This window comes from Halorubrum amylolyticum, assembly GCF_004114995.1.
Taxonomy (GTDB): Archaea; Halobacteriota; Halobacteria; order Halobacteriales; family Haloferacaceae; genus Halorubrum; species Halorubrum amylolyticum.
Genome location: NZ_SDJP01000001.1, coordinates 111,606 through 226,948, shown reverse-complemented (window position 1 = coordinate 226,948; position 115,343 = coordinate 111,606). Strand labels below are relative to the sequence as shown.

94 protein-coding genes, 2 tRNA genes and 2 pseudogenes (2 of these 98 cut by a window edge) are annotated in these 115,343 nt (G+C 70.5%); 59 read left to right on the top strand and 39 right to left on the bottom strand.

The window, feature by feature from the left end; genetic code table 11:
• Positions 1-88 carry the final stretch of a SelT/SelW/SelH family protein gene (locus ESO89_RS01010; RefSeq protein ID WP_128903826.1) on the top strand. The gene continues 155 nt to the left of window position 1, outside the view, so only the last 88 of its 243 coding nucleotides appear in the window; its start codon lies off the left edge, out of view; it ends in the stop codon at positions 86-88.
• A 74-nt stretch (positions 89-162) separates the two neighbouring features.
• Positions 163-732, top strand: coding sequence for a hypothetical protein (locus tag ESO89_RS01005; protein WP_128903825.1), 570 nt, complete (start codon positions 163-165; stop codon positions 730-732).
• Positions 733-752: 20 nt separating this feature from the next.
• Here the strand turns inward: ESO89_RS01005 and ESO89_RS01000 are convergent, their stop codons facing one another.
• The gene (locus ESO89_RS01000; RefSeq protein WP_128903824.1) at positions 753-3,236 is read right to left on the bottom strand and encodes a heavy metal translocating P-type ATPase; all 2,484 of its coding nucleotides are present in this window, start codon (positions 3,234-3,236) and stop codon (positions 753-755) included.
• A gap of 78 nt (positions 3,237-3,314) precedes the next feature.
• Entirely contained in the window at positions 3,315-3,521 is a 207-nt protein-coding gene (locus tag ESO89_RS00995) for a hypothetical protein (protein WP_128903823.1), read from the bottom strand.
• Between the two features lie 97 nt (positions 3,522-3,618).
• Between ESO89_RS00995 and ESO89_RS18350 the strand changes: the two genes are divergently transcribed.
• The 12 genes from ESO89_RS18350 (at position 3,619) to ESO89_RS00940 (ending at position 12,086) form a co-directional block, all read left to right on the top strand.
• Complete coding sequence (locus tag ESO89_RS18350; RefSeq protein ID WP_164932724.1) at positions 3,619-3,795, top strand: hypothetical protein; 177 nt, start codon at positions 3,619-3,621, stop codon at positions 3,793-3,795.
• Between the two features lie 7 nt (positions 3,796-3,802).
• Positions 3,803-4,318: a cytochrome c oxidase subunit II gene (locus tag ESO89_RS00990; protein WP_128903822.1), complete on the top strand. Its 516-nt coding sequence runs from the start codon at positions 3,803-3,805 to the stop codon at positions 4,316-4,318.
• Positions 4,315-6,108 (top strand): b(o/a)3-type cytochrome-c oxidase subunit 1, encoded by a 1,794-nt coding sequence (locus ESO89_RS00985; RefSeq protein ID WP_128903821.1) that lies wholly within the window; start codon positions 4,315-4,317, stop codon positions 6,106-6,108. The genes ESO89_RS00990 and ESO89_RS00985 overlap by 4 nt, the downstream gene beginning before the upstream one ends.
• Positions 6,105-6,320: a CbaC protein gene (locus ESO89_RS00980; protein ID WP_128903820.1), complete on the top strand. Its 216-nt coding sequence runs from the start codon at positions 6,105-6,107 to the stop codon at positions 6,318-6,320. The genes ESO89_RS00985 and ESO89_RS00980 overlap by 4 nt, the downstream gene beginning before the upstream one ends.
• 190 nt (positions 6,321-6,510) lie before the next feature.
• Positions 6,511-7,509 (top strand): 2-phospho-L-lactate transferase, encoded by a 999-nt coding sequence (cofD, locus tag ESO89_RS00975; RefSeq protein ID WP_128903819.1) that lies wholly within the window; start codon positions 6,511-6,513, stop codon positions 7,507-7,509.
• Positions 7,506-8,333: a tRNA-dihydrouridine synthase gene (locus tag ESO89_RS00970; RefSeq protein ID WP_128903818.1), complete on the top strand. Its 828-nt coding sequence runs from the start codon at positions 7,506-7,508 to the stop codon at positions 8,331-8,333. Before cofD ends, ESO89_RS00970 begins: the two co-directional genes overlap by 4 nt.
• Positions 8,330-9,274 (top strand): triphosphoribosyl-dephospho-CoA synthase, encoded by a 945-nt coding sequence (locus ESO89_RS00965; protein WP_128903817.1) that lies wholly within the window; start codon positions 8,330-8,332, stop codon positions 9,272-9,274. Before ESO89_RS00970 ends, ESO89_RS00965 begins: the two co-directional genes overlap by 4 nt.
• Positions 9,271-9,912, top strand: a complete 642-nt coding sequence (locus ESO89_RS00960) for a DUF447 domain-containing protein (protein ID WP_128903816.1) — start codon at positions 9,271-9,273, stop codon at positions 9,910-9,912. The genes ESO89_RS00965 and ESO89_RS00960 overlap by 4 nt, the downstream gene beginning before the upstream one ends.
• A 93-nt stretch (positions 9,913-10,005) precedes the next feature.
• Complete coding sequence (locus tag ESO89_RS00955) at positions 10,006-10,200, top strand: 30S ribosomal protein S17e (protein ID WP_127118462.1); 195 nt, start codon at positions 10,006-10,008, stop codon at positions 10,198-10,200.
• A gap of 117 nt (positions 10,201-10,317) precedes the next feature.
• The gene (locus ESO89_RS00950; protein ID WP_128903815.1) at positions 10,318-11,553 is read left to right on the top strand and encodes a tripartite tricarboxylate transporter permease; all 1,236 of its coding nucleotides are present in this window, start codon (positions 10,318-10,320) and stop codon (positions 11,551-11,553) included.
• Positions 11,554-11,637: 84 nt separating this feature from the next.
• Positions 11,638-11,817, top strand: a complete 180-nt coding sequence (locus tag ESO89_RS00945) for an HVO_2753 family zinc finger protein (protein ID WP_004047107.1) — start codon at positions 11,638-11,640, stop codon at positions 11,815-11,817.
• Positions 11,818-11,819: 2 nt separating this feature from the next.
• Positions 11,820-12,086 carry an elongation factor 1-beta gene (locus ESO89_RS00940; RefSeq protein ID WP_128903814.1) on the top strand — a complete coding sequence of 89 codons (267 nt, stop codon included), beginning with the start codon at positions 11,820-11,822 and terminating at the stop codon, positions 12,084-12,086.
• 90 nt (positions 12,087-12,176) lie between these two features.
• On the opposite strand, the gene ESO89_RS00935 is transcribed toward ESO89_RS00940, so the two are convergent.
• The 3 genes from ESO89_RS00935 to ESO89_RS00925 all read right to left on the bottom strand — a co-directional run bounded on the left by ESO89_RS00935 (position 12,177) and on the right by ESO89_RS00925 (position 14,709).
• Entirely contained in the window at positions 12,177-12,545 is a 369-nt protein-coding gene (locus ESO89_RS00935) for a thioredoxin family protein (protein WP_394345362.1), read from the bottom strand.
• A gap of 116 nt (positions 12,546-12,661) precedes the next feature.
• Complete coding sequence (locus ESO89_RS00930; protein ID WP_128903812.1) at positions 12,662-13,648, bottom strand: Gfo/Idh/MocA family protein; 987 nt, start codon at positions 13,646-13,648, stop codon at positions 12,662-12,664.
• Between the two features lie 143 nt (positions 13,649-13,791).
• The gene (locus ESO89_RS00925; RefSeq protein ID WP_128903811.1) at positions 13,792-14,709 is read right to left on the bottom strand and encodes an isoaspartyl peptidase/L-asparaginase; all 918 of its coding nucleotides are present in this window, start codon (positions 14,707-14,709) and stop codon (positions 13,792-13,794) included.
• A gap of 137 nt (positions 14,710-14,846) precedes the next feature.
• Between ESO89_RS00925 and ESO89_RS00920 the strand changes: the two genes are divergently transcribed.
• The 6 genes from ESO89_RS00920 to ESO89_RS00895 all read left to right on the top strand — a co-directional run bounded on the left by ESO89_RS00920 (position 14,847) and on the right by ESO89_RS00895 (position 23,538).
• On the top strand, positions 14,847-16,361 hold the full coding sequence (locus ESO89_RS00920; RefSeq protein ID WP_241686084.1) for an HTTM domain-containing protein: 1,515 nt from the start codon (positions 14,847-14,849) through the stop codon (positions 16,359-16,361).
• A gap of 56 nt (positions 16,362-16,417) precedes the next feature.
• Positions 16,418-17,434, top strand: a complete 1,017-nt coding sequence (locus ESO89_RS00915; RefSeq protein WP_128903809.1) for a glycosyltransferase family 2 protein — start codon at positions 16,418-16,420, stop codon at positions 17,432-17,434.
• 107 nt (positions 17,435-17,541) lie between these two features.
• A complete protein-coding gene (icd, locus tag ESO89_RS00910) occupies positions 17,542-18,804 on the top strand; it encodes an isocitrate dehydrogenase (NADP(+)) (protein ID WP_128903808.1) in 1,263 nt (420 codons plus the stop codon).
• 197 nt (positions 18,805-19,001) lie between these two features.
• The gene (locus ESO89_RS00905) at positions 19,002-20,060 is read left to right on the top strand and encodes a TAXI family TRAP transporter solute-binding subunit (protein WP_128903807.1); all 1,059 of its coding nucleotides are present in this window, start codon (positions 19,002-19,004) and stop codon (positions 20,058-20,060) included.
• Positions 20,061-20,182: 122 nt separating this feature from the next.
• Positions 20,183-20,680: a DUF1850 domain-containing protein gene (locus ESO89_RS00900; protein WP_128903806.1), complete on the top strand. Its 498-nt coding sequence runs from the start codon at positions 20,183-20,185 to the stop codon at positions 20,678-20,680.
• Positions 20,677-23,538, top strand: coding sequence for a TRAP transporter permease (locus ESO89_RS00895; RefSeq protein WP_128903805.1), 2,862 nt, complete (start codon positions 20,677-20,679; stop codon positions 23,536-23,538). Before ESO89_RS00900 ends, ESO89_RS00895 begins: the two co-directional genes overlap by 4 nt.
• A gap of 52 nt (positions 23,539-23,590) precedes the next feature.
• On the opposite strand, the gene ESO89_RS00890 is transcribed toward ESO89_RS00895, so the two are convergent.
• Positions 23,591-24,004 (bottom strand): Lrp/AsnC family transcriptional regulator, encoded by a 414-nt coding sequence (locus ESO89_RS00890; protein ID WP_128903804.1) that lies wholly within the window; start codon positions 24,002-24,004, stop codon positions 23,591-23,593.
• A 96-nt stretch (positions 24,005-24,100) separates the two neighbouring features.
• On the opposite strand from ESO89_RS00890, the gene carA reads away from it, so the two are divergent.
• Positions 24,101-25,162, top strand: a complete 1,062-nt coding sequence (carA, locus tag ESO89_RS00885; RefSeq protein ID WP_128903803.1) for a glutamine-hydrolyzing carbamoyl-phosphate synthase small subunit — start codon at positions 24,101-24,103, stop codon at positions 25,160-25,162.
• Between the two features lie 200 nt (positions 25,163-25,362).
• On the top strand, positions 25,363-26,280 hold the full coding sequence (gene surE, locus ESO89_RS00880) for a 5'/3'-nucleotidase SurE (protein WP_128903802.1): 918 nt from the start codon (positions 25,363-25,365) through the stop codon (positions 26,278-26,280).
• Between the two features lie 54 nt (positions 26,281-26,334).
• Here surE and ESO89_RS00875 read toward each other — a convergent pair whose 3' ends face one another.
• Positions 26,335-26,562, bottom strand: coding sequence for a hypothetical protein (locus ESO89_RS00875; protein WP_128904096.1), 228 nt, complete (start codon positions 26,560-26,562; stop codon positions 26,335-26,337).
• Positions 26,563-26,923: 361 nt separating this feature from the next.
• Between ESO89_RS00875 and ESO89_RS00870 the strand changes: the two genes are divergently transcribed.
• Positions 26,924-28,696, top strand: a complete 1,773-nt coding sequence (locus tag ESO89_RS00870; RefSeq protein WP_128903801.1) for a glutamate--tRNA ligase — start codon at positions 26,924-26,926, stop codon at positions 28,694-28,696.
• 95 nt (positions 28,697-28,791) lie between these two features.
• Complete coding sequence (locus tag ESO89_RS00865) at positions 28,792-29,121, top strand: 4Fe-4S dicluster domain-containing protein (RefSeq protein WP_128903800.1); 330 nt, start codon at positions 28,792-28,794, stop codon at positions 29,119-29,121.
• Between the two features lie 431 nt (positions 29,122-29,552).
• Here ESO89_RS00865 and tmcA read toward each other — a convergent pair whose 3' ends face one another.
• The gene (tmcA, locus tag ESO89_RS00860) at positions 29,553-31,892 is read right to left on the bottom strand and encodes a tRNA(Met) cytidine acetyltransferase TmcA (protein WP_128903799.1); all 2,340 of its coding nucleotides are present in this window, start codon (positions 31,890-31,892) and stop codon (positions 29,553-29,555) included.
• A gap of 123 nt (positions 31,893-32,015) precedes the next feature.
• Between tmcA and ESO89_RS00855 the strand changes: the two genes are divergently transcribed.
• Positions 32,016-32,465: a UPF0179 family protein gene (locus ESO89_RS00855; protein ID WP_128903798.1), complete on the top strand. Its 450-nt coding sequence runs from the start codon at positions 32,016-32,018 to the stop codon at positions 32,463-32,465.
• 24 nt (positions 32,466-32,489) lie between these two features.
• On the opposite strand, the gene ESO89_RS00850 is transcribed toward ESO89_RS00855, so the two are convergent.
• A complete protein-coding gene (locus tag ESO89_RS00850; protein WP_128903797.1) occupies positions 32,490-33,215 on the bottom strand; it encodes a nucleoside phosphorylase in 726 nt (241 codons plus the stop codon).
• 188 nt (positions 33,216-33,403) lie between these two features.
• Between ESO89_RS00850 and ESO89_RS00845 the strand changes: the two genes are divergently transcribed.
• The 5 genes from ESO89_RS00845 (at position 33,404) to ESO89_RS00825 (ending at position 39,177) form a co-directional block, all read left to right on the top strand.
• The gene (locus ESO89_RS00845; RefSeq protein WP_128903796.1) at positions 33,404-33,607 is read left to right on the top strand and encodes a hypothetical protein; all 204 of its coding nucleotides are present in this window, start codon (positions 33,404-33,406) and stop codon (positions 33,605-33,607) included.
• Positions 33,608-33,722: 115 nt separating this feature from the next.
• The gene (locus tag ESO89_RS00840; protein WP_128903795.1) at positions 33,723-35,438 is read left to right on the top strand and encodes a hypothetical protein; all 1,716 of its coding nucleotides are present in this window, start codon (positions 33,723-33,725) and stop codon (positions 35,436-35,438) included.
• 110 nt (positions 35,439-35,548) lie between these two features.
• Positions 35,549-37,129, top strand: coding sequence for a carboxypeptidase regulatory-like domain-containing protein (locus ESO89_RS00835; RefSeq protein ID WP_128903794.1), 1,581 nt, complete (start codon positions 35,549-35,551; stop codon positions 37,127-37,129).
• A gap of 113 nt (positions 37,130-37,242) precedes the next feature.
• Positions 37,243-38,586, top strand: a complete 1,344-nt coding sequence (gene hmgB, locus ESO89_RS00830; RefSeq protein WP_128903793.1) for a hydroxymethylglutaryl-CoA synthase — start codon at positions 37,243-37,245, stop codon at positions 38,584-38,586.
• A gap of 135 nt (positions 38,587-38,721) precedes the next feature.
• On the top strand, positions 38,722-39,177 hold the full coding sequence (locus ESO89_RS00825; RefSeq protein ID WP_128903792.1) for a 30S ribosomal protein S19e: 456 nt from the start codon (positions 38,722-38,724) through the stop codon (positions 39,175-39,177).
• A 299-nt stretch (positions 39,178-39,476) separates the two neighbouring features.
• Here the strand turns inward: ESO89_RS00825 and ppc are convergent, their stop codons facing one another.
• The gene (ppc, locus tag ESO89_RS00820; RefSeq protein ID WP_128903791.1) at positions 39,477-42,179 is read right to left on the bottom strand and encodes a phosphoenolpyruvate carboxylase; all 2,703 of its coding nucleotides are present in this window, start codon (positions 42,177-42,179) and stop codon (positions 39,477-39,479) included.
• A gap of 217 nt (positions 42,180-42,396) precedes the next feature.
• Here ppc and ESO89_RS00815 point away from each other — a divergent pair, with 217 nt between their 5' ends.
• Positions 42,397-43,233, top strand: coding sequence for a ubiquinol-cytochrome c reductase iron-sulfur subunit (locus tag ESO89_RS00815; protein ID WP_128903790.1), 837 nt, complete (start codon positions 42,397-42,399; stop codon positions 43,231-43,233).
• A 100-nt stretch (positions 43,234-43,333) separates the two neighbouring features.
• Entirely contained in the window at positions 43,334-43,693 is a 360-nt protein-coding gene (locus ESO89_RS00810; protein ID WP_128903789.1) for a hypothetical protein, read from the top strand.
• Between the two features lie 35 nt (positions 43,694-43,728).
• Here ESO89_RS00810 and ESO89_RS00805 read toward each other — a convergent pair whose 3' ends face one another.
• The 3 genes from ESO89_RS00805 to ESO89_RS00795 all read right to left on the bottom strand — a co-directional run bounded on the left by ESO89_RS00805 (position 43,729) and on the right by ESO89_RS00795 (position 45,827).
• Entirely contained in the window at positions 43,729-44,208 is a 480-nt protein-coding gene (locus ESO89_RS00805; RefSeq protein WP_128903788.1) for a hypothetical protein, read from the bottom strand.
• Positions 44,205-45,221 carry a DUF7490 domain-containing protein gene (locus ESO89_RS00800; protein WP_128903787.1) on the bottom strand — a complete coding sequence of 339 codons (1,017 nt, stop codon included), beginning with the start codon at positions 45,219-45,221 and terminating at the stop codon, positions 44,205-44,207. The genes ESO89_RS00805 and ESO89_RS00800 overlap by 4 nt, the downstream gene beginning before the upstream one ends.
• Positions 45,222-45,296: 75 nt before the next feature.
• Positions 45,297-45,827, bottom strand: a complete 531-nt coding sequence (locus tag ESO89_RS00795) for a DUF5817 domain-containing protein (protein WP_128903786.1) — start codon at positions 45,825-45,827, stop codon at positions 45,297-45,299.
• 203 nt (positions 45,828-46,030) lie between these two features.
• On the opposite strand from ESO89_RS00795, the gene trxA reads away from it, so the two are divergent.
• From trxA to ESO89_RS00780, 3 genes are read left to right on the top strand one after another with little or no spacing between them, the layout of a single operon-like run.
• On the top strand, positions 46,031-46,369 hold the full coding sequence (trxA, locus tag ESO89_RS00790) for a thioredoxin (protein ID WP_128903785.1): 339 nt from the start codon (positions 46,031-46,033) through the stop codon (positions 46,367-46,369).
• On the top strand, positions 46,370-47,518 hold the full coding sequence (locus ESO89_RS00785) for an aminotransferase class V-fold PLP-dependent enzyme (protein WP_128903784.1): 1,149 nt from the start codon (positions 46,370-46,372) through the stop codon (positions 47,516-47,518). It begins immediately after the preceding gene.
• 45 nt (positions 47,519-47,563) lie between these two features.
• Entirely contained in the window at positions 47,564-48,145 is a 582-nt protein-coding gene (locus tag ESO89_RS00780; RefSeq protein ID WP_128903783.1) for a class I SAM-dependent methyltransferase, read from the top strand.
• 543 nt (positions 48,146-48,688) lie between these two features.
• Here ESO89_RS00780 and ESO89_RS00775 read toward each other — a convergent pair.
• On the bottom strand, positions 48,689-49,570 hold the full coding sequence (locus ESO89_RS00775) for a homoserine kinase (RefSeq protein ID WP_128903782.1): 882 nt from the start codon (positions 49,568-49,570) through the stop codon (positions 48,689-48,691).
• Between the two features lie 221 nt (positions 49,571-49,791).
• Entirely contained in the window at positions 49,792-50,043 is a 252-nt protein-coding gene (locus ESO89_RS00770; RefSeq protein WP_128903781.1) for a hypothetical protein, read from the bottom strand.
• Positions 50,044-50,272: 229 nt separating this feature from the next.
• Here ESO89_RS00770 and ESO89_RS00765 point away from each other — a divergent pair, with 229 nt between their 5' ends.
• From ESO89_RS00765 to ESO89_RS00755, 3 genes are all read left to right on the top strand, one after another.
• Complete coding sequence (locus tag ESO89_RS00765; RefSeq protein WP_128904095.1) at positions 50,273-51,544, top strand: TIGR00341 family protein; 1,272 nt, start codon at positions 50,273-50,275, stop codon at positions 51,542-51,544.
• 157 nt (positions 51,545-51,701) lie between these two features.
• Positions 51,702-53,984 (top strand): formate/nitrite transporter family protein, encoded by a 2,283-nt coding sequence (locus tag ESO89_RS00760; protein ID WP_128903780.1) that lies wholly within the window; start codon positions 51,702-51,704, stop codon positions 53,982-53,984.
• 88 nt (positions 53,985-54,072) lie between these two features.
• Positions 54,073-54,834, top strand: a complete 762-nt coding sequence (locus ESO89_RS00755) for an SIMPL domain-containing protein (RefSeq protein ID WP_128903779.1) — start codon at positions 54,073-54,075, stop codon at positions 54,832-54,834.
• A 33-nt stretch (positions 54,835-54,867) separates the two neighbouring features.
• Here the strand turns inward: ESO89_RS00755 and ESO89_RS00750 are convergent, their stop codons facing one another.
• The gene (locus tag ESO89_RS00750; protein ID WP_128903778.1) at positions 54,868-55,854 is read right to left on the bottom strand and encodes an NOG1 family protein; all 987 of its coding nucleotides are present in this window, start codon (positions 55,852-55,854) and stop codon (positions 54,868-54,870) included.
• A gap of 200 nt (positions 55,855-56,054) precedes the next feature.
• On the opposite strand from ESO89_RS00750, the gene arcD reads away from it, so the two are divergent.
• The 3 genes from arcD to ESO89_RS00735 all read left to right on the top strand — a co-directional run bounded on the left by arcD (position 56,055) and on the right by ESO89_RS00735 (position 58,621).
• Positions 56,055-57,542 carry an arginine/ornithine antiporter ArcD gene (arcD, locus tag ESO89_RS00745; protein WP_128903777.1) on the top strand — a complete coding sequence of 496 codons (1,488 nt, stop codon included), beginning with the start codon at positions 56,055-56,057 and terminating at the stop codon, positions 57,540-57,542.
• Between the two features lie 111 nt (positions 57,543-57,653).
• Positions 57,654-58,166 carry a DUF2240 family protein gene (locus ESO89_RS00740; RefSeq protein ID WP_128903776.1) on the top strand — a complete coding sequence of 171 codons (513 nt, stop codon included), beginning with the start codon at positions 57,654-57,656 and terminating at the stop codon, positions 58,164-58,166.
• On the top strand, positions 58,166-58,621 hold the full coding sequence (locus tag ESO89_RS00735) for a hypothetical protein (RefSeq protein WP_128903775.1): 456 nt from the start codon (positions 58,166-58,168) through the stop codon (positions 58,619-58,621). The genes ESO89_RS00740 and ESO89_RS00735 overlap by 1 nt, the downstream gene beginning before the upstream one ends.
• A gap of 17 nt (positions 58,622-58,638) precedes the next feature.
• On the opposite strand, the gene ESO89_RS18345 is transcribed toward ESO89_RS00735, so the two are convergent.
• Both ESO89_RS18345 and ESO89_RS00730 read right to left on the bottom strand, forming a co-directional pair.
• On the bottom strand, positions 58,639-58,797 hold the full coding sequence (locus ESO89_RS18345; RefSeq protein ID WP_164932723.1) for a hypothetical protein: 159 nt from the start codon (positions 58,795-58,797) through the stop codon (positions 58,639-58,641).
• Position 58,798: 1 nt separating this feature from the next.
• Positions 58,799-59,256, bottom strand: a pseudogene (locus ESO89_RS00730) (methyl-accepting chemotaxis protein); the annotation flags it as partial.
• A gap of 159 nt (positions 59,257-59,415) precedes the next feature.
• Between ESO89_RS00730 and ESO89_RS00725 the strand changes: the two are divergent.
• Positions 59,416-60,708: a DNA double-strand break repair nuclease NurA gene (locus tag ESO89_RS00725; protein WP_128903774.1), complete on the top strand. Its 1,293-nt coding sequence runs from the start codon at positions 59,416-59,418 to the stop codon at positions 60,706-60,708.
• 406 nt (positions 60,709-61,114) lie between these two features.
• Here the strand turns inward: ESO89_RS00725 and ESO89_RS00720 are convergent, their stop codons facing one another.
• The 3 genes from ESO89_RS00720 to pdxS form a co-directional block, all read right to left on the bottom strand.
• Complete coding sequence (locus ESO89_RS00720; RefSeq protein WP_128903773.1) at positions 61,115-61,843, bottom strand: CPBP family intramembrane glutamic endopeptidase; 729 nt, start codon at positions 61,841-61,843, stop codon at positions 61,115-61,117.
• 111 nt (positions 61,844-61,954) lie between these two features.
• Positions 61,955-63,247, bottom strand: coding sequence for a glucose-6-phosphate isomerase (locus tag ESO89_RS00715; RefSeq protein ID WP_128903772.1), 1,293 nt, complete (start codon positions 63,245-63,247; stop codon positions 61,955-61,957).
• 50 nt (positions 63,248-63,297) lie between these two features.
• A complete protein-coding gene (gene pdxS, locus ESO89_RS00710; protein WP_128903771.1) occupies positions 63,298-64,206 on the bottom strand; it encodes a pyridoxal 5'-phosphate synthase lyase subunit PdxS in 909 nt (302 codons plus the stop codon).
• Between the two features lie 143 nt (positions 64,207-64,349).
• Between pdxS and mobA the strand changes: the two genes are divergently transcribed.
• Positions 64,350-65,039, top strand: a complete 690-nt coding sequence (gene mobA, locus ESO89_RS00705; protein WP_128903770.1) for a molybdenum cofactor guanylyltransferase — start codon at positions 64,350-64,352, stop codon at positions 65,037-65,039.
• A gap of 53 nt (positions 65,040-65,092) precedes the next feature.
• On the opposite strand, the gene ESO89_RS00700 is transcribed toward mobA, so the two are convergent.
• Entirely contained in the window at positions 65,093-65,656 is a 564-nt protein-coding gene (locus tag ESO89_RS00700; protein ID WP_128903769.1) for a J domain-containing protein, read from the bottom strand.
• 150 nt (positions 65,657-65,806) lie between these two features.
• Here ESO89_RS00700 and mutS point away from each other — a divergent pair, with 150 nt between their 5' ends.
• From mutS to ESO89_RS00685, 3 genes are all read left to right on the top strand, one after another.
• Positions 65,807-68,716: a DNA mismatch repair protein MutS gene (gene mutS / locus ESO89_RS00695; protein ID WP_128903768.1), complete on the top strand. Its 2,910-nt coding sequence runs from the start codon at positions 65,807-65,809 to the stop codon at positions 68,714-68,716.
• A complete protein-coding gene (mutL, locus tag ESO89_RS00690; protein ID WP_128903767.1) occupies positions 68,706-70,487 on the top strand; it encodes a DNA mismatch repair endonuclease MutL in 1,782 nt (593 codons plus the stop codon). Before mutS ends, mutL begins: the two co-directional genes overlap by 11 nt.
• Before the next feature lie 133 nt (positions 70,488-70,620).
• Positions 70,621-72,294 carry a right-handed parallel beta-helix repeat-containing protein gene (locus ESO89_RS00685; protein WP_128903766.1) on the top strand — a complete coding sequence of 558 codons (1,674 nt, stop codon included), beginning with the start codon at positions 70,621-70,623 and terminating at the stop codon, positions 72,292-72,294.
• On the opposite strand, the gene ESO89_RS00680 is transcribed toward ESO89_RS00685, so the two are convergent.
• On the bottom strand, positions 72,287-73,525 hold the full coding sequence (locus tag ESO89_RS00680) for a mechanosensitive ion channel family protein (protein ID WP_241686083.1): 1,239 nt from the start codon (positions 73,523-73,525) through the stop codon (positions 72,287-72,289). The genes ESO89_RS00685 and ESO89_RS00680 overlap by 8 nt on opposite strands.
• A 78-nt stretch (positions 73,526-73,603) precedes the next feature.
• Positions 73,604-74,881 (bottom strand): DUF7115 domain-containing protein, encoded by a 1,278-nt coding sequence (locus ESO89_RS00675; protein WP_164932722.1) that lies wholly within the window; start codon positions 74,879-74,881, stop codon positions 73,604-73,606.
• A gap of 159 nt (positions 74,882-75,040) precedes the next feature.
• Between ESO89_RS00675 and ESO89_RS18340 the strand changes: the two genes are divergently transcribed.
• A tRNA-Met gene (locus tag ESO89_RS18340) sits at positions 75,041-75,194 on the top strand.
• Between the two features lie 70 nt (positions 75,195-75,264).
• On the opposite strand, the gene ESO89_RS00665 is transcribed toward ESO89_RS18340, so the two are convergent.
• Positions 75,265-75,759 (bottom strand): metal-dependent hydrolase, encoded by a 495-nt coding sequence (locus tag ESO89_RS00665; protein WP_128903764.1) that lies wholly within the window; start codon positions 75,757-75,759, stop codon positions 75,265-75,267.
• Between the two features lie 143 nt (positions 75,760-75,902).
• On the opposite strand from ESO89_RS00665, the gene ESO89_RS00660 reads away from it, so the two are divergent.
• Positions 75,903-76,397 (top strand): CBS domain-containing protein, encoded by a 495-nt coding sequence (locus ESO89_RS00660; protein WP_128903763.1) that lies wholly within the window; start codon positions 75,903-75,905, stop codon positions 76,395-76,397.
• A gap of 385 nt (positions 76,398-76,782) precedes the next feature.
• On the opposite strand, the gene ESO89_RS00655 is transcribed toward ESO89_RS00660, so the two are convergent.
• The gene (locus ESO89_RS00655; protein ID WP_128903762.1) at positions 76,783-77,949 is read right to left on the bottom strand and encodes a zinc-dependent metalloprotease; all 1,167 of its coding nucleotides are present in this window, start codon (positions 77,947-77,949) and stop codon (positions 76,783-76,785) included.
• A gap of 155 nt (positions 77,950-78,104) precedes the next feature.
• Here ESO89_RS00655 and ESO89_RS00650 point away from each other — a divergent pair.
• The 5 genes and pseudogenes from ESO89_RS00650 to ESO89_RS00630 form a co-directional block, all read left to right on the top strand.
• Positions 78,105-78,500, top strand: a pseudogene (locus ESO89_RS00650) (M42 family peptidase); the annotation flags it as partial.
• A 132-nt stretch (positions 78,501-78,632) separates the two neighbouring features.
• Positions 78,633-78,707 (top strand) — tRNA-Glu (locus ESO89_RS00645).
• A 229-nt stretch (positions 78,708-78,936) separates the two neighbouring features.
• Positions 78,937-79,761, top strand: coding sequence for a hypothetical protein (locus ESO89_RS18850; protein ID WP_241686082.1), 825 nt, complete (start codon positions 78,937-78,939; stop codon positions 79,759-79,761).
• A complete protein-coding gene (locus ESO89_RS00635; protein WP_128903761.1) occupies positions 79,758-81,119 on the top strand; it encodes a PD-(D/E)XK nuclease family protein in 1,362 nt (453 codons plus the stop codon). The genes ESO89_RS18850 and ESO89_RS00635 overlap by 4 nt, the downstream gene beginning before the upstream one ends.
• A complete protein-coding gene (locus ESO89_RS00630; protein WP_128903760.1) occupies positions 81,116-84,679 on the top strand; it encodes a UvrD-helicase domain-containing protein in 3,564 nt (1,187 codons plus the stop codon). Before ESO89_RS00635 ends, ESO89_RS00630 begins: the two co-directional genes overlap by 4 nt.
• A gap of 115 nt (positions 84,680-84,794) precedes the next feature.
• On the opposite strand, the gene rdfA is transcribed toward ESO89_RS00630, so the two are convergent.
• Both rdfA and ESO89_RS00620 read right to left on the bottom strand, forming a co-directional pair.
• Positions 84,795-85,421 (bottom strand): rod-determining factor RdfA, encoded by a 627-nt coding sequence (gene rdfA, locus ESO89_RS00625; protein ID WP_128903759.1) that lies wholly within the window; start codon positions 85,419-85,421, stop codon positions 84,795-84,797.
• Positions 85,422-86,509: 1,088 nt separating this feature from the next.
• Positions 86,510-88,456, bottom strand: a complete 1,947-nt coding sequence (locus ESO89_RS00620) for an archaea-specific SMC-related protein (protein ID WP_128903758.1) — start codon at positions 88,454-88,456, stop codon at positions 86,510-86,512.
• A gap of 722 nt (positions 88,457-89,178) precedes the next feature.
• On the opposite strand from ESO89_RS00620, the gene ESO89_RS00615 reads away from it, so the two are divergent.
• Genes ESO89_RS00615 through ESO89_RS00595 form a run of 5 tightly spaced genes read left to right on the top strand, consistent with a single transcriptional unit; the run spans position 89,179 to position 96,748 of the window.
• Positions 89,179-90,297: a hypothetical protein gene (locus tag ESO89_RS00615; RefSeq protein ID WP_128903757.1), complete on the top strand. Its 1,119-nt coding sequence runs from the start codon at positions 89,179-89,181 to the stop codon at positions 90,295-90,297.
• 22 nt (positions 90,298-90,319) lie between these two features.
• On the top strand, positions 90,320-91,369 hold the full coding sequence (locus ESO89_RS00610; protein WP_128903756.1) for a hypothetical protein: 1,050 nt from the start codon (positions 90,320-90,322) through the stop codon (positions 91,367-91,369).
• Between the two features lies 1 nt (position 91,370).
• On the top strand, positions 91,371-92,072 hold the full coding sequence (locus tag ESO89_RS00605) for a hypothetical protein (protein WP_128903755.1): 702 nt from the start codon (positions 91,371-91,373) through the stop codon (positions 92,070-92,072).
• Entirely contained in the window at positions 92,065-93,837 is a 1,773-nt protein-coding gene (locus tag ESO89_RS00600) for an ATP-binding protein (RefSeq protein ID WP_128903754.1), read from the top strand. Before ESO89_RS00605 ends, ESO89_RS00600 begins: the two co-directional genes overlap by 8 nt.
• A complete protein-coding gene (locus ESO89_RS00595; RefSeq protein WP_206731710.1) occupies positions 93,821-96,748 on the top strand; it encodes a hypothetical protein in 2,928 nt (975 codons plus the stop codon). The genes ESO89_RS00600 and ESO89_RS00595 overlap by 17 nt, the downstream gene beginning before the upstream one ends.
• Positions 96,749-96,807: 59 nt before the next feature.
• On the opposite strand, the gene ESO89_RS00590 is transcribed toward ESO89_RS00595, so the two are convergent.
• The 11 genes from ESO89_RS00590 to ESO89_RS18335 form a co-directional block, all read right to left on the bottom strand.
• A complete protein-coding gene (locus tag ESO89_RS00590; protein WP_241686081.1) occupies positions 96,808-99,084 on the bottom strand; it encodes a COG1361 family protein in 2,277 nt (758 codons plus the stop codon).
• Positions 99,077-100,102, bottom strand: a complete 1,026-nt coding sequence (locus tag ESO89_RS00585; RefSeq protein WP_128903752.1) for a hypothetical protein — start codon at positions 100,100-100,102, stop codon at positions 99,077-99,079. Before ESO89_RS00585 ends, ESO89_RS00590 begins: the two co-directional genes overlap by 8 nt.
• A 1-nt stretch (position 100,103) precedes the next feature.
• The gene (locus tag ESO89_RS00580) at positions 100,104-103,055 is read right to left on the bottom strand and encodes a hypothetical protein (protein ID WP_128903751.1); all 2,952 of its coding nucleotides are present in this window, start codon (positions 103,053-103,055) and stop codon (positions 100,104-100,106) included.
• A 9-nt stretch (positions 103,056-103,064) separates the two neighbouring features.
• On the bottom strand, positions 103,065-104,294 hold the full coding sequence (locus tag ESO89_RS00575; protein ID WP_128903750.1) for an FtsZ/tubulin family protein: 1,230 nt from the start codon (positions 104,292-104,294) through the stop codon (positions 103,065-103,067).
• Positions 104,295-104,297: 3 nt separating this feature from the next.
• On the bottom strand, positions 104,298-106,397 hold the full coding sequence (locus tag ESO89_RS00570; protein WP_128903749.1) for a hypothetical protein: 2,100 nt from the start codon (positions 106,395-106,397) through the stop codon (positions 104,298-104,300).
• On the bottom strand, positions 106,394-107,443 hold the full coding sequence (locus tag ESO89_RS00565; protein ID WP_128903748.1) for a hypothetical protein: 1,050 nt from the start codon (positions 107,441-107,443) through the stop codon (positions 106,394-106,396). The genes ESO89_RS00570 and ESO89_RS00565 overlap by 4 nt, the downstream gene beginning before the upstream one ends.
• Positions 107,440-107,715, bottom strand: a complete 276-nt coding sequence (locus ESO89_RS00560; protein WP_128903747.1) for a hypothetical protein — start codon at positions 107,713-107,715, stop codon at positions 107,440-107,442. Before ESO89_RS00560 ends, ESO89_RS00565 begins: the two co-directional genes overlap by 4 nt.
• Positions 107,712-108,992: an FtsZ/tubulin family protein gene (locus tag ESO89_RS00555; protein WP_128903746.1), complete on the bottom strand. Its 1,281-nt coding sequence runs from the start codon at positions 108,990-108,992 to the stop codon at positions 107,712-107,714. Before ESO89_RS00555 ends, ESO89_RS00560 begins: the two co-directional genes overlap by 4 nt.
• A gap of 126 nt (positions 108,993-109,118) precedes the next feature.
• Positions 109,119-111,143: a coiled-coil domain-containing protein gene (locus ESO89_RS00550; RefSeq protein ID WP_128903745.1), complete on the bottom strand. Its 2,025-nt coding sequence runs from the start codon at positions 111,141-111,143 to the stop codon at positions 109,119-109,121.
• Between the two features lie 217 nt (positions 111,144-111,360).
• Positions 111,361-112,989, bottom strand: coding sequence for an FtsZ/tubulin family protein (locus tag ESO89_RS00545; protein WP_128903744.1), 1,629 nt, complete (start codon positions 112,987-112,989; stop codon positions 111,361-111,363).
• Between the two features lie 113 nt (positions 112,990-113,102).
• A complete protein-coding gene (locus tag ESO89_RS18335; protein ID WP_164932721.1) occupies positions 113,103-114,803 on the bottom strand; it encodes a hypothetical protein in 1,701 nt (566 codons plus the stop codon).
• A 104-nt stretch (positions 114,804-114,907) separates the two neighbouring features.
• On the opposite strand from ESO89_RS18335, the gene ESO89_RS00535 reads away from it, so the two are divergent.
• A protein-coding gene (locus ESO89_RS00535) for a class I SAM-dependent methyltransferase (RefSeq protein ID WP_128903743.1) crosses the window boundary here: on the top strand, positions 114,908-115,343 show its 5' portion. Its footprint extends 158 nt past the window's final position; only the first 436 of its 594 coding nucleotides appear in the window; it begins with the start codon at positions 114,908-114,910; its stop codon lies beyond the right edge, outside the window.

Sequence of the window (115,343 nt, the reverse complement as noted above, 5' to 3'; positions counted from 1 at the left end):
CGAGGTCGTCTTCGACAAGACGGAGGACGAGTACGACGTGGACGCCATCGTGCGCGCGGTGAAACCGCACGTCGGCGCGACGGCGTAGCGAATACCGCCAACCGCGGCGGGCGCGGTTGCGGCCGGGGTACTTTCATTATCACACGCTAACAATTCACACCGATGACGGATCGATCGGTCGGCAGTCCGGAGGGACGGCGGGCGGGCGACGACCGGTCCGCGGGCGACGACCGGTCCGCAGACGCCGGTTCGTCGGACCGACCGTCGGCCGGCCGCGAGTGGACCCGACGCGTGTGGTACCGGTCGCGCGCCGGGCTCGCCGTGGTCGCGGCGGACCTGCTCCTGATGACGCTGCTCGTGGCGGGCACGGTCGTCGCCTACGAGATTCCGTTCTCTGAGCTGAGCCGGATCTCCGACGGGATCGTCCCGCCGTACGTGTACGCGTTCAGCCTGTTCGGGGCGCTGGGGTTCGTCTTCACGGCGCTGATCGAGGAGTTCGACAGCTCGGTCAGCGACGTGCTCCGGTACAACTTCCGGCTGCCGGCCGCCGTACCGCTCGGCGTCGGGATCTACCTCCTGTCGGGCGTCATCCTCGGCGACGGCGCGGCCGACGTTCCGCTCGTCGCCGGCACGGTCTTCCTCGCGGGGCTGTACGTCAACCTCGCGTACAAGCGGCTCGGAGCGCTGGCGCGGCGGCTTCTCCCGGGCAATCGGGGAGGCGCCGACGAGTGACGCGCCCACTGGAGCGCTCGCTACTCGCCCTTGTACACGACTCGCGCGGAGTTCGACACGACGAGGAGGCTGCTCGTGGCCATCGCGACCGCGGCGAAGAGCGGGTTGAGGACCCCCGAGACGGCCATCGGGATCGCGACCGCGTTGTAGACGAACGCCCACCCGAGGTTCTGCTTGAGCCGGCGGTTCGTCCCGCGGGTGACCGCGAACAGCTCCGGGATCGCCGAGAGCCGGTCCTCCAGCAGGACGGCGTCGGCGGCGTCGGCGGCCAGATCGGTCCCGCTGGCGACCGAGACGCCGATGTCGGCCGCCGCGAGCGCGGGCGCGTCGTTGCTCCCGTCGCCGACCATCGCGACGCGCTCGGTCGCGGTCAGCCGCCGGACCGTCTCCGCCTTCGCCTCCGGCGGGACCTCCGCGAACGTCTGGTCAATGTCGGGGTGTTCCTCGAACCGCCGGGCCGCGGCCCGCGAGTCGCCGGTGAGCACGACCACTCGGCGACCGTCCGCCGCGAGTTCCTCGACGACCGCCTCCCAGCCGTCGCGCACCTCGTCGCCGACGACGAGCACCCCCCTGACGCCCCCGTCCCAGCCGACGTACACGGGAACGCGACCCGCCTCGCGGGCCTTCTCGCCGGCCGCGTCGAGCGACTCGGGCACGGTCCACGCGTCGCCTTCGAACAGCGAACGGTGGCCGACGACGGCCTCGTCGTCGTCGATCCGGCCGGAGACCCCTCTGTCCGTGACCGTCACGTTCGCGGCGGGAGCGCGCGACGGGTCGGTCGTGGCCGCCGTACTGCGGTCGGCTGGCGTGTCGCCGTCGCCGACCGCCGTACCGCCGTCGGTCGGCGCGGCGGCCGGCGGCGCGCCGGAGCCGGTGGGGGATCCGTCGCGTTCCGGCTCGCGCCCTGCCACCCCCGCGACGATCGCCTCTGCGATCGGGTGGACCGAAGCGCGCTCCAGCGCCGCTGCCCGTTTTCGGACGGTTTCTCGGTCCGCTCCGTCCGTCTCGGCGTCGAGCAGCCGCATCTCCCCGTCGGTGAGGGTGCCGGTCTTGTCGAGCACGACCGTGTCCACGTCGGCGGCCTCCTCGAAGACGGCGTCGGAGACGATCACGATCCCCAGCCGGGCCGCGTCCCGGATCCCGGCCGCGACCGCGAGGGGGGTCGCGAGCCCGAGCGCGCACGGACACGAGACGATGAGCACCGTGAGCCCGACTAGCGCCGCCTCGGTGGGTTGGGCGCCGAGCGCGAGCGTCGCGCCGGCCGCGAGGACCGCGACGGCGACGACGAGGGGGACGAACACCGTCGCAAGCTTGTCGACGAGCCGCTGGAGCCCGGACCGCGAGCTCTGGATCTCCCACAGCATCCGCACGAGCGTGTCGAGGGTGCTCTCGGCGCCCTCGCCCACCTCGACGACGACCGGGGCGTCGGTGACGACGGTGCCGCCGCGGACCGCGTCGCCCTCGCGTTTCGTCGCCGGGAGCGACTCGCCGGTGACCAAGGCCTCGTCGACCGCGGCGGTCCCCTCGACGACGGTCCCGTCGAACGGGACGCGCTCGCCGGGGCGCACGAGCAGGCGATCGCCGGGGTCCACCGCGTCGGCGGCGACCGTCTCGCCCGCCTCGGTCCGGACGTCCCGATCCGTCGCGGTCGTCAGCTCCGAGAGGGCGCCGGTCGCGCGCCGCTTGATCAGCGATTCGTAGTGGTTGCCGGCGGTGACCACCAGGATGACCGCGATCGTCACGTCGAAGTAGAGGTCGGTCCGGCCGAGGAACATCGCGAGGGTGCTGTACGCGTACGAGCTCACCGCCGCGAGCGACACCAACAGGTCCATGTTCGGCTGTCGCGCCCGGAGGCTCACGTAGGCGCCCCGCAGGATGGGGTATCCCGTGTAAAACAGGACGATGGAGGCGAACACCCAGATCTGCGTGAACAGGTAGAGCCCGGAGACCCCGCCCAGATCGAGGAACGGCTCGTAGCCGAAGTAGGTGGGGTACAGGAAGACGACGTACCACAGCATCGCCATCATCCCGAAGAAGCCGCCGCCGATCAGGAACCGGACGACGGCGTCGTCGCCCTCGGCGTCGGGGTCGGCGCGGTGGCTCGCCGAGTAGCCGGCGACCGAGAGGCGGTCGGGGAGGTCGTCGGCGTCGACGACCTCGGGGTCGTAGTCGACCCGGATCGTGTCGGTGGCGTAGCTCGCCTCCGCGGCCGCCACGCCGGGCTGTTCGCCCGCGGTCATCTCCAGGAACGACTCGCAGGTCGCGCAGTGCATCCCGTCGACGTGGAGGAACGCCGTCTCGCCGTCGAACTCGTCGTCCGGCGTCGCGTCCGGCCGCCGCTCCTCGACCTCGTCGAGTCCCCCGTCGGGTCCGTCCGCACCCTCGGCGTCGCCGAGCGACCGCGCGACGGCGAGACACCCCCGACAGCAGAACTCGCCGTCGACGTCCGGCGCCGCGTGAGGGTCGTCCCCGGTCGGCAGGTCACAGAGTGTACAGGGTGGCATGCGTGTTCGCTTCCGTCGTTCCGCAGGAGGGGGTCGCGGCCCTGACGCGCCGCGTTTCGATCGGTGCGTTCCGGTCGACTACGTCTGTTCGGGGTCCGCCGCCCCGTCGCCGCCGCCGATCCCCGGCAGGCTCCCGCCGGTCGCGACCCGGAGGCTCGCCCAGATGAGCAGCACGTTCACCAGCGAGACCGCGACGACGATTTCCGATCGATCCGCGATGAACACCGCCACGGGGATGAGTCCCCCGAGCACGAGGAGCACGGCCTGTTGAACCGAGACGTTCATGTCGGAACCAACGGTCCGCGGGACATATATAATATCCGTGTTTTCAGGGTCCGAGAACGGGTGGACGTTATATGGTTCCTTGCCGACAAGACGGCCCATGGGCCGAAACGAGACAGCACACGCTCCCGCAGACGACGTGGGCGGTGACATCGAGGAATTCGATCCGATCGGGACGCTCACGCTCATCGCGATCTACTTCGCGATTCTGGTGTTGTCGTGGGTGTACATCTACTACATCGAGTTCCTCGGCCGCGATCTGGTCGTCGTGGGGTGATCACAACATGCACATTCACGCCTACGAGAAAATCTGGCTGGCGGCGTCGGTGCTCCTGATACTGTTCCTCCTCGGGTCGGTCACCTACGGCGCCGTCGGTCCCGGCGTCGCGATGGTGAGCGACAGCGAGCCGGCGGTCGACGCCGGCGCGCTCGACGAAGACGAGCGGTTCTCGGAGCCCCGGGTCGAACAGGTCGGCGAAAACGAGTACGCGGCGTACGTCGTCGCACGGCAGTTCGGCTTCCAGCCCGATCCGATCGTGGTGCCCGAAAACAGCACGGTGACGTTCTACGTCACCTCCCGGGACGTGATCCACGGGTTCGAGGTCGTCGGGACGAACGCCAACACGATGGTGATACCCGGCGAAGTCTCGGAGATCACCGTCGAGACCGACGGTCCGGCCGAGTACGGCATCGTCTGTAACGAGTACTGCGGCGCCGGCCACCACGCGATGGAGGGCAAACTGGAGGTCGTGAGCCAGTCTGAGTTCGACGATCGGACCAACGGGGGTGACGGCGAATGAGCGAGGCGATCGAGGGCGACCGGACCTTCGCCGACAGGTTCCCCGAGGAGGCGCGGGTCGTCCGCGCCGCGCTGCTCGGGTCGTTCCTCGCGCTCACGCTCGGCGCGATCTTCGGGATCATCCAGACGCTCCACCGGACCGGCGTCTTCCGCGGAGTCATTTCCTCCACCGACTACTACACGTCGCTCACCGCACACGGGGTGTTCCTCGCGCTCAGCTTCACGACGTTCTTCCTCGTCGGGCTGTTCACCTGGGCGGTCGTGCGGAGCCTCGACCGACCGCTGATCGACATCCGGATCACGTGGACGTGGTACGGACTGATGGCCGCCGGGATGACGATGACCGGGATCTCGATCCTCGCCGGCTTCACCGACGCGATCGACATGAGCGCGGACGTGCTCTTCACCTTCTACGCTCCGCTCCAGGCGCACCCCCTGTTCTACGCGGGACTCGCCGTCTTCATCGTCGGGTCGTGGATCGCCGGCGCCGACTACTTCCGGACGTGGCTCGCGTGGAAGCGCGACAACCCCGACGAGCGGATTCCGCTGCAGACGTTCATGGTGCTGACGACGATGGCGATGTGGTACATCGCGTCCTCGGCCGTGGCCGCGTCGGTGCTCATCTTCCTGCTGCCGTGGTCGCTCGGCCTGATCGATCAGGTGAACCCGACGCTGACCCGGACGCTGTTCTGGTTCTTCGGCCACCCCGTCGTCTACTTCTGGCTGATGCCGGCGTACCTGCTGTGGTACACCGTCCTCCCGAAGCTAGCCGGCGGGCGGCTGTTCAGCGACCCGCTCGCCCGCGTCGTGTTCGTGCTGTTCCTGCTCCTCTCCACCCCGGTCGGGATTCACCACCAGTACCTCGATCCGGGGATCGCGGAGGGGTTCAAGTTCATCTCGATGACGAACACGTTCTTCCTCCTGCTGCCGAGCCTGCTCACCGCGTTCACGGTGGTCGCGAGCGTGGAGTACGGCGCCCGCCAGCGCGGCGGGACCGGCCTCCTCGGCTGGCTCACCGACCTCCCGTGGCGGGACCCGGCGTTCACCGGGATGATGCTCGCGGGACTGATGTTCGCCGCCGGCGGCTTCTCCGGGATGGTGAACGCCGGGATGAACATCAACTACATGATCCACAACACGATCTGGATTCCCGGCCACTTCCACCTCACCGTGGGGACCGCGGTGGCTCTCACGTTCATGGCCGCCACCTACTGGCTCTGGCCGCAGATCACCAACAAGCCGATCTACAGCCGAACGATCGGGCTGGTCCAGGTCGTCGTCTGGTTCGTCGGCATGGGGCTGATGTCGAACGCGATGCACGCGCAGGGAATCCTCGGCGTCCCGCGGCGGACCGCGGAGCCGGAGTACTCCGGGTTCGACTACCCGACGATGTTCGGCGGGTTCGAGGAGCTGAACGTCCAGATCGCGATCGGCGGAACGCTGCTGTTCGTCTCGACGGTCCTGTTCATCGGGAACCTCGTGCTCACGATGGGGAACCCGAAGGTCTCCGGGCTCGCCGAGACGCTGCCGCCGGCGCTGTCCGGACCCGACGACGCGCCGCGCGTGCTCGATAACCTCCGCCTGTGGGTCGGTATCGCGGTCACGCTGGTCGTCCTCGCGTATGCGCTCCCGCTGGCGGCGATCATCAACCGCGGCGGGCTGCTCGGGCCGGGCGTCGGCACGTACCCGGTGTGGCTTGCGCCCGCGCTCGACGCCCTCGCGAACGCGGCGACCCCGCTGCTCGGTGCAATCGGCGACGCGTCGGCCGCGCTCGTCGAGGTGGTCCGATGACCGTCGACGTGACCCGCGGCGGACTCCTCGTGACGCTCGCGATCTTCGGCGTGATCGTCTACGAGCTCCGGACGGTGCTCGACTTCGTCGGCGTCGAACTGCCGATCATCCCGTACATGGCCGCTGTCTTCGTCCTCGCCGGCGCCTCGGTTTGGTACGTCACGCTGAAGGGCGGCTGGCGGACCGAGCCCGAGGGAGACGAACCGGCGTAGCGGACCGGTACAGCGCGTCCGACCGACCGCCCCTCGCGGGCCCCGAGGGATGCGTCCTAGCGCAACGGGACTCGGCTATCCGCTGGACCGACGCCGGGCATCCGCGGAGCCGACGCCGGGCTCCCGCCAGCGCCGACGCCGGGCGTCCGCGGAGCCGAGGATACAAATCGGGGCGCCGCCTTGCGGACGTATGGTCACGTTCCTCGCCGGCGGCACGGGGACGCCGAAGCTCCTCGACGGGGCGACCCGCGTGTGGGACCCCGCGGAGACCGCGGTCGTCGCCAACACCGGCGACGACATCGAGCTCGGCGGTCACCTCGTCTGCCCCGACGTCGACACCGTGCTGTTCGCCGGCGGCGGCGTCCTCGACCGCGAGACGTGGTGGGGGATCGCGGACGACACGACGGCGACCCACGAGGAACTCCGCCGCCTCGCGGAGGCGGCCGGACTCGAAACGGGACCCCGATACCTCGACGACGAGGCGCAGACGGCGGGTCGCGAAATCGCCCGCTGGCGGCGCTTCTCGGGCGTCGGCGAGTTCATGGAGATCGGCGACCGCGACCGCGCGGTCCACGTCACGCGCACGAGCCTCCTCGACGAGGGGGGATCACTCACCGAGGCGATCCGGACCCTCGCGGACGCCTTCGACCTCGATATCGACCTCCTGCCGATGTCCGATGACCCGGTTGCGACGCTGATCCGCACCGAGGCGGGCGAGACGATCCACTTCCAGGAGTACTGGGTCGCGCGCCGGGGCGGACCGGCGGTCGCGGACGTTGAGTTCCGAGGCGCGTCGGAGGCGGAGCCGACCCCTGCGGTCCGTGAAGCGCTCGCCGAGCCGGTCGTCATCGGCCCCTCCAACCCCGTGACGAGCGTCGGGCCGATGCTCGCGCTCCCGGGCGTCGAGGCGGCGCTGTCGACGACACCCGTGGTCGCCGTCTCCCCGTTCGTCGGCGACGAGGTCTACTCCGGTCCCGCCGCCGACCTGATGGCTGGCGTCGGTCGCGAGCCCTCCACGGGGGGCGTCGCCGACGCGTACCCGTTCGCGGACGCGCTCGTCCTCGACGACGACGATCCGACCGAGCTTCCCGACCGCCACGTCGAGCGCACCGACACCCGCATCGACGGCGCGGACGACGCGGAGCGCGTCGCTCTGGCGTGCGAGCGCGCGCTGGAGGCGGTCTCGTGAGCGACCGCGGATCCGACGACGACCCGTTCCTCGTCGCGGCCAGCCTCAGCGGCGCGGCCGACGCCGACTGGGCGCGGACCGCGGCCCCGCACGTCGACGCCGCGGTTCTCGGAGGGATCGCGCTCGACCCGGCGAGTCGGGCGGCCGCGCGCGACCTCGTCGCCCGCGACCGCTCGGAGTTCCTCCCCGCGGACCCGCTCGCGTGGATCGACCAGCAGCTCGGCCGGCTCGCCGACGCCCCCCTCCGCCCCGGCGTCAACGTCCGGAGCGCGACCGTCGACCCCGTGCGCGAGGCGGCGGCGGTCTGCGCCGAGCGCGACGCGGTCTGCGAGGTGAACGCGCACTGCCGACAGCCGGAACTGCGCGCGGTCGGCTGCGGCGAGTCGCTCCTCCGGGACACCGACCGACTGGCCGAGTACGTGGCCGCCGCCGCCGAGACCGGCGCGACGACGAGCGTGAAAGTGCGCGCCGAGGTCCCCGGCGTCGACCTCGTCGCCGTCGCGGACGCGGTCGCCGACGCGGGCGCTGACTGGCTCCACGTCGACGCGATGGACTCGGAGGCGGTCGTCTCGGAGCTGATCGCCGGCCGGACGGTTGGCAAGGCCGAGCGCCCCCGCGACGACCTCACCGTCATCGCCAACAACGGCGTTCGGGGCCGGGAGACCGTCGCAGAGTACGCCGAGTACGGGGCTGACGCCGTGAGCGTCGGTCGGCCGAGCGAGCGTCCGGCGGTCCTCTCCCGAGTCGCCGACGCGGTGGAGGCGTGGCGAGACGGGGAACTCCTCGCGGGGGGCGAGGCGGTCCCGCCGGAGGCGCCGCAGTGACACCGACCCCCGTCGACGACGCGACCCTCGCGCTCCTGCTGGAGGTGGCCGGGACCCCGAAGCCCGGCAACGTCGACCGGCGCCGCGACCTCGACGACCTCCGGTTCGAGGCGTTCCTCGGCGGGGCGGTCGGCGCCCGCGAGGGACTCAAACTGGCCGCCGACGGGGAGACGGAGATCGGCCGCGCCTTCGAGCGCGGCGTCGCCGGGATGGCGGCGCGGGCCGGGACGAACACCCAGTTCGGCTGTCTCCTCCTGCTCGTTCCGTTGGTACGGGCGACCGTTGGGGGCGAGGGGTCCGATGACGGGCTCTCTCCAGCGAACGTCGACCGGGTGGCCCGAGAGACGACCGTGGACGACGCGGTCGCGTTCTACCGCGCGTTCGAGCACGTCGACGTCGCGGTCGGGGACCCGCCGGCTGACGCCGCCGACCTCGACGTGCGCCGCGGGAGCGACGCGGCCCCCGCGCTCCGGGAGCGGAGCGCAACTCTTCGGGACGTGATGGCGCTCTCCGCGGACCCTTCCAAACCCAGAATTCCCGACCGCAACGCGCAGGAGTGGGTGGAGGGGTTCCCGCGGACGTTCCGCGCGGCCGAGTGGATACGGAGCGACGAGGGTCCCTTGACCGACCGCGCGGCCCGGGCGTTCCTCGGCCTGCTCGCGACCGAACCCGACACGCTGGTCGCGGCGACCCACGGTCCGGAGGCGGCCCGCGAGGCCAGCGAGCGCGCGGCCGCGGTGCTGGGCGGCGCGGGCGGAGGCTCCGGCGCGCACGCCGACGCGGTTCACGACGCCGACGCGGTTCACGACGCCGACCTCGACGCCGCGGAGGACTTGGCGGCCGCGTTCGTCGACGAGGGGATCAACCCCGGGACGACCGCCGACCTCACCTGTGCGGCGCTGTACGTCGCCCTCCGGCGCGGGGCGGAGGTGGGACCGTGAACGGCACCGACCGCGACACCGCGGACACCGTCACGCCCGCCGGTTGGCCGGTCGCCCTCCGCGGCGTCACCGAGTCGGTCGTGACGACGCTCGGGCCGAACGACCGCTGGAATGTCGCGGCGCTCGGGCTCCACGCGCCCGACGATCCGAGCGACCCCGTCACCGCGCGGACGTACGGGCGCACCCGAACGCGGCGGAATTTCGCGGAGCGCGGCGGCGGCGTCGTGCAGTTCACGACCGATCCGCGGACGTTCGTCGACGCCGCGCTGACGGTCCGCGAGGTCGACGAGCCGGTGCTCCCGACCGCCGACGCGTGGGTCGAGGTGACCGCCGAGGAGGTCGCGAGCGACGTCGAGGGCGACACCACGATCCGGACGTGGGCGCTCGACCCGGTCGAGCACGCGGTCGTGAGAGAGCGCGTCCCGACGGTGAACCGCGGGTTCGGGGCCGTTATCGACGCGACGGTGGCCGCCTCGCGGCTGGACGTACCGGAATTCGACACGGCGGAACTTCTCGACCGGCTGCGGTACTTCGCAGACGTGGTCGAGCGGTGCGGCGGGCCGGCCGAGCGCGAGGCGTTCGCACGGATCGGCGAGGTGACCGGGTGGCGAGAGCGGGCGGACGGGGACGAGGAGTGACCGTGGACGCTGAAGTCGATCGACGCGAGCGCGCCTGCGGCCCGCTCGCGGCGTAACGAACCCTTTTAGTTCGGGCCGGCGGTATCGCTCGGTATGGCCATCAAACCCAAGTACATCAAGCAGCTCGGGAACGTCCTGCTTGAGCGGTACCCCGACTCGTTCAACACGGACTTCGAGACGAACAAGGAGAGCGTCACCACGCTGACGACCGTCGAGTCGAAGGGCGTTCGTAACCGGATCGCCGGCTACGTCACTCAGAAGAAGTCGCAGGCGGCCCAGAAAGCGTAAGCGGCTTCGAGTTCTCACCGGTTCGTTTCGCTCCCGTCGAGCCGCGGCCGTCGCTGGCGCCGTCGGTCGGAGACCGCTCCCCACGTTTATCCTCGAAGCCGCGGCCACCTCGTCGCGATGGACGCGCTCGTGCGGCCGGTCGTCGAGCCGGGGTTCGCGGCGGCGGCGCTGGCGTTCCTGTGCGGAGGCGTCGCGCTCGGGACCGCGAGCGGACTCGTCCCGGGGCTCCACGCCAACAACTTCGCCCTGCTTCTGGCCGGACTGGCCCCCTCGGTGTCGGCCGACCCGCTGCTCGTCGGCGTCGCGATGCTCGGGGCGGGCGTGGTCCACTCCTTCCTCGACATCGTGCCCGCGCTCGCGCTCGGGGTCCCCGACGCGGCCACCGCGGTCGCCGCGCTGCCGGGCCATCGGCTCGTGGTGGCCGGGCGCGGCCGCGAGGCGATCCGGCTGTCCGCAGTCGGATCGGGACTGGCGGTCGCCCTCGCGGTCCCGCTCGCGATCCCGATCACGTGGGTCATGATCCGCGGCTACCCTGCTGTCAGAGACCACCTCCCGCTGCTTTTGGGCGGCGTCGTCGCCTTCCTCGTCCTCACCGAGTCGTCGAAGCGGGCCGCGCTCGGCGGCCTCGTCGCCTTCCTCGCGAGCGCCGCGCTCGGCCTCGCGACGCTCGACGCCGACCCCGCGGCGCCGCTCGACGCGGGCGGGGTCCTCGCGCCGCTCTTCGCCGGGCTGTTCGGCGCTCCGGTGCTCGTCGACGCGATGGGCGGCGGCGGCGTGCCGCCGCAGGCCGACGCGCGGATCGCGATGAGCCGCCGCGGGCTCGGTGCCAGCGCGGGCGGCGGGTCGCTCGCGGGGGCGGTCGTGGGATACGTACCGGGCGTCTCCGCGGCCATCGCGGCGGTCGCGGCGCTGCCGGCGGTCCCGCGCGAGGAGTCGGACCGCGGGTTCGTCGTCGCCACGAGCGGCGCGAACACGGCGAATACAGTTTTCGCGCTGTTCGCGCTCGTCGCGCTCGGGACGCCGCGAACGGGCGTGACCGTCGCGATCGACCGCGCCGAGGTCCCCTTCGCGCTCCCGATCCTCCTCGTCGCGGCCGCGACCGCCGCGGCGTGCGGGTTCGCGCTCGTGCTGCTGGTCGGCGACGCCTACCTCCGGGTCGTCGGGAACGCGGACTACACGCGGCTGTCGGTCGGCGTGTTGGCGCTGCTCGCGGGGATCTCGTACGCGTTCGCCGGCCCGTTCGGCGTCGGCGTGTTCGTCGTCGCCGGGGCGCTGGGGCTCGTCCCGCCGCGGGTCGGCGCGCGGCGGGTGCACTTGATGGGTGTGTTGATCGGGCCGCTTATCCTCGGGTGATCCGCGGTACCGCGTCTCACTCAGCCGTACGGAGAGCGAGGGCAAAGAACAACGGTTAAAAGTCGCGCGGTGGTGGTTCACTGTATGAGCGAGAGTGAAACGCAGGGCACCCGGCAGTGTGTCTCCTGTGGCATTCAGGTGGCCGGGATGAACGCCGCGCGGTTCTCCTGCCCCGACTGCGGAGAGACGATCCACCGGTGTGCGAAGTGCCGGAAGCAGAGCAACCTCTACGAGTGCCCCGACTGCGGCTTCCGAGGGCCCTAACAATGGGAGACGTCGCCGCCAAGATCAAGGTCATGCCGAACAGCCCCGACGTTGACCTCGACGACCTGCAGGACCGACTGGAAGAGTCGCTCCCGCAGGGCGCGAAGATCCGCGGCTTCCAGCGCGACGATGTCGCGTTCGGGCTCGTCGCCCTCATGCCCACCGTCATCGTCCCCGACGGCGCGGGCGGCACCGAGGCGGTCGAAGAAGCGTTCGACGAGGTCGACGGCGTCGAGTCCGTCGCCGTCGAAAACGTCGGTCGCCTCTAGGCGACTTCGTCGTCGTTGTAGACGACGCGAAACTGGTTTTCCCAGATCGTTCCTCGCCGGACAGCGTCGGCTGTACTGTCTGACCCGCCGTCACGCGACGCGGTCCGCGATCCACGCGGTGAGTTCGTCGCCGGGGACGAACCCCTCCGCGCGGCGCGCGACCGGCTCGCCGTCGACGAACAGCACGAACAGCGGGACGCTCCGCACGTCGAACCGCTCGATCAGGGGCGGGTCGTCGCGGGGGTTCACCGTGGCGACGGCGACGTCGAGCTCGCGGGCGACGTTGCCGAGGACGGGCTCCATGCTCGCGCAGATGCCGCAGCCGTCGGTGTAAAACTCGACCACGGCTGCGTCCGCGTCGGCGACGAACGCGTCGAGCTCGCCCTCGTCCGCGAGCTCGACGGGGCGACGGGCGCCCGCGTCGGGGGTCGAATCGCCGGGCGCAGTAGTGGGACTCATACGCATTATCGGTCGCGAGAGCGCATAAATGCTCGCCCCGGGGGACGGAGCAGCCGACGTGCGGCGGTGGGGTCGGAAACGGATTCGGTCGCGGTCGGCGGAACCGACCGACCCGCTCACTCGATCGCCACCGATCCGCCGCCGCCGGCGCTCTCGTACAGCGCGTCGATGACCCGCATGTTCGCGACCGCCTCCTCCCCGTCGGTCAGCGGGCGAGCGCCGTCGGCGAAGTGCTCTACCTGCAGCCGGTACTGATCGACGGGGCCGAACGTCTCGACGCCGCGACGCCCGTCGATCTCGTAGGTCAGCTCGACGGGCTCGTCGTCCGGCGCGTCGAACGCCCGTTCGACCGCGATCCAGCCGTTGGTCGCGTCGACCCGGTAGCGCTGGACCAGCTGCGTGTCGAAGCCGGAGGCGACCCGCGCAGACCGTCCGTCGTCGTACTCCAGCACGCCCGCCAGCTCCGTGTCGACGCCGGCGTCGCGGGTGTCGTTCGCGTGCGCGTACGCCCGGTCCGGCGTCCCGAGCACCGCCCTGACGAGCGAGACGGGGTAACACCCCACGTCCATCAGCGACCCGCCGGCGAGGTCGGGGTTCAGTCGCACGTCGTTCGGCCGGTCGTACAGCGGGAACCGGAACGTCGCGGTCACCGTGCGCACGTCTTCCAGCTCCCGCTCGATCAGCTTCAGAACGCGCTCGGTTCGGGGGTGGTATCGATACATGTACCCCTCCATCAGGACGACGCTCCGGTCGTCGCAGTGGTCGGTCACCTCGCGCGCCTCCGCGGCGTCGACCGCGAGCGGCTTCTCGCAGAGCACGTCGAGCCCCGCGTCGGCCGCCCGCTTCGTCCACTCGGCGTGGTACCCGTTCGGGAGCGGGACGTACACCGCGTCGATCCCGTCGTCTTCGAGCAGCGCCTCGTACGAGCCGTGGCTCCGCGGTATCCCGTGCTCCTCCGCGAACCGCTCCGCGCGCCCGCCGTCCCGGGACGCGACCGCGCCGACGGCGTGGTCGCTGGCCGCGATCGCGGGCACGACCGCCTTCCGCGCGATCCCCGCCGTGCCGAGTACGCCGAAGGTGAGCGGCTCCGCCGTCGCGGTCACGCCTCGCCGCCCTCCGTTCGGTCCGCGGGTTCGCCGCCGGGGGCGCTCGGGTCTCCGGTCTCGGCTCCGTCGTTCCGTTTGCGCATACGATCGCCGACGGGCCGCACCACCAAAAGGCCCGGTGCGCCGTCCGGCGGTCGACGCTAGCGGGACGCGCTCGTCTGCATCCCGTCCGTGTTGAAGGCGCTCCCGGCCCCCTCGTCGCCGAGGACGATGACCCCGGCGCCCGAGCCGGTGACCGACTCGAACTCGTCGATCGCGCGCTCGGCCGCCTCCCGCGCCCCGAGCCCGTCTTCGAGGTGTTCCACGGCCCGCCGCGAGAGCGTCACGCGCGCGATGTCCTCGCCGGCTCCCGTCGCGCTCGCGCCGCCGGCCTCGGTACAGAAGAAGCCCGACCCGACCTGCGGCACGTCGCCGACGCGTCCCGCGAGCGCGAACGACCGGCCGCCCGTGGAGGTCGCCGCCGCGAATGCCTCGCCGTCGGTCGCGACCGCGCCGACCGTGTCGTGGTCGGGGGCGCGGCCCGGTTCGTCTTCATCCCCTCCGCCGGCCTCCGACCGCTCTCCCGCCTGATCGTCGCCGGCCCCGAACCGCGTCGCGAGCCAGTCGAGGTGCTCGCGGGGGCCGCCCCGCGGCGGGTCCTCCGCCTCGTACCGCTCGCGCGTCTCGTCGGTGAGCAGGTCGACGTCGGTCTCGATCCCGAACTCGTCGGCGAGGGCGACCGCGTGCTCTCCCGAGACGAAGATGTGCGGCGTCTCGGCGTGGACGACGCGGGCGACGCTCGCGGCGTGCTCGACGCCGGGCATCGAGCAGCCCGCACCGATCTCCCGGTCCGAAGTCATCACGCCCGCGTCGGTGCGGACGACGCCGTCGGACTGGACCGCGCCGCCGAGGCCGGCGTTAAACCGCGGGCTCGACTCGAGGACGCCGAGCGCCGCCTCGACCGCGTCGAGGGGCGTGTCGGCGTCGACGCCGCGGCGGGTCGCCTCGTCGAGCGTCGCCTGTCTGGGAGCCGGCTCGTCCGGGCGCCCTCCGGCGCCGCCGTGAGCGATGACGCGCATACGCGGGGGTCGCGCGGCGTCCCCAATAAGCGCGCGGAAAGCGGTGGGGCGGTGCCGGTCCCTTTCCTCGTCTCTCCTCTCCCCTCTTTCCCGCCGCCGCAAGACCTATCCTCGCCGCTCGGGGAGTCGTCACCATCGTGGCCGAACACCTCCCCGCCGCGCTCCGACGCCGAATCGGGATCGACGTGCGCGCGCTCGCGGCGTTCCGGGTCGCGCTCGGCGTCGTCCTCCTCATTGACCTCGCGCTGCGCGCCCGGAACCTGACGGCCTTCTACACCGACGCCGGCGTGCTCCCCCGTTCGCTGCTCGCGGAGTCGTACCCGCTCGCCGCCCGGTTCTCGCTCTACACGCTCTCCGGCGGCGCGTGGGCCGTCGTGCTGCTGTTCCTCGTCGCTGTTGTCGCCGCCGTCGCGCTCGCGGTCGGCTACCGAGCCCGGCTCGCGGCCGCGGGCTCGCTGGTCCTGCTCGCGTCGCTGCAGGCCCGGAATCCGTTCGTACTCAACGCCGGCGACACGCTGCTCTGGCAGCTGCTCGGGGCCGGCCTGCTGTGCCCGCTCGGCGCGCGGTGGTCGGTGGACGCGGTCCGGGGGCGGGGACGGGGGGACGCCCCGGGAGAACGCTTCCCGACCGAACGCTCCCGGGTCGCCGGCCCCGCCTCGGCCCTCCTGCTGACCGCCGTCCTCGCGGTGTACGTCTCGAACGCGGTCGTGAAGCTCCGCGGCGAGGCGTGGCCCGCGGGCGAGGCGGTCGAGACCGTCTTCCGGCTCACGTACCTCCGCGGCCCGCTCGGGGGGCTGATGCCGGAGAGCCCGGCGCTGCTCGCGGCGGCCACGTACGGCTGGCTCGCGCTGCTCGTCGCCTCGCCGCTCCTCGTCGCGGCCGCCGGCCGGGTCCGGGCCGGGCTCGCCGGAACCCTCGTCGCCGCCCACCTCTCGATGGCGTTCACGCTCCAGATCGGCATCTTCTCGGTCGTGTCGGCGACCGCCCTGCTGCCCTTCTTCCCGCCGTTCGTCTGGGACCGGATCGAGTCGCTGGCCGCGCCGGCCATCGAGAGATTTCGGTCGGCGCTCGATGGGATCTCCGAACCGCCAGCCGGAGGATCGGTCGCCGCCGATCGGGGCTTCGGAGGCGCCACGCTCTCCGGTGTCGTCCCCGACAGATCGATCCGCGACCGCGTCGTCGCCGCCGTCGCCACCGTGCTCCTCGTCTCGCTGCTCGCGTGGACCGCCATGGGACTCGGGGTCGTCGACGTGCGGGAGCCCGTCGCGGCGGTGTCCGACCCGGCCGAGAGCGACTGGGACATGTTCGCGCCGGAGCCGCCGTCGACCGACGACCTCGTGCTCGCGACGGCGACGACCGCCGACGGCGACCGGATCGACGCGCTGTACGGCGACCCGGTCGCGACGGATCGTCCCCCGTCCGACGCTCGGGGGTACCCGACCGCCCGCTGGCGGAAGCACTTCTCCCTGCTGTCGGCCGACGACACCGATCGCGTCGACGCGACGCTCGCGCACCTCTGTGACCGCGCGACGGGCTTCTCCGGCGGGGAGACGGAATCGGTGACGGTGTCGTCGGTCGAGGTCGACGTATCCGGGAACGACGAGAACGGGGAGACGCGGGTCGTGGAACTCGGCACGCGCGAGTGTCGGTGAGGGCGGGGCGTGCCAGATCGGCGGGCGTCGACGCGCGGCCGACCGGCTGACCACTTATGGGTCCCCCGCGCGAAGCGGTCGGCGTGACCAGCACGGACCAGGACCGCCCGCCGACCTCCGTTCTCCTCCCCACCGTGCGCTGGGCCGACGCCTGCGACGAGGTGGCCGGACAGCTCGGCGCACGCGACGAACTGCTCGTGATCTGCGACACCGACGACGACCCGGTCGCCGATCGCCGGGAAACGACCCCGGAGGGCGTCCGGATCGTCCTCGCCGGCGAGCCCGAGGGGTGCTCCGGGAAGGCGAACGCCATCGCCGCGGGGATGGAGGCGGCCGAACACCACCGGATCGTCTGGACCGACGACGACTTCGCGCACCCGGACGACTGGCTCGCGACGCTCGACGCCGACTACGAGCGACAGGGGCCGACGACGGAGGTCCCCGTCTTCGTCGGAGAAGATCCCCTCGCCCGCCTGTTCGAGCCCGCGTACGCGATCGGCGGGACCGCCGCGGTGTTCGCCGGCGGGATCGCTTGGGGCGGCGCGGTCGTCTTCGAGCGCGACGACCTCGGTCGTCCCGGATCGCTCTCCGACGCCGCCGCGGACGCCGACGCGGACGCTACCGACCCGGAGGCGGCGTTCCTCGCGGACCTCCGCCGGACCGTCAGCGACGACGGGACCCTCACCGAGTACCTCGACGTGACGGCCGCGGGCCGGACGCGGACCGTCCCGTGCGGCGGCTCCTTCCGCGGATCGGTGGAGCGGTTCGTCCGGTTCGTCCACATCATGCGGTTCCACACGCCCCGCGCGGCCGCGTTCGACGTCGCCTTTGCGGCCGCGTTCGCCGCGCTGTGTCTGTTCGCGCCGGTGGTCGGCGTGACGCTCGTCACCGCGATCTCGGCCGCGGTGTACGCCCGGTTCGGAGTCCGGCGGGCGACGTTCCTGCTCGCCGGTCCGGCCGTGCTCGTCGCGCCGCTCTTCCTCGCGTACGCGCTGGCGCGCCGGACGTTCGTCTGGGGTGACCGGCGCTACCGGTGGCGGTCGCTGTTCGACGTGGAGGTGCTCCCCGTCTGAGGACGGGTCTCCCGTGAGGCCGGCAAAACCGGGCGATTCTGGGGGCTCGGGCGGTCAGCGGCAAAGCGGCAGGCACTTTACGCGGGTCCGACAACGCACGCACGTTCATGAGCTACGACAAGGTCGATGTCCCGGACGACGGCGAGGCCATCACGCTGGCCGACGAGGAGAGCGGCGAGCTGAACGTCCCCGAGAACCCGATCATCCCGATCATTCACGGCGACGGGATCGGGACCGACGTCGGGCCGGCCGCCCAGAAGGTACTGGACGCCGCCGCCGAGGCGACGGGTCGGTCGATCGCGTGGATGCGCGTCTACGCGGGTTCGAGCGCCCGTGAGAAGTACGACGAGAACCTCCCCGACGACACCGTCTCGGCGATCCGTGACCACCGCGTCGCGATCAAGGGGCCGCTGACGACCCCCGTCGGCGCCGGCTTCCGCTCGCTCAACGTCGCGCTCCGCAAGGTGCTCGACCTGTACGCGAACGTCCGGCCAACCTACTACCTCGACGGGGTTCCCTCGCCCGTCAAGAACCCGGAAGAGATGGACATGATCACGTTCCGTGAGAACACCGAGGACGTCTACGCCGGCATCGAGTGGGAGGCCGGCACCGACGAGTCCGAACAAGTCCGCGGGTTCGTCGAAGCCGAGATGGGGATCGATGACGTGATCCACGACGGTCCCGTCGGGATCGGGGTCAAACCCATCTCCGAGTTCGGCTCGAAACGGCTCATCCGCGAGGCGATCGACTACGCGCTCGCGAACGACCGCGACTCGGTCACGCTCGTCCACAAGGGGAACATCATGAAGTTCACCGAGGGCGCGTTCCGCGACTGGGGCTACGAGGTCGCCGACGAGGAGTACGGCGCGGACGTGATCACCGAAGACGACCTGTGGGAGGACCACGACGGCGAACAGCCCGCGGGCACCGTCGTCGTCAAGGACCGCATCGCGGACAACATGCTCCAGCAGTTACTGACCCGCACGGACGAGTACTCCGTGATCGCGACGATGAACCTCAACGGCGACTACATGTCCGACGCCGCGGGTGCGCAGATCGGCGGGCTCGGCATCGCGCCCGGGATCAATCGCGGCCACGGGCGGTGCCTCGCAGAGCCCGTCCACGGCTCCGCGCCCAAGTACGCCGGTGAGGACAAGGTCAACCCCACCGCGATGATCCTCTCGGGCCGCGAGATGCTCGACTACCTCGGCTGGTCCGACGCCGCCGACCTCGTGCGCGACGCGGTCGAAGAGACGATCTCGTCCGGGCAGGTCACCTACGACCTCCACCGCCAGATCGAGGGCGGGGAGAAGCTCGCGACCAGCGAGTTCGCCGACGCCGTCGTCGAAAAGATCGACGAACTCGCCTAAACGGGCGCTTCGAACCACGCGAAACTTTTGGAGATCCGGCGTCTCGACTGGCCGAACTATCGTCAAAAGCGCATTCTCAATGATTATTAATTAATAGTCTGTCTCCTTTCCACTTCTCACTCAATCTCTGTGTAAATGGGAATGTCTGTTAACGATATCCCTAGATATATATACTCGTGTTCTCTCTTGCGTAACGTATGTCTTCACACCGAACACGACGCAGATTCCTCGAAGCGACAGGTGTCGCTGGCGTGGCCGCACTCGCCGGCTGTAGCGGAAACGGCGGCGATGGTAGTGACGGCTCCGACGGAAGTGATGGTAGTGACGGCTCCGACGGTAGTGACGGCAGCGACGGCTCCGACGGCAGCGATGGCTCCGACGGAAGCGACGGCGGCGACAGCGAAAACCGCCTGAGCTGGCACGCTGGCGGTACCGGCGGGACCTACTACCCGCTCTCGAACGAGTTCAAGACGGTCGTCGAGGCGAACACCGACTTCTCGCTGAACGTCCAGTCCACCGGTGCGAGCGTCGAGAACGTCGGTAGCCTCGCGGACGGGTCGGCCGACTTCGCGCTCATCCAGAACGACATCGCCTCGTTCGCGAAGAACGGAACCGGCATCGAAGCCTTCCAGGACAACTCGATCGAGAATCTACAGGGCGTCGCGACGCTGTATCCGGAGACGATCACGCTCGTCACGCTGGCGGAGAACGACATTTCCTCCGTCGACGACCTCAGCGGCGCGACGATCAACACCGGCGACCTCGGGTCGGGGACGCAGGTCAACGCACAGCAGATCCTGGAATCGCTCGGTATCTCCGACTACAACGAGCAGAACGCCGGCTTCTCGCAGGCGTCCGAACAGCTCGCGAACGGTGACATCGACGCCGCCTTCGTCGTCGGCGGCTGGCCGGTCGGCGCGATCGAGGACCTCGCGAACACGAACGACATCGCGATCGTTCCGATCGCGGGCGACAACCGCGAAGCCGTCAAGGAGGACGCCTCCTGGTTCGCGAACGACACCATCCCCGGCGGCACGTACAGCGGCGTCGACGAGGACGTCGAGACCGTCGCCGTGCAGGCGATGATCGCCACTAACTCCGAGGTGCCGACCGACACCGTCGAGACGGTCACCGCGGCCATCTTCGACAACCTCGACGAGCTCACGATCAAGACCGACTTCATCACCGTCGACAGCGCACAGGACGGGATGTCCATCGAGCTCCACGAGGGCGCGGCGGCGTACTTCGACGCCTAACTCGCTCTCGACGCCCGACTCGCTCCGCAACGAACCGGCTCGATCGATCCGATCGATCCGGTCTGACAGCGGATCGTTTCATAACCGTTTCAAACTCGATTCCACGACGATCACCCGAAACCATGGGTCACCTTTCTCGATCGACCGTGGGTATCGCGATCCTCGCAGTCGCGGTGCTCGTTCTCGCCGGCGTCGCGGCGACGGCCCCAGTCGGAGCCGTCCTCGTCGTCGAGGACATCGAGACGGATGAACGCTACCTCACGGAGCCGGTCGATTCCGAGAGCACCGTGGCGCTGGAGTACACTCACAGCGTCGAGAAGTCGCGCGTGTACGACGAGTACCGCGTCGACGGCGAGACGCTCGTGAACACGCGGATGGAGTTCGAGTCGTACGGATGGGGGCTCCCCGCGCGCGTCAACGTCACGAACGTGAACGGGACGCTCGTGTACGACCCTGCGGAACCGATCACGGAACTCGAACGCCTCTCGGTCTCGCCGGGCCGAATCGCCGACCACACGTTGATCGTTGACGGGCGAGAACACGACCTCGTCGCGGTGACCGATGGCAGCGATGTCACACTCTATATCGAACAGCGGTCGTTCCTCGAGATAATGCTATGACTACGACTCACCGAACGGACGGCGGCACCGACGATCCGAACGACGGCGGCTCGCGAGACCCCGGTCCTGGCGGTGGTCCGGACGCTCCCGGCGCGAGTACACCACCGGGGGATGACGACGAGGAGATCTCCCGTGAAGAGGCGGACGAACTGATACAGGAAATCGAGCGCCGCCGCTCGTTACGGGGGGTCGCGGCTGTGGCGGTCGCGGCGATCGGGATTCTGTTTTCGGTCTTCCAGCTGTTCCTCGCGGCCCGGAGTTTCACGTTCACGGTCTGGCTTCCGACCGTCGAGTTCGCCGGAATCGCGCTTGCCCCCTGGCAGGTGTCGCTCCAGCTCCTACAGGCGAACGCGATCCACGTCTCCTTCGCGCTCGTGCTCACGCTCCTGCTCTTTCCGGCCAGCATGGGCGACGGTCTCGTCTCCCGAAACCTCGGCCGAGTCGCGCCGGCGGTGTCTCGGCGGCTCGGCGATCGTAACCCTGTCACGCGACTGACCACGGGCGTTCGGTCGGCGTTCCGGTGGGCGTTCCTCGACCCCGACCGCGATCGAGTGACGCCGTTCGACCTGCTGTGTATCGCCGCGGCGATCCTGTCGGCGATCTACTTCCTGACGGAGTTCTCGGAGATCCAGAACATGCGCGTCTTCGGGATCGATTCGGGCCGCCCGATCACCGAGGTGTACGCGTTCCTCCAACCCCTGCTCGGCGGCGTCCCGTTCGTGAGCGAGTACTCCTACGCGATGGCGCTCGGCGTGATCGGCGTCCTGCTCGTCTTGGAGGCCACCCGCCGGACGCTCGGCCTCCCGCTGATGATCATCGTCGCCACCTTCATCGTCTACGCCCGCTGGGGGTACCTCATCAGCTCGAGCACGCCGTTCCTCGGGCTGCTCGCGATCCCGGAACTCACCTGGCCGGACATCGTTCAGAACCTCTGGTACAACACGGAAAACGGAGTCTTCGGGATTCCGGTGACCGTGTCGGTGAGCTTCATCTACATCTTCATCCTGTTCGGCTCGTTCCTCGAGATGAGCGGGGCGGGTCAGTGGTTCATCGACCTCGCGTACGCGCTCACCGGAGGCCGTAAAGGCGGCCCGGCCAAGGCGAGCATCCTCGCCAGCGGATTCATGGGAACGATCTCGGGCTCGTCGATCGCCAACACGGTCACGACCGGCGCGTTCACAATTCCGTTGATGAAGCGCTCGGGATACTCTTCCGAGTTCTCCGGAGCCGTCGAATCGTCCGCGTCTTCCGGCGGCCAGATCCTTCCGCCGGTGATGGGGGCGGCCGCCTTCCTCATGGTGCAGTACACCGCGACGCCGTTCGCGGACATCATCATCGTCTCGACGATCCCGGCGATCGTCTTCTTCTTCGGGGTCTGGGTGATGGTTCACCTCAAGGCCGTTGAGGAGGGGATCGGCGGGGTCTCCGGCGGGGACACCGTCTCGTTTTGGAGCCACCTCAAGCACGGCTGGTTCTACCTCGTCCCGATCGGACTGCTCCTGTACTACCTCATCATCGAGCGGCTCTCGGTCTCACGATCCGCGTGGTTCACGTTGGTCGCGCTGGTCGCGCTGATCGCCTTCATCGCCGCCTACAGCGAGGAGACACGGCTCCGGCTCTTCGGGACCCTCGCGGCGATCGTGGGCGTCGACCTGGCGAGTCACGTCGTCGCGGGCGTCCCGATCACCGGGCTCGTGACTGGTGCCGGCGGTGCGGGGCTTCCGATCGCGGACGCGGTCAGCGCTGTCAGCGCCGGAATCGAGTGGTACGTGATGCTCGCAGGGGCGTTGACGCTGCTGTCCAAGCCCGATCTCGACGCCTCGCTGCTCGAACTCAACCCGGAGATTCGGGACACGGCTGCGGAACTCGGCGACCGTACCGGCCGGGATCTGGGCGACAGCCAGCCGTTCAAACTCGGCACGTTCGTCGTCAAATCGATGGACGAAGGCGCTCGAACCGCAGTCCCGGTCGTGATCGCGGTCGCGGCTGCGGGGATCATCCCCGGCGTTATCAGCGTTTCCGGGCTCGGCCCCAACCTGACCTCGTTGCTGTTGGCGCTCTCGGGCGGGTCGAAGGTGATCATGCTGCTCGTGACGGCCGTCGCGAGCATCATCCTCGGAATGGGGATGCCGACGACGGTCACCTACATCATCCTCATCTCGATGTTGGCGACGCCGCTCGTGGAGTTCGGTATCCCGCTTTTGGCCGCCCATCTGTACATCCTCTACTTCGGCGTGATCGCCGACATCACGCCGCCCGTGGCGGTGGCGGCGTACGCTGCGAGCGGAGTCGCCAAGTCCGACCCCTTCCAGACCGGCGTGAAGGCGTTCTCGCTGTCGCTAAACAAGGCGATCGTTCCCTTCGCGTTCGTGTTCGTGCCGGGGATCGTCCTGCTCCGCCGAAAGGAGAACGCGGCGGAACTTGGCATCCGCGAGCAGTACCGCGTGGTCAACTTCGCCGACCTCGCAGAACTGTCCTACTCGATCCCCGAGATCCTGATCCCGGTCGTCGGAGTCTTCCTCGGCGTGATCGCGCTCGGCGCAACCGTCATCGGGACGCTGTACACCCGTGTCGGCCGGTTCGAGCGGATCGCGTTCGCGTTCAGCTCGCTGCTGCTCATGGCGCCGGGGATGCTCTCTGAGTCCGTCTTTGACCTGCTCGGACTCGTCGGCGTAACCGTCTCTGTCAACGCGCTGCTGCTCGATCTGACTCTGCGTGGCATCGGGTTCGTCCTGTTCGTGCTGTTCACCATCCGGAATCGACGGGCGTTCGAGGATGAGAGAGACGGCGACGGGGCGGCAGGAGCCGACACGCCGACGGGAGCGGCCAACGTCGCCGCCGACTCCGAATCGACCTGAGCGGCTCTCTCGGTTCGAGCCGGATTTTTGGTAATCAGGTTCGCCGCCGAGGTCACCCTAACCGCTCGTCGAGGATGAGCCGGGTCTTCGTCGACTTGACCTCGTCCATCTCCCTCGCTTGGGAGATGAGCTCGTTGACCGCGCGCGTGTCGACGGCGTCGACGACGAGCACGATGTCGTCCTCGCCGGAGACCTGCCAGACGAAGTCGACCTCTTCCCAGTCGACCATGCGCTCGCCGACGGCGGCCGTGTCGACGTTCATCTCCACCGAGATCTCGATCATCGCCTTCACGTTGCCCGTGCGTGTCGTGACGGTGAACCGCTCGATGATCCCGTCCTCGGTCATGCGGTCGACGCGGTTCCGCACCGTCCCCTCAGAGGTGCCGACGCGGTCCGCGATCTCCGTGTACGGGGTCCGCGCGTCCCGGCGCAGGATCGAGAGGATTCGTCGGTCGAGGTCGTCCATACCCGTTCGTCTCGGCCCGTCGACTTACTCGTTACGAATATCGTAATGAAGCTACGAACGACGCATTTATTACCCTCTACGCGTACGTATCTCGTAATGTCGGACGCCTACATCGCGCTGGCCGACGGACGCGTGCTCGAAGCGCGCGCTCGTGCGCCGGGGCGCACCCGTGGCGAACTGGTGTTCACGACCGCGTACACCGGCTACGAGGAGTCGCTCACCGACCCCTCCTACGCCGAACAGATCCTCACCTTCTCGTACCCCTTGATCGGGAACTACGGCGTCCGATCCGAGCGATTCGAGTCCGGCTCGGTCCAGCCCCGCGCGGCGATCGCCCGCGAGCTGACCGACGATGTCGCCGAGTGGCTCGCCGACGAGGACGTGCCCGCCGTCGACCACGTCGACACCCGCGAGATCGTCACCACCGTCCGCGAGGAGGGCGCGATGGCCTGCGGGATCGCCGCCGGCCCGGACGCGACCCCCGAGGACGCGGTCGCGGAGATGGAGGCGTGCAAGCCGATGAGCGACCACGTCGACATCGGCGCGCAGGTGTCCGTGTCGGAGCCGACCGTCCACGAGGGCGACGGCGTCGCCGACGTGGCCCTGCTCGACTGCGGCGCGAAGGGTTCGATCATCTCCTCGCTCACCGAGCGCGGCGCGGACGTGCACGTCCTCCCGTACGACGCGACCTCCGAGGACGTGGCCGACGTGGACCCGGACGTGCTCTTCGTCTCGAACGGCCCGGGCGACCCGGAGAACTTCGTCGCCGCGCAGGAGGTCGTCGACGCCGTCGCCGGCGACCTGCCGATGGCCGGCATCTGTCTCGGCCAGCAGGTGATCACGAGCGCGCTCGGCGGCTCGACCGAGAAGATGGCGTTCGGCCACCGCGGCGTCAACCAGCCGGTCAAGGACCTCCGCAGCGACAGGGTCGTGATGACGACGCAGAACCACGGCTACACGGTCGATGACACCGGTCCGCTGGAGGTGACGCAGGTGAACGTCAACGACGACACCGTCGAGGGCCTCGACAGCGAGGAGCTCGACGTCATCACCCGCCAGTACCACCCAGAGGCGAACCCCGGTCCGCACGACTCGCTCGGCTTCTTCGACGAGGTGTTGGAGCTGGCACGATCGGCGCCGCCCGTCGCGGCCGACTGACCCGGTCTCCACACGCTACCCACCCCGCTCTTCCCAGCTCACCGCTCACCGCACCCTCCCGCTGACCACCCGAGTACCACCCAGCCGACGCCCGCGGTCCTTCTCACGCTCTTTCATCCCACACGGTTTCACGTTCGTCCGTCGGACCCCGTCCGCCCGCGACCGGCGACGTTTTCCCCCGTCCCCTCGCAGTGACGGGCATGACGACGGAGATCCTCCTCACCAACGACGACGGCATCGACGCCGTCGGCCTCCGGGCGCTGTTCGACGCGCTCTCGCACGACTACGAGGTGACGGTCGTCGCGCCCGAGAGCAACCAGTCCGGCGTCGGCGGCGCGCGCTCGTGGTGGAACACGACGGTGGAGTACGCCGAGACCGACCTCGGCTACGCGGTCGAGGGGACCCCCGCCGACTGCGTCGCCGTCGCGGACGTGGCGCTCGGGCTCGACCCCGACGTGGTCGTCTCCGGCTGTAACCACGGCCCGAACATCGGCGCGCACATCCTCGGACAGTCCGGCACGGTCGGCGCCGCGATGGAGGCGTCGTTCCTCGGTACGCCGGCGATCGCGGTGTCGCTGTACGACCGGGGTAACCTTCCCGTCCCGCCGACCCTCGACAGCGGCGACTTCGCGGTCGCCGGCGAGGTCGTCGTCGACCTGCTCGACCGCGCCGAGGCAGGGGGTGGCGGTGATGGAGACGGAGAGACCGAGTTCGCCCTCCCGTTCGGCGCCGACGTGCTGAACGTCAACGTCCCCGCGGCCGACGACGAGGCGGCCGAAGACCCGACCTACCGGCTGACCGAGCCCGCGCGCGGCTTCGACGTGATCGAGTTCCGGCCGGGCGAGGAGGGCCCGGAGGACGAGAACGTCCCCGACGGCTGGGAGTTCGGCGAGCGGCGCGGCGAGATGGGGATGGAGCTCCGCGACCGCTTCTGGCGGGAGTTCCTCCGCGGCGATGTCCCTGACGACCCCGGCTCCGACCGGCTCGCGGCCGTCGAGGGCGAGGTGAGCATCTCGCCGCTGTCGTCGTCGCGGTCGATCGCGGGCGACCGCGCGGGCGAGGCCGTCGAAGGTCCGGCGACGACTGAATCGGCGACCTCCCGGATCGAGCAGGACTGACGGACAGGCGTCTCCCGCCTCAGCGCCGCCTCAGCGCCGCCTCGCTGCGCCGCCTCAGCGCCGCCGTCCCGTCCGGCGCGATCCCCCGGTGAACTCCTTTCCCAACCGCCCGAGGTACCACACGACGACCAGCCCCAGCGCGGTCCCGCCGGCGAGCGCCGCGAGCAGCTCGGCGAGCGAGGGGTCGAGCTGGAGCGCGATGAGCGGCGGCGTCACCGCCACGACGAGGAGGATGACGGCCTTTATCTGCCGGTTCCCGGCGTCGCGCTCCGCCTCCGACATGGGCTCTACCACGCCGACCCCTCCGCGGTCCGCCCTCGGGCTCCGATCGCTCCCGTGTTCATGGGCGACCCACGGCTCGCCCCGACATCAACCCGGCGGAGCCGGGCGGGCGCCGCTCCGTCCGTCCGGATTTGCGAACCGATCTCACACCTACGTCGTCGCGGCCTGATAAGCGTCTCGACCGTTCACGCCGGTATGATCCCGTTACCAGCGTGAACGGTCTCGATGATTTAACCCGGTCCGCCCTCACGTCTCCAACACCCCTGCCCGCGGCCCCGCGGTTGCGGTCCCGCCTTGCGCGAGTCGCCTCCTTCACCGCCGTTCCGCGGCGTTTTTGAGCCGACCCCGACAAGCGGCGTGCATGGACGACGAACTCCGCGGGCGCGTCGAGGCGGCGGGCGAGGCCGCCGCGCTGTTCAACGCGCTCAAACACGGCAACGACCCGGACGTGGGCGCCATCATGGGGCCGCTCATGGGCGAGAACCCCGACTTTAGACCGCACGGCGACGATATCCCGAGCGTCGTCGCGCCGGTAGTGAACCGGGTCGCCGGCATGGACGAGGCCGAGCGCCGGGAGCGGCTCGGCGAGCTCGCGCCCGACAAGCTCGCGGAGTTGGAGGCCGAGGACGAGGCGGACGAACACGTCCTCCCCGACCTCCCGAACGCCGAGGCGGGAGAGGTCGTGATGCGCGCCGCGCCGAACCCCAACGGGCCGTGGCACGTCGGCCACGCCCGGATGCCCGCGGTGATCGGGACGTACAAGGAGCGCTACGACGGGGAGTTCATCTGCCGGTTCGACGATACCGATCCGGAGACCAAGCGCCCGGATCTGGACGCGTACGACGCCATCCTCGAGGACATCGAGTACCTCGGGTTCGAGCCCGACCGCGTGCTCCGGGCCTCCGACCGGTTGGAGACCTACTACGACCACGCCCGCGACCTGATCGACGCCGGCGGCGCCTACACCTGCTCGTGTTCCGGCGACGATTTCTCGGAGCTGAAGAACGCGGGCGAGGCGTGTCCGCACCGCGAGAAGGACGCCGAAATCGTCCACGAGGAGTTCTCGGCGATGGTCGACGGCGAGTACTCCGCCGGCGAGATGGTCCTTCGCGTGAAGACCGACATCGAGCACAAGAACCCCGCGCTCCGCGACTGGGTCGCGTTCCGGATGATCGACACTCCCCACCCGCGCGAGGAGGCGGCCGACTACCGCTGTTGGCCCATGCTCGACTTCCAGTCCGGCGTCGACGACCACCTCACGGGCGTCACCCACATCATCCGCGGCATCGACCTGCAGGACTCCGCGAAGCGCCAGCGGTTCGTCTACGACTACTTCGACTGGGAGTACCCGGAGGTGCTCCACTGGGGCCACGTGCAGGTCGACGAGTACGACGTGAAACTCTCCACCTCGACGATCAAGGAGCTGATCGAAACGGGCGAGCTGACCGGCTGGGACGACCCGCGCGCCCCGACGATCCGGTCGATGCGCCGCCGCGGCATTCGGGGGCAAGCGCTCGTCGACTCGATGACCGAACTCGGGATGTCCACCTCCGACGTCGATCTGGCGATGTCTTCCGTCTACGCGAACAACCGCGATCTGGTCGACGACGAGGCGAACCGCTACTTCCTCGTGCGCGACCGCGACGACGACCCCGCCGTCGAGCTGCCGGTCGTCGAGGGCGACGCGCCCGCGCCCGAGGCCGGCCACCCGCCGCTCCACCCCGACCACGCCGACCGCGGCGACCGCGAGGTGCCCGCCGGGCGAGTCGTCGTCGAATTCTCCGACCTCCCGAGCGAGGGCGAGCGCGTCTGGCTCAAGGGATACGGCTGCGTCCGGCACGCGGGCGACGAGCTGGCCTTCGTCGACGCCGACATCGACGTGGTCCGCGAGGGGGACGTGGACGTGGTCCACTGGGCGCCGGCCGACGAGGGGCTCGCGACCCTCCTCCGGACCGTCTCCGGCGACGTGCGGGGGATCGCCGAGCCCGCGCTCGCCGAGGTTGACCCCGACACCGTCGTCCAGTTCGAGCGCGTCGGCTTCGTCCGGATCGACGCGTTCGATCTCGAGGCAACCGACGAGCCCGACGGGCGGGCCGGCGAGGAGGACCTGCTCGCGTACTACGCGCATCCGTGATCGGGAGTCCTCGGGGGCGCCGCGCGGTCCGCGACGCGACCTCACCGACCGCCTGCCGCGGAGGTTAAATAGCGAGCCCCGGAACTACGGGCAAGATGGCCATCGACTCGAACTTCGAACAGAGCCGCGAGAAGGTTGGCGAGGAGGACGGCGTCGCGGTCTGGGGTCCCGTCGAGCCGCCGGCAAAGCAGGGGATTCGCGGTACCCACGTCGCGGTCGATTTCGACATCTGTCTCGCCGACGGCGCGTGTCTGGAGGACTGCCCGGTCGACGTGTTCGAGTGGGTCGACACGCCCGACCACCCCGAGTCCGAGCGGAAGGCGAACCCCGCCGACGAGGACCAGTGTATCGACTGCATGCTCTGCGTCGACGTCTGTCCGGTCGACGCGATCGACGTCGATCCCGGCCGCGAGAACCGGTTATAAGTAGTCGTTGTCGGTGCGGTGACGGACTCTGTCGTTCGAGTCGCCCGCTTATAAATAACTGACCGCAGATCGACGGCGACCACCGCCAAAGCCCCAGCCGCTCGGCTGTACGTGGTTGCTGCGGCGACCACCGCCAAAGCCCCAGCCGCGAGGACGACGTACGCTCGCTGCGCGCTTCACTCGGTCGCTCACTCCGTTCGCTCCCTCATTCCAGTGCTTGCGTCGCCTACGTCGTCCTCGCGGCTGCCCCTTTGACTCCCACCCGGCACCGCACCACAACCGGACCTCGCACCTCCCCAGCCTCGCCGCTCACGCCCTTCGGGCGTTCGCGGCGTCCCTCGCGCGTGCTGACTCGCGGCCGCCGAGGGCGGCCGCTCGCAGGCACGCGCCACCGCGGGTCGTTTTATAAACGGCGTCGTCGGCGGCGTTCCTCAATCGCTGATAAATCGCTCCCGTTCCGCGAGCGCGAACTCGGTCCCGTACCGCTCCACGATCGGAACGTAGGCGTCGCCGAGCGCACGCATACACGCGCTCGGCGAAACGAAGCCGAGCGCGGCGGCGACTTCCTCCCACGGCCGGCCTTGGAGGACCTTTCGGACGAGCAGGCGCTCTTCCCGGTCGTCGAGTTCGCTCCCCCCGATCAGCGTCGCGAGCGCGAGGTCGCGGAACGCGCCGGGCGCGGTGTCGTACATCCCCGGGCCGACCGACGCGCCGACGACTGAGCGCCACTCGGTCTCGGTGAGATCGACCGGGACCGGGGCGGAACACGCGCGAAGCGCGCCGCGGACCACGTCCGGGTCGACGTCGCGGTGCGCGTCCGAGAGCCCGTCGCGCTCGCGGTCCCGGAAGGCGACGGCGTGGCGGTCGAGGAGGTCCCTCCCCGGTCCGTCCTCGCCGGCCGGCCGCACCATGATCGCGGAGCGCTCCCCGGAGGCGTCGTTACGGGATGTCGAGAGGTGAACCGTCCCGTAGCCCGTGCGCCGCCAGAACCGGAGCAGACGCGGCGTCGCGCCGTAGCCGACCGAGAAGTAGTCGATGTCGCCCCCGAACTCCCCGTGTACCTCGTCGAGCAGGCGGGAGCCGAACCCCTCGCCTCTGAGCGCGTGGTGGGTCGCAATGCGGACCGTCCGCAGGCCCCGCGGCGCGGCGGCTGTCTCGTCGCGGAGCTGGCTCGTGAGCACGTCCGGCACCATGTTGCCGCGGACGCGCTCGCCCTCGTACATCCGCCGGCGGGTCTCGGCGTCGAGCCCGCCCTCCCGCGCGAGCAGCGCGACCGCGACGACGCGCCCGTCCGCGACGAGCGCCCGCGCGGCGAGGTTCGGCGCGTCGAGCAGCCGGGCGAGGTCGTTCGGCTCCGTGCGGTAGTGCGCGGCGACGAGCAGCCCGAACGCCTCCCGGAGCAGGGCCTCGTCCGCGAGCAGGTCGTCCGGCGCGAGAGTCCGGTACGTCGCGTCCTCGACTGCCGACCCCGCGACCGCCTCGTCGACCGCCGGGCGCGCGTCGAACAGGAGCGCCCGCGACGCCCACGCCTCGACCGGGTCATTCCGGGCGTACCGGATCGGCTCGTCGAGCCGCACGTCCCGCACCGAAAAGCGGCTCGCGCGCAGGCGCTCCTTGAACCGGATCGAGAACCCGCGACCGGCCCCCTCGTAGCCGTGAACCGTCGTGCAGAACGCGACCGCCGGCGCGTCGAGGAACCGTTCGAGCAGCCGCACCGGGAGCGCGGCCGCCTCGTCGACGATCACCGCGTCCGGGCCGTCGGGGAGGTCGGCGGCCTCGGCGGGCGGAAGGTAGCGCACCCGCCCGCCGCCCGGCGCGTCGAGGCGGCGGGCGTCGTCCTCGGACCCGGTCGCGCCGCCGTCACCCTCGCTTCCGTCGTCGCGCTCGCTCCCCCCGATCAGCTCTCCCGCCCGCGCGATCAGCTCTCCCGCCCGCGCGAACACCTCCGCCGCGTTGCGGAACGCCGGCGCCGTGACGAGCACGTCGGCGCCCGCGAGCGCGAGCGCGCCCGCCGCGATCCCCGCCGCGCTCGACTTCCCGCGCCCGCGGTCCGCCTCGACGACGACCGCGTGCCCCGGCGTCGCGAGCGACTCGAACGCCCGTACCGCCCGGACCTGATCGCCCGTGAGACACGCCTCGTAGGCCGCGGCCGGGAACGTCGCGTTCGGCGGGGCGGTCGGGTTCTCCGCGGGTGCCCGGTCGGTTGATTCCGGGGTCGCACCGTCCCGCCGGCCGGTGAGCCCGTCGCGCTCGATCGCGTCGCCATCCGGTCCGTCTTCTCCGAGCGAAACGACCGCGATCCCCGGATGCGACCGGAGCGTCCCGACGAGGCGCTCGCGGAACCGGCCCGTCACGTCGTCGACCTCGTACGGCGGGACCGCGAGCGAGTCGTCGAACCGGTCACGGACCGCGGGCCACGCGTCGAGGTCGGGGGTCAGGAGGACGAGGAGGCCGCCGCCGTCGACCGCGCCGACGCTCCGGCCGAGCGCGTTCGGGACGAACTGCTCGTGGCAGTCGAGGACGACGACTTCGCGGGTGCGACCGAGGAGTTCATCGGCGCTCCGCGGGCGGTGCTCCTCGAACCGGAACCCCTCGCGCGTGGAGACGATCGAAACCGATTCGTCGGCGGTCTGCTCGTCGCCAGCGATCGACTCGATCGCGTCGTAGGCGGCGTCGAATCCGCGGTCGCGGTCGCCGGCGAGCACGAGGACGCGCCGCTCGTTCGCTCGTTCGGCTTCCCGTGTCGCGTCCCGCGCCAGCGCCGCGATCATGTTGGTTGTGGTTGCCGGAGGGCGGGGATGTGTCTTGCCCTCCGGACCCGCCCCCACCTCGGTCGTCCCCTCTCCGCCGCGCGAGGCGGGACGCTTACGGACACTCGGCGCGTCTCTCCGGACATGACCACGGTCACGCTCATCGGGACGCGGCTCGCGGACACGGGCCGCGAGTTCGTCTATCAGGGGGAATCGCCCGACTGCGAGGGGTGTCCCTACCGGAGCCAGTGTCTCAACCTCTCCGAGGGGACCCGGTACCGCGTAACCGGAATCCGCGAAAACGCCCAGACGCTCGACTGCGCCGTCCACGACGCCGGCGTCCGCGCGGTCGAGGTCGAACCCGCGCCCGTCCCCGCCAATGTCCCGTCGAAGCAGGCGTACGCCGGGAGCCGCGTCTCGCTCGCCGGCCCGTGCCCGCACACCGAGTGCCCGAGCCACGGCTACTGCGTCCCCGACGGCGCCGACTTCGACGACGAGCGCGTCATCGATCAGGTGCTCGGCGAGCCGCCCCACGACGAGTGCGCGCTCGGACGAGACCTGACGCTGGTGGAGTTCCGGGCGGAAGACGGGTAGCGGATCGATTCTCGGAACCGGCGCCTACAGCGCCGTGACCGCGTTCAGCGTGATCCGGATCGCGCGCTCGACGTTGTCCTTGGCCTTCGCCGGCAGCTCGTCGTCCGAGTCCGCGCCCTTCTGCGTGCCCGCGACGAGGTTGCCGTCGACGGTGCAGATCGCCCCGGCGCGCAGCCCCTTGCGGCGCGCGAGCGAGAAGACGGTCGCCGCCTCCATCTCGATCGCGAGCAGGTTGGCGTCCTCCCAGTCGTCGACGTACTCGTCGTCCTCGTTGTAGAACGCGTCGTCGGAGACGATCGGTCCGACGTGGATCTCCTCGTCGTTGTCTTCGGCGGCGCCGACCAACTCGGTGAGCGCGTCGTAGTCGGGGACTGCGGGGTACTCGACCGACTCGTAGCGCTTGCTCGTCCCCTCCTCCTTGGCCGCGCCGGTCGCGACCACCATGTCGCCCACCTCCATGTCGGCCTGCAGGGCGCCGCAGGTGCCACAGCGGAGGAACGTCTCGACGCCGACCCGCGAGAGCTCCTCCACCGCGATGGCGGCCGACGGACAGCCGATCCCGGTCGAGCAGATGGTGAGGTCGGTCCCCTCGTAGCTCGCGTTGACGACCTTGTACTCGCGATTCTGCGCGACGAGTTCGCTGTCGTCGCACAGGTCCGCGATCCGGTCGACGCGCCCCGGGTCGCCCGGGATGATCGCGATCTCGTGGACGTCGCCCTCCTCGACCAGCAGGTGCGGCTGTTTCGCCATACGCGCCGAGACAGCCGCCGCGCGCAAAAACGGACCGGTCGGGAGGCGGGGTCGCCCTCGAGAAGCGGATTTGATATCGCAGAATGAGATTTATGACAGGATCACTGCGGCTGCTCCGATCGTTTCGCCGACACCGTCGACGACGGCGGATCGCCCGGTTTATCGCCCGCCTTCGCCAGATCCGTGACATGAGCGACTCCGACGAGTCTGCGACCGCCTCTCTCTCGTCGACGATCGGCGCCCTCGTGGTCACGTTCCTCCTGGTCACGCCGGTCGCGGGGACGCTGCTCGGGTTCAATTGGACGCAGGCCGTGTTGCTCGGCGGGTTCGCCGGCTCCGTCGCCGTCGCGTCGGCGTGGCTGACGGCACGACGGGCCGACGGGGGCGACTGAAACACCCCGCACCGGGGCGGATCTGCGATCCCGGCCCCGACCGCGGGGGAGGGGCGGTATCACGAGTGAGAGGCCGACGGAGGATTTTATACCGATCCGGCGTCGACACCCCCCAATGCGCTTCAGTCGCGACCGTCGGGGTCAGTCGGTCGTGGTCGGAACGGTGATCCTGTTCGGCTTTCTCGTCTTGGCGCTGGGCGTCTATCAGGTGCAGGTCGTCCCGACCGAGAACGCGGACGTCGAGTACGAACACAGCCAGCAGGTCGAAGACCGGTTCGGCGACCTCCGCAACGGCGTCCTCGACGCCGCCGCCACGGGGTCGACGCGGTCGACGCAGATCCGGCTCGGAACGCGGTACTCCTCCCGGACGTTCTTCGTGAACCCGCCGCCCGTCTCCGGGTCGCTCACGACGGTCGAAAGCGAGGGCGACAGCGCGATACGGATCAGCAACGCGACGATCGGCGACGCCGCCCACGAGAACGCCCGCCTGTTCTGGAACACGGACCCGGCGTTCGAGACGCGCTCGCTCCGGTACGCCGCCGACTACAACGAGTTTCGGGGCGCCCCGCGGCTCACTTACGAGCACTCGGTCGTCGCCGCCGAGTTCGACGACGCGGTCCTCCTCCGATCGGACCAGACGGCGGTGGCCGACGGCCGCATCTCTCTGACCGCGCTGACCGGCTCGGTGTCGGCAAACGGCGTCGGCCGACGTAGCGTCGACGCGCGGGCGGTCTCGGCGAGCGACACCACCGTCCCGATCGTCCCCGACGGCGGGTCGATCACCCTCGAACTCCCGACGACGGTCGACGACCCGGCGACGCTCGCGACCCGCTGGGAGGAGCGGCTCCCGGCGGGCGCGACCGCCGCCGCCGACGAGGCCAGCGGAACGGTGCGGATCACGCTGCCCAACGGCTCCGACCCGTACCGGCTGGGGCTCTCGGAGGTGTCGCTCGACACCACCGGGACGACCGAACCGGCGTACGTCGTGTCCGTCGGCTCCGAGAGCGCCGCCCTCGGCGAGCGCGTCGGCGTCGAGGTCCGCGACCGGTACAACAACCCCGTCCCGGACGCCACGGTCTCGTTCGGCGGAGCGAACCGCACGACGGGCGACGACGGGCGAGCGTTCTTCGAGCCGACCGCGACGGGGTCGCTCACCGCCGCGATCAACGGGTCCGCGGGACCCGCCTACGAGTCCGTGACCTTCGACGTGGGGGGTGACGACGGTGGTCCCGGGAGCCGGACGTTCGACGTCGAGTGGGACGAGCCGGACCCGGTCGCCGTTCCGGCCGGCAGCGACGAGCCTCTGGGCGTAACCGTCTCTGATCGCCTCTCCGGCGAGCGGATTAAGGGAGCAACCGTTGACTTCTCGATCGCTCCCAGACCGGATAATGACGGTTTCGTCCCTGATCCGCCCGGCACGGATACTACCGAGGTCGACGGCCGGATTACGGTCGATGTCAGTGCAAATGATGCTGTCGGCGACCGGTTTGATCTGTATGCGGCCACAGGGGATGATGCCGATAGTATTCTGGTTGAGGTCACTGACGAGGAAGCTCCAACGTACGAGATCCTGAGCGTCGATCCCCAGAGTGCTGGCACCGGGAACAATATCGATGTCACGTTCGATGTCGACACCAGCAACCCTAACGCGCAGGTGAAACTCCAGTCGATTTCGGGCAATGGAAAGGTTGAGGAAACTGATTTCTTCCCGGTCGAGACACAGCCACAGACCGAGACGGTCAAAGGAGATAATCAGGCCGTCGAGGTCCGCGTCATCCTCTACGACGGCGCCGGCAACGAGCGAGACCGGCAGACCGTTCCGTATCCCTGAGGTGCGGTGGGCACCCCTTCTGCACCCGGCGATCCGCGGTTATCGGACTCGATAGCCGCGACGGGGTATTGAAATATCGCGTATCCGTCAATCAAAGCGACCGATCCCTCATGTCCCGTCCCACTACCGCCCGCGCCCAGTCGGAGACGGTCGGAGTGGTGCTGCTGCTTGGCGTCTTCGTCGTGGCCGCGGGCGCGGTCGGAATCGCCTACCTCGGCGACGTGACGTCGGGAGGGGACGACATCGTCGTCTCGGCCGACCTGACGGCCGACGGGACCGACCTCGGCGTCAGCCACCTCGGCGGCGATGCGCTCTCGAACGACGACCTCGCCGCGATCGTCGAGGCCGACGGGAACCGCACCCGGATCGCGTTCGCGCCGCCGGAGGGGCGGTTCGGACCGGGAGACCGCCGCACGTTCGCGGACGCGCTCGTCGCGAACGCCTCGAACGAGGTCCGGCTCGTGCACCGACCGTCCGGGACGGTGATCGAGCGGGCCTCGCTCGCGCCGGAACCGGACCCGACCGCCGAGACGGGCGCCATCGAGGGGACCGTCGTCGGGCAGGAGCCGACCGCGGCGGTCGCCTCGGGCGCCGCGCTCGGCCTCCGCCGCTCCCTCGCTCCCGTCACCGGCGCGACGGTCACCGTCGAGGGCGCCGGCCGCGTCGCCGAGACGACCACGGCCGCGGGCGGAGCGTACCGGATCGAGGGGGTCGAGCCGGGGAAGTACGACGTCACCGTGACGGCCGCCGGGTTCGTCTCGGCGACCAGGTCCGTCGCCGTCGGCCCCAACGAGACGGCGACCGAGCGCTTCGAGCTCGACCCCCTCGCTCCCGCCGAGTTCGCGGTGACGATCGACGGGGTCGACACCCAAGTCGACGTGGGGGAGCCGGTCGAGGTGAACGCGACCGTCGAGAACGTCGGCGACGAGGAGGGGACCCAGCGGATCGAGTTCACCGCGGCCGGCGACGAGGTCGCGAACGCGACGCTCACCCTCTCGGGCGGCGAGAGCCGCGAGATACCGCTGACGTGGCGGCCGGGGCCGACCGACGTGGGCGAGGTCGAACTCGCGGTCGCGAGCGAGGACGACACGGCGACCGCGACCGTGGAGGTGGTACCCGCTGAGACCGACGGGTTCGCGTACATCGACCGCGACGGGGACGGTTCGGCGGACGAGACGTTCGACGGCGCCGACATCGAGGACGGCGAGTTCGAAGGCGAGTTTGACGGGCACTTCGTCGTCTTCGACGACCCTCCCGTCCGTGGCTCGTTCGCGGCGGAGACCGACCGGATCACGGTGCGCGAGGGCGTCTCCCTGTCGGCGGGGTCGATCGAACTGGCGGCCGAGGAGCGCGTTTCGATAGCGGAGGGCGCGGTGATCGACACCTCGTCGTCCGGGTTCCTCGGCGCATCGAGCGGTGACATTCAGATCGAGTCGGGCGGCGGGATCGACGCTCGTGGTGCCACGGTGAAGACGACGACGCAGGCGCTCTTCGGGGCGGACGCCGGCGACATCTCCCTGTCCGCCGAGGGTGATGTCGATCTCACGAACGGCGCGTTCAACGCGAGGGCGTTCGCGTTGTTCGCGTCCGACGGCGACATCGAGATCGAGTCGGACGACGGAACGGTCGCGACGACCGGCGCGTGGTTCAACCCCGAACCGACAATCGAGTCCGACGGGGACGACGACTGACGCCCGACGCGGTGGCGGACGATTGACGCCCGACGCGGTGGCCGACACCGTTTCCACGATCGACGTAAACGCCCATCGACAAATCCATATGGCGGCCGCATGAAGGTCCGTGTATGACCGCAGTCGGGATCGACGCCGTCGAGATCTGGACCGGAAAGCTCAAGCTCGACTTGCCGGGCACGTTCGCGCCGGAGAAGGGCGACGACCCGGAGAAGTACACGAAGGGGCTCGGGCTCAACAACTCCTCGTTCCCGGACGTGTACGAGGACATCGTCACGATGGGCGCGAACGCCGCGAAGGGGTTGATGGACCGGAAGGGGCTCGACCCCGAAGACATCGGCCGGATCGACGTGGCGACCGAGTCGGCGTTCGACCACTCGAAGCCGGTGTCGACGTACATCGCCGGCTGTCTGGAGCAGGTGTACGACGGCGACTTCACGCACGCCAACAAGGGCGAGCGCAAGTTCGCGTGTCTGGCCGGTACGCAGGCGATCGACGACGCCTACAACTGGATTCGGGCGGGGCGGAACCGGGGTCGCGCGGCGCTCGTGATCTCGACCGACACCGCGCTGTACGCCCGCGGCGACCCCGGGGAGGCGACGCAGGGCGCCGGCGCCGTCGCGATGCTGATCGACGAGGATCCTTCGCTCGTCGCGCTCTCGACCGAGCAGGGCTACGGCTCGAAAGACGAGACGGACTTCCTGAAGCCGAACCAGCAGTTCCCGAGCGTGGACGGCAAGCGCTCGGTGCAGGTGTACCTCTCTCGGATGCGCGAGGCCCTCGAAGACTACGAGTCGGTCACCGACGACATCGAGCTCGACGACTTCGCGTACGCCCCGTTCCACACGCCGTTCCCCGGCATGGTCCGGAAGGCGGCCCTGCTCGCGTACCGCCACGTTATCCGCGACACGGAGTACGAGGACGCGCTCGCCGACGAGATCGGCCGGCAGCCCCGCGAGGAGGACTTCGCCGACCGCGAGGCGTACGAGGAGGCCATCCGCGACTACATGGACGAGCTGAAGACGACCGAGCAGTATCAGACGTGGTACGATACCGCCGTGGAGCCAACGCTCGGGCTCTCGCGGGAGGTCGGCAACTGGTACACCAGCTCGGTCCACATCGCCCGCGTCAGCGCGCTGCGCGACGCTCTGACCCGCGACCGCTCGTTCGTCGGCGACACGCTGCTCATCGCCTCCTACGGCTCCGGCGCCCAGGCGGAGATCCACGCGGAGACGGTCCGCGAGGGCTGGCGCGCGGAGATCGAGGGGCTCGACATCGACGACCGGCTCGCCGCGCGCTACGACCTCACGTGGGACGAGTACGAGGACGTCCACGACGTTCACGAGTACGACATGGACGTGGAACGCGAGATCGAGGAGTTCACGCAGCCGGAGGCGGAGTTCGTCTTCACCGGCTGGGGCCGAATGAACGAGCGGAAGTACGAGTACGTCGAGTAGCTGTTCGGTGCGCGTCGACGACGATATTTCTGCCTCGTGATTCCGTTTCTGTGGCTCCGCTACCCGTGAAAACGGGTCACACGACGCTTCTCGAATACGATGGGTTTAAACGACGTTAGGCTGAAATTCACCTCAATGGTAACCATCTACGACGTGCCGGCCGACGCCCTCATCGAGGAGGTCGCCGCACGACTCGAGGACCGGATCGACGAGCCCGATTGGGTCGAGTTCGCCAAGAGCGGCGCCGGCAAGGAGCTCCCGCCGGAACAGGAGGACTTCTGGTACGTGCGCTCCGCCAGCCTCCTCCGGAAGGTCGCCCAGAACGAGCCGATCGGCATCGAGCGGCTCGCCACCGAGTACGGCTCGAAGAAGCGCGGCTCGAACCGCTACTCCGTCCGCCCCGGCGAGCACGAGGGGGGCTCCCGCAAGCTCATCCGCGCGTCGCTGCAGGCCCTCGAAGAGGACGGGCTCGTGACCACCGCCGCCGGCGAAGGGCGTCGCGTCTCCGACGACGGCGAGGCGTTCCTCTCCGAGGTCGCCGCCGACGTCTTCGAGGACCTCGACCGGCCGGAACTCGAACGCTACGCGTAGATAGCGATTCGCTTTTTGCACGTCGCGCTCGCTCCCGAGCCGCGGCTCCGGCACTCCCTTTTCGTCTGATTCCACCGATACTCGCCGTCTTGCGGCGCTTTTCTCGCGTTGGCGCTCGGTACCGATCGTCCCACGCTCGCCGACATATATCCAATATCGCTATACAAAATTGTCGGGTGGCCGATTCGCAGGGCGTCGTCGTGATCGGATCGCAGAGCCTCGGCTATCGGTAGCGTCGATGAAAAACGGTGTGCGGGCGGTACGGCAAGTGAACCGGTTCGATCGAATCCCCGACCGAACTATCCCGTGTTCTTCATCCCGGCGGCGATGCCGTTGACGGTGAGCCGGAGGGTCCGCTCCTCCTCCTCGGTGCGGTGCGTCCGCCCGAGTAGGTTCGCCTGCAGCAGGTTCAGCGGATCGACGTAGGGGTTCCGCCGGTCGAGGCTCTCTTCAAGCCACTCGCGGCGGATCAGATCGTCGCGGCCGCTGATCGCCAGGACGAGTTCGCGGCCGCGTTCGTACTCCCCGATCAGTTCGGGGAAGAACCGCTCCCGGAGGTCGTCGTCCGCGAGGTCGGCGTACTCGGCGGCGATTTCCGGTTCGGTGCGGGCGAGCGCGAGCGCCGCGTTGTCGAGAGTGGTGCGGAAGAACGGCCACTTCTCGTACATCTCTCGGAGGGTTTCGAGGCCCTCCGCCTCCCCGACCGCGTCGAGGTAGGCGTCGAGCCCGGATGCGAGCGAGTACCACCCCGGGAGGATGAGCCGGGTCTGGGTCCACGAGAACACCCACGGGATCGCCCGCAGGTCCTCGACGGTGCGCTCGCCGGAGCGCGAGGCGGGCCGCGAGCCGAGGTTGAGGTTCTCGACGACGGAGATGGGCGTCGCCTGTCCGAAGTAGTCGACGAACCCGTCGGTGTTCAGGAGATCGCGGTACGTCTCGCGGGCGGCGGGCGCCATCGTCTCCATCGCGTCGACCCAGCTCTCGGGCACCTCCTCGGTGGGCTCCTCGTTGGCCTCCTGACGGGCGCGGATCTGCGCGTCGAGCATCTGTTCGAGCTCGCGTTCGGCGATCCGCGGGTTGGCGTACTTCTCGGCGATCGCCTCGCCCTGCTCGGTGAACTTCACCTGTCCCGTGACCGTCTCGTTGGGAAGCGCGAGCAGCGCCTCGTTCATCGGCCCGCCGCCCCGCGAGATGGAGCCGCCGCGGCCGTGGAACAGCCGGAGGGTGACCTCCTCTTCGCGGCAGAACCGCGCGATCCGGCGCTGATTCTCGTAGAGGTCCCAGTTCGCGGCGAGGAACCCGTTCTCCTTGTTGGAGTCGGAGTAGCCGAGCATGACCTCTTGGATCTCCCCGCGGACCTCCAGCGCGGTCGCGTACGCCTCGTTGTCGAAGAGCTCCCCGAGGATGCGTTCGGCGCCGTTGAGTGCGGATTCGGTCTCCAGCAGGGGGACCACGTCGAGCCCGCAGTGGTCCGGCAGCGAGACGACACCGACCTGATCGGCCAAGAAGAGCACTTCGAGCACGTGGCTCGGCTCCTCCGTCATCGAGATGCAGTAGGTGTCAATCGCCTGCGCGCCGTACTCGTCCTGCCAGTCGGCAAGCTCCTGGAACCGCCGGAGCACGCGCTCGGTGGTCTCGGAGACGTCGCCGGGCTCGTCGGCGTCGACGACCGGGTCTTCTTGGAGGATCGCCTCGGTGAGGAACTCTTGGCGGGCGTCCTCGTCCATCTCGCGGTAGTCGACGCCCTCGGTCGCGACCGCCTCGGCGACCGCCTCGGTGTGGTTCTCGCGGTGGTCGCGGAGGTCCAGCGACGCGAGCGTGAATCCGAACGTGTCGACCTGCCGGCGGAGCGGCTCGACGAACGACTCGCGGACCGCGTCCTGGCCGTCGGCCGCCAGCGAGTCGGCGATCACGTCGAGGTCGGCGAGGAACGCGTCGCCGTCGGGGTACTCGCCGGGTCGCACGTCGTCGACGCGGTCCAGCCGCTCGCGCATCAGGCGGAGCTTCTGGCGGTACGGCTCGTCGGGGTACCGCTCGCGCGCCTCCTCGACCACCGTCGGGAACCGCTCGGCGTCGGCCGCCAGCGACTCGGCGAGCCGGTCGTCGACCGCGTAGCGCTCGCCGTCTTGGCTCAGCACGGCCGAGAGCCGCTTACACCGGTCGCGGTACTTCTCGACGGCGACCTCGCGCTGCCGCCCCAGCGTCTCGTCGGTGACCTCCGGCGTGACGAACGGGTTGCCGTCGCGGTCGGAGCCCGCCCACGAGCGGAACTCGAAGAGCTTGGGGCAGTCCACGTCGTCGTACTCCTTCGAGATGGTCTCCTCGAACTCCTCGTAGGCGTCGCCGACGACGTCGAAGAGCGTGTTTTCGAGGTACCACTGGACGTTTCGCGCCTCGTCTTCGGGCTCCGGGCTGCGCTGGCGCACCTGCCGGGTGCCCCAGAGGCTGGTCACCTCGGCGGTGACGTCGCGCCAGATCCCGTTGCGCTCGCGCTCGGTGAGGTTGCGCTCGTCGAGCTCCTCCAGGTGGTTGGCGATCGATCGGAGCTTCGCCTTCACCGTGGCTCGCCGGGCCTCGGTGGGGTGGGCGGTGAACGTCGGCTCGATGAGTACGTCCTGTAACAGCTCCCGGAGCTCGTCGGCCTCGACGCCGGCCTCGGAGAACTCGGCGATCGTGGCGTCGAAGGAGTCGTGGAGCGCTCCCTCCTCGTCTGCGTCCCGGATGGCGCGGACCCGCTCGCGCTCCTCGGCGAGGTTGATCAGCTCGAAGTAGGTCGTGAACGCGCGGGCGACGATCCCCTCCCGGGTCGTCGACAGCCCGTCGACGGACTCGTGGAGGGCGTCCCGGCTCGTCGCGTCGCCGCGGCGGTAGTCGATCGCCGCGTTTCGGAGGTCCTCGACGGTCTCGTACGCCTCGGTGGAGGCCTGCGCGGCGAGGACGTCCCCCACGAGCGCGCCGAGCTCGCGCACGTCCGTCCGCACGTCCCGATTGTGCAACACCATACCACAGATACACCCGTCGAGATGGGTTAAAACCGATGCCCGAACGAAGGTTTGCCTCGGCTTCGAGTAAACGTATCGATCGATCGTTCGACACCTCGCGGGCGGGTCGGGCCGTCGACGCGCTGGCGACCGGTCGCCCGGAGGCGTACCCCGACCGCCGTTCCGCTTCGGTGGAGGGTTCGTCACCCTTTTTACCGGTCCAACCCGAACGACGGGTATGAGTCAGTCCGACAAGTATCCGGCCGAGTCCGGCCGGCGCCGCTTCGTCAAGGGCGTCGTCGGCGGCGCGGCCCTCTCGGGGGTCGGCGCGATGGGGTCGGCGACGGTGAACACCCTGACGACCTCCGGCGGCGTCGGCGGCGGATCGACCGTCGCGATGTCGATCACCCAGACCGGCGGCCCGGCGCCGCGCGGCCTCCCGCAGATCCCGGTCGAGGTCACCGACGACGGGTACATCCGCGGGATCTGGCCCGAGACGCAGACCGTCACGCAGGAGGGACAGGAGATCGAGGTCGCACAGGAGCAGCTCGGCGGTCGGACCTACTCCGGGGCGTGGTTCCAGTACTGCGGCGTCGAGTCACAGGAGAACATCGCCCCGAACTTCGAGTCGGACAACCTGTTCCGGGCGGCCCCCGGCAAGTACGACTGGCAGGACGAGACCTACGACGCCGGCGACCAGATCCACGTCGACGACTTCGACGACTACGCCGAGTGGGGCAACGGGATCGGCGACGACGGCGTCGGGAAGCCGGCGTCCGTCACTTGGCGGTCCGAGGACGCCGACGCCGACCTCAACGCCATCGTCATCCGCTCGCCGCGGATCGAGGAGGCCGCACAGAACGACGAGTGGGTCTCCGCCTCGACGGATCAGGGGTTCATCGCGTACCTCAACGTCTGTACGCACTTCTGCTGTATCCCCGACTACAAGGTGTTAGAGGAGTCCGCCCGGTACGACGCCGCCAACGGGACCTACTGCGTCTGCCACCAGTCGACGTACGACCCGTTCACGCTCGAAGAGTCGCTGTTCATCGCCCGGCCCCGCCCGGACGAGTAACCGCCGGAACCGACGCGAAACCCCGGCACCATCGGACCCGCCGACGCCGCGCGCCCCGACGGGCGCCGCGCTTTTCCCCCCGCTTCGCGTACGCTTCCCCATGAGCGACGACGAGGTTCCCGCAGACGGAGCGCCGGCCGCCGACGATCCGACCGACGCGAACGCCGATCCGTTCGCCGCGGAGATCGACCGCGCCCGCGACCTCCTCGACGGCGAGGGGATCGAGGCGGTCCACGTCGGCGTCGTCCGCGACGGCGAGGTCGACACGGCCTTCGCCCAGCGAGGGGACGGCGACGCGGAGAACGAGGGGCTTCGGGCGCTCGCGCTGTTGGCCGCGCACGTCCGACTGGTCGCCGGTGAGGCGGGCGTCGACGCCTCCACCGTCGCGGGCGACGCGGCGACGCTCGCGGGGCAGGTCGAACGGATTCCGGCCAGCACGGACGACCTCCCCGAGGAGTAGGCGCCGGCGAGAGGGACCCGGCTGCTACTCAATCGCTACCCGTCTCCTTCGCCGCCCCCTCCCTCGCTCCGACGGATTCGGGAGAGCTGGTGGGCGACGCCGGCGAGGGCGACGAGCAGCACCGCGAGGTTGAACGCCGCGAGGGCGATCGGCTGGAAGGCCGGGTCGAGCCACGTCCGGATCGCGCGGCCGGCCTGACTGTAGAAGCTCCAGCCGGCGATCAGCGCGAGCAGGATCAGCGCCGCCAGCCCGATCCGATCGATGTACCCGCGGAGGTCATCGGTCGAGAGCCGACCGAATCGGCCGTCGCCTCCGTTCGCGTCGCCCTCGGGGTCGCCTCCCGGTTCGTCTCCGAGATCGCTCTCGGGATCGGCCGTCGTCGATGCGCGGTCGTCGTCGGTGTCGGGGGCGATGTCGGTCATGGGTCCGGTGGGTGAGTCGGTGGTGTCGCTGTGGTCGGCGGCGTCGGCGTCGTCCAAATCGTTCGCGTCACCGCGATCGCGTTCGTCCGTCATCGTCGCCTCCGTGCGGCGAGGGCCGCGGCGACGAGCGCGACGAGCGCGACGAGCGGGCCGAAGCCGGGCGTCGCGTCTCCGGCGCCGTCCTCGCCTCGGTCAGGAGCACCGGCACCGCCACTCGCGTCCTCGCCGCCCTCTTCTCGCGTGAAGTCCTCGACGGCGAACTCCACCTCCTCGACCGTCTCGTTCGCGCTGATCGTCTCTCGGGGATTCAGGTTAGCGACGCCCTGCGTCTCGTCGATGAGCACGTCGTCGCTCCACAGCGCGGCGTCGACGTAGTAGTTGTAGTTCGCGGGCACCTCGACGGTCGTCGTCACGGTGTCGGTCCGGCCGGGGCGGACCTCGCCGACCGTCTCGCGCGCCTCGTCGGCGATCACGTTCGACTCCGCCTGCCGGAGCAGCACGCGGAGGTCGAGCGGCTCCGAGGCGGCGTCGCCGCGGTTCGTCACCGAGATCGACACCGACAGCGTCGCGGTCTCGTTGTCGGCCTCGCTCACGCTGACCGCGACGGTCGGCCAGACGTTGCCGTCGGTGAAGCCGACGCGGGAGTCGGCGTAGTCGGGCGTGAGCGCCGCGACGCCGCCGACGCGGGTCGTCTGGCTCGCTTGCCGCTCGCCGTCGGCGAAAACGACGGTCTCGATCCGGTAGCCGCCTTCGCGCTCCACGTCGACGGAGCCGTTGACGGTCCGTTCGCCGTCGCCGTCCACGTCGCCGACGTCGACCGTCGTCTCGTCGACGAGCAGCCCCGAGTCGGCGCCGATCGCGCGGTGGCGGACCGTGACGTTCTCGACGGTCGAGCCCCGGTGCCGGAGGTCGACTCCGAGCCGGAGCTCCGCTGTCTCGCCGCGCACCTCACCCGGCGAGACGACCGTGTCGGTGATGCTGACATCGCCGGGACGCTCGTCGGCCTCGCGCGGGTCGACGATCGCGTCCGGCGCGGCGACGGCGCCGATCGCGCCCGCGAGCAGGAGCGCGGCGGCGGCCGCCAGGAGGGCAGTTCGCGTGTCCATACCCGTCACGTCTGAACGACAACATAAGTGCTTTGTCGAAACCTCGGCGGGCGAATCCCCCGTCTGGGACCGCCCTCAGAGCGCCCGGTAGCGCCCGCCCGACTCGGAGAGCTCCCCGCGGCGCGCGAGCCGCGTCAGGATCTCTCGGGCCGTCTCGGGGGGGACCCCGTCCTCGCTCGCGCGCGCCACGACGTTCTCCTCGGTGGGTTCGTCGACCGTCTCGATCGCGTCGCGGACGATTTCGGTCCGACTCCGCGAGCCCGACCCGCCGCCCTCGGCGCGGGCGCCGGCCTCGTCGACGGCGTCGGCGTCGACTCCGGACGCTTCGAGGTACTCGCGGTCGTCGATCCCCGCCTCGTCGACGGCGCGTTCGAGCTCGGAGACGTGGTCGAGCTCGGCGAACGCCGCGCTCTCGTCGCGCTTCTTCGCGAGCAGCGCGCCCCGGGCCTCGCGGGCCGCGTCGCGGTCCTCCGACTCGAAGAACCGCTTGAGCTTCGCCGTCCGGTGCGTCTTCCCGCAGCGGGGGCACTTCGCGCTGTCGCTCGTCCGCGGGTCCGTGAGGAGCCACATCGCCGCGCACTCGTTGCAGCCGACGACCGCGTACATGCGGCGCGGTTCGTCGGCCCCGGATTTGAACCCTCGGACCCGCGTCGCCGGCCCGATCGGCGTGCAGTTCGATCAGGACGCAGTTCGATCGGGATGCAGTTCGCTCCGCGTGCGGTCCGATCAGCCCGCGCGGTCCTGTCCGATTGCGGTATTGTGTTATCCATCCAAAACCATTATCCGCGTCGGGTGCGTAGGGGAACGCGATGAGTTCAACCGACGCCGTCCCCACGGAACCGATTCAGCTGGCCGATCCCGACGAGTTCGACGACCATGTCGCCGACGGCGTGGTCCTCGTCGACTTCCACGCGGACTGGTGCGGCCCGTGTCAGATGATGGAGCCGGCCGTCGAGGCGGTCGCGAACGACACCGACGCGACCGTCCTCAAGGTCGACGTTGACGAGCATCAGGGGCTGGCCGGCGAGTACGGCGTGCAGAGCATTCCGACGCTGCTCGTGTTCGCCGGCGGCGAGCTCGCGGAGCGGATGGTCGGCGCGCAGTCGGAGGCGGCGCTCGCCGACGCGGTCGCGGAGCACACCGCCTGAATGACCGATCCCGAGGCCGACGCCGGGACGACTCCGAGCGACCTGCGCGAGCTGCGCGCGGACGTGCCGGCGCTCGGCGAGGCCGCGTACTTCAACTTCGGCGCGCACGGTCCGAGCCCCGAGCGCGTCGTCGAGGCGGCGTCCGACTCCGTCGCCGACCACGAGTTCGGGTCGGGGACGACGGACCCCTACGAGCGCGCCTTCGAGACGTACGAGACGGTGCGCGAGCGCATCGCGGACTTCGTCGGCGCCGAGCCGGACGAGGTCGCCCTGACCGAGAGCACGACCGACGGGATCACCCGGATCGCGGGTGCGATCGACTGGGAGCCGGGCGACGTGGTCGTCCGGACCGACCTCGAACACCCGGCCGGCGTCCTCCCGTGGAAGCGGCTGGAACGCGAGGGCGTCGAGGTGCGCGTCGTCGAGACCGAGGGCGGCCGGATCGACCGCGAGGCGTACGCGGAGGCCGTGGCGGACGCGCGGCTCGTCTGCTTCAGCGCGATCACGTGGACCCACGGGACGCGGCTCCCGGTCGCCGACCTCGTCGCGCTCGCCGACGAGGCGGGGGCGTTCACGCTCGTCGACGCGGTCCAGTCGCCCGGACAGGTCGCGATGGACGTGTCCGCGTGGGGCGCCGACGCGGTGGCGGCGGCGGGCCACAAGTGGGTGCTCGGCCCGTGGGGGGCCGGCTTCCTCTACGTCGATCGCGAGGCCGCGGCCGAGCTGGCGCCGCGCGCGGTCGGCTATCGGAGCGTCGAGGACCCGAACGCCGACGAGATCGCGTTCAAGCCGGGCGCGAAGCGCTTCGAGGTCGGGACGACGACCCCGGCCGCCCACGCCGGATTGATCAAAGCGCTCGACGCGATCGACGCGGTCGGGCTCCCGGCGATCGAAGACCGGATCGCGTCGCTCACGGACCGGCTCAAGGACGGCGTCCCCGACGACCGCCTGTTGAGCCCCCGCGAGTACGAGTCCGGGCTCGTCACGGTCGACGTCGACGATCCCGAGGCGACGGTCGACCGGCTCGCCGAGGAGGGGATCGTCGTTCGATCGCTGCCCCACCCGGACGGGGTCCGGGCGTCGGTCCACGCCGTCTCCACCGAGGCCGAGATCGACCGGCTGGTCGACGGCCTCGCGGCCGAGTGGTGAGCCCGCGACCGGACGCGTTTTAGTGCCACGCGTACAAGACCGCGCATGGGATTTCACACGTTCGACGCCGAGCAGGCGGAGCGACTGGAGCGCCCCGCGGTCCGGTACCGCTGGGTCTCCGCCGAGGAGGTCGTCGGCGCGCTGACGGCCGACCGCACCGATCGCACCGACCGCGGAGGGGCGACCGTCGCCGACCTCGGGAGCGGCACCGGCTTCTACACCGACGCGGTCGCGTCCCACGTCGAGACGGTCTACGGCGTCGACGTGCAGGCCGAGATGCACGCGTTCTACCGCGAGAAGGGCGTCCCCGAGAACGTTGCCCTCGTCGAGAGCGACGTGGCAACCCTCCCCTTCGAGGACGGCGAGCTCGACGCCGCGTTCTCGACGATGACGTACCACGAGTTCGCGAGCGACGCGGCCCTCGCGGAGCTGGCCCGCGTGATCCGGTCCGACGGCCGACTCGCGCTCTTCGACTGGTCGGCCGCGGGCGACGGCGAGCACGGCCCCTCGGCCGACGAGCGGTTCGCGGCGAGCGACGCGGTCGCGGCGCTGGAGGCGGCGGGGTTCGAGATGGTCTCCGCCTCCGAGCGCACCGAGACGTTCGCCGTGATCGCTCGCGCGCCGTAGGCAGCCTGTAAGCGCGAAGGGTAACCCGTCGGAGAAGGGTGGATCTCGTCGGTCTTATTTATGAATGATGTGCGGTGGCGCGTGCCGACGAGCGCCCGTAGGGCGCGAGTCGCACGCGCGAGGGACGCGGCGAACGCGAGCGGCGAAGCCGCGAGTCGTGAGCCGCGAGGCTGGGGAGGTGTGAGGCTGTACGGTGCGGGTGGGTGGGACTCAAAGGGGCAGCCGCGAGGACGGCGCAGGCGATGTAAGCACCGCAAGGAGCGAGTGAAACGAGCGACTGAGGAGCGCAGCGAGCGTGCGCCGTCCTCGCGGCTGGGGCTTTGGGGGTGTTCACCACGGAACGGTCGATCGGTTATAAACGAATGGTTAGAGAGTCGGAGGCTCCCATCATCTATCTTTCTACAAGGAGAGAATCCGGGCGTTTACGCCGGGAGTGAATCCGACAACGCTGACACAATCTGCCATCAGCGGCTTATAAGTGATCGACCGAAGAACCAACCACCTTCACGACACCACCGACACGAACTCCCTGATCGTATCGCCTCACTCCTCGAGCACCGTCGACCCCTTTCCGATCCGCGTCTGGTAGGCGCGGGCGTCGATGCCGGCGTCGGAGAAGGCGTCGAGCATCGCGGCGGCGACCCCCCGCCGACGCTCGTCGCGGCAGACGGCGAGGATCGCGGGACCGGCGCCGCTGACGGTGACCCCCGTCGCGCCGGCCTCGAAGGCGGCCGCGCGCACGTCGTCGTACCCCGTGATCAGCCGCGCGCGCTCGGGGGTGACGACGGGGTCGCTCATGCCGGCGCCCACCAGCTCGGGGTCGGAGCGGCACATCCCGACCGCGAGCGTGGCGGCGTTGCCGACCGTCTCGACGAGTTCCTCCATCGAGGCCGTCTCGGGGACGACCCGGCGCGCGTCGCGGGTCGAGACCGCGACGTCGGGGAGACAGACCACGAGAGGGATCGAGGCGTCGACGGCGTGGGTCCCCTCGCTCGTCGTCACCGTGAACCCGCCGAGTATCGACGGGGCGACGTTGTCGGAGTGCGCGACGCCGGAGACGACCGCCTCGCCCTCGGCGGCGACGGGGACCAGCTCCGGCCGGGAGAGCCCGCGGTCGTACAGCCGGTTGAGCGCGACCGCGGCGCCGGCGGCGCTGGCGGCCGAGGAGCCGAGGCCGGACGCCGGGCGGACGCCCTTGTCGATGTGGATGCGCGCGGGCGCGTCGAGCGCCTCGACGACGGCGCCGACCGTGTTCTTCTCGGGGTCCTCGGGGATGTACTGCGCTCCGACCCCGGTGACCTCGATCGTCGTCTCCGCCGCCTTCTCGACGGTGACGACGTCCGCCGGTCGCGTGAGAGCCGCGCCGAACACGTCGAACCCGCTGCCGAGGTTCGCGCTCGTGGCGGGTGCCCGTACCGTGACCATGGCGGGGAGTGTCGCTCGCGGTGCAAAAAGAGGCGGGATCGAGCCACGGCGCGGCGAGGCGGAACGGCGGTGCGGAGAGACGGAACGCCAGCGCTATCGGGGAGAGGAACACGGAGCGGGAGACGGCAGAACTCGGAGCAGGAGACGGCAGAACTCGGAGCAGGAGACGGCGGAAACCGGGGCGGAAGACGGCAGAACGGGGGTCGGAACTGTGAACCGCGTCAGTTACCGGCCATCGTCCACAGCAGCGCGCCGATCAGGATCATCGGAATGCCCCCGAGGATGTACGTCTGCGGCATCGTCGTGTACGGGGCGACCAAGAAGATCGTCCCGAAGCCGGCGAAGACGGACGCGATCACCTTCTGGGACTTCAGGGGCACGGTCGCCAGCAGCGAGACGGCGAACCCGAGCAGTATGACGTGCCCGAGGTGGTAATCGAGCAGGAACGTGTCGATGAACAGCGGCGAGAGCATTCTTGTCTGAACGTGCGAGGGATTCGCGCATTAAAGTTCCGTTTCGCGCGGGGCGGACGGGGGTTCGGCCCCCGGATCGGTCGACCGGATCGACTGAACCGACCACGGATTCGCACCGACTTCTCTGCCGCGATCGTCGTCCGCGGCTCCCGCCGCCGGTTCCACCCCCGGTCACCACCTCTTATAAGTCCCGGCGGCGAAACGACCGAGCGTGCGACTCGTTCAGGTCATGATTCCGGCGGGAAAGCGTGCCGCCGTGATCCGGGCGCTCGACGACGAGGGCGTCGACTACGTCGTCACCGACGAGACGAGCGGCCGCGAGTACACCGCGGTCGCGACGTTCCCGCTCCCGACCGCCGCCGTCGAGCCGGTGCTCGAACGGCTCCGGGAGGCGGGGATCGACGAGAGCACCTACACGGTCATCGTCGCGGCCGAGACGGTCATCTCCCGGCGGTTCGAGGCGCTCGAAGACGAGTATGAAGAAGAGGCCGAACGGGGGGGCGACCGGATCTCGCGGGAGGAGCTACAGGCCAAGGCCGACGATCTCGCCTCCGGACTCCGGACGTACGTGCTGATGACGGTGATCTCCGCCGTGATCGCGACCGCCGGACTCCTGCTCGACTCGCCGGCGACCGTGGTGGGATCGATGGTGATCGCTCCCCTGATCGGCCCGGCGATGTCGGCCGCGATCGGCACGGTCGTCGACGACGAGGACATGTTCCGACGCGGCGTCCGGATGCAGGTCCTCGGCGTCGCGGTCGCGATCGGGGCCGCGACGCTGTTCGCGTTCGCGTTGCGGTGGTTCGCGCTCGTCCCGCCCGGGCTCGACCCGCTGGAACTCGCGGAGGTCTCCGAGCGGCTCGCGCCCAACGTCTTGGTGCTCGTCGTGGCGATCGGCGCGGGCGTCGCCGGGATCGTCTCGCTGATGGTGGGCGTCTCCGCGACGCTGGTCGGCGTCATGATCGCGGTGGCGCTCATCCCTCCCGCGGCCGCCGTCGGGATCGGGATCGCCTTTCAGATCCCGCGGCTCGTGCTCGGCGCGGGCGTGATCGTCGCGGTGAACGTCCTCTCGATCAACCTCTCCGCGCTGGTCGTGCTCTGGTACGAGGGGTACCGCCCGCAGAGCTGGTTCCGCGAGGACGACGCGCGCGCGGCATTCCTGAAGCGTGCGGCCGTGCTCGCGGCCGCCATCGCGGTGCTCTCGGTGTTTCTCGGCGGCGTCACCTACGAGTCGTACGTCGCCTCGACCACCGAGGCCGACATCCGGACCGCCGCGGGCGACGAGCTCGCCGCGCTGGATTCCGGGCTCGAACTGCTGGAGCTGGAGGTCGATCGCACCGGAACGGTCCCGCCCCTCTCCACCGAGCGCGTGGTCATCACCGTGGGGGCGCCGCCCGGCGGCGTCGAGGGCGTGGCCGACGCGCTCGACCGCCGGATCGAGGCAACGATCGGGACCGACGTGCGCGTCGAGGTGCGCCTCGTGACGATCGATCGGGCCTGAGACGCGGCTTCGAGTGGTCGACGTGACGAACGTGGCGATCTGATCCGAGCTTTTCGACGCGTGGTCCGGTTTTTGCGTAATCCCTGCGGTAGTTGGTTTTTCTGACCCGCATGCCGAAAGAGGAACTACTTTTTACCGCGCCGACAGTGATCCGGCAGTGACCGACTCACAGCGACCCGACGACGATTCGATGCGCGAAGTCGTCGAGCGCTCCCGCAGCGGTGCGCCCGCGGTCGGCGAGGCCGTCCGGGACCGCTTCTCGTCCGACGAGGTGTTCCAGCGGATCATCGCCGCCGCGGACGAGGAGGTGACCTCCGAGAGCCGCGAACTCTTCTTCAGCGGGCTCGCGGCGGGGCTGGCGATCACGATCACCTTCATGCTGTACGCCTCCCTGACGGCCGCGACCGACTCACATCCGATCTTGAGCGTGCTCCTCTACCCGCTCGGGTTCATCTACATCATCATCGGGGGCTACCAGCTGTACACCGAGAACACGCTGCCGCCGGTCGCGTTGACCTTAGAGCGGCTCGCGAGCCTCCCCACGCTCCTTCGCCACTGGACGATCGTGCTCGCGGGCAACTTCGTCGGCGGCGGGATCGGCGCGCTCGTACTCTCCTACGGCGGCGTCTTCACGGGCGACACCGTCGACGCGGCGCGGTACATCTCCGAGGGCGGGTTCGGCGTCGGCGCCGTTCCGCTGTTCTTCAAGGCCGCGATGGCCGGGCTGATCGTCGCCGGCGTCGTCTGGGTCGGGTTCGCCTCCACCGACTCCGTGAGCCGGATGCTGGTCGTCTACCTCGCGTTCCTCGCGATCCCGCTCGGCGACCTGTTCCACGTCGTCGTCTCCTTCACCGAGGTCGTCTACCTGTTCTTCGAGTACAGCATCCCGCTGTACGGCGCGGAGATCAGCCTCTACTCAGGGATCGTCGGCTTCGTGCTCCCCGTGCTGCTCGGGAACACCATCGGCGGGGTGGTCCTGGTCACGCTGGTGAACTACTTCCAGACCAGCGAGGAGCGCTTGGAGGAGGCGCGCTTCGAGGGGATGACCCGCCGGCTCACGGTGCCCGAGTGGGTACTCGGCCGCGCCGCCGGGCGCTCGCACGTCCCGATTTTGGACGCCACGGAAGCGACGCTGTTCGCCAACGAGGGCCACCGGATCATGGTCCCTATCACGAACCCGCGGACCGACGGCCCGATCGTCGAGCTCGCGAGCCGGCTCGCCAGCGACCACGAGGACGGCCTCGTCCACATCGTCCACGTCGTGCAGGCGCCGGAGCGGATGTCGCTGTCGGCGGGCGCCGGCCGGATCGCCGATGTCTCCGAGGAGGGGATGTCCGGGCTCCGCGAGACCGCCGGGGAGTACGACATCGACGTCTCCACCTCCACGGTCGTCTCGCACCGCTCCTTCGAGGAGGTGTTCAACATGGCCTGCCGGACCCGCCCCGACGCGGTGTTGATGGGGTGGGGCGACGACCAGCTCTGGAGCGCGGCCCGCGCGGAGCGGCCCATCGACGAGCTGACCAACCAGCTCCCCTGTGACTTCCTCATCCTGAGCGAGAGCGACCTCGACACCTCCCGGGTCCTGCTCCCGACCTCCGGCGGCCCGGACTCGACGTTGGGCGCCGAGGTCGCGAGCGTGCTCTCCCGGACCGCGGGCGCCGAGGTGACGCTGCTCCACGTCGTCGACGGCCCGGAGAACCGCGCCGAGGGCGAGGGGTTCCTCACCACGTGGGCCGCGGAGCACGGGCTCTCGGACGCCGAGCGGATCGTCGACGACACCGGCGATGTGGAGGGGGCCATCGCCCGGGGGGCCGCGGACAACACCCTCGTCATCATCGGCGCGACGGAGAAGGGGCTGCTCTCGCGGCTCGTCTCGGACTCGCTGCACCTCGACGTGGTCCACGACGTCGACTGCTCGCTGCTGCTCGCCGAGCGTCCCAGCCGCCGCACGATCCGCGAGCGGCTCTTCGGCTCCGGACGGCGGGTGTCCGGCCCGCCTGACGGCGGCGTTGAGCGCGATCCGGACGCGTCGAGTGGGGCGGAGATCGGGGCCGCCGAGCGGGACGACGCCGAGTCCGACCGCGGCGATCGCGCGTTCGGCGGCGGCGACGGCGACGACAGTCGGAGTGGCAGTGCTGCCGATGCTGACCACGGTAGTGACGAGGCCGACGGTAACCGAGGCGAGAGCGACGACGGCGCGGATCGGACGGTGATCACGGACCACGAAGACCCCGACGAGGAAGACGAGGAGGGAGACGACGACCGCTCGCCGGAGCCCGCGGTGATCACGGATCACGACGACTCAGATCACGACGACTCGGACGACGAAGCGGACGACGACGGCGAGGAGGGGGACGAGAGCGAGGCGAAGGACGACGGCGGGACTGACGAGGAGGAGGCGGACGGAGACGGGACGGACGACGAGACCCGGTCCGCCTGATCGCGGCCTCGGATCGCCCCCGTCCGATAGCGCAAACGGCTCTTTGTCCTTTCGGCGGCTTATTGGGGATTCCCGACGAGAGAAGGGTATGAACAGGAAACTGGCGACTGCCGTCGGAATCGCGCTGCTCGTCGCGCTCGCGGGCTGTTCGGGGCTCGCCGGGTCGACCGGGACCGCCGGCGTCGGTCCGGGGGACGAATCGGGACTCGACAGGAACGTCGAGGTGACCGCGGACGGCGAGGCCACGGCCGAGCCGGACCGCGCGACGATCCGCGTCGCGGTGACCGCGACCGGCAACGACTCCGCGGCCGTTCGCGACGAACTCGCCGCGAACGACGACGAGGTTCGCGCGGCGCTCACCGACTGGGGACTCGACGAGGACGACATCCGGACCGACCGGTACGACGTGCGAGAGTCCTACGAGACGCGCGAGAACCCCGAGCGGACGCGGTATCAGGGCGTCCACCGCTACGCGATCGCGCTCGACGACGTGGACGCGGTCGGCGAGGTCATCGACGTCGCGATCGAGGCCGGCGCGGACGAGGTCCAGCGGATCGAGTTCGGACTGAGCGAGGAGCGCGAACGCGAGGTGCGCGAGACAGCCATCGAGAACGCGATGGCGAACGCCGAGGACGACGCCACCGTGCTCGCCGACTCCAGCGGACTGGAGCTGGCCGGCGCCTACAGCGTCTCTACCGCCAGCGCGGGCGTAACGCCGTACCGGGTCTCCGACGCCGCCATGATGGCGGAGAGCGACGGCGCGGACGCCGGCGCCGCCACCGGCGTCGAGACCGGCGACGTGAGCGTACAGGTCTCCGTCAACGTCGTCTACAACGCCGAACAGGCCTGACGCGCCGTCGGAGTTCTTTTTTAAAGCTGCCGCTCACTCGTCGCCGTCGCGCGTCGGGAGGTCGGGTTCGAACGCGGCCGCCTCGACGGCCATGTCGAGCACGCGCTCGACGTTCTCGTCGTCGGTGACGCTCATCGTCGCGTCGACCGACTCCGCCTGCACCGCGTCGAAGCGGTCGTGTTTGTTCGCCACCGTGAGGAACGGCACGTCCTCGCCGAACAGCTCGCGGACCTCCTCGCGGAGTTCGAGCTGGACGTCGAGGGGGTAGCCGCAGTCGCCGGAGGGGTCGAGCACGAACACGACCACGTCCGCGAGGTGTTCGAGGGCGCTGACCGCCTGCCGCTCGATGTCGTTGCGCTCGTCGGCGGGTCGGTCGAGCAGGCCGGGGGTGTCGACGATCTGGTACCGGACGTGGTCGCGTTCGAAGTGCCCGATCTGGACGCCCTTCGTGGTGAACGGGTACTCCGCGATCTGGTTCGAGGCGCGAGTGACCCGGTTGACGAACGACGACTTGCCGACGTTGGGGTAGCCCGCGATCACGATGGCGGGCTCGTCAGGTTTCACGTCCGGGAGCACCTTCAGCTGGTCCCGGGAGTCGCCGACGTACCGCAGGTCGTCTTCGATCTGGTCCATCACGTCGGCCATGCGCGCGAACGCCTGCTTGCGGTGTTTCCGGGCGGTGTCCACGTCGGAGTTGCGGATCTTCGTCGTGTACTCGTCGCGGAGGTCCTCGATCTGCCGGCTGGCCCACATCACCTGCGAGAGCGCCTGCCGGAGGCGGTCGACGTCGACGATGGCGTCGGCGAGCTCGTAGTAGAACGGGTCCACGTCGAAGCCGAAGTCCGGCCACGAGACGACGACGTTCTCTAGGTTGTCCGAGAGCACGTTGCCGGCGGTCCGCAGCATCGACTCTTGCGCCTCGTGTCCGTGTTTGGCACGCCCCGAGCGCGCCGCCCGCGAGAACGCCTTGTCGACGAGTTCCTCCGAGCGGGGAGTCGTCGGAAGGCCCTCAAATATCATGTTGCCCCGACTTGACCGCCGACGCGTATAAGACCGTCCGTTCGATGACCCCCGCGACACGGCGGCACACGGTCGGACGCGGGGGTGTCGGCGGCGATCCGGTCGTCGTTCTCTCCCCCGCCGCAGACGACGATGAACGATCGTCATCTTCCTCACGCATATTTCGAGACATACTTATGCTTCAAAGGAATACACGGAGTATGGCACGCTCGTTCACGCCGACGACCTACGAGGACCTCGATCCGGATCGCCGCCCGAGTCTGGCGCTGGCGCTGATCCCGGTCCTCGCCGTCGTGGCGTTCCTCGGCATCGGCTCGGCCGTCCTCGGCCTCGACCCGCACCCGCCGCTCCTCTGGAGTATCGCCTTCGTCGGCGGGTTCGGGCTGTGGCTCGGCTACGACTGGGAGGAGCTGTTCGACGGGATCGCGAACGGTCTCGTGATGGGGCTGCAGGCGCTTCTCATCATCTTCACCATCTACGGGCTGATCGCGACGTGGGTCAGCGCCGGCACGATTCCCGGACTGATGTACTTCGGCCTCGAGATCCTCTCGCCGACGACGTTCCTCCCGGCGGCCGCGGTCGTCGCCGCCGTCGTCGCGTTCGCCATCGGCTCCTCGTGGACCACGGTGGGAACGCTCGGTGTCGCCTTCGTCGGCATCGGCGCGGGGCTCGGCGTCCCCGCCCCGATGACCGTCGGGGCCGTCCTCTCGGGCGCGTACGCCGGCGACAAGCAGTCGCCGCTTTCGGACACCACCAACCTCGCCGCCGGCGTCACCAACACCGACCTGTACGCGCATATCCGCCGGATGCGGACCGGCACCGCCGTCGCCTTCGGGCTCGCGGTGCTCGGGTTCCTCGCGCTCGGCCTCCGCGCGAGCGGGGAGATTCCGGCGGGCCGGATCGCCGAGATTCAGGGCGCACTCGGCGAGACGTACGCGATCACCCTTCTCGCCTTCGTCCCGCTCGTGGTCACCTTCGGGCTGGCGCTGCGCGGGTACGCCGCGCTCCCGACCCTCGTCGCCGGCGTGTTCGCCGGCGTGGTCACGACGCTGCTCGTGCAGGGGGCCGGCTTCGTCGCCGCGTGGGAGACGTTCATGTACGGCACCGCGCCGGAGTCGGGCTCCGACCTAGTGAACGAACTGCTCGCGACGGGCGGGCTCACCGGCTCCTCGTGGACGATCACGGTCGTTGTCGCCGCGCTCGCGCTCGGGGGCATCCTAGAGCGCACGGGGGTCCTCGCGGTGATCGCTCACGCGTTCACGTCGTCCGTCAAGAGTCCGGGCGCGCTCGTCGCCGGGACCGGCGTCTCGGCGATCGTCATCAACGCGCTCACCGCCCAGCAGTACATGAGCATCGTCCTGCCGAGCGTCACCCTCCGGAACACCTACGACGAGTTCGGGCTCGACAGCGACCAGCTCTCCCGCGCGGTCGAGGCCGCCGGGACGCCGACGGGCGCGCTGTTCCCGTGGCACGCGGGCGCCGTCTACATGGCGGGCGTCACCGGGGTCCCGACGCTGGAGTACGCGCCGTACTACCTGTTCGCGTTCCTCTCGCCGCTCGTGCTGTTTGTCATGGCGGCGACCGGCTACTCGTTGAACGCGACGCCGACCGCGGCCGACGCGCCCGCAGCGGCGAACGCCGCCTCGGCCGGCGTCGACGACTCCCCCGCACCGACCGACGACGACTGACGACGGCTGACAGCGGCTGACGGCGATTGACGTCGACTCTCCCGCCGCCATCCAGTTTTCCGAACGCCCACTCCGGTAGGTTTACCGCCGTCGACGCCCCCCGATTCGCACATGAGCCTCGAGGTCGCCGTCGCCGTGCCCTTCAAACAGCGAGCGACGGAGCGGTTGGGCGAGGGGGAGTTCGTCGTCGCGCTGTCGCTCGATCGGGACTGGTTCTCCCCGGATCAGGCGAAGCGGCTCGTCGACGTCGCGGTCGGGCGCGGGCTGGTCGCCGAGGCGGACGGCGACCTCGTTGCCCGGTTCGACCCGGCGGGCGTGACCGTCCCCGAGGGGTTCACCCCCGACGAGGCGATCCTCCGCGAGCAGTCCACCTTCGAGACCGCGCTCGACGCGATCGTCGCCGCCGGCGTCGAGAAGCAGCGCGCGGTCGCCGCCATCAACGAGCGCCAGCGCGCGCTCGCGGTCAGCATCGAGGCCGCCGCGGTCCTCGTCGCGAAGGAGCACGGCGCCGCGGTCGACCACCTCGCCGCCGACGTTCGGGAGGAGTTGGCCGCCGCCGGCGACGGGGTCGGCGAGGAGGACGCCGGGGCCGACGCGACGACCGGCGACGCGGAGGCCGAGTGATGGTCGACGACCGACTGACCGACGGGGTCCGGATCGGCCAGCTGCTCGCCTCGGAGCTCTCCGGCAACGAGGGGCGCCTGCGGGACCTCGCGCTGGCCCGCGCCGACCCCGACGCCGAGCCGACTCCGGACGGCGCGCTCGCGTACGAGGTGATTCGCGGCGGCGAGGAAAGCGAGGTGGAGGACAAGGAACGCGAGGACCTCATCGCCGAGGTCTACGTCCAGCCGGACCGGCTCCGGCTCGAGTTCGTCGCGAGCTCCGGGGAGGGCGATGCGGACGACACCCCCGACCTCCCCGCGGTCGCCGCTGACGCCGCCGAGGACGCGGGGCTCCGCGTCAGGCCGAAGGCGGTCCGGCCGCCGCGGACGCTGGTGTTCGTCGAGGACGGCGTGCAGGTGAAGCGGGCGCTGCCGGTGTTCGAGGCCGTCGTCGATGCGGTCAGAAAAAGCGAGTAGCGCCGCGGGCCGCCGTCTCAGTTCGCCTGTCCGCCGTCGCCCACGGCGACGTTGCGTGCTCCCGACGCCGGCGGGTCGTCCGGCGATTCGTCGCCGATCTCGAACCCCCGGAGCAGCGCCTGAAGCCGCTCCGCCCGCTCGGCGAGCGAGTCGGCCTCGGCGGTCGCCTGCGACATCGAGCGCGAGGACGGCGACGAACACGAAAAAGTGGAAGTGCGCCTCGATGTATCCCCCGAGAGCTTGACGAGCGCCATCGACACCGTCATCGCGCTGAACGCCGCGAGCACCGTCCGCTGGCGGCGGCCGAGCCGAGACCAGTTCGACAGCGCCGCGGTTCCGAGGATGAGGGCGGTGAACCCGCCGAGCATCCACGCCGGGGCCGCCGGGATCTCCGCCCCGGTGAGCGACTCGGTCCCCTCGTACAGCCCCAACGCGATGAGCAGCGGCACCTGCACCACGATCGCGATCAGGATGTTCCGGTGCCGCCCGCCCCACATCTCCTTCGGAATCGTCGTGCCGTCCGGAATGTACCGGACGACCTCTCGAACCTTCTCCACCGGTCCTGACGGACGATGCCCCCCTACCCCCGACGGGTCGTCGTTCCCCTCGATCGACCCGACCGTTGATTCGGCCATAGTCGGGGAAGCGGAGATCCGGCAAAAAAGGTTGGTTTCCGAGTATTTCTTCTGATACTCCGCGAGGAGGGCTCTCCAACGCGTTCAGCGGCCACCGGTTCCGGCAGGATCGGCGCCGCGGCCGAACGCTTTTAAGTTACCTCGGCGCCCAGTACGGCCGTGACGCTCGATCCGATCCACGTCGAGAACATCGCGCAGCTCGCGTACGGCATCGCGGGCGACGTGGACACGACCGATCACGACGACCTCGCGGGACGGGTGTGGCGCGACTGGCTCCCCGAGCTCCGCCGCGACGGGCGGGTCGTGATCGAACCCCTCGACGGTCACGAGCGCCGGCGGGCGCCCATCGACGACGCCGCCCTCACCGACCGCCCGTTCGAGACGGTCCACGGGCTCGACTCCGGCACGATCAACCCGACGACGTTCAAGAACGGGCTCGTCGTCGACGTGGCCCACGCCGCGATGGCGAGCGCGCCGAGCGATCTGGACCTCCACCGCAACCGGACGATCGTCGCGACCGTCCACGCCGGCGACTCGACCGCGAGCTTCGACGGCGAGTGGCGCGAGCGCGACGGCGGTCACACCCGCCAGCGCGTGCTCCACGCCCCCAGAGTGAACCGGTACGCTGAGGGGGTCGTCCACGCGCTCGCCTTATACCTCGCCGAGGGGACCCACGCGCTCGATCACGCCGACGCGGTCGACGACCTGCTCGTCCTTGACGGTCCGATCTACCCGAAGGAGCTGTTCACGTGGGACGACCGCAACCCCGAGCTCGGGGCGCTCGCCCGCGAGGCGAAGCCCCGCGCGGTCGTCGAGAAGTACGTCCGGCTCGTCGAGCGGTTCGTCGAGCGCGACGTGCCGCTGGCCGGCTTCGTGAAGAATCCCTCCAGCGGGACGATCGTCCGCGCGCTGGCCCGGAAGGGCGTCGAGCCGCCGTGGCCCGACGACACGGCGCTTTTCACCCGCCTCTTGGAGCGGCGCGAGGGCGACGGTGACGGTGGCGGCACCCGGGACGGCGGAGGCGATCGGGGCGGCCGATCCGACCGCGTCGACGACGAACTCACCTTCACCACGTGGTTCCGCAGTCGGGGCGGCGCCGACGCGACGATGGCCGCCGACGGCGACGCGCTCGGGATCGAGCGCGAGCTCGACCCGGAGCTGTACGAGCCGACGTTCATGGTCGTGTACGACCCGCGGACCGACGTGACCTACAAGCTGGAGGCGCCGTACGCGTTCGCGCGCGACGCCGAGACCCGCGACCGGCTCACCCGGCAGGTCCTCGCCGACGTGGCGACCACCCGGGGGCCGCCGGAGGCGGTCGGCAAGGCCGACGAGCTGGCGCGGATCTCGGCGAGCGAGAAGGCCGCGCTCCGCCGGAAGTTCGAGGAGCGATTCGACAGCGACCAGCAGGCGACCTACGACGACCGGCGGTGGGGGAAGGAGCCGTATTAAACGACCCGTCGACGCGGTCGGCGCGTGCCGACGAGCAGCCGTCGGGCTGCGAGTCGCACGCGCGAGGGACGCGGTGAGCGACGTGGGCGACCGAAGGGAGCCCCGAGCGAGCCGCGAGGCTGGGGAGGTGTGAGGCTGTGCGGGGCGGTCGGGTGGGGACTCAAAGGGGCAGTCGCCGGCGGCTTCGCCGCCGGCTGCCAGAGGCGCGAAGCGCCTCACTGCCGCGAGGACGAAGCACGGCGACGCAAGCACTGCAAGGAGCGAACGGAGTGAGCGACTGAAGCGCGCAGCGAGTCGCGCGAGTCGTCGCGGCTGGGGCTTTGGCGGTGTTCACTGTCGAGCCAGCGATCACGTACGGCCGATCGGCTGGGGCTTTGGGAGCGTTCTCGTCACCGGCGGCGACGTATCACAGCGACTGCGCGAGCAACACGACGTAGATGACGGCGTTGTACACGCCGTGAGCCAGTCCGGGAACGAGCACGTTCCCCGTGCGCTCGTAGAGGACGCCGAGCACCGCGCCCAGCACGACGACGACGGCGACGTAGGCCCACTGTTGGCCCGGCGTACCGGAGACGGAGGGGAGGTGGATCAGCCCGAACATGAGGCTCGCGATCAGGATCGCCGGCGCGGCGTCGAACGCGCGCCGGAGCCCGCCCTGCACGGCGCCGCGGAACAGCGCCTCCTCGACCGGCCCGACCACGAGCAGCGACACGGCGATCATGACGAGGTAGTAGGTCACGGGGTCGCCGGCGGGGACGACCGCCTGGTTCTGTCCGGTGGTGAGTCCGACCCGTCCGAGCGCGAACAGCGCGCCGTACTGGAACGCGAACAGGACGATCCCTCCGCCGAGGATGAGCCCGGCGTCCCGGAGCGTCGGCCGCGAGACGCCCACGAGGCCCCGCTGGTCGGTGATCGCGAGGTAGCCGACCGCCGCGGCGAGGAACCCGACGAACTGCAGCAGGGTCCGAAGTACCTGGAGCCCGGTCGTCCCCTCGCCGACGAGTCCCAGCGACACCGCGAGCTGCGCGGCGGGATTCGTCACGGCGCTGGCGACGAGGAGGGCGAAGACGACCGCGAACGCGGCGCTGACGACGCGGAGGACCCGGTTCACCGGCTCTGGGGGCGACTCGCTCATCGACGGCGATACGGTTCGCGGCGGTTTATTGGCACCGAAAGGGGAACGGTGGCGGTCTCGCGAGGGACCTCGCGGGACAGCGCCGCACCGAACTCCTGTGACCCGCCCGCCTCAGGACCCGTCGATCCGCAGTTCGCGCTTGTCGGCCACGGCGTCTGCCTCCGGGAAGTCGCCGCCGCCGAGCAGCCCCCGCGCCGCCTTCTTCCCCCACTCGACCGCGGGCTGGGTGAACGTCGAGACGCTCGCGAGCTCGCCGTACAGCACGCAGGCGGCCTCCATCGCGTACAGCAGCTCGCCGAGCCCCCGCTCGTCGACGCGGTCGATCTCGACGCGGAGGTTCGGCACGTCGGCGGCCGCGAGGCTCGCCTCGGTCGCCTCGAACTCGGCGTCCAGCAGGTCGCCGAGCGACGAGCCGCCGAGGTACGCCAGCCCGTCGAGGTCGGTCTTCGGAATCGCGGTCTCGGCGCGCTCGGTCGGGCGGATCAGCGAGACGAGCTTGTCCGGCGGGCCGGCGCGGTATAACTGGAGCTGCGAGTGCTGGTCGGTCGCGCCGAGCGCGCGGGCGGGGGTCTGGCCGAGCCCGTCCTTCCCGAGGCTCTCGGCCCACAGCTGGGCGAACCACTCGGCGAACGTCTCCAGCGACTCCGCGTACGGCATCACGGCGTTCGTGAGCGCGCCGCGCTCCGCGAGCGCGTACGTCGCCGCGCCGTAGGCGTACGCGGGCGTCTCGAACAGCGACCCCGACAGGCCCTCCATCCCGTCGCGCCCGCCCGCGAGGATCGCCTCGATGTCGTGGCCCTGCAGCGCCGGCACCGCGAGCCCGACCGTCGAGAGCGCGGAGAAGCGCCCCGGCACCCCGTCCGGCACGTCGAGCGCGGGGAGGTCGTGGGCGTCGGCGAGCGCACGGAGGTTTCCCTCTTGGCCGGTCGTGACGAGGGTGCGCTCGGTCCAGTCGACGCCCGCCTCGGTCATCGCCTCGCGGACGACGAGGAAGTTCGCGAGCGTCTCCGCCGTCGTCCCCGACTTCGAGACGACGGTGACGACGGTGTCGTCGAGAGGGAGGCGGTCGAGCAGCGCCCGGGTCTCGTCCGGGTCGACGTTGTCGAGGAAGTACGCGTCCACGTCGCTTTCGAGGGCGTTCGCGATTGTCGCCGCGCCGAGCGCGCTCCCGCCGATGCCGACCGTCAGAACCGCTTCGGGACGGTCGAACCGGGCGGTCGCGTCGCGGATCGCGTCCGGGTCGGTCGCCTCCGGAAGGTTCAGGGCGGCGTAGCCGAACTCGTCGTCGGCCATGCCGGCGGCGATTCGCTCGTGCGCGTCCGCGACCCGCGAATCGAGTCGCTCCAAGGTCTCCTCTGTGAGCCCCGGTGTCGTCTCCAGGGCGTTGCCGAGGTCGACGTGCATACCGGACGTGGGAGCGACCGGGACTTAAGCGTGGGTCTCGGGGCGCTCGCTCACACGCCGCGGCCCTGCAGCTGCTCTTCGTCGGCCATGTCCTCGTTCGACTGGCCCTTCATCCCCTTGCCGATGCCGGCGGCGATGTCGGCGAGTTCGTCGGGGTCGTCCCAGCTGTTGACGGCCTCGACGATGGCGGTGCCCATCGCCTCGGGGTCCTCCGCGCCGAAGATGCCGGACCCGACGAAGATGCCGTCGCAGCCGTGGTGCATCATCAGCGCGGCGTCGGCCGGCGTCGCGATGCCGCCGGCCGCGAAGTTGACGACCGGGAGCCGGCCGGCCTCGGCGGTCTCGTGGACCAGATCGCGGGGGGCGCCGTGCTCGCGGGCCCACCGCTCGCGCTCCTCGTGGTTGAGTCCGGTGAGCGTCCGGATCTGGTTTTTGATGGTGCGCTGGTGTTGGACGGCCTGATTCACGTCGCCGGTGCCGGCCTCGCCCTTCGTCCGGATCATCGCCGCGGCCTCGCGGACCCGCCGGAGCGCCTCGGGGAGGTCCCGGGCGCCGCAGACGAACGGCGACGCGAACTCCCGCTTGTCGATGTGGTACTCGTCGTCGGCGGGCGTGAGCACCTCCGACTCGTCGATCATGTCGACGCCGAGCGACTCCAGGATCTCCGCCTCCTTGCGGTGGCCGATCCGCGATTTCCCCATCACCGGGATCGACACCTCGTCGATGATTTCGGTGACGTTCTTCGGGTCGGGCATGCGCGCGACGCCGCCGCGCTTGCGGATGTCGGCCGGGACGGCCTCCAGCGCCATCACCGCGACCGCGCCGGCGTCCTCCGCGATCCGCGCCTGCTCGCGGGTGACGACGTCCATGATGACCCCGCCCTTCTGCATCCGCGCGAAGCCGCGCTTGACCAGGTCGGTCCCCCGCTTCAGCTCCTCCAGATCCGTGGCCTCTGCCATGACGGAATGGTGGGTCGCCGGCCACTTAACGGGTCGCTTTGCCGGGGGTGGAGGGTATCGCCGATCCGGTCCGAAGCCGGCGACACCGACCGGTCTCCCGGCCGACCGCAACCGCGAAGTCCCTCGGGACCGAGGGGCGATCCGTGACCACCGGAGCCATCCTTGCCGGGGGGCGATCGACCCGCTTCGGCGACCGGGACAAGGCCGTCGCTCCGCTCGCCGGCGTGCCGATGATTCGGCGCGTCGGGAACCGGCTCGCCGGCATCGACGATCCCGTTCCGCCGGGCGCCGACCGCGCCGCCGGCGGCGACCCGGTCGTCGACGAGCTCGTGATCAACTGCCGGCCCGGTCAGCGATACGCGATCGAGGGCGCGCTCGACGGCCTCCCGCTGCCTCGCCGCTGGGCGGTCGACGACGAGCCCGATCTGGGACCGGTCGCGGGCATCCGGAACGCCTGCCGGGCCGCCTCGGGCGAGTACGTCGCCGTCGTCGCCTGCGACATGCCGTTCGTCGACCCGGGGTTTCTCGCGGGTCTCGCCGACGACGCCGCGGGACGCGAGGCCGCGATCCCCCGGCTGGACGACCGCTGGCTCCAGACGACGCAGGCGGTGTACCGCGCGGAGGCGACGGCGGCCGCCTGCGAGCGCGCCCTCGCCCGCGGCGACCGGAAGGTGCTGGCGCCGATCGACGACCTCGACCGCGTCGTCGTCGGCGACGCGGAGATCCGCGAACGCACCACGGAACGGACGTTCACCAACGTCAACACGCGGGCGGAGCTCGCGGAGGCGGAGACCGCGATCGCGGCGGCGCTCGGCGACGCCGACGCTCGGTGATCGGCGGAATTCCGATGAGACCGCGGAGCGGAGGGCTCCCGACGAGACCGCGGTCAGTCCGTCAACAGCTCGTACGCCTCGTTCAGCTCCTTGAACGCCGCCTCGTCGCCGTCTTCCCCGTCGGGGTGGAGCCGCTTCGCCCGCTTCCGGTACGCGGACCGGATCGCCTCGGTGTCGGCGGTCGGGTCGAGCCCGAGCGTCGCGTAGGCCTCGCGCTCGGACATCCCGCTCGTCGGCGGGGCGCGGTCGCGTGGGTCGCGAGCGTTGGCGCCGCCGGCTCCGGACGCGGACCGAGCCCCGCGACCGTTCCCCGCCGCTCCGCGACCGAACCCGCCGTCCGTCGCGCCGGCCGAGCGGTAGGCGGACCGCCGGTGCTCGGCGGCTCTCGCGCGCTGACGGGCTCTCGCGCGTTCTCTGGGGCCGGCCCGCACGCTCTCGCGTCGGACGCGGTCCCGGAGCCGGCCGCTGGCGTGGTACCAGAGGAAGTAGGCGACGACACCGAACGGGGCGGCGACCGCCAACAGGACGGGGGAGACGACCACCCCGGCGACGAGCAGGAGGGCCGTCAGCCCGATGAACGTCGCCGCCATGCCGACGACGATCGCGCGGTTCGTCACGGGCGCTCTCGGGGCTCCAGCGTTGTAAGCGCTCTGGCGCGGCCGATCGGTTCTGGTGGGTCCGACGCCTCCGCACCGGAACTGACCGCCTCCGCACCGGAACCGACCGCCTCCGCACCGTTTATGCCCACGGGCGCCCGGACTCGTGGTATGCCGACTGCGGACCGCGAGACGGTGACCGGGCTCCCGCCGGGGATCGCTGCCGCCCGCGAGGAGCTGACGCCGATGCTCTCGCAGTACGCCGACCTGTGTGCGGCCCACGAGGACGCGCTCGTGCTGTTCCAGGTCGGCGACTTCTACGAGGCGTTCTGCGAGGCGGCCGAGGCGGTCGCCCGCGTCTGCGAGGTGACGCTGACGGAGCGCTCCGACTCGACCGGCGACTACCCGATGGCGGGGGTCCCCATCGACAACGCCGCGCCCTACCTCGAATCGCTGCTCGACGCGGGGTACCGCGTCGCCCTCGGCGACCAGGTCGAGGACGCCGAGCAGGCGTCCGGGCTCGTCGACCGCGCGGTCACCGAGGTGATCACCCCCGGAACCGTCGTCGAGGACGAGCTGTTGGAGGCCGGGACGACGAACTACGTGGCGGCGGTGGCGGCCGGGGGCGGGGGCGAGGGCAGCAGTGGGGGTGGGAGCGCCGCCCCGGCGGACGCCGTCGGCCTCGCCGCCGTCGACGTCTCGACCGGCGAGTGCCTCGTCACGTCGGGCGACCGCGACGCGGTCGCGGAGGAGCTCGACCGGATCGCGCCCGCGGAACTGATCGCGGGACCGGACGCCCCCGACTTCGAGCCGGCCGACGCCGAGCGCGGCTGGACGACCCACGCCTACGACCCCGGAGCCTTCGAGCGGCGGGCCGCGGTCGAGCGGCTGGAGCCGTACCTCCCCGCCCCCGACCGCCGGTTCGACGGGAACGCCGAGCTCCGCGCCGCCGGGGCGGTGCTCGCGTACGCGGAGTACACGCAGGGCGACGACGGCCCGCTCTCGTACGTCACCCGGGTCCGGCGGTACGACCCGCGCGACCGGCTCCGGCTCGACGCGGCCGCACAGCGCAGCCTCGAGCTGTTCGAGAACCGCGGGCTGGGCGCCAGCGACACCCTGTTCGACGCCCTCGACGAGACGAGCTGCGCGCTCGGCCGCCGGTGTCTGGAACGGTGGCTCCGTCGTCCCCTCGTCGACGCCGACGCGGTCCGGAGCCGCCACGACGCGGTCGGCGAGCTGGCCGACCGCACCCTCGTCCGCGAGGGCCTTTCCGACGCGCTCGCGGCCGCCTACGACCTCGAACGGCTCGTGGGCCGGATATCGCGGGAACGCGCCGACGCCCGCGACCTGCGCTCGCTGCACGCGACGCTCGCGGTCGTGCCGGAGCTGAAGGCGACGCTGGCGGGGGCGGACGGGGAGGCGGGCGCAGCGGACGGCGCTGGAGGACCGAAAACCGACGGCGACGCCGACCTCCCCCGCACCGACCATCTCCGCGACCTCCGCGACCGCCTCGACGAGCTGACCGAGGTCCGCGATCTGATCGACGACGCGATCGCGGCGAACCCCCCGCCCGAGATCACCGAGGGCGGCGTGATTTGCGAGGGGTTCGACGACGACCTCGACGACCTCCGCGCCACCGAACACGAGGGGCGAGAGTGGGTCGCCGATCTGGAGGCGAGCGAGCGTGAGCGCACCGGGATCGACTCGCTGTCGGTCGGGCACAACCAGGTCCACGGCTACTACATCGAGGTGACCGACGCCAACCTCGACCGGGTCCCCGACGACTACCGCCGCCGACAGACGCTAAAGAACAGCGAGCGCTACTACACGCCGGAACTGAAGGAGCGCGAAGAGGAGATCGTCGGCGCCGCGGAGCGCGCGGACGCCTTGGAGTACGAGCTGTTCGTCGACGTGCGCGAGCGCGTCGCGGGCGAGACCGAGCGGATTCAGGGGCTGGCGGACGCGATCGCGGAACTCGACGCGCTCCGCTCGCTGGCGAGCGTCGCGGTCGAGGGCGACTACGTTCGGCCGGAGATCCGCGATGAGTCGGACGCTGCCGGAATCGAGATCGAGGGGGGCCGTCACCCGGTCGTCGAGCGCGCCGAGGAGTCGTTCGTCCCGAACGACGCCGACCTCCCGCGCGGGTCGATCGCGGTGATCACGGGGCCGAACATGAGCGGCAAGTCGACGTACATGCGGTCGGTCGCGCTCGCGGTCGTGCTCGCGCAGACCGGCTCGTTCGTCCCCGCGCAGGCGGCCTCGCTCCCCGTCTTCGACCGGCTGTTCACCCGCGTCGGCGCCTCCGACGACATCGCGGGGGGCCAGTCGACGTTCATGCGCGAGATGAGCGAGCTGACGGAGATCCTCCACGACGCCGGGCCGGACTCGCTCGTCCTCTTAGACGAGGTGGGCCGCGGCACCGCCACGACCGACGGGCGGGCCATCGCCCGCGCCGCCGCCGAGTTCATCCACGACGAGCTGGGCGCGACCGCCCTCTTTGCCACCCACTACCACGACCTGACCGACCTCGCGGCGGAGCGCGAGCGCGCCTTCAACCTCCACTTCACGGCGACCCGCGAGGACGGCGACGTGACGTTCCTCCACCGGGTCGTCCCCGGCGCCTCCTCCTCCTCGTACGGCGTCGAGGTCGCCGAGCTGGCCGGCGTGCCGGCGCCCGTCGTCGAGCGGTCCCGCGACCTCGTGGCCGCGGAGACGGACGACGCGGAGGCTTCCGACGCCGGGACGACCGACACCGAGACGGACGGAGCCGATCCCGCGACCGACAGCGTCGGCGACGGCGACGACGCAGACGCCTCGCTGCGGGAGTTCCTCGCGGAAGAGGAGGGAACGAAGGGAAAAGCAGAGACGGAGCGTGCAGAGAACACAAGCGCCGCGGCCGATAGCGACCCCGCGACCAACGGGACTTCCGCGGCCGACGGCGACACACAGACCGATCGGTCGGCCGACCCTCAGCCAGATCTGACCGCCGCCCTCCGCGACCTCGACCTCGCCCGGATGACGCCGATCGAGGCGCTGAACGCCCTTCACGACCTTCAGTCGCGGGTCGACGATGACGGGTGAGGAGCGCGCCAGCGGCGGGGGCGACTCGGACGAGGCGTCGGCGGGGACGACCCGCGTCCGTCGGCTCGACCCCGCCACCGTCGACCGGATCGCCGCCGGGGAGGTGGTCACTCGTCCCGCCCGGGTCGTCGGCGAGCTGATCGACAACGCGCTCGACGCCGGCGCCTCGCGGGTCGAGGTCGCGGTCGACGGCGACGGCACCGACCGGGTCCGGGTGGCCGACGACGGCCGCGGGATGAGCCGGGCGGGCGCCCGGCTCGCCGTCGAGCGCCACGCGACGAGCAAGCTCGCGCCCGACGGCGACCCGGTCGGCGTCGGCTCGCTCGGCTTCCGCGGCGAGGCGCTGGCCGCGATCGCCGAGGCAGCGCGGCTCGAACTCGTCACCAGCGACGGCGGCGCGGTCGGGACGCGGGTGGTCGTCGACGGGACGGCGGCGAACGGAGGAGCGAGCCGCGGGGGCGATTCGGATGCTCCCACCGTCACCGACGCCGGGCGCGCCCGCGGGACCACCGTCGTCGTCGAGGACCTGTTCGCGAGCCGGCCCGCCCGCCGGGAGTCGCTGGCGGGGGCGGCGGCCGAGTTCGCGCGGATCTCCGCGCTGGTGGGCGACTACGCGCTCGCGAACCCCGAGGTGGCGTTCGCGCTCGACCACGACGGGTCGCGGACGCTGTCGACGCCCGGGTCCGGGGTCACGGAGGCGCTGCTCGGCGTCTACGACCGCGAGACTGCGAGCCGATCGACGGAGATCGCGGCGAGCGCCGGGATCGGGGGTGAAGGCGCCGGAGAAGACGGGACCGCGTCGACCGCGGTCGAGGTGTCCGGCGCACTCGCGTACCCCTCGGTGACGCGTTCCTCCCGCGATCACGTCCGGATCTCGGTGAACGGTCGCCCGGTCCGGAACGACCGGCTCGCGGCCGCGGTCCGGGCGGGGTACGGGCGCCTGCTCCCGGACGGGCGTGAGCCGGTGGCGGCCGCGGACGTGTCGCTGCCGCCCGCCCGCGTGGACCCGAACGTTCACCCGGCGAAGCGGGAGGTCGGGCTCCGCGACGCCGACGCGGTCGCGGACGCGGTCGAGTCGGTCGTCGCCGACGCGCTCACGGGCGCCGACCTGCGCCGAACGGCCGAGGTCGACACCGGGCTCGACGGGGCGCTCGACCCGGTCGGCGGCGAGGGTGGCGAGCGCCCGACGGCCTTCGCGGACGCGACGCCGATCGGGACCTTCCGCGACCTCTACGTGCTCGTCGAGGCCGGCGACGAACTGCTCGTGATCGACGGCCACGCCGCCCACGAGCGCGTGAACTACGAGCGGCTCGCCCGGGCGTTCGACGGCGAGGCGGTGCCGACCGCCCCGCTCGACCCGCCGGCGACCGCCTCGCTGTCGGCCGACGAGGCGGCGGCCGCGGAGGCGCACGCCGACGCCCTCGCCGCGCTCGGGTTCGAGACGGAGCCGTTCGGCGGGGGGACAGTCAGGCTCCGGAGCGTCCCGGCGCCGTTCGGCCGGGCGGCCGACGCGGACGCGTTCCGCGACGCGCTCGCGACACTCTCGAACGGGGAGTCGCCGCGGGACGCCCGCGAAACGCTGCTCGCGGATCTGGCGTGTCACCCGTCGTTGAAGCGGGGCGAGATTGGCGAGCTGAACGCGGGGGAGCTGCGCTCGCTGCTCGACCGGCTCGGCGAGTGCGACCGCCCGTACGCGTGTCCGCACGGGCGGCCGACCGTCCTCTCGGTGGACGAGGCGACGTTCGCGGCGGGGTTCGGCCGGGAGCGGTGAGCGGCAAGTCCGGATGACTCGACCGGGGCAGCGAACCCTCGACGAGCCGTCGTCGAGACGCGAGTAGCTGGCTTTTAACGCGAGATTCGCCGGCGCATAACGATGACGCTCGGGAGAGTCTCGTCCGGTGATCATGTCGAACGAAGTGAATCCGCCGGACGACAGCTCGCAGGACGGACACTCGCGGCGGGCGGTCCTGCAGAAAAGCGTCGGCGGGGGGCTCGCCTTCGCCAGCATCGGGGCCGTTCCGATGCGGACCAACGACGACGGCCCGCAGCTGATCGCCGAGTCGACGACTATCGATGAACCCGGGATGTACGCCCTCGACGACGACCGCTCCACCGAGGGTGCGGGGATCGAAATCACCGCGAGCAACGTGGTCGTTGACGGGCGGGGACACCGGCTCGACGGCGACGGGAGCCGGGCGGGAATCTCGATCCGGGAGGGCGCCCGTGACGTCACCGTCAAGAACCTCTCCGTGCGGGAGTTCCGCCGAGGCGTCGACGTTCGGTGGGGCAGCTCCCTGACCCTCTCGTCCGTGACGATCGAGGGGAACGCTGCCGACGGCGTGCGGAGCGACGGCGAGACGGCGGTCGCGTGCGAGGGCTCGACGATCCGTCAAAACGGTGGCTGCGGGCTCGATGTCTATGACGGTCACGTCTCGGTACGCGACTGTGAGTTCCGAGAAAACGCGGAGCGAGCGCTCGGATCGGACGCTCGCGCGACGGTGGTCGTCGAGGACTCGGTCGCTGCGGAGAACGGCGGCGCCGTACTGCTCCCGGCGACGGCCGGGTCGGGGATCGAGCGGACGCTGATCGAGGCGAACGACGGCCCGGGACTCAAGACGGCCCCCATCGACCGCGCTCCGATCGAGGCGACCGGCAGCCCGGGCCTCGGGACGGCTCCCGTCGACGCTCCGCCGCTCGACGAGCCGGCCCTCGTGCGCCACTGCGACATTCGGAACAACGCCGGCCCGGGCATCGAGCACACCAACGGCTTCCTCGATGTGCGGGGATGCGCCCTCGTCGGAAACGAGGTGGGCTACGGGCTGCAGGCGGAAGACGGGTTCGAGGCGGTGCTCCGACGCAACGTCATCGAGGACAACGAGGGTGGCGGCGCGGTGGCGGACCCGACGCCGTCTCCGAAACCGATCGACGCGACGTGTAACTGGTGGGGAGACGAGACGGGACCCCGCCACCGGGACAACCCGCTCGAAGGCCCGGGAGGGCAGTCGGTCACCGACCGCGTCGCGTTTCTCCCGTGGAGCACCGACCGGCCCGACAATTCTGGCCGAACCGAAGCCCCCGACCGAACCGAAGCCCCCGACGGCTCCTGCGCCGGCGGCCTCGAACCCGACCGCGGCCTCGTCGGCTACCTCGCGAAGAAGTCGTACCGGCGGATCACGGGCGCCGACCCGGCCGACGAAGGGTGCTGGGACGGAACGTTCTACGTCACCGATCCGTCGGACGTCGACCGCAACGGGTTCGACGGTCCCGGCGCGTTCCTCGTCGGGGAGGACGAGCGATCGGCCGACGGACACGTCATCCGCGCCGAGGCGGACGCGGTGCCCGTCACGCTCCCGACGTGGGGCGGCGATCGCGGGGAGTGCGAGTCGGTGCTGTTCGTCGAACTGAACCAGCCCCTCTCCGCCGATCGTGCGTATCGAATCGCCGCCGTTCACGACCCGTCTCCCCATCAAGCGAACGTCGACACGGGGGGGTTCGCGGGGACCGTCGACGCCGTGGTACGGGTGACGTTCGAACCGGTGGGGTCGAACGCGGTCGACGCCGCGGCGTCGCTCAGGTAGGGCGGTCGTTCGCCCGCCCGTCGCCGCCGCCCGAGCGCTCGTCGTCGGCGTCGAGACGCTCGACGCGCTCGACGGTCTCATCCGCCTCCGCCGTCTCCGGCGGGTACGACACGGTCCGTTGCGGGTACGGGATGGAGATCCCGGCGTCGGCGAATCGGTCCTGTATCAGCTCGACGGCGGTCGCCTTCGAGCGCCACCGCGCCTGCGGGGTCGGCGGCTCGATCCAGAACCGGAGGTCGAGGAGGATCGCGGAGTCGCCGAAGCCGGAGGGGATCACGTACGGCTTCGGGTTGTCGGCGATCGTGTCGATCTCGGTTAACACCTCCTCGGCGATCCCGCTGGCCTCGTCGGGGTCGTCGTCGTAGCCGATCCCGACCTCCATGTGAATCCGGAGCCGCCCCTCGCGGCTCCGGTTCGTGATCGCCTGGTTGGTGACGAGATCGTTGGGCACCACGACGTACTCGCCGTCGAAGTTCCGCATGTGGGTGTTCATGATCGTGATCTCGGTGACGAACCCCTCTTGGTCGCCGATCTCCACCCAGTCGCCGATCTCGAACGGGCGCGCGAACATCAGCACGAAGCCGGCGATGAGCGACCCGAGGGTCTGACGGGCGGCCATCCCGAGCACGATCCCGAGGAAGCCGGCCCCGACGAGGAGCCCGCCGAGGTTCACGCCCCAGATCCCGAGGACGGTTATCCCCGCGATCACCAGCACGCCAACCTGCATGATCCGGCTGAGAAGCTGTTCCTGGTGGGCGGTGATGCGGTCGCTGTCGGCCGAGAGGTCCTCGACGTACTCCTCTAACACGTCGCTCGCGACGTAGGCGGCGCCGAGGAGCAGCAGGGAGAGGAGCGCCTGCGCGCCGATCGTGAGCACGTTCTCCGCCATCGGGAGCACCGCGACGACGACCGAGAACTGCCCCCACAGCGCAAGGATCGCGACGGCGGCGAGCGCGAACAGCGCGAGCTGGAGGAGCCCGACGAGCAGCCGCAGCCCGACGGAGACCGGAACGGCCTCCCGTATCGCCTCGATCGATCCCCCTCCGTGTCCGTCGAGGGCGCGTTCCAGCCAGCGCGCGACGATCCGTTCTCCGGCCACGACGGCCCGCGGGAGGAGCAGCCAGCCGACGGCCAGCGTCGCGAGCAGGATTCCGGCGGTCACGGCGAGACGCGCCTCCGCGGTGGCGACGCTGCCCAACAGTGCGTCGAGTCGAGATCCCGGTGCGGTCACTGCTCGACCCTTCGTCCTCGCGTTTAAAAATGGTCCCCCGCGGCTATCGCCAGAGAGAACGGGACGGTCGAGAGGCGGTCAGCGTCCGCGTCGGAGCTCCTCGATCAGCTGTTCGATCAGCGCGGACTGCCTGTCGATCCGTTCGGACTGGGCCTCGACGGTTCGCCGAAGCGCGGCCACCTCCGTCGCGAGGTCCTCGCCCTCGACGCCGGCGCTCTCGAACGGGGAGCCGTCGAAGGCGTCCGCGGCGGCCGCGTCGGCGGCGTCGGCCGCCGCGATCTCCTCCGCCGTCGGCTCCCCCGCGGCGTCGGTCGCGAAGTCCCCGCCGGCCGTCTCGGTCGCGTCCACGTCGACCGCGGGGTCTCCGGCCGGATCGTCGGCGAGCGAGTCGGCGTCGACGGCCGGCGTCTCGGCGGCGACCGACGAGCCCGCCGCGCGGTCGCCGGTCGCTTCGCCGCCCGGTTCTCCGGAGCCCCCGACGCGGTCGTCGGTCGCAGGACCCGCCCCGACCTCGGTCGACGAGGGATCGGCGTCGCCGACGCCCGACGAGAGCGGGTCCGTCCCCATACCCTCCCCCCCGGTTCCCGAGGGAGCGTCGGGCTCCGACCCCGACTCGGCCTCCGCGTCCGCGACCGGCGAGGCCGACAGCGGGTCCGGCCCCTCGCCGAAGTCGGTGGTGCCGCCGGCGTCCGCCGCCGCGTCGGCGTCGTCCCCCCCGCCGGCGACGCTCACGCGGAACTCCTCCAAGCTGTCGACGCCGTGGTACGCGCAGACGGCGTCGACGAGCGTCTCCCGGACCGCGCGCGCGGACTCGTTTGGCGCTTTGAACCGCTCTGAGCGGCCGTCGTGGGCCAGCACGACCGCGGTCGCGACGGTCCCCTCCTCGAAGTCGAGGTCGGTGAGGTCGGCGTAGGCGAACTCCTCGAACTCCTCGTCCCAGACCGCCGAGCCGACGTGTTTGACGAGCCGGCCGCTGGTGACGACGAGGGTGAGCTCGGAGAAGCGGAAGGTGCGGACGACGGACTCGCCGGGGTCGGTGACCCCCCTCGCGGAGAGGACGCCGGCGAGGACCGGGTGGAGCACGTCGTCGACGCGCTTGGCCGGTACCGAGATCGTCTCGTCGCCGTCGAGGCCGTAGCCCAGGGTGAGTTTCGCCTTGCGGCGACCCGTCGAGACCGCGATGCGCTCGACGTCGTGGGAGTACTCCGCGACCGACTCGTCCGACAGCAGCCCGTCGCCGCGATAGACGAGCGTCCGCGTCGGCGTGACCGCGAGCCGGTCGTCTCCCCCGAGCGGGACCTCGGCCACGACCTCCTCGTCGCCGACGGTCCCCGCGAGCAGTTCGGGAAGGCTCATGTGCCGGAGATACGCCCCGTCGGGCATAAATCCGCGGGGTCCGCGTCGCCCACGGCCCCGACTCGGTCGGAACCCCTCCCCGCGTCGGCTCTGTCACGGGTTCGCACCCTTCCGACGGATGGGAAGCTTAAAGGGTCTCATCGCGGTACGGGAAGGTGAGGCCGGGTGGCTTAGCTGGACATAGCGCCGCACTCATAGGGTTCGGAGATTCGGTGCGGTGACGCCTTGGAAGCGTCCGCGTCCTTCCCGTGGCTCCGCCGAGCCTCGGACCTGGGACATGCGGAGATCGTGGGTTCGGAGCCCACCCCGGCCATTCTCTCTACACCGCAGTCGCCGAGCGTCGACGCCGCCGATTCGCTCGACCGTGTCGTCGTATCGAGCCCTTACACCGGAACCGCCTCGCCGGCGACGAGCGCGACCGCGGCGACGACGCTGCCCAGTCCCAACAGCGCGTAGTTCGCGAGCGGATTCGCCGCGGTGAACAGGTCGAGCGTGTATTTGTCGTCTCGCACGGGCGCGTACGGCCGAATACCCATCGGCGTGAGCGCGTCGGCGAGGAGGTGCGAGACGATCGTCAGCGCGCCGAAGAGGAACGCGGTGCCGCCGAACAGGAGCGCCCCGACGAGCCCGCGCTGGGAGCCGACCGCCAGCCCGACGGCCCCGAAGCCGACGCCGACGAGCAGCGCGAACCAGACGGTGTGCGTTATCCCCCTGTGCTTGACGAAAGGGACGCGCATGTCGAGGTCGGGAACCATCGCCATCGAGCCGACGCCGACGGCGCCGACGACACCGACCTCTATCGAGGCGAGGGCAGTGACGAGGAATCCGAACGGAGCGTAGACGACGAGCGACGCCCCGATGTGGCCGTTTCGGTGCATGCGATCGACTGCGTCTCCGGTGCGTAAGTCCGTTACGTCGACGCACCCGGTGCGCAGCGCGACCGGACGCGCCCCGTGGACTCCGCGAACCCGTCGCGCCTCCGGCCGAAACGCCTACCCATCAGCAACGCGACGGCGACCGTATGCACGCCCGCGACCTGATGGAGTCAGACGTGAAGACGGTTTCCCCCGACGACGACGTGGCGAACGTCTTCAAGAAGTTCGCCCGCTACCCGTTCAGCGGATTCCCCGTCGTCGACGACGGGGACCGCGTGGTCGGCGTCGTCACCGAGTCCGACCTCGTCGACCTGTTCGAGCCCGACGACGAGACGCTGTGGATACCGATCGGGCTGCCGCCGTTCGTCGACACGCTCACCTATCAGGTGAAGCCGCCGTGGGCCGACCTCGATCTGGGCGTCGACATGGTCCGGAACGCCGACCGCCCCGTCTCGGAGGTGATGAGCGCCGACGTGGCGACGGTGACGCCGGACACCGACGTGAACGAGGTGCTCGATCTACTCGCCAGCGACGACCCGAACATCAATCGCGTCCCGGTCGTCGACGACGACGGACGGATCGTCGGTATCATCGCCCGCCAAGACGTGATACGGGCGTTCCGCGATAAGCGACTGGCGTAAGGATCGGTGATATAGTGGATCTGGGGTGACGGCCTCCAAAGCCCCAGCCGCTCGGCGATATGTTATCGGTGACTCCGCAGTGACGGCCTCCAAAGCCCCAGCCGCGAGGACTCGATGGGCTCGCTGCGGTCCTCGTCGCTCACTTCGCTCGCTCCTGTGGTCCTTGCGTCGCCCGTCTTCGTCCTTCCGGGAGACTTCGTCTCCCGTCTTTCCGCTCGCTTCGCTCGCGGAAATCGCGGCTGCCCCTTTGAGTCCCACCCGCCCGCAACCGCCCCGCAGCCTCACGCCTCCCCAGCCTCGCGGCTCCCTCCGGTCGCCGCGTCCCTCGCGCGTGCACCTCGCACCCTCCGGGCGCTCGTCGGCACGCGCCACCGCACCGCCTCGTTCAGGGATCGACCCGGACCAACCACGCCGCGGAATCGTCGAGTTCGGCGGGCGTCGGGAGGTTCTCGGGACGCTCCCAGACGGCTCCCGCCGCCTCGATCCCGCGGGCGTCGGCGACCTCGCGGAAGAAGGCGGCGCCCTGCTCGTACTGCCGGCGCTTCAGTCCCAGCCCGAGGAGCCGGCGCGCGAGCCGCTGGACCGGACCGCCGCCGCCCCGGCGCTCGTCGAGCTTCCGGCGGAGGTCGGCGTACTCGCCGTCGAAGGCGCGGTCCATCAGCACCTCGGCGTACCCCTCGACCGCCGTCATCGCCGCCTGCAGCTCCGCGAACGGTTCGGTGTCGAGGGCGTCGACCGGGAGTCCGCCCGCGGTCAGTCCGCCGCCGTCGCCGGTGAGTTCGCCCTCGGTGAGCCCCTCGATCCCGCGCTCGACCCACGATTCGAGGTACTCGGGGAGCCACGGCGCCGCGCCGAACTCCGCCGCGTGCGTCACCTCGTGGAAGGCGATCCACCGCCTGAACCGCGGGAACTCTACGTCGAGCGACGCCGCGACCGCGACGATGTTCGGGTGGACGAAGTAGAGCCCGTGGTCGGCGTCCGGCTCGTCGGCCAACAGGAGCGGGTCGTACTGACCGAGCACGTTGCGCGCGAGGAAGCCGAGCGTGAACGCCATCGAGCCGGTGTTGGCGATCCGCGAGAGGTCCCGCGCGAACCCCCGCGTGAGGTCGCCGGCCGAGGCGACCAGGGGTCCCCCGGTCGGCTCGACGATTCCGCCGACCGGCCCGTCGCCGGGTCCGACCGTCGCCCCCTCCTCGTCGCGCCCGGCCGGTTCCCCCTCGCTCCCGGTCGCGGCCGGTTCCCCCTCACGCCCGGTCGCGGCCGCCTCGATCGGCGCCATCACGTTCCGGAACGTGTCGACGCTGGCGTCGATCCAGTGGTGGCGGTTCTGCACTTCGATCGCGTCGGGCACGTCGAACTCGATCCCGGCGACCTCGCGGAGCCGGGAGCGCGCGTCGCGCACGTCGGCCGCGTACCCGGCCCGCTCCGCGTCGGTGAGCGCGACCGACCCCGGATCGGTGCTCGCCTTCGCGGCCGCCGCGGCCCGCTCCCAGTCGACGACGCCCGGCCCGCTGGCCTCGGAGACCGTCCGGAGGCTTCGGAGGATATCCATACGGAACGGAGGGGAGCGCGCCTCAAGTCCCTTGTGTCGGCGAGGGTGGTTCCCTCGGAGCGTTCCGTCGCCCCGGTATCGGCGGTTTCTTGCCGGCCGCCGGGCCAGCCACGCGTATGCGCGACTCACAGAGGGCGTTCCTCGACGATCTGCTCGCCACCGCCAGCCCCGACGTCGACGGCGAGCACCGGGGGCCGGTCGCGCTCGGCGCCGGCCCCGTGATCGCCCGCGGCAGCGCGAACCACCCCGTCCTCGTCGACCTCGCTCGTGACGCCGCGGCCGCCGCCGATGTCGACGTGCAGCTCCAGGCGGCGGGCTCCCGGACCGGCACCGACGCCGACGCCTTCTACACCGCCCGGGGTGGCGTCCCGTCGCTCAACGTCTCGATCCCGAACCGCTACATGCACACGCCGGTCGAGGTGGTCGACACCGGCGACCTCGACGCCGTAGCCGACCTCCTCGCCGACGACGCCGTAGCCGACCTCCTCGCCGACGACGCCGACGACGCCGACGACGCCGACGACGCCGCCCCCTTCGCCGTCGACGTGTGAGGTCGACGTGAGCGACGCGGTACGCCGGCGACGGCGAGACGATTGGCCACGGTAAACCGGGGCACGGCGGGGTCGAAACGGAACTGTTTTACAATATCCTGCCGTACCCGTAATTGCGTCGAACGGACGCGCGCTCTGGTAGTGTAGTCCGGCCAATCATATTGCCTTCTCGAGGCAATGACCGGGGTTCAAATCCCCGCCGGAGCATCACTGCGAGCGGACTCTTGTGAGCGAACGGGACGGGTATTGGTGACGTTGAGCCGGCGAGTCGCGCGCAGCGGAGCGAGCGCGTCTCGACGGGGTCGAATCTCCGCCGAAGCGTCCGCCGCGCGGGAGCGTCAAGCAGATATTTGTCGGCGGCGGGCCGTGATCACTTCCGCCGCGCGGCCGGGAGCCTTATACGTCCGGTCGCGTAGGGTCGACCCCACGACCCTCGATGTGTCCCCCACAGCGCGCGCTCGACGACCTGCCCGGCACCGAGCGGCTGACGACCCGTATCGCCGAGGAGTCGCGCCTGCTCGACCGCGCGGAGCGGGCCGCCTCAGCGTCTGAACTCGTCTTGGCGCCCGTCCAGCTCCACCACCGGAACCTCCAGCGGCGGCTCCGGGAGGCGGCCCGTCCGCAGGGGGCGTTCGAGTTCACCGACCCGGAGTCGGTCGGCCGCACCGTCGTCGCGGCGGCCGACGGGTCGACCGCCGCGCTCGACCGGGTCGACCGCCTCTCGCTGCTCCGGTCGCTCGCCCGCGACGGGGCGGACCTCCCGGCGGCGCTCCGGTCGCTGTTGGTCGGCGGCGGCGACGCCGGCGCGCGGCGGGCCGAGCGGGTCCGCTCGGAGATCGAGTCGCTGACGAACCACCACCCGGTGCGGGTGGAGGCGCTCCGAGACGCGGCGACCGGCCTCGACGCCCCGATCGACGGCGACGCGGCGCGGCTCGTCGACGGGGCGCTCCGGGCCGAGGCGGCGCTCCGCGACCGGGGGCGCGCGGCGGTCTCGACGACGGCGCTCCTCCGCCGGGCGACGCGGCGGATCGACCGCAGCGGGGGCGACGCGTGGGACGCGGCGTTCCCCGAGGCCGAGCGCGTCTCGATCGTCGGCGTGGGCGCCCTCTCGGCCCCGTACGTCGACCTGGTGTCCGCGCTCCTCGCGTCGACGGCGGTCGCGGTCGAGATCCACTTCCGCCCCGGCACCGGGGCGTTCCTCGACGCGCGCCTGCCGGAGCTGCTTTCCGTCCCCGATCCGGGTCGGGAGGTGGCGCCGTGACCGCCCCCGACCGGCTGTCGCTCGCCGCGCCCCCCGACGGACCGGCGTGCCCGATCGCCGAGATCGCCGCCGCGACGCGCCGCGACGAGGCCCGCGCGGCGATGGCGACGGTGAGCGCGCTCCGCGACCGGGGGGTCCCGGTCCGCGACGCGGTGGTCGTCGCGCGCGACCTCGATCCGTACGAGGAGCCGCTGTTCCGGGCCGCCGTCGGGTACGGCGTGACGCCCGTGTTCTGGACGCAGCTGCGTGTGACCCGAACCCGTCCGTACGCGCTCGTCGACGCGGTTTGCGCGGCGTTCGCCGCCGACCGGGCCGACCCGGAAACGCTCCTCCGGCCGCTGGAGCACCGGTGGACGCCCGCGGCGGAGACGGACGCGGCGGAGATGGACGCGTCGTGGCCCGTCGAGCCGTCGGCGGTCCGCGCCGCGGCTCGCGCGCTACCGGCCGACGCCCGGGCGATCCCGGACTGGCGGGACGCCGTCGCCTCGCGCGACGGCGAGGGAGCCGACCCGGCGATCGACGGGCGCGTCCGGACGTACGTCGAGTGGGCCGCGGACCGCGCGGTCGGGGAACCGACTCCGGACGCGGTCGGCGCCGTCCTCGACGAGGTGATCGCCGCCTACCGGCGGGTCGGCCTCCCGGCGACCGCGGACCGCGACTCGCCAGCGCTGCTGGAGACGGAGACGGAGGCCCGGGCGGTGGACCGGCTTCGGACCCTCGCCTCGCGGGCCGAGCGGAAGTACGCAGACCGGCTCGCCGACGGGTCGGTCTCGCGGTCGTGGGAGGCCGTCCGCGAGCTGTGTCGGCTGCTGGCGACGCAGCGCCCGGGGCGGCGGGAGCACTCGAACGCCACCGCCGTCGACGTGATGGAGGCGAACGACGTCTGGGGGCTCTCGACGCCGTACGTGATCGCCGTCGGGCTCGTCGACGGGGAATGGCCCGGCCCGACGGAGAGCGTCGTTCCACCGGAGCTCCGCGAGGCCGTGCTGGCCGGCGACGGCTCCACGGGCGTCGTCGCGCCGCGGACCGCGTGGGGCGACGGGCGGGACCGCGATCACTTCGCCGACGCGATGCGGGCCGCGACCCGCGGCGTCGTCGCCACGCGCCACGCCCGGACGCGAGAGGGCGACGAGCGGCGCCCCTCTCCGTACCTCGCCGCCGTCGAAACCGACGCCGTGACCGACGACGCGCGCCGGCGGCTCACGGGCACCGCCAACGAGCTCCCGGCGCCGATCGCGGCGATGCTCCCCGAGGGGGAGGACGGAGAGAGCGGGACGAGGGACGGAGAGAGCGGGACGAGGGACGGGAGCGGCGGCGCGGCCGGGGCGCGCGGCGGGGACGGAGGGGACCGTCGATGAGCGACGAGCCGATCCGGCTCCGCGGCGCGCAGCGGGAGGTCCGGGACGCGTACGCCGCCAGCGACGCCGGGCTTTTCACGATGAACTGCGTCGCCGGCGCCGGCAAGTCGGTCGTCGCCCACCGGATCGCGGCCGAGGACCTGCTCCGGCGATACGTCGACGGCGACCGGACGCCGGAGCAGTCGGTCGCCGTCGTCTCGTTCACCACCGACGAGGCGGCTGACATCGTTCCCTCGGTCTGCGACCACCTCCGGACGGTGGTCGAGCACGGGCTGATCCCCGAGGCGTCGGCGGTCTCCGACGCGGAGGTCGAGTACCTCGCGGGACGGGTCCGCCGCGCCCCGCTGGTCGGGACCGTCGACGGGCTGCTCCGCGACGTCTTCGAGGAGATCGCCCCCGCGGTCGGGTTCGACGAGACGCCGACCGTCGGCAACGACGCGCTGCTCTCGCGGGTCCACGCGGACTGCTACGAGGCGGTCTCCTCGCGGTCCCCCCACGCGCGCCGGGTCGAGCGGCTGGAGGCCGCCTACCCGGAGGGCGAGTACGACCGGAGCGTCGCCGAGATGCTCCGGGAGGCGCTCGGCTACTGCCGCGACCGCCGGCTGTCGACGGCGGCGTTCGAGGCGGAGCTGCGCCGGACGCGATCGGCGGCGTACCCGGAGGGGCCGACCGAGTCGTTCGACGACATCGCGGCCGCGATCGCGGGGTACGCCGGCGAGGACGCCGCCGCGCGGGTCGCCGAGGCGGTCCCGGACGGCGAGCGGGAGCGGATCGCCGCGGCCGACCGGCGGCTCCGGGACGCGTGGGGGGACGCGATCGAGTCGTTCTGCGCCGTCCTCGACGCGTACCGCGGGGCGTACTGCGAGGCGCTCCGCGACGCGGGGGTGGCCGCCCACACGGACGTGGCGTTCCTCGTCGCGAGCTACCTCGACGGCGATCTCCCGGAGGGGATCGGCGCCGAGGCGGGCGCGACGCCGCACCGGGCGCGGCTGATCGAGCGGTACCGGTCCCGGCTGGAGAGCGTCGTCGTCGACGAGGCGCAGGACGTGGCGGCGATCCAGCACGACGCGCTCGCGCAGATCGTCTCCCCGGAGATGCGCGTCTTCGCCGCCGGCGACACGCTCCAGAGCGTCTACCTCTGGCGTCACGCCGACCCGTCGCTGTTCGCCCGCGCCTGCCACGAGGGGCGCTACTTCGGGATCGAGTGGGAGACCCACGTCTCCGTGACCGCCACGACGACGTACCGGTGCCGCCCGAACGTCGCGGCGGCGGTCAACCGCGTCGTCGCCCCGGCCTTCGCCGATCCGACCCGCGGGGGACTGAGCGAGTTCGACGCCGGCTTCCCCGGGCTCGAATCCGCGCGCGACCCCGTCGCGGACTCGAACGTTCACGTCGCCGCGTTCTCCCCGTCGGGGCCGCCCGGGACGGACGCGTGGACCGACCCCGACGGTCGGTCCGGCGAGGCGAACGCGCTCGCGACCTACGTCGCGCGGGGGCTGGCCGACGGCACCTTCGCGGACGCGGACGGGGAGCCCCTGTCGGTCACGGTCCTGTTCCGCCGCCGGACGCGGATGGCCGACTACGAGGCGGCCTTCGAGGCGGAGGGGCTCTCGGTCCTGAACGCGAGCGAGCCCCTGTTCGGCCGGCCGGTCGTCGAGGCCGTCCTCGCGGTCTGCGACTGGCTCCGCGACCCCGCCGACCCGGACCGCACCCGGACGCTCCTGACGGACTTCCCGGCGGCGGTCGACGGGCTCCGGTCGGCCCTCGACCGTCACGGGTACGACCTCGACGCGACCGCAGCCTCCGCCAGCGACGACCCCCGGTCCGAGGACGCCGAGCGCGGCGACGGTCCCGACGACGGCAACGACCTTGACGACGGCGACCGCCGACTCCTCTCCGCCCTCCGGACGCTCCGGGACCGTCGCGACCGGTTCCTGACGGTGCCGCCGTCGGTGTACGTCGAGGACATCGCCGAGGCGTGCGCGCTCCGCGCGGACCCGTACGGGCGCCTCCCCGACGCGTCGCCCGCGCAGCGGGTCGCCGACCTCGACGCGCTCACCGAGGTCGTCGCCGACTGGACGGGCGACGACCGGTGCGGCCCGCGCGAGCTCACCGCGCTCCTCGATCCGTTCCGTGAGGCGCCGCGGCGCGGACCGACGCGGCCGAACGCGGCGACCACCGACCACGACGTAGTCTTCCGGACGATCCACGCGGCGAAGGGCGACGAGGACGAGGTGGTCGCGCTCGCGGACCCCGCGCCCGAAATATGGCGGCACGGGGTACAGACGAAGCGGTTCGTCGCGCAGGCCGACGTCGCCGGCCTCGCCCCCCCGACGGACGCGGACGCGGCGGCCGCCCCCTCGCTGCCGCCGTTCGAGGGCGGGCTCTACGACCCCGAGGGGCGGGCGTTCCCGTACCGCGACGTCGGGCTTCGGTGGGGGACCGAGCGGTGGGACCCGGACGGGAGCGGGCTCCTCGGCCCCGACCGGCTGCGGCGGGTCGCCGCCGAGTCGCGCGCCGAGTCGTGGCGGCTGCTGTACGTGGCGCTCTCCCGCGCCGGCGAACACCTCCTCGTCTCCCTTCCGGACGCGGTCCCGGCGCCTCGGCGCCCGCGGGACCGCTGGCTCGAGTCGCTCTCAGACGCGTTCGCGCCGACCGACGGCTCCGGGGTCGAGGACGCCGCCGCGGGGGTCGACGCGGACACCGACGCCGACGTGACCGTCAACGGGGTCGACCTCTTCGCGGATCGTCCGGGCGACGGATCGTCGCGGCCGCCCCGCGCCGGCGTCGTCCCGCCGCGTCGGGATGCCCTCCCTCCGTGGGTCCCGCGGTTCCTCGACCCGAGCACGGTGTACCCGCTCACGGAGGACCCGGACGGGACCGCGCTGCGGCACCTCCTCGACGAGCCGATCCACGCGGAGACCGACGCGGTCGCGTCGTCGGTGCCGCTCGCCTTCGACGCGCTCGGCCCGGACGCGATCGGGACCTGTCTCCACGAGGCCGTCACGAGGCTGCTCGTCGGCGACGCGTCCGCGTCGGCGGTCCGGTCGACCGCGGACCCGGTGTCCCGCGCGCTCGCCGAGGCGATCGACGGCGTCGCGTCCGATCGGGCCGGGTCGGTCTCGGACGCGGAACGCGCCGGCATCGAGTCGTTCTTCGCGGAGTACGTCGCCGGTCCCCTGGTCGACTCGACGCTCTGGGACCGCGTGCGGTCCGCCGAGGCGGCCTACGTCGAACACGAGCTCAGCGGCCTCGTGAGCGCCGACGGGCTCGAAGCCGAGATCCACGGCGAGGCCGACCTCCTCCTCGATCTGGGCGGCGGCGAGTGGCAGGTCACGGACATCAAGATCTCGCTCACCGACGCGCCCGACCGGACCCGGTCGCGGTACGACCTCCAAGTGGGGGCGTACGCGTACGTCGTCCGTCGTCAGCTCGGTCCCGCCGCGACGGTCCGCCGGAGCGTCGAGACGTTCGGGGTCGCCCGCGACTCCGTCCGCGGGCGGATACCCCCGTCCGTCATCGAGCGGCGCCTGAGCGCGCTCGCGGACCGCCGCCGGTGAGCTCCGGTCCACTCGGCCCCGACCGCCCCACGGTGAGGGTTCCGCGGTCCCCCCGGTTCCCGTCCCCGCGGCTCGCGTTCGCACGCGGAGCGGAAGGGCCGGGACGGCTCCGTCGTCAGTCGGCGGTGCCGGACCCGGCGTCGTCCGTGCAGCCGCAGCCGCCGCGCCGGATCAGCTCGCCGACCGGCGTGTCGGTCCCGCAGTCGGGACAGACCGCGCGCACGTCGACGAGCACCTCGTAGCCGTCCCGATCCAGTTCGTCCGCGTTCGCCAGCGACGCGAGCGCCGACTCGGTGACCGCGGCGACCCGCCCCTGAAGCTTCTCTACCGTCTCGACCTTCCGCTCGGCGAGGTCGTCGTCGCTCTCCGGGAGGCTCGCCTCCCGCTCTCGGGTGAGGTACGTGTGGACCGCCTGATGGGTGACGAAGTCCCCCGTCAGCTCCTCGACGTCGACGCCCTCGCGCTCGAGGCGCCGCCGCGCCCGGGTCGCCTCCGGCCCGGAGTCGCTCCGCAGGGCCTCGTACGTGCTCTCCACCTCGACGTTGAGCGATGAGACGCCGGCCTCGCGGAGGGCGGCCTCCAGCACCGCCTCGTTGAACTCGTCGGCGAGGTCCCGCAGGCTCGTCCGCTCGCCGCTCTCGCCGGTCCACGCCGCCTCCAGCGTCGCGCCCATCCCGTCGAGGCCGCGCTCCTCGATCACGCGACCGACCTTCGTGTTCGACCCGTCCGTCTCGCTGGTCATACCACGATTTCGCGGGTGGTCGGTACAAAGATACCGGTGCGATCTCTCCGACTCTCGCCGGGTCGCCGCGAACCGCACCGCCTCACGCACCTTCCCGTTCCGTCTCCCCTGCGCTTTCCGTTCCGTCTCCCCCACACCCTTCCGTTCCGCTGCCGATCGAAGGTGCGATCTCCACCCGACGGCGCGTCGCGATCCGCTCCTCGAAATATATTCAAAATATCTGGTGTATTTAGCAAAACATACGAAAATTGATTAATATATCGGCCCTCCGTTATTACCGGGTCGCCGGGCGGTCCGATCGACCTGCGGGAAGGCCGCTTCCGCGCGCGCCCCACGCGTTCATCTGATTGCGCGCGCTTTCGCCGTCGACGTGGGCGAGAAACCGAGCCCGTGTCGTCGCTTCCGTGCGCACCGCGGGCGCTCTCGCGGCGTCGTGATCCGCGTTCGCCTTCCGCGTTCGCCTTCCGCGTTCGCCTTCCGCGTTCGCCTTCCGCGTTCGCCTTCCGCGTTCGCCTCACGGCCGCGTTTCCGGCGGCAGAGCGCTCGCTGCTCCCGCGACGATACCGTTACAGCCACGTTCGACGGCTTTCGCGACGATCGCGCCGACGACAGCGTTCGTCGACTGCGGCGTCGAAGGGCCGGGCATCGAGGGACCGTGACCCGGCCTTTCGCACTCGACTGTGGGCGATCGGTTGACGGCGGTTGTCGCCGAATATATTCGCACCACAAATTGTATCTATAATTGATGTGTAGGGGAATTATATTAGACAGATATAACATAAACGCGATCGCATGCTCTTCGGGTTGCACTGTCCCGACCGTACCCCGTCGGATCTCGCGGTCGCGGAGCCGGACGGATCGGCCGTCGTCGAACCCGGTCGGTTCGAGGCTCTCAGCCGCGGCTGTCGGCATCGTTCCGCGTCACCGAGTGGCGCCCCTCGCTCGACACCGCGTGTTTCGCCCTCGCACCCGAGTATGAATTACAACAATAGTCGTGTAATTTCTTCGCCCTCTCGAACGCATCCGCGAATCGGTGATCGGGGGCGTGCCGACTCCGAACTTGCGGCCGATCGTCGATATCCCGACGGTCAGTCGATCTGTTCGACGTAGGCGTACTCGTCGGGGAGGGCGGCGGCGTCCTCGGGCAGGAGGGCGGCGACGAGGTAGTCGGCGTGGGTCCGGAAGTAGTCGACGACACGCGCGATCCGGTGGGAGTCGATCGCTTCGAGCGAGTCCAGCACGACGAACGGGACCGTCTCGTAGACGTCGTGGACGAGGTACCCCGCGAGCGCGAACACGAGCCCCGTCACCTCCCGCTCGCTCTCCGAGAGGTGGTCGACCGTGTCCTCGTAGGCTGTCCCGTCGGGCGACGAGCGGACGATATGGAGGTCGAACCGGGTCCGCGTGACCTTGCGACGCCCCTCGCGGACCTCCGTCTCCCGGCGCTCGATCCAGATCCGGTCGAGGTTCTCGTACTCCAAGATGTCGAGGACCGTCTCCATGTGCTCGTTGAACTCCTCGACGGCGTTCTCCTCGATGCGGTCGACGCGCGTCCGTAGCTCCGTCAGCCGCTCGGCGAGCTCCTCTCGCTCCGCCTTCAGGTCCTCGCGGCGCTCGATCGCGGCCTCCCGCTCCTCGATCTCGTCGTCGAGGTCGTCGATCTCGTCGTCGAGCCGCTCGATCCGGAGCTCGATCCCGTTCGCCTCGCGGTGGAGCTCTAACGCCTCGTCGTAGCCGTCGACCTCGATCGACTCGGTCTCGGCTTCCAGCTCCTCGATCGCCTCCCGTTTCGACTCGATCCGGTCTTCGAGGTCCGCGATTCGCGACTCGGTCGACCCGATCTCCGCTTCGACCGCGTCGAGGCGCTCCTCGGCGCGCTCGACCTCGCGTTGCGCCTCGCGGACCGCCGACTGCCGGTCGGTGAGCTCCTGGATCTCCGCGCGGACCTCGTTGCGCTCGTCGAGCTTGTCGGACCGGAGCTCGCGAAGGCGGTCGAGGGTCGCCTCGATCTGATCGGTCTCGACCTCGGAGCCGCAGGTCCAACAGACCGTCTGGTCGCCCGCGGTCAGCGCGTCCGTCGGGCCGTTCCGGTCGGCCGGCGCGGCGCCGACCGCGTCCTCGTCGATGTCGATCCCCGACCCGTCGATCATGTCCTCGTTGAAGCCGATGACGCTGCCGAGCTCGCTGATCGCGTCGTCGAGCGAGCGCTTCCGGCGCCGCAGCTCGTCGATACGACCGGCGAGGCGGTCGGGGTTCTCGTCGGGGTCCTCCGCCTCCGCGACCGTCCCCTGAAGCTCGTCGCGCTCCGACTCCAGCTCCGCGAGGGTGGAACGCTCCGTTTCGAGGTCGAACTCGAGGTCGTCGAGGTCGGAGCGAGCGTCGCGAACCCGCTGGAACGCCTCCTCTATCTCCTGTTTTCGCGTCCGGCTCTCCTCGACGCCGGTGTCGAGCTCGTCGAGCTCCTCGCGGACCGCCTCCAGTTCCGCCTGTGCCGCCTCGATCTCCTCGACCTTCTCGCGGCGGTCCGCTTCGAGGTCGGGCAGGTCGCGTTCGAGGCTGTCGAGTTTTTCTATCTCGGACTCCAACTCGTCGCGTTCGCGCTTGCATTCGCGGATCTCGGCGTCGATCGAGTCGGTGTCGATCGGACGCATGATGATCTCGCGGAGGTCGTCGCCGCGTGCTACCGCCCGCCGCGCCTCGTTGTTCTCCAGCAGGAACGCGAACAGGTCGGCCAGTTCCGGATCGTCGAGGTACGGATCGCCGCCGAACGCGACGGAATCACCGCGGCGCTGCAGCGTCCGCGTGTACGTCTCGCCGCCGAGCTCGAGGGTCACCTCGCCCTCCTCGGCGTCGCCCTTCAGCGAGCTCTGCCGGCTGCCGAGTCCGGCCATCAGCGCCTGCAGGAAGGAGGTCCGATTCGTCGCGTTTCGCCCGGTCAAAATCGAGACGCCGTCGGAGAGCGTCACCGACGCCTCGTCGATGCCACCGATGTTTCGAACATCGACGTGGACGGTAGGTTTCGAGATCTGAGCCATCGATGTGGTCGGAGAACGGTACTCGCGGTGTTAAATCTATCCTTCGTCCAACGGATCACCGGGACTCCGAACCGATCCGTCGGTCCGTCGGCCCGGCGCCGGTTCCGATCGATCGGTTCCGCCGCGGAAAACGTTCTTCTTATCGAAGAAGTCGAGTATACTTTAAGAGTGAAGAAACATTCTGGACCGCCGGTCGACGACGCCGCTTCGATCGCCACTCCGAACCGGTCTGCCCCGAACCCCGCCGAAATTCGGCAGTTCTGTCGTTGAAAGAGATGAAGGCGCGGTAGTGATCGTAGTATTCTCTACAATTTTTTAATATCTATAAAATATAACTACAGATGAACAGACAGTAAATGAAATGACACCATGAATTAAGACAGAATCGAGATATTCGAAGTACCTCCGGCAAACCCCCCTTCAGCCGTTGTATCGGCGTTTCTCTCGATCGCGTCGGATCGATCTGCGCCTTGCGCTCGACAGCGTCGATCGAGACAAGTCGGAAGGAGGCGATAAGTATTAGAAGTAAAGACTGTATTTGAAAGTTATATTTCGTCGGAGTGCGGACGGTCGAACGGGACCTCTCACGTCCCGCGTCGAAGCCGAACCGGGACGCCCGCGCACGAAAGCGCGAGATCGCGTACGACGGGCCGAATCCCCGACCGGAGCCTCGATCGTCGTGTTCGCAAGGTTTAGTATGGGAGCCTGTCACGTATGTGGTAATGACGATTCTGCCGGTCGACACGGACGTCCTCGAGGACGTCTGTCGAGATATCGCCCAAGACAACTACGGGTTCGTGTACGTCGCGGACCAGAAGTCGGAGATCAAGTCCGGCTACGAGAACGCGGATGTCGGGACGCTCAATGCCGGGTCGCTCGCCGCGAGCGACATGCGGAAGGCGCTCTCGGAGATGTCGGGCGACGAGTTCGTCGACCTCGAACAGCTCCGCGACGGGGTGTACTACGTCGACCCCTTCGGCGTGAAGGGAAACATGAACATCACGCGGGAGCTGACGAACGTCTTCGGCCAGCGGCTCGTCGTCACGGGCGAGACGCTCCGCTCGCGGTTCTCACTGGCCATCGACGACCTCGATTTCTTCGTCGACGAGCTCACCGAGCGCGACTACCTCCGCCGCATCACCGCCGGCAAGCGCGACTACTACACCATCGGGACGCAGCTCAAGGAGCACGCCGACGACGTGGGGCTCGACGCGCGGCTCGAACGCGAGGCGTCGAACGGGAAGATCGCCCACAGCGACCTCGAGAGCGTCATCGACGTGAACGCCACCTCGGACGTGATCCGGTATCTCGACCGAGAGGGGTACATCGTCGACCTCGACGGCGAGTACCTCGTCGAGGAGGCGATAGACGAGTACGCGGAGTTCCTCGCGGACGAGATCGAGGAGGCGGTCGAAGCGGAGTTCGAGGAGTCGAGCTACGTGCTCCGGACCGCCGAGTTCCAGCAGGTCGTCGAAAACGAGATCGACGCCCGGTTCGACGTCCTCTCGAAGGCGCGGAGCGTCCGGACGGAGATCCTCGACGGGACCAAGGAGACGCTGATCGACCGGATCGGGCTCGACGCGGGCCGCGAGATGGTCGAGGCGGTCGAGCCGTTCGACGCCGTGGCCGACGACCACGCCCGGCGGATTCTCACCGATGTCAAGGCCGAGGCCGACCAGCTCCCGGGGACGCTCCCCGAATGGGTCGAGCTGGCGGAAGACCACGTTGAGGAGTTACAGGTAAGTAGCGCGACCCCCGTGAACGAACACGTCAGGGACGCGGTACGCGAGCGATACCGGAGCCTCGTCAACGAGGAAGAGTTCGGCGGAATGGCCGAGTGACGCGACGACAAGACACCCAACGATGCCCCAGAAATACGAATTCGAACGGATCGAAAGCGACGGACAGGAGTACGTGATCGCCGACCCCCTCAACCAGACCGACGACCCGGTGCGGCTCGAAGCCCGCTGGATCGAGGGGGACGACATCGAGGGCGAGTGGGAGCGCGCGATCCGGGCGATCATCAAGACCGACCTGCTCGGCTCGATGGAGCTCAAGGAGGGGAACGGCCGGATCGACCGACGACAGGCCATCGAGACGCTCGCCTCGGCGAGCGACGAGGAGGGCGACATCGTCACCAGCGAACAGCAGGCCGAGGCGCTGCTCGAGTTCTTCGCGTCCGAGGACATCTTGGAACGGGAGGGCGGGCAGGTGGTGATGCTCCGGAACCCCAGCGAGAACCCCGACGAGATCAACGGCCGGATGATCCTCAACTGGGCCGCGGCGATCGACGCCTGCGTCGAGAAGATCTCGGAGACGATCGATCGGGTCAACGGGGCCAAAGAGAAGCTCGAAAGCCGGATGGACGGGATCGAACAGAAGTCTGGACAGATCGACGAACACCTCGCGGAGACCGCACAGGAGCTGAAGAGCCTGGGGGACGGCGCCGGCGTCCCGCAGGACCCGGCGGAGCTTCCAGAGGAGGAGCGCGAGCGGTTCCGCCAGCTCAAGCGCAAGCTCGTCTACCACAAGAAGATGAAGGAGGCGGACCAGCAGAACCTCGCCGAGAAGGTCGAAAGCGGGGCCGACCGGCTCGCCGACAACATCGAGATGCTGAAGTCGGCGAAGACGACGCTCGGAAACAAGCGGGAGCAAGTCCGGACGCAGGCGCTCAAAAAGCAGACGTTCCCCGACGAGGCGATGAACATCGTCGACAACATGGGCGAGCTGACGACGCAGCTCGCGGGCGTCGGCGGCATCGAGGAGACCATCGAGGAGACGGCGGACCACGAGGTCGCCTCCATGGTCGACGACGTGCTCGGTGACATCGAGAGCGTGGGCGAGGCCGCACAGCAGACGGCGGGCGAGGAGACGCAAAGCGAGACGGAGACGACGGGTCTCGAGATGTCGTAGGATGCGCGCCGACTCGCTGCTGTACGGGCTCCGACGGGTCGACGAACAAGGGACCCGGCTTCTCGCGATGCGGACGCTCTCCGGCCCGGAGCCCCTGCGCCGCGTCGACGTCGCGATCGACGCGCTCGTCGATCTCGCCGAGCTTCTGCGCGCGGCGGCCCCGTTCCCGCCGCGCGTCGAGGCCCGCGGGGACGACGCTGACGGCCCCCGCGGAGGCGGCGCTGACGGCCCCCGCACCGACGGCGGAACGAGGGCGAGCGACGCGCTCGTCGCCAGCGTCCTCGACGCCAGCTACGAGCGCGGGAGCGCGGCGCTCGATCGGCTCGACTCGGCGGTCGTCGACGGTCTCGGCGGCGACGAGCGGTTCGAGACGGTCGACTCACGCGTGGTCGTCCCGCTCTCGACGACCGGGCCGTACGCGCGCAACTGGGCGCCGGTCATCGAGGCGCTACTCGCCCGCCTCGACGGCGTTCGCGAGGACTTCGAGCGCGTCGCCCGGCGCGTGGCGGCGTCGGGGACCGACGGAGCCCTCGCGACCGGCTGCCGGGCGGTCGTGGAGATGCTCGGGACCCTCGCCCGGGTCGTCCGGCGGGCCGACGCGGACGCGCGGTACGTCCGCGACCGGACGGACCACAGCCAGCGGGAGCTCCTGTCGACGATCGAGACGGCCACGACGCAGCTACGGAGCGACAACGATGCTTAATCTGACACCAATTCTGAAGCAAGACCAGCCCACGTCTCGGATCAGGATCGGCGCCAAGAAGGTCGGTCCGAGCACCAACACCGTCGAGATCCGCCACAACGACAGGCGGGCGTTCTTCTACGTGGAACCGGTCGACGACTCCATCGTCGACGGGATCGGCAACAAGGTCCGGATGCACCAAAACGTCAAGACGGTGTTCGGCGGGATCGATCGCGGCGCCGACTTCCTCGTCGACCCGGACGCGGGGAAACGCGACGTCGTCGAGTGCGAGTCCGCGAAGATCCACACGAGCGAGGTCGCCCCCGACGAGCTCGGCCCGTTCCTCAGGGAGAACGACTACCTCCTCCACCCGATAGAGGAGGTCGTCCCGAACGGCGACGGGCTCGCGACGTTCGAGGTGGCGGCGATGGAGCCGACGGGGTACACGACCCTGCGGGTGACGCCGGAGACGGAGCTGGAGTTCATCGACGCCGGCGAGCTCCGGGAGATCCGGGCGACGAAGCCGGTCGCCAACCACGGCCCCCCGAGCGAGGAGGGCGGCGACGGCGACGACGAGGTACAGGTGTCGCTCGAACCGAAGAAGCCGACGGTCAGCTTCGAGGAGGACGTCGCCGGGCTGCCGGAGGTGAAACGCACGGCGGAGAACCTGCTCGCGCTGTTCGACCCCGACGTGCGCGACGAGGTCGTCGAGCGCTACGGCGACGAGTTCGCCTCGCGCGGCAACAGCATGCTGCTGTACGGCCCGCCCGGCTGCGGGAAGACGCTCGTCTCGGAGGCGATCGCCTACGAGGCGAAGTACAACTCGAACATCGAGGAGAGCTACGGCGAGGTGAAGTTCCTCGAGATCAAGGGCAGCGACGTGCTCTCGAAGTACTCCGGGGAGTCGGAGAAGCGCGTGGAGGCGATCTTCGAGAAGGCACACGGGATCGCACAGGAGGGATTCGCCGTCCTCTTCTTCGACGAGGTCGACACGCTGATCCCCGACCGGGGAGACGACTCGCTCCAGCGCCACGAGCGCTCGCTGACCAACGCGTTCCTTCAGGAGATGAACGAGATCGAGGACAACCTGCTGGTGATCGGCGCGACGAACATGCCGTTCACCATCGATCCGGCGGCGACCCGTCGGTTCCCGATCCAGCAGTTCATCCCGCAGCCGAAGACGGAGGTGATGGCGCAGGTGTGGCGGAAACACCTCGCGTCGATGCACGGCACCGACGGCCTCGACTACGACCGGCTCGGCGAGCTCTCGACCGGGTACACGCCCGCGGAGATCGCCGACCGCGTGCTGGGCAGCGAGCTCCAGCGCGAGTTCGTCGAGAGCGTCCACCTCCCGGATCGGGAGCCGATCGAACCGACGACCGACTACTTCGCGGACCGGCTCGCGGAGACCGATCCCAAGACCGTCCGACAGTACGTCGCCAGCGTTCGGACTCAGATCGACGACCTCGAAGGGTACCCGGAGCTGCGGCGGTACGTCGAGGATCAGGCCGAGCGACTGGACATGCAACTGGGCAACGAACCCTCGTCGCTCGAACAACTGTTCGGCGGCGACGGGGCGGCCGACGGCGGAGGCGACGGGGCGGCCGACGGCGGAGGCGGCGAGGGAGGAGAGAACGGCGACGGCGGAGGCGGCGAGAAGGGGGCCAACGGCGGCGGAGACGACAGGGACGACGATGGGCTGACTCCCGGTGACGGGGGCGCTGAGAGCGAGCCCGCCCCCGGAAGCGCCCCCGAGGCGGAGATCGGTGGTGACCGCTGTGACTGACGGCTACCGGCAGGTCGGCTCCTTCGAGAGCGACGCCCCGTCGGCGGTCGGGGTCGGCCGCGAGGCGATCGCGTTCGGCCTCGGCGACGGCGTGACGGTGGTCTCCGGACGGGATCGGACCGCGATCGACCACGGCGAGCCGGTCGTCGATCTGGCGGTCGCGGACCGACTGCTCGTCCTCTCGCCGGAGACGCTCACGGCGTACTCCCTCGACGGCGATCGGGTGTGGAGCCACGATGCGGGCGACGCGTACGCCGTGGCCGGCGCCGAGTCCCGGGAGTGCTGCGGTGTCCTCGACGCCGAGGGGCTCCGGTTCGTCGCGGTCGCGGGCGGCCGCGAGCGGTTCGCGGTCGACCGGACCCGCCCCGGAACGCCGGACGACGCCTTCGTCGCGACGCCGACCGGCTTCGTGATCGCGACGTGGTCGTTCCTCACCGCGGTCGACGGGGACGGCGAGGTCGCGTTCGATCGCGACCTCTCTGCGGTCGTTCGGAGCATCGGCGCCTGCGGCGGCACGGTGGTCGCGGCGCTCCAGAGCGACCGCCTCGTCGGCCTCGACCGCGGGAGCGGCGAGGACCGGTGGCGCACGGAGCTCGACGCCGGACAGGTCGCGCCGGTCGGCGAGGAGTCGGTGCTCGTCAGCGCGGCCGACGGCGTGCTCGACGTGGGGTCCGACGGGACGACGGAGGCGGTCCCCGATCTTCCGACCGGCGACGTGTACGCGACCGGCGACGGGGCGGTCGTCTGCTCGGTGCGCGACGGGACGATCGCGACGTACGCCCCCGACCGCGACCGGGTCGACGTGGAGCTGCTCACCGACTCCGTCGGGGTCGGGGGGACGGTCGACGTCGCGGCGTCGAACCCGACCGAGGCGGAGCGGACGGTCGAACTCGCGGCCGACGTGGAGGGGTGTTCGCTCTCGCCCGCCGAGCGCACGGTGACGATCGAGGGCGAGGACGCGAGCGTCGCCGACTTCCCCGTCGCGTCGGTGCGGCGAGAGGGAGAGGCGGACGTGACGGTCGCGGTCGACGGCGACGAGGCCGGGCGCGGGACCGTCGAGGTCGAAGACGCGGCGAGCGGCGGGCTGGCGGTCGAGACGGTGCTGCGCCCGACGGCGATCGACGACGGCGTCGCCGAGATCGCGGTGACCGTCGAGAACGTCGGGGGCGTCCCCCTCGACGCGGTCCGGCTGCTGGAGGCCGGCACCGAGACGAGGGCCGTCGCACCCGGTGACGCGTGGGAAGGAACGATCACCCGGCCCTACGAGCCCGACAGGCGGGTCTCGGTCGGGCTCGAAGTGGAGCGCGGCGACCGCCGCCGGGAGTACGCGCCCACATGTACGCTCCCGCCGCTGCCGACGATCGACGCGGCGGTGGAGCGCGACGCGCTGCGGACGACCGTCGCGGTCCACGACGGCGTCCCGGTCTCCGACCGGCTCGTAGTGGAGATGCCGGGTGCCGGGCGGGTGCGGTCCCCCGTCACCATCGACAGCGGCGAGCTACTGCTCCTCGTCCCGCAGTACGAGTCGGGGGTCGCACGGATCGCGCTCGATGCGCTTGACGCCGAGGAACGCCTCCGAATCCCCGGGAACGGGACGTTCACGACGCCCTCGGCGACCGGCGGTCCCGACCCCGACCGGTCGCGGTCGTCCCGCGAGACGGGGCGATCGAATCGGTCGGCAGACTCGACCGAGTCGACGACCGCCGGCGCGTCATCCTCGTCGGCGACGGACCGGGAGAGCGCTTCGAGCCGTGATTCGGGGGAAGCCGCGGGCGACGACCGAACGGGGTCCTCGGTCGGAGACCGGACGGAGGACGGGTCGTCGAGCCGATCCGAGGACGGGTCGTCGAACCGACCCGAGAGCGGACCGTCCCTGTCGGCGACGCGGAACGCCCCGGAGCGCGCGCCCGGGATCGGCCGCGCCGTCCGCGACCGGATCGTCGCCGAGAACGAGGGCGAACCGGTCGAGTCGGTCGAAATTGTTCTCGATGACGGAGAGCGAGTCGATCTCGGCCGTCTCGAACGGGACGGGACCGCATCGGTGGACCGGTTCGTCGCCGCGGGCGAGGGCGGCGAACTCGCGCTCCCGTCGGTGACGATCGAGGCCGACGGGTCGGTCGTCGGCGAGGTCGACGCCGAACGGCTTCCGGTCGCCGACGAGGCGGTCGGCGTGCTGGCGACGGTCGATCCGACCGACGGGACGCTCGCGGCCGCGTTCGAGAACGGCACCGATCGGGAGTGTCGCGTGACCGGCGTCGACCCCGGACCGGACGGCGGCCGGGCGTCGCTCTCGACCGCGGTAGACGCCGGCGCGAGCGCGACCGTCTCGACAACGATTGACAAGCGACCGGCGCCCGGCGACGCCGTCCCCGTCTCCTTCTGGATCGAGTCGGACGGCGAGGAGCGTCGGATCGACGTGTTGGCGGCGGCCGACGGCGACGGATCGGGAGGCGGTGCGACGGGAGGCGGCGCCGGCGGAGAGTCGGCGCTGACGCCCGGGATCAGCCCGGACACGCAGGTCGCCGGCGAGTACAGCTCCGTCGTGCTCGCGTTCGAGAACGACGGCGACGAGCCCCTGACCGACGTCTCGGTGGTCGCCGACGGCGACCCGATCGACTCGATGTTCTACTCTCCCGCCCGCCGCGAGCGCGTCGAGCCCGGCGACCGGATCGAACACTACGTCGACCTCGAGTCCGGGCACGCGGAGCCGGGCTTCGAGGTCACGGTCTCGTACGCGGTTGACGGGACCGAACGGGAGTACGTCGCCATCGCCTCCGGCACCGCCGTCGACGACGAGGCCGCGTGGACCGACGACCACCTCGACGCGTGGTCGCTCGACCGAACCGACGCGGCGATCCCGTCCCCCGACCTTCCGTCGCGGCTCTCGACGCCGCCGCGGAGCGAGGACTGACCGCGTTGCGAAGGCGGTCAGCCGAAAACAAAACGGGCCGTCGTCGCTTTCCGCCGGGCCTACACCAGGAAGTCGCCGCTCACCGACTCCCGCGTGTCGTGGACGTACCAGAACATCCGCCTCGCGGTCCGGACGGTCAGCCCGACGGCGACGAGCGCGTAGGCCCCGATGGCGCCGAAAAGCGAGTAGCGGGCGATCCCGAGCGCGGCGGTCCGCGACTCGTACTCGGCCGTGACCTCCTCGGCGCGCGTGGTCTCGCCCGCGCTCTCGAACGCCTCGATCGCCTCCTGGTAGGCGGCGTCGATCGACTCCGTCCCGGCCACGAACCCGTCGTAGTTCGCCGGGTTCAACAGGAGCGGCTGGCCGAAGAGGACGACGAACTGGTCGTCCTCCATCTCGCTCCACGTGTTCTCCGCGTCCTGAACCGACTGCTCGCCGGTCGAGACGGAGTCTGAGTAGCTGTTGAACGCCGCCTCCGCGTCGCTTTCGAGCTCGTTCGCGCGCTCCTCGTCGCCCTGCAGGAGGGCGATCCGCGCGAGCTGGCGCTGCGTGGTCGCCTCCTCGATCAGCGACATCTCGCCCGATTCGAGCCGGTCCTCGTAGTAGGCCTGCTGCTCCTGAATGACCCTGTCGAGATCGCCCTCCGCGTCGGACTGCGCGGCGTTCGCGAGCCCGCGCAGGTCCTCGTCTTCGAGCCGCTCGGCCTGCAGTCCCATCGTGTTGTACGCGGCGGCCGCGCGGATGATCGCGGACTGGGCCTGGTCGTGTTCGCCGTTCTCCAAGTGACCGTCTGCCTCCTGAACCGCTTCGACGTACAGCGTCGCCGCCTCGCCGAAAGTCAACACGGTGGAGATCTCCTCGTTTCCGCTCTCGCCGCTCCGGAGGCGCTCGTCCATCGCGTCGACGAGTTCGAGGGTGCTGTCGGCGACCGGCGTGTCGTACCCCGAGAGCTCGTTCCGGATCGGTTCGAGGTCGAGCGGAACCGGGGAGGCCGTGACCGTGATCGTCGCGTCGTCGCCGTCCCCGTCGACGTCGTACTCCCACTCGTAGCTCTCGCCGAGCTCCGCGCTGGTGTCGAACTCCAGCGTGAACGAGGCCGTCCCGCTGCCGCCCGCACTCACCGAACTCGGCGTGCTCTCTAGCGTGAGCCACTCGTCCGGGCCGTCAGCGAGCGTCGTCTCGATGTCGTTGACGTCGTTGTAGCCGAGCTCCTCGCTGACCGTCACGCTCCCCCCGTTGGCCTCGCCGATCGCCACGTCGCCGATCGCGGTGTCTCCGGCGACGAGGCTGGTCTCGTGGACGATCTCGAAGCTCCCGTCGAGGCTCGCGTCGTCGCCGTCGAAGGTGTTCACGTTCGCGGAGATGTCGTACGCGCCCTCCGACAGGTCCCGGTCGGCGGTGATCCGCAGCTCGGCGTCGGCGGTCGACTGCCCGTCGATCTCGCTCGGCGCGTCTGACACGCTCACGGACACGCCCGTATCGGCCGAGGACGCCGAGACGTCGCCGACCTCGATCGGGGTGTCCCCCTCGTTGGGGATCTCGAGGTCCATCGTTCGAGTCAGCGTGTCGCCCCCGCTGCGCGGCTCGTCGAACCTGAACTCGTCGTCGCTGAGCTCCGGTTCGCCGAAGTAGCCGGGGTAGATGACGCGGGCCTCCACGTCGACCTCGCGGCTCGCGTCCGGATATCTCGAGTCCGACAGCTCGACGGTCCACTCAAGCTCCTCGTGTTGGGGCGCGTCCGCCGACGGCGTCACCGTCCAGCCGACTGTTCCGCTGCTCCCGCTGACAGATCCGTCGCCGGAGAAGTACAGCTCCCCGTCGGAATCGGAACTCGTCACCTCGATATCGCCGCCGCTGAGAGAGCCGTCGCCGCTGACCTCCTCGACGGTGGCCTCTCCCGAGGCGCTCTGGCCGACGAGCACGTCTCCTAGGTCGAGCGGCTCGTCGTCGAAGCCGGCGAGCGGCGGCGTGTTGACCGTGAGTTCGAACTCGAAGGGCTCGCCGTTGACGTCCCCGGAGACGGTGCCGCTCTCGGCGTCGAACCCGGCGGTGATGTCGAGTTCGACGCTGGTCGTCGTCCCCGGCGAGAGGAACGCGTCCTCGCCCGAGACCGACACTCCGGACGGCGTGTCCGTGATCGTCACGTCGGCGGTCGTCCCGTTCTGACCGCTGTTGGTCACCTGAATCTCGTGGGTGTCCGTCTGGCCGTCCGTCTGAACGTCCATCGTGTAATCGGCCGCCTGCACGCTCGAGACGTTGGCGGCTCCGACCGCGGGCGCGGCGAGCAGTCCGACGACGACCGCCGCCACGAGGGCGGCGGAGCGCCGCTTAGACATCGCCGTCACCCCCGGAGACGACGGACCCGATCTGGGCCATGTCGTAGGTCCGCCGCCAGAGGAAGATCCGGCCGAGCAACGCCGTGCCGAGCAGTCCGACGACGAGCCCGTATCCGACGAGGATCGAGACCGACGCGACCGCGAGGGAGAGCCGCGCGTCCCCCACGTCGCTCGCGAGCGCGCTCAGCTCGGCCGTGCGATCGTCGAGCCCGTTGTCGCTCGCTTCGGCCTGTACCGACTGCACCTCCGAGAACGCCTCCTGAGAGGACTGGTAGCGCTCGAAGGTTCGAACCGGGTTGGTGCTGCCGCCGACCGCGCCGGCGACGGTGCCGCAGTCGAGACACTGGTCGAGGAAGGACCCGGCGGTCGCCTCGGCGTTGTCCATCCGCTCCACCGCGGCGCCGTACTCGGCGGAGAGCTGTTCGGCCTGCAGGTTGAACTCCGCGGCCTCGTTCGGGCGGTTCGCGCGCTCGTAGGCGGTCGCCGTCATCGAGAGCAGCTCGATCCGGGCCGGCGTCCGCTCGGCCGACGACGCCTGGTCGCGGAGCCCGTCGCCGAGGGTCGCGTAAAAGCGGGTCAGCGCGAGATCCGCCAGCGTCGCCTGCGTCTCCTCGTACGACTCCAGTTCGTCGATCGCGGCCTCGGCGTCTTCGGCCGCGGCGAGACTCTCCTCGTACTCGCCGGCCGCGGACCGCTCGTACGCCTGCTCGAACGCCACCATGGCGTCGAGCACCGCGGCGAACTCGGCCCGGTCGTCGTCGTCGAGCGTCCCCACCTCCTGCGCGCGCGAGACGGCGAACGTCCGGATCGTCTCGAACTCCTCGTACTCCTGATAGGCTTCGGTCCCCTCCATCGCGCGGAACGTCTCGAAGTACTCGTTCGCGGTCTCCGGCTCCTCCTGTGCGGCCGCCGTCCCGGCCCCCCCCGCTGCGACCGTCGCGAGGACGAGCAAGGCGGCGAGCGCGCAGGCGACCGCCGTTCGGGCTGTCCGTGTGCGTGTTGTGCGTGTTTCGGTCATGTCAGAACACCGTTCGTGTGAGCCGCTCGCGGAGGGCGTCGTGCTCGAACAGCCCCTCGACCGCGTCGAGCAGCAGCAGGGACGTGTAGCCGATTGCGACCGCCTCGGGACCGCGGTCGGCCTCGCGCGTCAGCTCCCACGCGCGCTGTTGCATCTCTCTGGCCGGCGCGATCTCCGAGAGCTCGCCCCGCCGGTCCTCGATCAGTCCGTCGACCGCCTCGTAGCGCTGCTTGACCTTGCGGCGCCGGGCGCTCGAATCGGCTTCGAGCCGGTCGAGCAGCTCGGCGAGTTCGAACGACCCGCTCCACCGGACATCTGCGTCGGGCATGTCCGCGCAGGCCGCGAACAGGTCGACGTTGCGCTTCGTCGTCATCGCCTCGGAGATGGCGTCGGTCGCCCGATCGGCCGCCGCGAGGATCCCGTCGACGGCCTCGCCGGGGTCGACCTCGCGGCCGACGAACTCGTGGCCGGCGTCCGGCACCGACTCGGCGACATCGAGCATCGACTCGACGACCGAGGCGTAGTATCGAGGGATCGTCCCGTCGCGACCGCCGCCTTCCGAGAGCGCCCGGACATCGCCTCGGAGCCGGTCGATCCGGTTCCGGTGGTCGGCGTCGAGCCTCCACGTGAACCGGGCGTCGATCTCCGCCCGCGCGGTTCCCGTGTCGCTCACCGTGAGCGTCGTCTCGGTCCCCTCGTAGGCCCCGTCTCGGTCCGCGAGCGTGGCCTCGACGCGGTACCGCCCGATCGGGACCTCTCGCTCGTCGAGCGTTCCGTCGGCGTCGGTCGTGACGTTCTCGACCTCGAAGCGGTCCGAGAGGAACTCGTCGTCGGGGACGATCCGGAGCGAGACCGTCCCGGCGGCAGCGCCGTCGACCCGTGCCGACCCGCGGAGGATCCCGGTTCGGCGGTCGAGTTCGACGGTGTTGCTTGCGTTTTGCTGGAAGCGCACGCGCTCCGTCGCGTCCGCGTACCGATCGTGTGTCACCTCGATCTCCGCGTCGGTCGCGTCCTCCGGCGGGTCGAGCGTGACCGCTCCGTTCCGGTCGGTCGTTCCCGATATCGCAGCCTCGCCGCTGATCGTCGCGTCCGTGACCGGATCCCCGTCGACGGCGTCGACCACGGTGAGCGTCGCCTCGACCGGAACAGTCAGCGTCGCGGACGGATCGCTCGCGTCGACCGTCTCGACGTTCGAGCGCGCGGAGCCGTGTCGCGCATACACCTCCCAAGTCCCGCTGCCCGGCATCTGGATCGTCTCGCGTCCGCCACGTACCGTCACGGGATCGTACCGGTCCCGTCCGCCGGGCTCCCGGTAGTGAACCGTGACATCGCCGCTGAAGAAGTTCGACCCGTCGGTGACGGCCACCTTGGCTGCGAACGGGCCGGACGCGGCGACGACCCTGCTCTCGGCCAACAGCTGGTGGCCGGCAGCGGTGCCGACCGTTCCGAGGACGACGCCGGCGTAGCCGAGGAGGTTGATGAGTGCGGTTGCGAACAGGTCGTCCGCGAACACCACCAGCATCCCGACTGCGGCGAGCCCCGCCAGTGCGAACCCGAGGACGCCGAGAATCGCCGTGTCAGTGGGGTCTGGATCGCTCTGACTGCGGTGACCGATCACGACGCCGGGAAGCGCACCGACGAGAAGCGGAACGAGGAACACGGGGAGCATGGTGAGAGCTCCGTTGAGACCCCCGATCGCCCCGGCAGCCGGGCCGCCGCCCACGCCGCCCACGCCGCCGCCGCCGCCCGCTTCGAGCGTCACGGCCACGTCTCCGGCGGCGGTCGACAGCAGCAGCGTCTCCGCGCCGCTCAGGTCGACGCCATCGAGGGCCAAGCGCCCCTCGTCGTCGACGGTACCGTCGATACCGGCGTACGTCGACCCGTCGCCCATCCCAACGACGGCGCCGTCGACGCCGAGTCCCGCGAACGACCGATCGAAGCGCAGGGCTCCGTCATCAGCGACGGTCGCACTCACTTCGGGCGGCCTCTCGTACGCGATCGGTTCGTCGTCTGTGTAGTTGGCGAGCGTGGTCCCGTCGGCGGTCGACACGCTGATCGCGGTCTCGTCCGCCGACAGTTCCGGGAGTTCGAGATAGCCGTCGGCGGCCTCGGCGGCTGCGGCGGTGTATCGGGCCTCCTCGCCGACGGTGCTCGCGTCGACCGCATACGACTCGTCAGGCGTGAACAGCGGGTGCCAGAGCGCGAGCCCGTCTCCCCACGAGCGCAGCTCGGGACCGATCGGCGACTCGTCGCTCACCAGCCCGACGCTCGACAGCACCCGGAGATCGAGCCGTTCCCGGGAGTCGCCGGCCGCGTCGATCACGTCGCCGCGGTCGACGACCAGCTGGGTGCCGTCTCCTCGGACGGTTCCCTCCGCATCCTTAGTCTCGTTCCCGTCGAGATCGAGATCGACACCGGCTTCATCTTCCGCCGGGAAGCCGGTCGTTCCGGCCGCGTCAAGCGGAACGTAGAGCCGATCGGTGGCGTTGTCGCCCTCGCCGACGGTGCCGATCCACGCCGGGCGATCGCCCGCGAGCGCAACCGCGTGGAGGGGCACGTTGGTTATGTCCTCTGTCGTGGCATTCCCGCTATCCGGCTCGACGGTGACGGTCACATTCGCGTTCCGTAGATCGGTCCCGTTGACGGCCCCCTCGTCGGGGTCCGTCACGTCGATGCGGACCTCTCCGTTCTCAGTATTGGTGGCGTTTTCGACGTAGATGATCCCGGAGTCTTCCGGATCCGTGACCTCGACGATGACGGTGTTGGGGTCGTCCACCTCCGAGACGTTGACGACGAGGTCGCTCCCGTCGCGTTCGAGAGTGTCGGCGGCCGAGGCGACGCCCGGCGCGAATCCGATCGCGAGGACACCGACGAGGAGGAGCGCGACGACCGTGACGACGGCTCGGCGATCGGTATCGGGCTCCGCGCCGGCCGGAGATGCGTGTGGGCTCATCTCACTGGATCACTCCGCGTTCCGTTCGACGTACGTCTCGAGGTTGTCGACGATCCGGTCGAGCTGCACCTGCGTCAGCTCGCCACCGGTCCCGCCGCCGGTCCCCGCGAGGCTGTCGCCGAGCATCTCGAACTCGTCCCACGAGTGATCGAGCAGCGGGTTCAGGTCGAAGCCGCCCAACAGCAGGAGCACGTCGACATCGCTGCCGCGCCCCCGTTTCGGGGTGAGACTCGCCTGTCCGGCCACGTTGATGTCGTGTTTGGTGGTCCAGTCGCGGAACGCGCCGTACACCTCCGGCTCGCTGATCTCGTCGTCGTCGATCATGCTCTCCGGGGCGCGGACGATGGCGTACGCCGCCGTCGTCGTGCCGACATCCATCGGCACGTACGTGTTCTCGGCGGCCTGATCGAGCATGTATTCGAGCTCGTACACCTGCCCGTTCATCTCGGTCGCGACGGCGGGCGTGAAGTGGTACGCGTCCATCTGCGACGGAATGGTCACGTAGTCTTTCACGTCGATGACGCTGCGGGTCTCGCGGCCGGCGCCGATCATCAGGTCGATCGCGGTGATGATCGCGTCGTTGATCGAGTCGTAGTGGCGGCCGTTGCCGTTCTCCTCCTCGTCGAGCTGGGAGTTCGACGCGAGCAACACCATGTCCGCGTTCTGCGTGTCGTCCGCGGTCCGGAGCAGCCGCGAGAGCCCGCACACCGCGTTGAAGTGTCGCTGCGGCTGCTCGTAGTAGTAAGGCCACACCCCGAACGCGGTGTGGATTACGCTGTCCATCCAGTCCTCCGTCGCGCCCGCGTCTTCGAGGTCGGTGAGGCCGGTCTTGAACTGCTCTATCGTGTACGGGATCGACCCGTTCCCGGTGCCGCCCCCGAGCGTCGCGACGTGCATGAACGCGTCTGAGGTCCCGAAGTCCTTGATCCGGGAGACGATGCGGTCGAGGTCCTCCCTCGCGCACGCCTCACCGTTCGGGAAGAAGTTACCGGCGCCCTGCTGGGAGCCGAACTCCAGCGCGTGCGACTCCATGGACTCCTCCTCGCCCCGCTCGTCTTGGAGGGTCCCGCGCATCCGGTCGATCGTGTTCCGGAGGTCGGCGCGGTTCGTGTTCATCACCAGTACCCGGTCGTCGATGCCGGGGTTCTCCGCCCGGTCGAAGAACTGCGACGCGATGCGGCCGCCGCCCTCTCCCGACGCGATAACGCTCCATCTCGTAAACGTGTCCGTTTGTGCCATTGGTCAGTGTTCGTTGATCTCGAGTCCCGTGTCGGTCACCGTCACGCTGTGCTCGCCGTCGTCGATCGCACCGACCACGTCACGGACCACGGAGTCCGGGACCGGCGCAGAGAGGAAGTTCCGCCGCAGCTCTGCGAAGCTCATCCGGTCGCCCGGGTCGACGTTGTACCGCAGGACGTTGGTCAGCTCGCGCTCGATCCGGTCGTCGTCGTACACGACGACCTCGCCGTCGCTCCGGCAGATCCCGTGGCCCGCCTCGTCGCTCCACACGGCGAGCAGGCAGGCGGCGTGGGTGTCCTGCACCGGCAGGTCCATCGCCGTCGAGACGTACCCGTCCTCGGCGAACGCCGATTCGAGACGGGGGCGCATGTCCGGAAGGACCTCCGTCATGTCGATGTCGACGTCGGCGCAGAGCTGCTCGCGGAGCCCCCGCTCGCGGAACTCCACCGACACCGACGCGTCGCCGTCGATCGTCACGTCGCGCTCGATCGCCCCGAACGCGTCGTCGCCGGGGTCGGCCGAGAGTTCGTGGGTGCCCGCCGGCACGTTCTCGAACGCCGCGGTCCCGGCGACCCGCGTCTCCACGGTGACGGTCTCGGAATAGCCGCCGCCGTCGAGTTCGATCGTCGCCGTGCGGGGGCGCTCGCTGCCGTGCTCGTAGGCCACCTCCACGGTGAGGTCGTGGGTCTCCACGTCGCCGCGGCGCAGGGCGGGGACGCTCGGGTCGAACTCGAGCCCCTCGTTGCGGCGATAATACAGTCCGAGGAACTGGTCCGCGTGCCGCATCGGGAGGTCGTCGCCGACGACCTCGCCGCGCTCCGCAAGCGCCGTCTCGATCGTCTCCGATACGTCGTCGTACGCGTCGACGACGGCCGCCTTGGTGCTGGCCGTCCCGACCGCGTCGCGAAGGTCGGTCGCCGCGGCCTCCCACCGCTCGGTGAACCGCTCGAGGTCGTCGATCGCTTCGAGCTCGGCCGCGAAGCGCTCGTCGACCGCGGCCGGCTCCGTGTAGTACCCCGGCGGCAGGTCGGCCGCCCGCAGCGTCTCCGCGTGATCGGCGAGACGCCGCTCCATCGTCCGGACCATGTCGAGAGAGACCCGCCGCAGGTCCGAGCGGTGGCGGCTCGCCTCCGAGAGGTCGAGCGCCGAGTCCAAGTCCGATACCGCCGCGTCGATGCGGTCGACCTCGTCGATCGAACTCGCCTCGACGTGCGCGTCGACATCAGCCCGGTCGACCGCGTCGACGAGGTCGCGGATCGCGTCCAACTCCTCGTTGAACGACCCGGAGAACTCGTCGCGGAGCCGGTCGCGCGCTTCGAGCACGGACTCGACTGCGGAATCGAACTCCCCGCGGTCCAGCGCCGCCTCGGCGCCTTCGAGGTCGGCCTCGATAGCGCCCCCGTCGTCGGCGCGGTGCTGGCCGCGCCGCATCTCGCGGACGGTCTCGATCCCGTCCTCAATCGTCTCGCGCGTCGCCTCGCGCGCGCCGTCGATCACGTCGCGGCACTCGGCGATGGACGCGTTCGCATCGGGCGCCGAGAACGCCTCGTCCGGTTCCGCGAGGTCGACCTCCGTCAACCGGTCGAGCACGCGATCGCGCCGGGAGAGGTCGCCGGCGACGAACTCGCGGAACGCGGACTCGGCCTCGTCATCGAGCCGTTCGGCCTCGTTCGAGAGGCGTTCGAACTCCTGTAAGTCGGCCGATTTGACCCCCGTCCCGAGGTCGAACGCCCCGGTCTCGCGATCGACGGTGACGCCCTGCGTCTCGAAGTCGCCGACAGCGGACTCGATCTGCGCGTCGATTCCCGGGTCCCAGTCGGGGTACGCCGTCCGAAGCTCCTGTATCCGCCGAAGGAGCGCCTGAAATTCCTCGGCGGTCGACCGGGCGCGGGTGCGGACGAACTGCTGTTCGCTCGTTCCACTCCGCGTGATCACGCCCCGGACGTACAGCCCGATCCCGGCGACGACGAACAGCGGGATGCCGATGAGCACGAACCACGTCGCCGCCTGCGACCCGGACCAGACGAAGACCCCCGCGCCGATCGCCGCCGCCACCACGACGAGCGCGCCGATCCCGAGCGCGGTCCGCCGGTTCGCGTTCATGCTATCACCCGGAGGATCGGATCGAGCCCCACGCGCACGCCGAGGATCGCCGCGCCGGCGACGGCGGCGACGATTCCGAGCAGGATCGGGAGCAGCGCCGTCTTCCGGTCGTAGCTCACGTCGCGGCTGAGCTTCATCTTCTCCTTGACGCGGCGCGCCGCGACCAGCGGGACCGCGGCGCCGGCGACGAGCCCCAGTGCCACGCCGGCGCCGAGCGACCCGAACGCCGAGAGCTGCACCGTCGAGCGAGGCTCTTCGGCCGTCGCCCCGACGGCGTCTCTGTACGCGTTCGCCGCCGCCGTCACGTTCGCGTCGCGCTGTCGGTACTCCTCGTCGAGCGCCGCGGCCGCTCCGACGGCGCCGGTGACGTTCCCGCGTTCGCCCGTCGATCTGAGACCGTCCAGCAGGTCCCCCCGTGCGTCTCTCATGTCCGTGTAGTTCTCCTCCAAGGAGTGAACCGTTTCGTTTGCTGCATCGAGGTCGTCCTCGCCGGCTTCGAGGGCGTTCGTCGTCTCGTTCAGCGCCGCCGTCGCGTTTGCGGTCCGACCCGCGGCCGCCCGATAGGCGTCGTACTCGTCTTGGAGTTCCGCGTCGTCGGCGGCGACGGTGATGTCGTCGTCCGCCGCCTCGGCGCCGCCTCCGGCGACGGTGACGACGAACCGGTCCTCGGGCGGCGACTCCTCCTCCGCGAGATGGTCGGCGAAGTCGACGGTCCCGGTCTCGCCCTCGCCCGTGATCGTGACGGGGTACGTGTGTCCGTCGCGCTCGCCCGTCTCGTATCCGTCCCCGTCGGTCAGCCAGTCGCGGTCGGCCGGCTCGCCGTTCTCGCAATAGGCGACCGTTAGCGTCGACCCCGGATACAGCGTCACGTCGTCGTCGGTGTACGTCGCGTCGCCGACGCCGCCGACGACGGCGCTGCCGTTCTCGCCGAGTTCCTCGCAGTACTCACCCGGGCCGACGGCCGCCGCCCCGCCGGTCGCGACGACGGCGAGCAGGGCGGCGCAGCACAGCGACGCGAGCAGGTAGCGTCCCGCACGTCCGGTCATTCGAGGCGCCCTCCGATCTGCTTGCTCTGGTACCAGTACGTGGCGCCGCTCGCGACGCCGACGCCGACGCCGAGTCCGATCAGCGCGCCGCCGGCCGCGAGGTACGGGACCTGTCCGGCGAGCGCGGCGGCGGCCGTCGCCGTCGCCGTCGCCTCGACCGCCGACCGGACGGCCTCGCCGCCGTCGCCGAGGGCGCCGCCGACGAAGCCGATCAGCGCGGCCGCCGCGACGAGCGCGCCTCCCACGGCCCGCGATTTCGTCGCCCGTGTCATGCGAACAGCTCCTCCGTCTCCTGCTCGTAGGCGTCGGCCGCGGCCTCGATCTCGTCGAGCCGGTCGAGGTCCTCACGGCGGTACGTGAGCAGCGTCACGACCGACGCGAGGCTGCGACCGCTGAGCGCGACGCCGAGGTTTACCTCGTTGAGCCGACAGCTCCGTTCGAGGTACTCCTTTATCGTCCCGGTCTCGACGCTGTGCGAGCCCGGTCCGATGTTCGCGCTCGGCGCGCGGACCAACGCGATCGCCTTCTGCGCGTCGTTCGGGTCGGCCTTCACGAGCGACTGCTTCGACGCCGAGAGCCGCGCCAGCGCCGCGCTGTCGATGTCACGGCGCCCGACGAACGGGAGCAGGTACCCCGACAGCGACCGCGTCATCGTGACCGAGCGACCGATGGCGCCGTAGCCCGGACGGGACTCCTCCCCAGCGACGCCGAAGGACAGCGACGTGACGATGTCGCGAACGTCGATGTCGGGGGTGTCGACGCCGTCGACCTCGCTGGCGTTGACGTTGCTCAACATCGGTCCGACGACGATGTCGTGGAACGCGGCGGCGACGTACTCGTTGTACTCGCCGAACTCGCCGCCGGCCGAGTCGAGGTACGAGATCCGCTGGTTGTCGACGAGGACGATCCCGTCGACCTCGTCTTCGAGGCGGTCGAGCCCGTACCGGGCGTTCCACGCCTGTCTGCCCGCGCTGACCTCGCCGTCCGTTTCGTGGTCCTCGACCCCGCCACGGGTGTTCGGGAGGACGGTCACGGCGACGACCTTCGTCCGGTCGTCGGTGAACTCCTTGATGCCGCGGGCGATGTGCGGGCTGATCCCGCATCCGGTGCCCCCGCCGAGCCCGACGAACAGGAACGCGAACTGGATGGCATCGGTGTCGGTCGCCGGCACTTCCTCCTCTTCGTCCGCGGCGGCGGCCCGTCCCCCGAACTTCGATTCGAGGACCGTCTGAAGCTCGTCCGCGTGGTCCGCCATCACCTCGTCGGCGTCGACCGGGTTCCGCCCGAACCCGCCCGTCACCATCTCCTCGAAGCCGGGCTCGGTCCCCTGCACGAGCCCGTGCTGCTGTGCGACTCCGTACTGGTCTTCCGCGGGAACGTTCGAGAGGTTCTGTAGGTCCCGCATCGTCGAGTTGAACACCAACGGTCGACCCAGCGTCGAGATGTCCGTGGACTCGAACAGCCCGAGCATCGAGTCGTCCGTGTACTCGAAGATCGCGTCGACGATCGCTCCCCCCGCTTGCCCCGCGCCGATAAACAGATACGTCATTTAGTTGGTGGTTCTTCCGTGCGCCCCCTCGGGAAAATAGTTATCGAACAGTACATGTCTCTACGACAGTCATTACTCGGACATCGGACTATAAAGATGGTGGACGTACCAGTACGCGAACAGACCTCAGCCGCGGAGCCGCCGGAGCATCACGCTGTACTCGTTGCGCTCGTACAGCTCCTCGACGCGGTCGAGGAGGTCGTTCGCCGCGGCGAGCTGGCCGGCGGCCTGTTGCGGCTGCTCGTCGCCCGTCCGCCGCGCCCGGTCGCAGAGCGCGTCGGCGAGGTCGAGGAAGTGCTTCGGAATGGTGTGGTTGTGGTCAGCACGGACCGAGACGTACTCGTCGTTCACCGACGCGATCCGGTCTTCGATGTCGCGCACGCGCCGGTCGATGTCGACGCTCTCCGAGGACCCGTCGGACCGTGAGAGCCGCGGGACGAGCGTCCGGTCGTAGAAGGTGCACTCCTGATAGATGGCGTACAGCTGCACCTCGTCGACGCCCTCGCCGACCATCGCCTCCAGCTCACGGACCCGGTCCGCGAGGTGGCGGTAGACGGCTCCCTCCTCGCGGCCGAGTTCGCCGTCAAGCGAATCGAGTCGACGGCGGACATCGTCAGTCCCGATATCGGCCACTGCGGCCCGTAAGTCGGCGTACTCGTCGACGGTCCCGACGGTCGACTCCAGGACCGAAGCGACCTCGTCGTCCGCCCAGTCGGTGCCGCCAAGCGCCGAGAGCAGCTCCCGGGACTGCGACGTCTGCGGCCGGACCGTGTGCTCGACGTCCTCGACGATCGGAGCCAGCTCTCCCCCGGGAGTGTCGAAGACGAGTGCGCCGTCTTCGAGTGCGTCGGCGAGTTCGACGAGGCGATCGTCCGCGTCCGTCGACCGGAACGAGACCGCGCCCGTCCGGGCGGCCTCCTGACAGACGCCCCCGGCGGCGCTCTCGATCCGGTCGTACCGCTGCCGGTACCGATCGAGCTCGGATTCGAGCTCGTCGATCTCCTCGCGGTGCTCCAGAGCGCGATCCGGCCCGGAACCGGCCTCGGACTCCGCCTCCGAGAGCGCGCCTTCGAGCTCCAGCACCCGATCGAGCGCCGATTCGACGCCGTCGGCGAGCGCTCCGTCCCGACGGGACACCGATCGCCTCGCCGATTCGATCCGATGCTCGTCGGGCGAGCCGTCGAGGTCCTCGACGGCGTCGGCGACGGCGCCGGAGCGCTCCAGCCGGTCGATCGCGTCCGAGAGGACGTCCTCGACGCGCCCCTCGTCGGGCGAGTCGGCGGACAGGACGCGGCACAGCTCGGCGGCCAGCGGATCGCTCGGTCGGGTTCGGGACGCCATCTCGTCGGCGACCGCCGTCACCGGATGCACGCCCGACGCGGACGCGTCGGCGTCCCCGCCGCCGGTCGCATCGCTGCTCGGAGCGGTATCGGTGTCGGCGTCGGAGCTGGATTCCGCGGACGCGGCCGACGATCGCGTCGCCCGGTCATTCGCGTCCGGCGCCCGTTCGCGGTCGCCGTGCCGGTTCCCCCGACCGCTCTGCGGGTTTTTGATCTCCCGGACGCGCTGGCGCACCTCCGAGACGACCTCGTCGACGGTGTCCGTCGCGATCGAGCTGATCCGGGTCGAGTCCCCGCCCGACGTCTTGATCTCGAGCTCGGTGAACGTGCCGTCCTGATGCGACTGAACGCCGGTCACCTGATCGTAGTAGATCTCCTTGTTGGTCCCGCCGCCGACGCCCGACCGAGACGTCATGTCGTACTTCGCACCCTCGTTGAGGTTGATCGACGTATCGCTGACGACGATGGTCGTGTTAAAGTACATGTCGGACGGTTTGACCAGCAGCGGGGAGCTCCCGGAGTTGTACGTGAGGTTGTACAGTTTCGCGTCCTCGAGGTCGATCCCCCGCTTCGCGTTGCGCTCTGACTCGCCGATGAACTTCTGGACGAACGACTTGTACTTGGCGTTGATCTCGCGGACCCCCCAGTACCACGTGACGATCCCCGTCAAGATTCCGAGAACGAAGAAAGGCCCCACTTGTTCGACCCCCGCACCGATCAGCGTGAACACGATCGTGACGCCGATGATGACGGCCCACGGAGACCATCCGATCTTCCACCGGACGTTGTTGACGCTACCGTCGTCTGTCATTGCACAGAGCATGCGCTCACGCCGTGATTAATCTTCTGCCCTGATATGTTGGTCAGGCAACTGATGTCGCGATCACCGCGGCGGACGCCGGTAGTCCTGTCAACGAATCGAACGCCGGACCGGAGTCGTCGGCCGGGGATACCGCCGGCCGCTGACATACGGAGGCAATTCTCCGGGAAGCATCCGTCACCTTCCGCCGCCGATCGGTCCGCGCCGGTCAGGCCATGTTCTCGCGGCCGAGACAGGAGAACAACGCCTCGACCTCGTCCCACACCTCGCGGACGTTCTCGGCCTGCTCGCTGTTTCCCTCCTGTTTGAGCGTCAGCGCGTGTTCGTACATCGCCTCGATCGACGGCATCTCGGGGTTCCACAGCGTCCCCCACAGGAACACGTCGTCGAGGTACGGCGTCACGAGCTGTTTGACGTGGATGTCCACCGACTCGATGCCGGTCGAGCGGCCGGCGTCGAGGAACTGCTCGTCGCCGATGATATCCGCGAGGGTACCGTCCCCGATCAGCTCCGAGACCTCCCGCATCTTCCCCTCGGGACCGTAGACGAGGAAGGTTCCGCCCCACGCCGTCGTCGGGTCGAACTCGGCGAGCTTGTTCTGGAACAGCGCGTTCCGGACGAGCAGCTCCAGCTTCGACTCATCGAACGTGTTCGCCCGCGAGCGACCGAGCACCGGCGCGAGCACCACCGCGGGCGAGAAGTCCCGGTCGGGGTCGCGCTGATACTTGTCCTGGACCGGCCGGAAGCTGTCCGCCGGGTCGAACACGTCGCCTCTGATCGACATCGTCGCGTCCCGGTCGAGGAACTGCGGCACCGACGACATCGTGAACGCCTCGAGGAAGGCCACGAGCGGCTTGTTCGCCTCGACGTACTGCGGCGGGTTGTACTCGCCGAGCCGGTCGATCCGCGGACGGATGTCGGCGCCCACGTCCTCCAGTCGCTTGTTGTCGAACGGGATGATCGCGTCGACCGTCCGGGAGGTGCGGGCCAGCCCGACGACGCCGTTCACCTTCGCGCGGCCGCCGAACTCCGAGTACTGGGTTCCCTCCGAGGGGATCACGACGCTGCTGAACAGCGGCTTCGAGACGATCCCGTCGTCGAGCACCTTCTCGCGGAGCTTCTCGGCGAGGACGGGCGTCGCGCCGCAGCCCGTTCCCTTGGTGACGCTTTGGACGAACATCGCGGCCTGCGAGTCCCGTATCCGGTCGCGTCCGAGGTCCCACCGCTCCTGGAACGGGTCGGCGCCGTCGGCGAAGTCGGCCTCGATCAGGTCGCGCCCGAGGTCCCACCGGTAGCCGGCGCCGGCGTAGTCGTGTTCGCCGAAGCCGATGATGCAGTTCGGGAGGAGGTCGTTGCGGCTGTACCCCTTCTCTTCCTGAGCGTAGTACGTCTGTTCGAGCTCGCTGACGTTTGTGTTCAACAGGCCGTATCCCGCCAGCCCGCCCTGCCAGATCCGGGCGCGACGCTCGTTGTTCTCCTCCAGCGTCGCGCGCCGGAGTAGGATCGCGTCGAGGATGTTGTTGCCCGCGCCGCCGACGCCGACGAGGTACCACTTCTTCCCGTACGCATCGTCCATCAGGTCGTCGCTCGGCGTTTCGGTCCCCGAGGGCGACGGCGTCGTCGCTCGCCCGAACTCCTCGGTGTCCGCCGGGTCCGTCCCGTCGCTCGTCTCGTCGGCGGTGGGGTCGCCCTCGGACATCGCCGCCCCCTTAAGGTCCGGGTACACCTGTTCGACCGATGCGGGCTCGTCCGCGTGGGCCCGGGCCAGGTGTTCGACGAGCGACCCCCCCGCCCACTTGTCCGAGCGCTGCATACAGATCTTACAGATGTCGGTCATGTTCGGATACGGTATCGGGAGTGACGGAGATACATAAAACATTGCGGACGCGGCCGGTTGCGCCCGTTTTCGTTGCCGGAACCTGACACGATTTTGCCGGTGCTCCCTCCCGCCTACCCCCCGTGTCGCTCCGTGAACCGATCCCGGAGCGCGTCGAGACCGGCGGACGCGGCGGTCCCCTCGCTGAACTCGACCTCGAAGAACCCGGGCGGCGCGTTCTCCTGTAGCGTCACCGACGCGACGAGGTCCGTCTGTCGCCGGCAGAACGTCGCCAGCGGTTCGATCACCTCGCGGCGCGCCACCGCGTCGGGGAGCCGTTCGGTCTGGCACTCGACGGCGCCGCTCCCGCCCCGGCCGTCGAGCTCCCGGAGCACGAAGAGGATCTCGTCCGCGACCGCGTCCGGCGTGAGCTGTTCGCGGCCCCCGCTCTCCTCCCGCCCCGTTCCGCCCGCCGATCCGATCGACGAGGAGGCGTCAGACGCCTCGCGGCCGGAACCGGACTCCCTCTCACCGGGGGCGGAGGACGCGTCGTTGCCGGACCGCGAGCGTCCCTCACCGCCGGACTGCGGGGACCCTCTACCGCCGGTGACGACGAGCTCGTCCCCGTCGCGTTCGACCCCCACGGCGTACTGCCGGTCGAGGATCGGGACGAGGTCGTCGACGAACGCGTCGGCCACGCCGTCCGGGACGCCGACGCGGCCCCTCCCGTGGTCGATCGTGCCGGTGACGCCGCCGAGGAAGTCGACGGCCAGCAGCAGGTCGTCGCCGGCCCGCCGCGCGTCGCGGACCGCCCGGTCGGCGTCGTCGAACGCGCAGGCGTGGAGCGACCGGTCCGCGGCGTCGAGCCGGCGCTCGATATCGCGGACTCCGGGAAGCGCCTGGTGGCGCCCGTCGACGACGAACTCCCGCACCCGGTCGGCGAGCGCGCCGTCGAAGCGGTCGGTCATCTCCCGGACGTCCGCGAGGGTGCGCTCCGCCTCGTGCCGCTCGTCGAGGTACGACTCCTCCCGGCGGCGGACGTGCGACTCGATGTCGCGACAGTGCTCGTGGACCGCCGCGACGGTCCGAGCGGTTTCGTGCAGGCCGCGGTCGGCGAGCGCGTCCCGGACGACGGTTTCCAAGTCCGCCACGTGGACCGTCTCGCCGCCGGGCGGGACCGTCAGTTCGCGGAACCGCCCCGGCAGGTTCACCACGTCGTAGGTCCCGCCGAGCGACGAGGTCACGGTCGGGTCGAACCGTCCCTCGTCGAGCGCGTCCTCGATCGCCTGTCGGAGGTCGCGCTCCATCGCGTCGACCGTGCCCGGTCCCGCGTTCCGGTCGAGCGGGAACCGGTCGCGGACCCGCGCGACCGCGTCCGGCGCGGCCGGTTCCAGTCGGTCGAGAGTCCGTTCGCCGACCCGGTCGTCGAACGCCGCGCTCGCGTCGCCGGCGTTCGGTCCGTGTTCCGCGTTCGGCTCGCGTTCCTCGTCCGCCCCGTTCGTCTCCCTCGGCTCGCTCGCCTCCGGGTCGCTCGCCGCGGTCGCACCGCCGACACCGCCCGAGGGGCCGTCGCCACGCGCGGACCCCGACGGCCCGCCGAGCGAGCCGGCGTTCCGGCGGCGGTACGCGACCAACGCCCCGGCCGCGGCGGCGAGAAGCACCGCGGCCCCGACCGCGGCGACGAGCAGCGTCGTCCCGGACTCCCCGGTGATGCCGACGACGCCCCCGACACCCTCGACGGCCTCGAAGGGGACCGCGGCCGCCCCCGGTTCGGAAGCCAGCTCGGTCCGGCCGGCGATCGCCGACTGGACTCCCTCGAAGCGGTCCACGTCCATACGAGCCATGTGTTGTTGACTGGGGTAAAGACCTGTCGCCCGTGCGAGGTGACGGGTGGTACGCGATCCCAATCGCTAACTCGCCCTGCGTCCCACGTCCGGCCATGGACCGCTTCCGGAACACGGGACAGCCGGACTGGGACTGGTGGGGACGGGTGTGGCCGACGCCGGGCGCCACCCTGCGGCGGCTCGGGCTCGCGCCCGGGGACCGCGCCGTCGAGGTCGGCAGCGGAAACGGGTACTTCGCGCTGCCCGCGGCGCGGATCGCCGATCCGGCGACGGTGTACGCGGTCGACATCGACGGGTCGCTGCTCGCCGATCTCGACGCGCTCGCGGCGGATCAGGGGATCGACAACGTCGCCCCCGTCGAGGGGGACGCGCGGGCGCTCCCGAAGCTGCTCCCCGAGCCCGCCGACTTCGCGCTGCTCGCGAACGCGTTCCACGGGATCGAGGACCGCGCCGCGTTCGTCGAGAGCGTCGCCGCCGCGCTCGCCGTCGACGGCCGGTTCGCCGTGGTGAACTGGCGCGATATGCCGCGCG

Coding starts and splice junctions, on each gene's coding strand:
- ESO89_RS01005 (WP_128903825.1), top strand. CDS start 163: ATGACGGATCGATCGGTCGGCAGTCCGGAGGGACGGCGGGCGGGCGAC.
- ESO89_RS01000 (WP_128903824.1), bottom strand. CDS start 3,236: ATGCCACCCTGTACACTCTGTGACCTGCCGACCGGGGACGACCCTCAC.
- ESO89_RS00995 (WP_128903823.1), bottom strand. CDS start 3,521: ATGAACGTCTCGGTTCAACAGGCCGTGCTCCTCGTGCTCGGGGGACTC.
- ESO89_RS18350 (WP_164932724.1), top strand. CDS start 3,619: ATGGGCCGAAACGAGACAGCACACGCTCCCGCAGACGACGTGGGCGGT.
- ESO89_RS00990 (WP_128903822.1), top strand. CDS start 3,803: ATGCACATTCACGCCTACGAGAAAATCTGGCTGGCGGCGTCGGTGCTC.
- ESO89_RS00985 (WP_128903821.1), top strand. CDS start 4,315: ATGAGCGAGGCGATCGAGGGCGACCGGACCTTCGCCGACAGGTTCCCC.
- ESO89_RS00980 (WP_128903820.1), top strand. CDS start 6,105: ATGACCGTCGACGTGACCCGCGGCGGACTCCTCGTGACGCTCGCGATC.
- cofD (WP_128903819.1), top strand. CDS start 6,511: ATGGTCACGTTCCTCGCCGGCGGCACGGGGACGCCGAAGCTCCTCGAC.
- ESO89_RS00955 (WP_127118462.1), top strand. CDS start 10,006: ATGGCCATCAAACCCAAGTACATCAAGCAGCTCGGGAACGTCCTGCTT.
- ESO89_RS00950 (WP_128903815.1), top strand. CDS start 10,318: ATGGACGCGCTCGTGCGGCCGGTCGTCGAGCCGGGGTTCGCGGCGGCG.
- ESO89_RS00945 (WP_004047107.1), top strand. CDS start 11,638: ATGAGCGAGAGTGAAACGCAGGGCACCCGGCAGTGTGTCTCCTGTGGC.
- ESO89_RS00940 (WP_128903814.1), top strand. CDS start 11,820: ATGGGAGACGTCGCCGCCAAGATCAAGGTCATGCCGAACAGCCCCGAC.
- ESO89_RS00935 (WP_394345362.1), bottom strand. CDS start 12,545: ATGAGTCCCACTACTGCGCCCGGCGATTCGACCCCCGACGCGGGCGCC.
- ESO89_RS00925 (WP_128903811.1), bottom strand. CDS start 14,709: ATGCGCGTCATCGCTCACGGCGGCGCCGGAGGGCGCCCGGACGAGCCG.
- ESO89_RS00915 (WP_128903809.1), top strand. CDS start 16,418: ATGGGTCCCCCGCGCGAAGCGGTCGGCGTGACCAGCACGGACCAGGAC.
- icd (WP_128903808.1), top strand. CDS start 17,542: ATGAGCTACGACAAGGTCGATGTCCCGGACGACGGCGAGGCCATCACG.
- ESO89_RS00905 (WP_128903807.1), top strand. CDS start 19,002: ATGTCTTCACACCGAACACGACGCAGATTCCTCGAAGCGACAGGTGTC.
- ESO89_RS00900 (WP_128903806.1), top strand. CDS start 20,183: ATGGGTCACCTTTCTCGATCGACCGTGGGTATCGCGATCCTCGCAGTC.
- ESO89_RS00895 (WP_128903805.1), top strand. CDS start 20,677: ATGACTACGACTCACCGAACGGACGGCGGCACCGACGATCCGAACGAC.
- ESO89_RS00890 (WP_128903804.1), bottom strand. CDS start 24,004: ATGGACGACCTCGACCGACGAATCCTCTCGATCCTGCGCCGGGACGCG.
- carA (WP_128903803.1), top strand. CDS start 24,101: ATGTCGGACGCCTACATCGCGCTGGCCGACGGACGCGTGCTCGAAGCG.
- surE (WP_128903802.1), top strand. CDS start 25,363: ATGACGACGGAGATCCTCCTCACCAACGACGACGGCATCGACGCCGTC.
- ESO89_RS00875 (WP_128904096.1), bottom strand. CDS start 26,562: ATGTCGGAGGCGGAGCGCGACGCCGGGAACCGGCAGATAAAGGCCGTC.
- ESO89_RS00870 (WP_128903801.1), top strand. CDS start 26,924: ATGGACGACGAACTCCGCGGGCGCGTCGAGGCGGCGGGCGAGGCCGCC.
- ESO89_RS00865 (WP_128903800.1), top strand. CDS start 28,792: ATGGCCATCGACTCGAACTTCGAACAGAGCCGCGAGAAGGTTGGCGAG.
- tmcA (WP_128903799.1), bottom strand. CDS start 31,892: ATGATCGCGGCGCTGGCGCGGGACGCGACACGGGAAGCCGAACGAGCG.
- ESO89_RS00855 (WP_128903798.1), top strand. CDS start 32,016: ATGACCACGGTCACGCTCATCGGGACGCGGCTCGCGGACACGGGCCGC.
- ESO89_RS00850 (WP_128903797.1), bottom strand. CDS start 33,215: ATGGCGAAACAGCCGCACCTGCTGGTCGAGGAGGGCGACGTCCACGAG.
- ESO89_RS00845 (WP_128903796.1), top strand. CDS start 33,404: ATGAGCGACTCCGACGAGTCTGCGACCGCCTCTCTCTCGTCGACGATC.
- ESO89_RS00840 (WP_128903795.1), top strand. CDS start 33,723: ATGCGCTTCAGTCGCGACCGTCGGGGTCAGTCGGTCGTGGTCGGAACG.
- ESO89_RS00835 (WP_128903794.1), top strand. CDS start 35,549: ATGTCCCGTCCCACTACCGCCCGCGCCCAGTCGGAGACGGTCGGAGTG.
- hmgB (WP_128903793.1), top strand. CDS start 37,243: ATGACCGCAGTCGGGATCGACGCCGTCGAGATCTGGACCGGAAAGCTC.
- ESO89_RS00825 (WP_128903792.1), top strand. CDS start 38,722: ATGGTAACCATCTACGACGTGCCGGCCGACGCCCTCATCGAGGAGGTC.
- ppc (WP_128903791.1), bottom strand. CDS start 42,179: ATGGTGTTGCACAATCGGGACGTGCGGACGGACGTGCGCGAGCTCGGC.
- ESO89_RS00815 (WP_128903790.1), top strand. CDS start 42,397: ATGAGTCAGTCCGACAAGTATCCGGCCGAGTCCGGCCGGCGCCGCTTC.
- ESO89_RS00810 (WP_128903789.1), top strand. CDS start 43,334: ATGAGCGACGACGAGGTTCCCGCAGACGGAGCGCCGGCCGCCGACGAT.
- ESO89_RS00805 (WP_128903788.1), bottom strand. CDS start 44,208: ATGACGGACGAACGCGATCGCGGTGACGCGAACGATTTGGACGACGCC.
- ESO89_RS00800 (WP_128903787.1), bottom strand. CDS start 45,221: ATGGACACGCGAACTGCCCTCCTGGCGGCCGCCGCCGCGCTCCTGCTC.
- ESO89_RS00795 (WP_128903786.1), bottom strand. CDS start 45,827: ATGTACGCGGTCGTCGGCTGCAACGAGTGCGCGGCGATGTGGCTCCTC.
- trxA (WP_128903785.1), top strand. CDS start 46,031: ATGAGTTCAACCGACGCCGTCCCCACGGAACCGATTCAGCTGGCCGAT.
- ESO89_RS00785 (WP_128903784.1), top strand. CDS start 46,370: ATGACCGATCCCGAGGCCGACGCCGGGACGACTCCGAGCGACCTGCGC.
- ESO89_RS00780 (WP_128903783.1), top strand. CDS start 47,564: ATGGGATTTCACACGTTCGACGCCGAGCAGGCGGAGCGACTGGAGCGC.
- ESO89_RS00775 (WP_128903782.1), bottom strand. CDS start 49,570: ATGGTCACGGTACGGGCACCCGCCACGAGCGCGAACCTCGGCAGCGGG.
- ESO89_RS00770 (WP_128903781.1), bottom strand. CDS start 50,043: ATGCTCTCGCCGCTGTTCATCGACACGTTCCTGCTCGATTACCACCTC.
- ESO89_RS00765 (WP_128904095.1), top strand. CDS start 50,273: ATGATTCCGGCGGGAAAGCGTGCCGCCGTGATCCGGGCGCTCGACGAC.
- ESO89_RS00755 (WP_128903779.1), top strand. CDS start 54,073: ATGAACAGGAAACTGGCGACTGCCGTCGGAATCGCGCTGCTCGTCGCG.
- ESO89_RS00750 (WP_128903778.1), bottom strand. CDS start 55,854: ATGATATTTGAGGGCCTTCCGACGACTCCCCGCTCGGAGGAACTCGTC.
- arcD (WP_128903777.1), top strand. CDS start 56,055: ATGGCACGCTCGTTCACGCCGACGACCTACGAGGACCTCGATCCGGAT.
- ESO89_RS00740 (WP_128903776.1), top strand. CDS start 57,654: ATGAGCCTCGAGGTCGCCGTCGCCGTGCCCTTCAAACAGCGAGCGACG.
- ESO89_RS00735 (WP_128903775.1), top strand. CDS start 58,166: ATGGTCGACGACCGACTGACCGACGGGGTCCGGATCGGCCAGCTGCTC.
- ESO89_RS18345 (WP_164932723.1), bottom strand. CDS start 58,797: ATGTCGCAGGCGACCGCCGAGGCCGACTCGCTCGCCGAGCGGGCGGAG.
- ESO89_RS00720 (WP_128903773.1), bottom strand. CDS start 61,843: ATGAGCGAGTCGCCCCCAGAGCCGGTGAACCGGGTCCTCCGCGTCGTC.
- ESO89_RS00715 (WP_128903772.1), bottom strand. CDS start 63,247: ATGCACGTCGACCTCGGCAACGCCCTGGAGACGACACCGGGGCTCACA.
- pdxS (WP_128903771.1), bottom strand. CDS start 64,206: ATGGCAGAGGCCACGGATCTGGAGGAGCTGAAGCGGGGGACCGACCTG.
- mutS (WP_128903768.1), top strand. CDS start 65,807: ATGCCGACTGCGGACCGCGAGACGGTGACCGGGCTCCCGCCGGGGATC.
- mutL (WP_128903767.1), top strand. CDS start 68,706: ATGACGGGTGAGGAGCGCGCCAGCGGCGGGGGCGACTCGGACGAGGCG.
- ESO89_RS00685 (WP_128903766.1), top strand. CDS start 70,621: ATGTCGAACGAAGTGAATCCGCCGGACGACAGCTCGCAGGACGGACAC.
- ESO89_RS00675 (WP_164932722.1), bottom strand. CDS start 74,881: ATGAGCCTTCCCGAACTGCTCGCGGGGACCGTCGGCGACGAGGAGGTC.
- ESO89_RS00665 (WP_128903764.1), bottom strand. CDS start 75,759: ATGCACCGAAACGGCCACATCGGGGCGTCGCTCGTCGTCTACGCTCCG.
- ESO89_RS00660 (WP_128903763.1), top strand. CDS start 75,903: ATGCACGCCCGCGACCTGATGGAGTCAGACGTGAAGACGGTTTCCCCC.
- ESO89_RS00655 (WP_128903762.1), bottom strand. CDS start 77,949: ATGGATATCCTCCGAAGCCTCCGGACGGTCTCCGAGGCCAGCGGGCCG.
- ESO89_RS18850 (WP_241686082.1), top strand. CDS start 78,937: ATGTGTCCCCCACAGCGCGCGCTCGACGACCTGCCCGGCACCGAGCGG.
- ESO89_RS00630 (WP_128903760.1), top strand. CDS start 81,116: ATGAGCGACGAGCCGATCCGGCTCCGCGGCGCGCAGCGGGAGGTCCGG.
- rdfA (WP_128903759.1), bottom strand. CDS start 85,421: ATGACCAGCGAGACGGACGGGTCGAACACGAAGGTCGGTCGCGTGATC.
- ESO89_RS00620 (WP_128903758.1), bottom strand. CDS start 88,456: ATGGCTCAGATCTCGAAACCTACCGTCCACGTCGATGTTCGAAACATC.
- ESO89_RS00615 (WP_128903757.1), top strand. CDS start 89,179: ATGACGATTCTGCCGGTCGACACGGACGTCCTCGAGGACGTCTGTCGA.
- ESO89_RS00610 (WP_128903756.1), top strand. CDS start 90,320: ATGCCCCAGAAATACGAATTCGAACGGATCGAAAGCGACGGACAGGAG.
- ESO89_RS00605 (WP_128903755.1), top strand. CDS start 91,371: ATGCGCGCCGACTCGCTGCTGTACGGGCTCCGACGGGTCGACGAACAA.
- ESO89_RS00600 (WP_128903754.1), top strand. CDS start 92,065: ATGCTTAATCTGACACCAATTCTGAAGCAAGACCAGCCCACGTCTCGG.
- ESO89_RS00590 (WP_241686081.1), bottom strand. CDS start 99,084: ATGTCTAAGCGGCGCTCCGCCGCCCTCGTGGCGGCGGTCGTCGTCGGA.
- ESO89_RS00585 (WP_128903752.1), bottom strand. CDS start 100,102: ATGACCGAAACACGCACAACACGCACACGGACAGCCCGAACGGCGGTC.
- ESO89_RS00580 (WP_128903751.1), bottom strand. CDS start 103,055: ATGAGCCCACACGCATCTCCGGCCGGCGCGGAGCCCGATACCGATCGC.
- ESO89_RS00575 (WP_128903750.1), bottom strand. CDS start 104,294: ATGGCACAAACGGACACGTTTACGAGATGGAGCGTTATCGCGTCGGGA.
- ESO89_RS00570 (WP_128903749.1), bottom strand. CDS start 106,397: ATGAACGCGAACCGGCGGACCGCGCTCGGGATCGGCGCGCTCGTCGTG.
- ESO89_RS00565 (WP_128903748.1), bottom strand. CDS start 107,443: ATGACCGGACGTGCGGGACGCTACCTGCTCGCGTCGCTGTGCTGCGCC.
- ESO89_RS00560 (WP_128903747.1), bottom strand. CDS start 107,715: ATGACACGGGCGACGAAATCGCGGGCCGTGGGAGGCGCGCTCGTCGCG.
- ESO89_RS00555 (WP_128903746.1), bottom strand. CDS start 108,992: ATGACGTATCTGTTTATCGGCGCGGGGCAAGCGGGGGGAGCGATCGTC.
- ESO89_RS00550 (WP_128903745.1), bottom strand. CDS start 111,143: ATGACAGACGACGGTAGCGTCAACAACGTCCGGTGGAAGATCGGATGG.
- ESO89_RS00545 (WP_128903744.1), bottom strand. CDS start 112,989: ATGACCGACATCTGTAAGATCTGTATGCAGCGCTCGGACAAGTGGGCG.
- ESO89_RS18335 (WP_164932721.1), bottom strand. CDS start 114,803: ATGGACGTGGACCGCTTCGAGGGAGTCCAGTCGGCGATCGCCGGCCGG.